General features: G+C 60.9%; 107 protein-coding genes (2 of these 107 cut by a window edge). 58 read left to right on the top strand and 49 right to left on the bottom strand.

Annotated features, from left to right (window positions below):
• Positions 1 to 330, top strand: the 3' portion of a protein-coding gene (locus tag C9422_RS06985) for a 2-hydroxychromene-2-carboxylate isomerase (RefSeq protein WP_007973404.1). 261 nt of this gene lie to the left of the window's left edge; the window shows 330 of its 591 coding nt (coding positions 262–591); its start codon lies beyond the left edge, outside the window; its stop codon occupies positions 328 to 330.
• Here the strand turns inward: C9422_RS06985 and C9422_RS06980 are convergent.
• Positions 327 to 1325: a zinc-dependent alcohol dehydrogenase family protein gene (locus tag C9422_RS06980; protein ID WP_116580122.1), complete on the bottom strand. Its 999-nt coding sequence runs from the start codon at positions 1323 to 1325 to the stop codon at positions 327 to 329. The genes C9422_RS06985 and C9422_RS06980 overlap by 4 nt on opposite strands.
• 104 nt (positions 1326 to 1429) lie before the next feature.
• Here C9422_RS06980 and C9422_RS06975 point away from each other — a divergent pair, with 104 nt between their 5' ends.
• On the top strand, positions 1430 to 2350 hold the full coding sequence (locus tag C9422_RS06975) for a LysR family transcriptional regulator (RefSeq protein ID WP_178082414.1): 921 nt from the start codon (positions 1430 to 1432) through the stop codon (positions 2348 to 2350).
• Here C9422_RS06975 and C9422_RS06970 read toward each other — a convergent pair.
• From C9422_RS06970 to C9422_RS06955, 4 genes are all read right to left on the bottom strand, one after another.
• Entirely contained in the window at positions 2343 to 4151 is a 1809-nt protein-coding gene (locus C9422_RS06970) for an aminopeptidase P family protein (protein ID WP_116580120.1), read from the bottom strand. The two genes, C9422_RS06975 and C9422_RS06970, sit on opposite strands and share 8 nt — an antisense overlap.
• A gap of 65 nt (positions 4152 to 4216) precedes the next feature.
• Positions 4217 to 5374 carry a cysteine desulfurase family protein gene (locus tag C9422_RS06965; protein WP_116580119.1) on the bottom strand — a complete coding sequence of 386 codons (1158 nt, stop codon included), beginning with the start codon at positions 5372 to 5374 and terminating at the stop codon, positions 4217 to 4219.
• A 206-nt stretch (positions 5375 to 5580) separates the two neighbouring features.
• Complete coding sequence (locus C9422_RS06960) at positions 5581 to 6195, bottom strand: LysE family translocator (RefSeq protein ID WP_116580118.1); 615 nt, start codon at positions 6193 to 6195, stop codon at positions 5581 to 5583.
• 101 nt (positions 6196 to 6296) lie between these two features.
• Positions 6297 to 6566: a hypothetical protein gene (locus C9422_RS06955; RefSeq protein ID WP_007973410.1), complete on the bottom strand. Its 270-nt coding sequence runs from the start codon at positions 6564 to 6566 to the stop codon at positions 6297 to 6299.
• A gap of 296 nt (positions 6567 to 6862) precedes the next feature.
• On the opposite strand from C9422_RS06955, the gene C9422_RS06950 reads away from it, so the two are divergent.
• The 9 genes from C9422_RS06950 to C9422_RS06910 all read left to right on the top strand — a co-directional run bounded on the left by C9422_RS06950 (position 6863) and on the right by C9422_RS06910 (position 13924).
• Complete coding sequence (locus tag C9422_RS06950; RefSeq protein ID WP_007973412.1) at positions 6863 to 7321, top strand: VOC family protein; 459 nt, start codon at positions 6863 to 6865, stop codon at positions 7319 to 7321.
• Positions 7322 to 7672: 351 nt separating this feature from the next.
• Positions 7673 to 8875 (top strand): PepSY domain-containing protein, encoded by a 1203-nt coding sequence (locus C9422_RS06945; protein WP_116580117.1) that lies wholly within the window; start codon positions 7673 to 7675, stop codon positions 8873 to 8875.
• Complete coding sequence (locus C9422_RS06940; protein ID WP_116580116.1) at positions 8872 to 9414, top strand: thiamine pyrophosphate-binding protein; 543 nt, start codon at positions 8872 to 8874, stop codon at positions 9412 to 9414. Before C9422_RS06945 ends, C9422_RS06940 begins: the two co-directional genes overlap by 4 nt.
• Positions 9411 to 9740, top strand: a complete 330-nt coding sequence (locus C9422_RS06935) for a hypothetical protein (protein ID WP_095968110.1) — start codon at positions 9411 to 9413, stop codon at positions 9738 to 9740. The genes C9422_RS06940 and C9422_RS06935 overlap by 4 nt, the downstream gene beginning before the upstream one ends.
• Positions 9737 to 10309: a DUF6162 family protein gene (locus tag C9422_RS06930; RefSeq protein WP_116580115.1), complete on the top strand. Its 573-nt coding sequence runs from the start codon at positions 9737 to 9739 to the stop codon at positions 10307 to 10309. The genes C9422_RS06935 and C9422_RS06930 overlap by 4 nt, the downstream gene beginning before the upstream one ends.
• 35 nt (positions 10310 to 10344) lie before the next feature.
• A complete protein-coding gene (locus C9422_RS06925; RefSeq protein ID WP_116580114.1) occupies positions 10345 to 11271 on the top strand; it encodes a metal ABC transporter substrate-binding protein in 927 nt (308 codons plus the stop codon).
• Positions 11268 to 12113 carry a metal ABC transporter ATP-binding protein gene (locus C9422_RS06920; RefSeq protein ID WP_116580113.1) on the top strand — a complete coding sequence of 282 codons (846 nt, stop codon included), beginning with the start codon at positions 11268 to 11270 and terminating at the stop codon, positions 12111 to 12113. Before C9422_RS06925 ends, C9422_RS06920 begins: the two co-directional genes overlap by 4 nt.
• Positions 12113 to 13012 (top strand): metal ABC transporter permease, encoded by a 900-nt coding sequence (locus C9422_RS06915; RefSeq protein WP_095968106.1) that lies wholly within the window; start codon positions 12113 to 12115, stop codon positions 13010 to 13012. The genes C9422_RS06920 and C9422_RS06915 overlap by 1 nt, the downstream gene beginning before the upstream one ends.
• Positions 13013 to 13924, top strand: coding sequence for a metal ABC transporter solute-binding protein, Zn/Mn family (locus C9422_RS06910; protein WP_116580112.1), 912 nt, complete (start codon positions 13013 to 13015; stop codon positions 13922 to 13924). It abuts the gene before it with no gap.
• Positions 13925 to 14020: 96 nt separating this feature from the next.
• On the opposite strand, the gene C9422_RS32835 is transcribed toward C9422_RS06910, so the two are convergent.
• The 5 genes from C9422_RS32835 to C9422_RS06880 all read right to left on the bottom strand — a co-directional run bounded on the left by C9422_RS32835 (position 14021) and on the right by C9422_RS06880 (position 18235).
• Positions 14021 to 14188 carry a hypothetical protein gene (locus C9422_RS32835; protein WP_218279140.1) on the bottom strand — a complete coding sequence of 56 codons (168 nt, stop codon included), beginning with the start codon at positions 14186 to 14188 and terminating at the stop codon, positions 14021 to 14023.
• A 112-nt stretch (positions 14189 to 14300) separates the two neighbouring features.
• Complete coding sequence (locus C9422_RS06895; protein ID WP_116580111.1) at positions 14301 to 14531, bottom strand: MbtH family protein; 231 nt, start codon at positions 14529 to 14531, stop codon at positions 14301 to 14303.
• 81 nt (positions 14532 to 14612) lie between these two features.
• Positions 14613 to 16025, bottom strand: coding sequence for an aspartate aminotransferase family protein (locus C9422_RS06890; RefSeq protein WP_116580110.1), 1413 nt, complete (start codon positions 16023 to 16025; stop codon positions 14613 to 14615).
• Positions 16026 to 16232: 207 nt separating this feature from the next.
• On the bottom strand, positions 16233 to 17558 hold the full coding sequence (locus C9422_RS06885) for an ATP-binding protein (RefSeq protein ID WP_116580109.1): 1326 nt from the start codon (positions 17556 to 17558) through the stop codon (positions 16233 to 16235).
• Complete coding sequence (locus C9422_RS06880) at positions 17555 to 18235, bottom strand: response regulator (protein ID WP_116580108.1); 681 nt, start codon at positions 18233 to 18235, stop codon at positions 17555 to 17557. Before C9422_RS06880 ends, C9422_RS06885 begins: the two co-directional genes overlap by 4 nt.
• Before the next feature lie 154 nt (positions 18236 to 18389).
• On the opposite strand from C9422_RS06880, the gene dsbD reads away from it, so the two are divergent.
• The 3 genes from dsbD to dsbG are packed head-to-tail and all read left to right on the top strand — an operon-like array spanning position 18390 to position 21723.
• On the top strand, positions 18390 to 20126 hold the full coding sequence (gene dsbD / locus C9422_RS06875; protein WP_116580107.1) for a protein-disulfide reductase DsbD: 1737 nt from the start codon (positions 18390 to 18392) through the stop codon (positions 20124 to 20126).
• Positions 20126 to 20980, top strand: coding sequence for a TlpA disulfide reductase family protein (locus C9422_RS06870; protein WP_116580106.1), 855 nt, complete (start codon positions 20126 to 20128; stop codon positions 20978 to 20980). The genes dsbD and C9422_RS06870 overlap by 1 nt, the downstream gene beginning before the upstream one ends.
• Positions 20956 to 21723, top strand: coding sequence for a thiol:disulfide interchange protein DsbG (gene dsbG / locus C9422_RS06865; RefSeq protein WP_116580105.1), 768 nt, complete (start codon positions 20956 to 20958; stop codon positions 21721 to 21723). Before C9422_RS06870 ends, dsbG begins: the two co-directional genes overlap by 25 nt.
• A 63-nt stretch (positions 21724 to 21786) precedes the next feature.
• Here dsbG and C9422_RS06860 read toward each other — a convergent pair whose 3' ends face one another.
• Together C9422_RS06860 and C9422_RS06855 are read right to left on the bottom strand one after the other, a co-directional pair.
• Positions 21787 to 22605 (bottom strand): alpha/beta fold hydrolase, encoded by an 819-nt coding sequence (locus C9422_RS06860; protein WP_116580104.1) that lies wholly within the window; start codon positions 22603 to 22605, stop codon positions 21787 to 21789.
• A 198-nt stretch (positions 22606 to 22803) separates the two neighbouring features.
• The gene (locus tag C9422_RS06855) at positions 22804 to 35802 is read right to left on the bottom strand and encodes a non-ribosomal peptide synthetase (protein ID WP_116580103.1); all 12999 of its coding nucleotides are present in this window, start codon (positions 35800 to 35802) and stop codon (positions 22804 to 22806) included.
• A 384-nt stretch (positions 35803 to 36186) separates the two neighbouring features.
• Here C9422_RS06855 and C9422_RS06845 point away from each other — a divergent pair, with 384 nt between their 5' ends.
• Positions 36187 to 36735 carry an RNA polymerase factor sigma-70 gene (locus tag C9422_RS06845; protein WP_102700836.1) on the top strand — a complete coding sequence of 183 codons (549 nt, stop codon included), beginning with the start codon at positions 36187 to 36189 and terminating at the stop codon, positions 36733 to 36735.
• Between the two features lie 97 nt (positions 36736 to 36832).
• Here the strand turns inward: C9422_RS06845 and C9422_RS06840 are convergent, their stop codons facing one another.
• The 3 genes from C9422_RS06840 to C9422_RS06830 all read right to left on the bottom strand — a co-directional run bounded on the left by C9422_RS06840 (position 36833) and on the right by C9422_RS06830 (position 39460).
• Positions 36833 to 37846: a GNAT family N-acetyltransferase gene (locus C9422_RS06840; protein WP_116580102.1), complete on the bottom strand. Its 1014-nt coding sequence runs from the start codon at positions 37844 to 37846 to the stop codon at positions 36833 to 36835.
• Between the two features lie 75 nt (positions 37847 to 37921).
• The gene (locus C9422_RS06835; protein WP_116580101.1) at positions 37922 to 38680 is read right to left on the bottom strand and encodes an ABC transporter substrate-binding protein; all 759 of its coding nucleotides are present in this window, start codon (positions 38678 to 38680) and stop codon (positions 37922 to 37924) included.
• Positions 38681 to 38833: 153 nt separating this feature from the next.
• Positions 38834 to 39460 (bottom strand): TetR/AcrR family transcriptional regulator, encoded by a 627-nt coding sequence (locus C9422_RS06830; RefSeq protein WP_007973446.1) that lies wholly within the window; start codon positions 39458 to 39460, stop codon positions 38834 to 38836.
• A gap of 177 nt (positions 39461 to 39637) precedes the next feature.
• On the opposite strand from C9422_RS06830, the gene C9422_RS06825 reads away from it, so the two are divergent.
• The 8 genes from C9422_RS06825 (at position 39638) to C9422_RS06790 (ending at position 48959) form a co-directional block, all read left to right on the top strand.
• Positions 39638 to 41440, top strand: a complete 1803-nt coding sequence (locus C9422_RS06825) for an acyclic terpene utilization AtuA family protein (protein WP_116580100.1) — start codon at positions 39638 to 39640, stop codon at positions 41438 to 41440.
• Positions 41441 to 41452: 12 nt separating this feature from the next.
• Positions 41453 to 42322, top strand: a complete 870-nt coding sequence (locus tag C9422_RS06820; RefSeq protein ID WP_007973449.1) for an SDR family oxidoreductase — start codon at positions 41453 to 41455, stop codon at positions 42320 to 42322.
• 3 nt (positions 42323 to 42325) lie between these two features.
• Positions 42326 to 43942, top strand: a complete 1617-nt coding sequence (gene atuC, locus C9422_RS06815; RefSeq protein ID WP_116580099.1) for a geranyl-CoA carboxylase subunit beta — start codon at positions 42326 to 42328, stop codon at positions 43940 to 43942.
• Positions 43943 to 43966: 24 nt separating this feature from the next.
• The gene (gene atuD / locus C9422_RS06810; protein ID WP_007973453.1) at positions 43967 to 45124 is read left to right on the top strand and encodes a citronellyl-CoA dehydrogenase; all 1158 of its coding nucleotides are present in this window, start codon (positions 43967 to 43969) and stop codon (positions 45122 to 45124) included.
• Complete coding sequence (locus tag C9422_RS06805) at positions 45121 to 45918, top strand: enoyl-CoA hydratase/isomerase family protein (RefSeq protein WP_116580098.1); 798 nt, start codon at positions 45121 to 45123, stop codon at positions 45916 to 45918. The genes atuD and C9422_RS06805 overlap by 4 nt, the downstream gene beginning before the upstream one ends.
• Before the next feature lie 112 nt (positions 45919 to 46030).
• The gene (locus tag C9422_RS06800) at positions 46031 to 47992 is read left to right on the top strand and encodes an acetyl/propionyl/methylcrotonyl-CoA carboxylase subunit alpha (protein ID WP_116580097.1); all 1962 of its coding nucleotides are present in this window, start codon (positions 46031 to 46033) and stop codon (positions 47990 to 47992) included.
• A gap of 70 nt (positions 47993 to 48062) precedes the next feature.
• A complete protein-coding gene (locus tag C9422_RS06795; RefSeq protein WP_007973459.1) occupies positions 48063 to 48605 on the top strand; it encodes an exonuclease domain-containing protein in 543 nt (180 codons plus the stop codon).
• Positions 48606 to 48674: 69 nt separating this feature from the next.
• The gene (locus tag C9422_RS06790; RefSeq protein ID WP_007973461.1) at positions 48675 to 48959 is read left to right on the top strand and encodes a pyrimidine/purine nucleoside phosphorylase; all 285 of its coding nucleotides are present in this window, start codon (positions 48675 to 48677) and stop codon (positions 48957 to 48959) included.
• Positions 48960 to 49044: 85 nt separating this feature from the next.
• Here the strand turns inward: C9422_RS06790 and C9422_RS06785 are convergent, their stop codons facing one another.
• Both C9422_RS06785 and C9422_RS06775 read right to left on the bottom strand, forming a co-directional pair.
• The gene (locus tag C9422_RS06785; protein ID WP_116580096.1) at positions 49045 to 49851 is read right to left on the bottom strand and encodes an MOSC domain-containing protein; all 807 of its coding nucleotides are present in this window, start codon (positions 49849 to 49851) and stop codon (positions 49045 to 49047) included.
• A gap of 188 nt (positions 49852 to 50039) precedes the next feature.
• Positions 50040 to 50975 carry a chemotaxis protein CheV gene (locus C9422_RS06775; protein WP_007973464.1) on the bottom strand — a complete coding sequence of 312 codons (936 nt, stop codon included), beginning with the start codon at positions 50973 to 50975 and terminating at the stop codon, positions 50040 to 50042.
• Between the two features lie 460 nt (positions 50976 to 51435).
• On the opposite strand from C9422_RS06775, the gene C9422_RS06770 reads away from it, so the two are divergent.
• The 3 genes from C9422_RS06770 to C9422_RS06760 all read left to right on the top strand — a co-directional run bounded on the left by C9422_RS06770 (position 51436) and on the right by C9422_RS06760 (position 53904).
• Entirely contained in the window at positions 51436 to 51906 is a 471-nt protein-coding gene (locus tag C9422_RS06770; RefSeq protein ID WP_116580094.1) for a hypothetical protein, read from the top strand.
• A gap of 448 nt (positions 51907 to 52354) precedes the next feature.
• Entirely contained in the window at positions 52355 to 53248 is an 894-nt protein-coding gene (locus tag C9422_RS06765) for a sensor histidine kinase (RefSeq protein WP_116580093.1), read from the top strand.
• Positions 53245 to 53904 carry a response regulator transcription factor gene (locus C9422_RS06760; RefSeq protein ID WP_116580092.1) on the top strand — a complete coding sequence of 220 codons (660 nt, stop codon included), beginning with the start codon at positions 53245 to 53247 and terminating at the stop codon, positions 53902 to 53904. The genes C9422_RS06765 and C9422_RS06760 overlap by 4 nt, the downstream gene beginning before the upstream one ends.
• On the opposite strand, the gene yegS is transcribed toward C9422_RS06760, so the two are convergent.
• Positions 53888 to 54805: a lipid kinase YegS gene (gene yegS / locus C9422_RS06755; RefSeq protein WP_116580091.1), complete on the bottom strand. Its 918-nt coding sequence runs from the start codon at positions 54803 to 54805 to the stop codon at positions 53888 to 53890. The two genes, C9422_RS06760 and yegS, sit on opposite strands and share 17 nt — an antisense overlap.
• 208 nt (positions 54806 to 55013) lie before the next feature.
• Here yegS and C9422_RS06750 point away from each other — a divergent pair, with 208 nt between their 5' ends.
• Positions 55014 to 55268, top strand: coding sequence for a hypothetical protein (locus C9422_RS06750; protein ID WP_371924687.1), 255 nt, complete (start codon positions 55014 to 55016; stop codon positions 55266 to 55268).
• A gap of 66 nt (positions 55269 to 55334) precedes the next feature.
• Here C9422_RS06750 and glp read toward each other — a convergent pair whose 3' ends face one another.
• Together glp and moaB are read right to left on the bottom strand one after the other, a co-directional pair.
• On the bottom strand, positions 55335 to 56522 hold the full coding sequence (glp, locus tag C9422_RS06745; protein WP_165824757.1) for a gephyrin-like molybdotransferase Glp: 1188 nt from the start codon (positions 56520 to 56522) through the stop codon (positions 55335 to 55337).
• Positions 56523 to 56544: 22 nt separating this feature from the next.
• Positions 56545 to 57084 carry a molybdenum cofactor biosynthesis protein B gene (moaB, locus tag C9422_RS06740; protein WP_007973474.1) on the bottom strand — a complete coding sequence of 180 codons (540 nt, stop codon included), beginning with the start codon at positions 57082 to 57084 and terminating at the stop codon, positions 56545 to 56547.
• Between the two features lie 81 nt (positions 57085 to 57165).
• Here moaB and mobA point away from each other — a divergent pair, with 81 nt between their 5' ends.
• Both mobA and C9422_RS06730 read left to right on the top strand, forming a co-directional pair.
• On the top strand, positions 57166 to 57780 hold the full coding sequence (gene mobA / locus C9422_RS06735; RefSeq protein ID WP_007973477.1) for a molybdenum cofactor guanylyltransferase MobA: 615 nt from the start codon (positions 57166 to 57168) through the stop codon (positions 57778 to 57780).
• A gap of 76 nt (positions 57781 to 57856) precedes the next feature.
• The gene (locus C9422_RS06730; protein ID WP_007973479.1) at positions 57857 to 58078 is read left to right on the top strand and encodes a YgdI/YgdR family lipoprotein; all 222 of its coding nucleotides are present in this window, start codon (positions 57857 to 57859) and stop codon (positions 58076 to 58078) included.
• 85 nt (positions 58079 to 58163) lie between these two features.
• Here the strand turns inward: C9422_RS06730 and C9422_RS06725 are convergent, their stop codons facing one another.
• The 4 genes from C9422_RS06725 to C9422_RS06710 form a co-directional block, all read right to left on the bottom strand.
• Entirely contained in the window at positions 58164 to 59054 is an 891-nt protein-coding gene (locus C9422_RS06725) for a pseudouridine synthase (RefSeq protein WP_116580088.1), read from the bottom strand.
• A gap of 121 nt (positions 59055 to 59175) precedes the next feature.
• Entirely contained in the window at positions 59176 to 59493 is a 318-nt protein-coding gene (locus C9422_RS06720) for a transcriptional regulator (RefSeq protein WP_116580087.1), read from the bottom strand.
• Between the two features lie 172 nt (positions 59494 to 59665).
• Entirely contained in the window at positions 59666 to 59902 is a 237-nt protein-coding gene (locus tag C9422_RS06715) for a glutaredoxin family protein (protein ID WP_007973483.1), read from the bottom strand.
• A 104-nt stretch (positions 59903 to 60006) separates the two neighbouring features.
• On the bottom strand, positions 60007 to 61215 hold the full coding sequence (locus tag C9422_RS06710) for an ammonium transporter (RefSeq protein WP_116580086.1): 1209 nt from the start codon (positions 61213 to 61215) through the stop codon (positions 60007 to 60009).
• Positions 61216 to 61543: 328 nt separating this feature from the next.
• Here C9422_RS06710 and C9422_RS06705 point away from each other — a divergent pair, with 328 nt between their 5' ends.
• The 8 genes from C9422_RS06705 (at position 61544) to C9422_RS06670 (ending at position 72223) form a co-directional block, all read left to right on the top strand.
• A complete protein-coding gene (locus C9422_RS06705) occupies positions 61544 to 61858 on the top strand; it encodes a YqjD family protein (RefSeq protein ID WP_007973485.1) in 315 nt (104 codons plus the stop codon).
• Between the two features lies 1 nt (position 61859).
• Complete coding sequence (locus C9422_RS06700) at positions 61860 to 62249, top strand: phage holin family protein (protein WP_007973486.1); 390 nt, start codon at positions 61860 to 61862, stop codon at positions 62247 to 62249.
• Positions 62246 to 62590, top strand: coding sequence for a hypothetical protein (locus C9422_RS06695; protein WP_116580085.1), 345 nt, complete (start codon positions 62246 to 62248; stop codon positions 62588 to 62590). The genes C9422_RS06700 and C9422_RS06695 overlap by 4 nt, the downstream gene beginning before the upstream one ends.
• Positions 62591 to 62806: 216 nt before the next feature.
• Complete coding sequence (locus C9422_RS06690; RefSeq protein ID WP_116580084.1) at positions 62807 to 64135, top strand: deoxyguanosinetriphosphate triphosphohydrolase; 1329 nt, start codon at positions 62807 to 62809, stop codon at positions 64133 to 64135.
• A gap of 176 nt (positions 64136 to 64311) precedes the next feature.
• Positions 64312 to 64704, top strand: coding sequence for a response regulator (locus tag C9422_RS06685; RefSeq protein WP_116580083.1), 393 nt, complete (start codon positions 64312 to 64314; stop codon positions 64702 to 64704).
• 247 nt (positions 64705 to 64951) lie between these two features.
• Positions 64952 to 65578 carry a response regulator transcription factor gene (locus C9422_RS06680; RefSeq protein ID WP_007973494.1) on the top strand — a complete coding sequence of 209 codons (627 nt, stop codon included), beginning with the start codon at positions 64952 to 64954 and terminating at the stop codon, positions 65576 to 65578.
• Positions 65579 to 65586: 8 nt separating this feature from the next.
• Positions 65587 to 69228 (top strand): transporter substrate-binding domain-containing protein, encoded by a 3642-nt coding sequence (locus C9422_RS06675; RefSeq protein WP_116580082.1) that lies wholly within the window; start codon positions 65587 to 65589, stop codon positions 69226 to 69228.
• A 49-nt stretch (positions 69229 to 69277) separates the two neighbouring features.
• Complete coding sequence (locus C9422_RS06670; protein ID WP_116580081.1) at positions 69278 to 72223, top strand: HD domain-containing phosphohydrolase; 2946 nt, start codon at positions 69278 to 69280, stop codon at positions 72221 to 72223.
• Here C9422_RS06670 and C9422_RS06665 read toward each other — a convergent pair whose 3' ends face one another.
• Together C9422_RS06665 and C9422_RS06660 are read right to left on the bottom strand one after the other, a co-directional pair.
• Positions 72224 to 72706, bottom strand: coding sequence for a GAF domain-containing protein (locus tag C9422_RS06665; RefSeq protein WP_095966417.1), 483 nt, complete (start codon positions 72704 to 72706; stop codon positions 72224 to 72226).
• Complete coding sequence (locus C9422_RS06660; RefSeq protein WP_116580080.1) at positions 72703 to 73593, bottom strand: ATP-binding protein; 891 nt, start codon at positions 73591 to 73593, stop codon at positions 72703 to 72705. The genes C9422_RS06665 and C9422_RS06660 overlap by 4 nt, the downstream gene beginning before the upstream one ends.
• A 123-nt stretch (positions 73594 to 73716) precedes the next feature.
• Between C9422_RS06660 and C9422_RS06655 the strand changes: the two genes are divergently transcribed.
• Positions 73717 to 76080 (top strand): response regulator, encoded by a 2364-nt coding sequence (locus tag C9422_RS06655; RefSeq protein WP_116580079.1) that lies wholly within the window; start codon positions 73717 to 73719, stop codon positions 76078 to 76080.
• Here the strand turns inward: C9422_RS06655 and C9422_RS06650 are convergent.
• The 3 genes from C9422_RS06650 to msrB all read right to left on the bottom strand — a co-directional run bounded on the left by C9422_RS06650 (position 76064) and on the right by msrB (position 77626).
• Entirely contained in the window at positions 76064 to 76525 is a 462-nt protein-coding gene (locus C9422_RS06650) for a MarR family winged helix-turn-helix transcriptional regulator (protein ID WP_116580078.1), read from the bottom strand. The two genes, C9422_RS06655 and C9422_RS06650, sit on opposite strands and share 17 nt — an antisense overlap.
• Positions 76522 to 77007, bottom strand: a complete 486-nt coding sequence (locus C9422_RS06645) for a glutathione peroxidase (RefSeq protein ID WP_008002671.1) — start codon at positions 77005 to 77007, stop codon at positions 76522 to 76524. The genes C9422_RS06650 and C9422_RS06645 overlap by 4 nt, the downstream gene beginning before the upstream one ends.
• Positions 77008 to 77230: 223 nt before the next feature.
• Positions 77231 to 77626, bottom strand: coding sequence for a peptide-methionine (R)-S-oxide reductase MsrB (msrB, locus tag C9422_RS06640; protein WP_007973511.1), 396 nt, complete (start codon positions 77624 to 77626; stop codon positions 77231 to 77233).
• A gap of 226 nt (positions 77627 to 77852) precedes the next feature.
• Between msrB and C9422_RS06635 the strand changes: the two genes are divergently transcribed.
• Positions 77853 to 79064: a pyridoxal phosphate-dependent aminotransferase gene (locus C9422_RS06635; protein WP_007973513.1), complete on the top strand. Its 1212-nt coding sequence runs from the start codon at positions 77853 to 77855 to the stop codon at positions 79062 to 79064.
• Positions 79065 to 79382: 318 nt separating this feature from the next.
• A complete protein-coding gene (htpX, locus tag C9422_RS06630; protein ID WP_007973520.1) occupies positions 79383 to 80273 on the top strand; it encodes a protease HtpX in 891 nt (296 codons plus the stop codon).
• Between the two features lie 177 nt (positions 80274 to 80450).
• Here the strand turns inward: htpX and C9422_RS06625 are convergent, their stop codons facing one another.
• The gene (locus C9422_RS06625; RefSeq protein WP_116580077.1) at positions 80451 to 81107 is read right to left on the bottom strand and encodes a thiopurine S-methyltransferase; all 657 of its coding nucleotides are present in this window, start codon (positions 81105 to 81107) and stop codon (positions 80451 to 80453) included.
• 102 nt (positions 81108 to 81209) lie between these two features.
• On the opposite strand from C9422_RS06625, the gene C9422_RS06620 reads away from it, so the two are divergent.
• Positions 81210 to 81977: a class III extradiol ring-cleavage dioxygenase gene (locus tag C9422_RS06620; protein WP_116580076.1), complete on the top strand. Its 768-nt coding sequence runs from the start codon at positions 81210 to 81212 to the stop codon at positions 81975 to 81977.
• Positions 81978 to 82131: 154 nt separating this feature from the next.
• Here C9422_RS06620 and C9422_RS06615 read toward each other — a convergent pair whose 3' ends face one another.
• Positions 82132 to 83805, bottom strand: a complete 1674-nt coding sequence (locus tag C9422_RS06615; RefSeq protein WP_007973525.1) for a DEAD/DEAH box helicase — start codon at positions 83803 to 83805, stop codon at positions 82132 to 82134.
• Positions 83806 to 84228: 423 nt separating this feature from the next.
• Between C9422_RS06615 and C9422_RS06605 the strand changes: the two genes are divergently transcribed.
• Positions 84229 to 85020: a crotonase/enoyl-CoA hydratase family protein gene (locus tag C9422_RS06605; RefSeq protein WP_116580075.1), complete on the top strand. Its 792-nt coding sequence runs from the start codon at positions 84229 to 84231 to the stop codon at positions 85018 to 85020.
• 124 nt (positions 85021 to 85144) lie between these two features.
• Here C9422_RS06605 and C9422_RS06600 read toward each other — a convergent pair whose 3' ends face one another.
• Positions 85145 to 85900 (bottom strand): spermidine synthase, encoded by a 756-nt coding sequence (locus tag C9422_RS06600; protein WP_116580074.1) that lies wholly within the window; start codon positions 85898 to 85900, stop codon positions 85145 to 85147.
• Between the two features lie 150 nt (positions 85901 to 86050).
• Between C9422_RS06600 and C9422_RS06595 the strand changes: the two genes are divergently transcribed.
• Entirely contained in the window at positions 86051 to 87397 is a 1347-nt protein-coding gene (locus C9422_RS06595; RefSeq protein WP_116580073.1) for a class II 3-deoxy-7-phosphoheptulonate synthase, read from the top strand.
• A gap of 93 nt (positions 87398 to 87490) precedes the next feature.
• Here the strand turns inward: C9422_RS06595 and C9422_RS06590 are convergent, their stop codons facing one another.
• Together C9422_RS06590 and C9422_RS06585 are read right to left on the bottom strand one after the other, a co-directional pair.
• Positions 87491 to 88720 carry a winged helix-turn-helix domain-containing protein gene (locus C9422_RS06590; RefSeq protein WP_116580072.1) on the bottom strand — a complete coding sequence of 410 codons (1230 nt, stop codon included), beginning with the start codon at positions 88718 to 88720 and terminating at the stop codon, positions 87491 to 87493.
• An 80-nt stretch (positions 88721 to 88800) separates the two neighbouring features.
• A complete protein-coding gene (locus tag C9422_RS06585; RefSeq protein WP_007973532.1) occupies positions 88801 to 89016 on the bottom strand; it encodes a DUF1127 domain-containing protein in 216 nt (71 codons plus the stop codon).
• A 95-nt stretch (positions 89017 to 89111) separates the two neighbouring features.
• Here C9422_RS06585 and C9422_RS06580 point away from each other — a divergent pair, with 95 nt between their 5' ends.
• The gene (locus tag C9422_RS06580) at positions 89112 to 89966 is read left to right on the top strand and encodes a LysR substrate-binding domain-containing protein (protein ID WP_116580071.1); all 855 of its coding nucleotides are present in this window, start codon (positions 89112 to 89114) and stop codon (positions 89964 to 89966) included.
• On the opposite strand, the gene C9422_RS06575 is transcribed toward C9422_RS06580, so the two are convergent.
• Positions 89956 to 90690, bottom strand: a complete 735-nt coding sequence (locus C9422_RS06575; RefSeq protein WP_116580134.1) for a sulfite exporter TauE/SafE family protein — start codon at positions 90688 to 90690, stop codon at positions 89956 to 89958. The genes C9422_RS06580 and C9422_RS06575 overlap by 11 nt on opposite strands.
• Positions 90691 to 90814: 124 nt before the next feature.
• Here C9422_RS06575 and C9422_RS06570 point away from each other — a divergent pair, with 124 nt between their 5' ends.
• The 4 genes from C9422_RS06570 to C9422_RS06555 all read left to right on the top strand — a co-directional run bounded on the left by C9422_RS06570 (position 90815) and on the right by C9422_RS06555 (position 94117).
• Positions 90815 to 91771, top strand: a complete 957-nt coding sequence (locus C9422_RS06570) for a LysR family transcriptional regulator (RefSeq protein ID WP_104448920.1) — start codon at positions 90815 to 90817, stop codon at positions 91769 to 91771.
• 67 nt (positions 91772 to 91838) lie between these two features.
• The gene (locus C9422_RS06565; protein WP_007973537.1) at positions 91839 to 92300 is read left to right on the top strand and encodes a MarR family winged helix-turn-helix transcriptional regulator; all 462 of its coding nucleotides are present in this window, start codon (positions 91839 to 91841) and stop codon (positions 92298 to 92300) included.
• Between the two features lie 349 nt (positions 92301 to 92649).
• The gene (locus C9422_RS06560; protein WP_007973539.1) at positions 92650 to 93069 is read left to right on the top strand and encodes an organic hydroperoxide resistance protein; all 420 of its coding nucleotides are present in this window, start codon (positions 92650 to 92652) and stop codon (positions 93067 to 93069) included.
• A gap of 34 nt (positions 93070 to 93103) precedes the next feature.
• Positions 93104 to 94117, top strand: coding sequence for an alpha/beta hydrolase (locus C9422_RS06555; protein ID WP_116580070.1), 1014 nt, complete (start codon positions 93104 to 93106; stop codon positions 94115 to 94117).
• A 152-nt stretch (positions 94118 to 94269) separates the two neighbouring features.
• On the opposite strand, the gene C9422_RS06550 is transcribed toward C9422_RS06555, so the two are convergent.
• A complete protein-coding gene (locus C9422_RS06550; protein ID WP_007955690.1) occupies positions 94270 to 94839 on the bottom strand; it encodes an elongation factor P in 570 nt (189 codons plus the stop codon).
• A gap of 48 nt (positions 94840 to 94887) precedes the next feature.
• Positions 94888 to 96030: an elongation factor P maturation arginine rhamnosyltransferase EarP gene (earP, locus tag C9422_RS06545; RefSeq protein WP_116580069.1), complete on the bottom strand. Its 1143-nt coding sequence runs from the start codon at positions 96028 to 96030 to the stop codon at positions 94888 to 94890.
• Between the two features lie 124 nt (positions 96031 to 96154).
• Here earP and C9422_RS06540 point away from each other — a divergent pair, with 124 nt between their 5' ends.
• Together C9422_RS06540 and C9422_RS06535 are read left to right on the top strand one after the other, a co-directional pair.
• Positions 96155 to 96565 carry a hypothetical protein gene (locus C9422_RS06540; protein ID WP_116580068.1) on the top strand — a complete coding sequence of 137 codons (411 nt, stop codon included), beginning with the start codon at positions 96155 to 96157 and terminating at the stop codon, positions 96563 to 96565.
• 2 nt (positions 96566 to 96567) lie between these two features.
• Positions 96568 to 97050 (top strand): GreA/GreB family elongation factor, encoded by a 483-nt coding sequence (locus C9422_RS06535; RefSeq protein WP_116580067.1) that lies wholly within the window; start codon positions 96568 to 96570, stop codon positions 97048 to 97050.
• Positions 97051 to 97056: 6 nt separating this feature from the next.
• Here the strand turns inward: C9422_RS06535 and cysB are convergent, their stop codons facing one another.
• The 5 genes from cysB to C9422_RS06510 form a co-directional block, all read right to left on the bottom strand.
• Entirely contained in the window at positions 97057 to 98031 is a 975-nt protein-coding gene (gene cysB / locus C9422_RS06530; protein WP_015094029.1) for an HTH-type transcriptional regulator CysB, read from the bottom strand.
• Positions 98032 to 98144: 113 nt separating this feature from the next.
• The gene (locus C9422_RS06525; protein ID WP_116580066.1) at positions 98145 to 98648 is read right to left on the bottom strand and encodes a universal stress protein; all 504 of its coding nucleotides are present in this window, start codon (positions 98646 to 98648) and stop codon (positions 98145 to 98147) included.
• Between the two features lie 95 nt (positions 98649 to 98743).
• Entirely contained in the window at positions 98744 to 99649 is a 906-nt protein-coding gene (locus tag C9422_RS06520; protein ID WP_007973554.1) for a 5'-nucleotidase, read from the bottom strand.
• 25 nt (positions 99650 to 99674) lie between these two features.
• Positions 99675 to 100628, bottom strand: a complete 954-nt coding sequence (locus C9422_RS06515) for a putative 2-dehydropantoate 2-reductase (protein WP_116580065.1) — start codon at positions 100626 to 100628, stop codon at positions 99675 to 99677.
• Positions 100625 to 101011 (bottom strand): co-chaperone YbbN, encoded by a 387-nt coding sequence (locus tag C9422_RS06510; protein ID WP_116580064.1) that lies wholly within the window; start codon positions 101009 to 101011, stop codon positions 100625 to 100627. The genes C9422_RS06515 and C9422_RS06510 overlap by 4 nt, the downstream gene beginning before the upstream one ends.
• Here C9422_RS06510 and C9422_RS06505 point away from each other — a divergent pair.
• Positions 101010 to 101453: a PilZ domain-containing protein gene (locus C9422_RS06505; RefSeq protein ID WP_007973560.1), complete on the top strand. Its 444-nt coding sequence runs from the start codon at positions 101010 to 101012 to the stop codon at positions 101451 to 101453. The two genes, C9422_RS06510 and C9422_RS06505, sit on opposite strands and share 2 nt — an antisense overlap.
• Before the next feature lie 187 nt (positions 101454 to 101640).
• Complete coding sequence (locus C9422_RS06500; protein WP_007973561.1) at positions 101641 to 102717, top strand: 3-deoxy-7-phosphoheptulonate synthase; 1077 nt, start codon at positions 101641 to 101643, stop codon at positions 102715 to 102717.
• Between the two features lie 85 nt (positions 102718 to 102802).
• Here C9422_RS06500 and C9422_RS06495 read toward each other — a convergent pair whose 3' ends face one another.
• On the bottom strand, positions 102803 to 103090 hold the full coding sequence (locus C9422_RS06495) for a GNAT family N-acetyltransferase (protein ID WP_007973562.1): 288 nt from the start codon (positions 103088 to 103090) through the stop codon (positions 102803 to 102805).
• Between the two features lie 641 nt (positions 103091 to 103731).
• Here C9422_RS06495 and oprI point away from each other — a divergent pair.
• Positions 103732 to 103983, top strand: coding sequence for an outer membrane lipoprotei OprI (oprI, locus tag C9422_RS06490; RefSeq protein WP_003199355.1), 252 nt, complete (start codon positions 103732 to 103734; stop codon positions 103981 to 103983).
• Positions 103984 to 104106: 123 nt separating this feature from the next.
• Here oprI and C9422_RS06485 read toward each other — a convergent pair whose 3' ends face one another.
• From C9422_RS06485 to C9422_RS06475, 3 genes are all read right to left on the bottom strand, one after another.
• Positions 104107 to 105081: a L,D-transpeptidase family protein gene (locus tag C9422_RS06485; RefSeq protein ID WP_007973563.1), complete on the bottom strand. Its 975-nt coding sequence runs from the start codon at positions 105079 to 105081 to the stop codon at positions 104107 to 104109.
• Between the two features lie 361 nt (positions 105082 to 105442).
• Complete coding sequence (locus C9422_RS06480) at positions 105443 to 105736, bottom strand: hypothetical protein (protein WP_003226812.1); 294 nt, start codon at positions 105734 to 105736, stop codon at positions 105443 to 105445.
• A 56-nt stretch (positions 105737 to 105792) separates the two neighbouring features.
• On the bottom strand, positions 105793 to 106398 hold the full coding sequence (locus C9422_RS06475) for an arylesterase (RefSeq protein ID WP_007973565.1): 606 nt from the start codon (positions 106396 to 106398) through the stop codon (positions 105793 to 105795).
• 10 nt (positions 106399 to 106408) lie between these two features.
• On the opposite strand from C9422_RS06475, the gene C9422_RS06470 reads away from it, so the two are divergent.
• Genes C9422_RS06470 through greB form a run of 3 tightly spaced genes read left to right on the top strand, consistent with a single transcriptional unit; the run spans position 106409 to position 110128 of the window.
• Positions 106409 to 107092: an ABC transporter ATP-binding protein gene (locus C9422_RS06470; RefSeq protein ID WP_116580063.1), complete on the top strand. Its 684-nt coding sequence runs from the start codon at positions 106409 to 106411 to the stop codon at positions 107090 to 107092.
• Positions 107092 to 109596, top strand: coding sequence for an ABC transporter permease (locus C9422_RS06465; protein ID WP_116580062.1), 2505 nt, complete (start codon positions 107092 to 107094; stop codon positions 109594 to 109596). The genes C9422_RS06470 and C9422_RS06465 overlap by 1 nt, the downstream gene beginning before the upstream one ends.
• 34 nt (positions 109597 to 109630) lie before the next feature.
• Entirely contained in the window at positions 109631 to 110128 is a 498-nt protein-coding gene (gene greB, locus C9422_RS06460) for a transcription elongation factor GreB (protein ID WP_007973570.1), read from the top strand.
• Positions 110129 to 110131: 3 nt separating this feature from the next.
• On the opposite strand, the gene C9422_RS06455 is transcribed toward greB, so the two are convergent.
• The 3 genes from C9422_RS06455 to C9422_RS06445 all read right to left on the bottom strand — a co-directional run bounded on the left by C9422_RS06455 (position 110132) and on the right by C9422_RS06445 (position 112648).
• Positions 110132 to 110440: a hypothetical protein gene (locus C9422_RS06455; protein WP_007973571.1), complete on the bottom strand. Its 309-nt coding sequence runs from the start codon at positions 110438 to 110440 to the stop codon at positions 110132 to 110134.
• A gap of 248 nt (positions 110441 to 110688) precedes the next feature.
• Entirely contained in the window at positions 110689 to 111123 is a 435-nt protein-coding gene (locus tag C9422_RS06450; protein ID WP_116580061.1) for a DoxX family protein, read from the bottom strand.
• Between the two features lie 103 nt (positions 111124 to 111226).
• Entirely contained in the window at positions 111227 to 112648 is a 1422-nt protein-coding gene (locus C9422_RS06445) for a transglycosylase SLT domain-containing protein (protein WP_116580060.1), read from the bottom strand.
• Positions 112649 to 112872: 224 nt separating this feature from the next.
• Here C9422_RS06445 and C9422_RS06440 point away from each other — a divergent pair, with 224 nt between their 5' ends.
• Together C9422_RS06440 and C9422_RS06435 are read left to right on the top strand one after the other, a co-directional pair.
• Positions 112873 to 113688 (top strand): TatD family hydrolase, encoded by an 816-nt coding sequence (locus tag C9422_RS06440; protein ID WP_116580059.1) that lies wholly within the window; start codon positions 112873 to 112875, stop codon positions 113686 to 113688.
• Positions 113689 to 113878: 190 nt separating this feature from the next.
• Positions 113879 to 114430, top strand: the 5' portion of a protein-coding gene (locus C9422_RS06435; protein ID WP_116580058.1) for a methyl-accepting chemotaxis protein. The gene runs 930 nt beyond the window's last position; 552 of the gene's 1482 nt are visible here — the first part of the coding sequence; it begins with the start codon at positions 113879 to 113881; its stop codon lies off the right edge, out of view.

Genomic DNA, 114430 nt, shown 5'->3' with positions numbered 1-114430 from the left:
ACCTTGATGCTCATGCGCGCCGTAACGGGCATGCAATTGCGCCACCCGGAACGCTTTGCCGCCTTCCTCGACTGCCTGTTCAAGGCCATCTGGGTAGAGGGTCGCAGCCTGGACGAACCGGCAACCGTCGCCGCAGTGCTCAGCGAAAACGGCTTCAACCCACAGGAAGTGCTGGCCCTGACCGCCGATGAAGAAATCAAGACGGCGCTCAAGGACAACACCGAAAAAGCCGTACAGCGAGGCGTATTCGGAGCTCCGAGCATGTTTGTCGACAACCAGCTGTACTTCGGCCAGGATCGACTGGACTTCGTGCTCGAAGCCCTGAGTTAGACCTCGATGACCAACCGCCCCTTTGCCGCTCCCGACAAGAGCAGTGTATGGGCGGCTTCTGCCGACTCCAGTGTGAACGAGTGCGGGTCAAGCAACGGCACGAGCTTACCCGCCTCGATCAACCGCGCCGCCTCGCGCAGAATCTCGCCGTGATGCTCGCGTCCCTGGCCCGTCAACAGTGGCAGCAGGGTGAAGACACCGGAATAAGTCGCCCCGCGAAAGGACAACGGCGCCAGGCTGTGCTGGCCCCACCCCAGGCAGCTGAGTACATGACCGTGATACACCCGGGCAGCCTTGAATGACGCATCCAGCGTTTCGCCCCCCACTGTGTCGTAGACAATGTCGAAACCCTCACCGGCCGTGTGCTCGGCCACATAGTCTTCGACCGAAGACTTGCGGTAATCGATAAACGTCGCGCCGAACCCTTCGATGATCGATTGCTGCCCGGCCGAGCCCGTGGCAAAAACCTCAGCACCAAAAGCGCGGGCGATTTGTACCGCTACATGTCCGACGCCCCCGGCACCGCCATGAATCAATACCTTCTGCCCGGGTCGAACACGAGCCCGGTCCACCAAGCCTTCCCAAGCGGTGATCAGCACCAGTGGCAATCCGGCCGCTTCGCGCATGCTCAGGTTGTGCGGTTTGCGAGCCAACAGGCGGGCATCGACCGCCGCGTATTCGGCCAATGAACCTTGAACACCACCAATACCGGTGGCCATGGCGTATACCTCATCCCCCGGCAGCCAGCCACTGACGCCCTCGCCCAGCGCCTCTACGGTCCCGGCCAGATCCATTCCCACGATCGCCGGCAGTGGTTGCCCCGCATGAGTCGCCTGCCCGGAGCGGATTTTTCCATCCAGTGGATTCACACCGCTGGCCTTGATCCTGACCAATACCTGCCCGGCCTGTGGCACGGGCCGCGCGATGGAAACCAGGCGTAACGGCGCATTGGCCGAGTCGATCATCAGAGCGCGCATGTTCAGTGAGTCAGTCATTTCGCCATCTCCCATCAGAAGTGAATACAGGGTGAATCTTGCCTCGCCCTATACATGCCGATAAGACGCTATATCTCTATAGTGATCATGCCGATACAGCATCAATGAGAAATACCGTGGACACACTCAATGCAATGGCGATTTTCGTACGGGTGGTTGAGCGTGGCAGCTTTTCCGCCGTTGCCCGGGAGTTGCAGACCAGTCAGCCAACCATTAGCAAGGTGCTGCAAGCGCTGGAAACCCGATTGGGCGGAAAGCTGATTGCCCGCAGTACCCGCAAGCTATCGCTGACGGACGAAGGTCAGCGCTACTACAACGAATGCCGGATCATCCTCGCTGCCGTGGATGCGGCGGAACACAGCTTCCAGTCCGGCCGAGAGCGGGTTGCAGGGCCTCTGAAAATCGGTTCGTCGGTCAGTTTCGGCCGCTTGCAGATCGCCCCCCGATTGCCGGACTTTCTCAGGCACTACCCTGACGTACAGATAGACCTGCAACTGAGCGATCAGAACCAGGATCTGGTCAGCGAAGGGCTGGACGTCACCTTCCGGATCGGTGCCCTGAACGACAGTGGCCTGATCGCTCGCCTGGTGGGTACGACCCATCGGGTGACCGTCGCATCACCTGACTACCTCAGGCAATACGGCCAACCGCAAACACCGCAGGAGCTGGGCAGGCACAACTGCCTGATGTTCAACCTGCTGAGCAGTCAAAACCTGTGGGTTTACACAAAAGATGCGCAGCGTCATGAGGTGCGGATCAAGGGCAATGCGCAGAGCAACAGTTCCGAGGCGATCCGCGAACTGGTGCTGGAGGGATTGGGGATTGCGCTGTCGCCGGTGTGGTTGTTCAGCGAGGATCTGAAAGCCGGGAGAGTGACGGCGATTCTTCCGGACTACACGGCGCAGTCGCTACCGATTCATGCCGTGTCCCCGGCGAATCGTCGCCAATCCGCCAGGGTCAAAGCCTTTGTTGACTACATGAGCCGGGCGCTGGAGACAGCGCCCGAACTGAAAGCAATCAAATAGCCGCGGTACGGGTGTTCAGCCACTCGAGGGCTGCACCCTCGACCAATGGGCTCAGGCGTTCGCGCACTTCGGCATGGTAGGTGTTGAACCACTGCTTTTCGTCTTCGCTCAGCAGCGAGGTTTCCAGGCAACGGGTGTCGATCGGGCACAGAGTCAGCGTTTCGAACTTCAGGAACTCACCGAACTCGCTTTTGCCTGCCTCACGGTTCATCGCCAGGTTTTCGATCCGCACGCCCCAACGGCCCGGACGATAGGTGCCCGGTTCAATGGACGTGATCATGCCCGGCTGCATCGCCGTCTGTGGCGCAGGCGCAGCCTGATAGGCGATGACTTGCGGACCTTCATGAACGTTGAGGAAGTAACCGACGCCATGACCGGTGCCGTGACCGTAGTCGACACTTTCCGCCCAGATGGGCGCACGGGCGATGGCATCGAGCAGCGGCGACAGAATGCCTTTCGGGAACTGCGCGCGGGACAAGGCAATCACGCCCTTGAGCACGCGGGTGCAATCGCGTTTTTGCTCATCGGTCGGGGTGCCCACCGCAACCATCCGCGTGATGTCGGTGGTGCCGCCCAGGTACTGGCCGCCGGAGTCGATCAACAGCAGACCGTCCCCTTCGATGACCGCGTGTTCCTCTTCGGTGGCGTGGTAGTGCGGCATCGCGCCATTGGCATTGTAGGCGGCAATGGTATTGAAGCTCAGCGACACATAATCCGGACGGCGCTCACGGGCGGCGGTGAGTTTTTCGTCGATGGTCAGTTCGGTGATGCGCTCACGGCCCAGCGCCGAGTCCAGCCAGGCGAAGAATTCGCACAGTGCTGCGCCGTCCTGCTCCATGGCCTGACGGATGTGTTCGGCATCGGCCAGGCTTTTTTGCGACTTGGCCAGGGTGGTCGGGTTCAGGCCCTCGATCAGTTTCACCCCGCTGTCGAGGTTGTCCAGCAACCCCGCCGTGACCCGCGCCGGGTCGACTTGCAGGCTCGCGCCGCTCGGCACGGCGCGCAGTGCGGCGGCGACTTCGCTGTAATCGCGCAAGGTCACGCCGTCCTGTTCAAGGATGGCGCGCAGTTCGGCATTGACTTTGCTCAGGGCGACAAACAGCGTGGCCTGTTGCTGATTGATCAAGGCGAAGGAAACGAATACCGGGTTGAACGACACATCGCCGCCACGCAGGTTGAACAGCCAGGCGATGTCATCGAGGGTGGCGATGAAATGCCAGTCGGCACCGCGGGCCTGAAGGGTTTCACGCAGTTTGGCGAGTTTTTCGCCACGGCTGACGGTCGCCTGTGGAGGCAAGTGCTGATAGATCGGTTCGTTCGGCAGGCTTGGGCGGTCGCTCCAGACGCCGCCAAGCAGGTCGATGTCGGTGCGCAGACGGGCGCCACGCTCTTCGAGTTTAGCGCCCAGGGTCCGTGCCGACGCCACGGCCATGACCGCGCCATCGACCGCGACGACGCCACCCTCGGGGGTTTGCTCGGCCAGCCATTCCAGTGGCCCGGGTTGACCCGGTTGCAGCTTGACCAGGTCAATGCCGCTGCCCTTGAGCTCCTTGGTCGCCTGCTCCCAGTAACGGCTGTCGGCCCAGACGCCGGCAAAATCCGGGGTCACGATCAGGGTGCCGACCGAACCATGGAAACCCGACAACCACTGGCGCCCCTGCCAGTAACCCGGCAGGTATTCGGACAGGTGCGGGTCGGCCGACGGCACCAGCAAGGCGTGTATGCCCTCCCGGCTCATCAGTTCGCGGGTTTGCGCCAGGCGCTGGGGCACCGATCCATTGATCGAAAGCTGCGTATTCATCGTGTCTCCTGCTAACCACTTCATCATTATTGTTGAGTGCCGATCAACGTCGGCGCTTCGTCGCCCTATTGCCAGAATGCCGGAGCACTGGCGCAGGCTGCCTTGATCAGTTGAACCGCCTGATCGATGTCCTGCTCGGTGGTAAAACGCCCGAGGCTCAAGCGGATGGTGCGGCTGGCCGAGCGGGCATCATGCCCCAGGGCCAGCAGCACATGGGATGGGGTATTACTCGCGGAATTGCACGCCGAGGTCGCGGAAAACGCGATCGAGGACAGCAACGCCGCCGGGTTGAACTCGCCTTCTGCGAAGGTCAGGCTCAGGGTATGGGGAATGCGCCGGGTCGGGCTGCCGTTGAGACGCACGCCGGGAATGTCCTGCAATTGCTCGAGCAAGCGTTCACGCAATCGCACGATGGTGGCTTTCTCTTCATCGAACGCAGCCGCCGCCAGTGCAAAGGCCGAGCCCATGGCCACGATCTGATGGGTCGCCAGGGTGCCCGAACGCAATCCGCCCTCATGCCCGCCGCCATGGATCTGCGCCTGCAATCGTTGTTGGGCACGCGGACCGACATACAACGCACCGATGCCTTTGGGGCCGTACAGTTTATGCGCGGAAAACGACATCAGGTCCACTGGCCACTGCCCGAGGTCGATCGCCACTTTGCCCGCGCCCTGTGCGGCGTCGACATGGAACAGCGCCCCGCGTTCACGCACCACCTGACCGATGGCGGGAATATCGTTGAGCGTGCCCAGTTCGTTGTTGACCAGCATCAGCGACACCAGGAAAGTGTCCTCGCGCATGGCGTCGCTGACCGCTTGCGCGGTGATCAGCCCATCGGCATCCGGCACCAGGTACGTCACGGCGACACCGGCATCCTGCAATTGCCTGGCGGTATCGAGAATGGCCTTGTGTTCGATCTGGCTGGTGATGACATGGCCACCGCCAGTGCCACGGCCCTGGGCTACGCCCTTGAGCGCGAGGTTGTTGGATTCGGTGGCGCCTGAGGTCCAGACGATCTGTTCAGGTGTCGCGCCGACCAGTTCGGCGACCTGGCGTCGCGCCTGCTCCACCGATTGCCGGGCCTGCTGGCCGAAGACATGAGAGCTTGAGGCCGGGTTGCCGAAATTGCCGGTAAAACCCAGACACTCGACCATCACCTTGATGACCCGCTCATCCACCGGCGTGGTGGCGGCGTAATCGAAATACAACGGACGTTTGTTCATAAAGGACTCACAGAGCGTGTTCCGGGATCAGGAAGCTCATGACTGTAAACGGCAAAGCGCAGCCTTGTGAGCTGCGCGCTGTTTTCAGAACGTTACCAATACCTGATCGGATGCCGTTAAAGAAGGACTACTTCATTTAATAGTGCGTAGGAACGCTCCTGAAAAGTCAGCTTAACAGGCATCGGGCAACCGGTTGAAGCAATGCGTCAGCTAAAGCCTTCGAGCAGCAGCGGATACAGCGATCCCACGAGCAGCGCGGCCATGCCCCAATTGAACAGGCGCAGCCAGCGGCGATCCTTCAGAACGTTGCGCAACAGCGTGCCGCAAGCGGCCCAGACGCCGACGCTCGGCAGGTTGATGATGGCAAAGACGGCCGCAATCACGATCACATTGGTGAAGTAACCCTGCATCGGCGTGTAGGTGCTGATGGCGCCAATGGCCATGATCCAGGCCTTGGGGTTGACCCACTGGAACGCGGCGGCGCCCAGATAGCTGATCGGTTTCGCCTCGCTCTGCTGACTCTCCGACATGGGCCCGGAATGAGCGATTTTCCACGCCAGGTACAGCAAATACGCTGCACCCACGTAACGCAGCACGGTGTAGAGCAATGGGTAAGCCTGGAACACCGCGCCAAGGCCGAAACCGACCGCCACCACCAGTACAAAGAAGCCACAAGTGATGCCGAGCATGTGCGGAATCGTGCGGTTGAAGCCGAAGTTCACCCCGGATGCCAGCAACATGGTGTTGTTCGGACCGGGTGTGATCGAGGTGACGAGGGCGAACAGGGCAAAGCCCAGCAGCAGGTCGAGTGAGAGCGTCATGGGTGGCAGTCCGTCAGGGTCGGTCAGGTGTTGACCCTATCGCACACCTTGGGCGAAACCCATGGACAGTTACGCGAAACTTGGAGCAGTACAGTTTTGCCTCAGCTTGGACGACCGTGAAGCTGTACAGATCGCCCGGCGTTCATTTCCCCCTGGTTGTCGTAGCTGAACGACTTTTGCGGCTGGCCGAGCAATTCGGCTTTCTTCGCGTGGTATTCGTCGAAGGACAATCCCCGGCGGTTCAGCGCCTCCAGCGCCAGCTCCTTGCTTTCTTCAGCCGTGTAAGGGCGAAGCTCCGGGGAAACATGGCTGGCACATCCGGCGAGCACGGAGACGGCGAGCATCAGCAAAGTGGCGATCATCGGTTTCATTTCTGGCGTCCTGGCGACTGGGTTCGAGGCAATGAACACAGGCTACCCGCGCGTTCCGGGTAGCAGAAATCAACGCTTTCAATAGTGGCTATCAGGAAATGACGATCATTGTCCTTATCAACACTTGTCCAGAGCACAGGCCCGGAGCGCATTGGCTGGAGCCGACCTGATGGCATCTGTGTGGCGTTGCTGCTCGTCGGGCGCTCGGTGAGGCGAAAGCGGCTGGCCTATATTTATCCGGCTGTACAACGAAGCAGGTACTTTCCATTCACAGAACAAGAACAGGGAGATCCATCATGAGTGTCAAACCCATTCCGGAGGGGTATCACAGCATCACCCCCTATCTGGGCATCCAGAAAGCTGCCGAAGCCATCGATTTCTACAAGAAAGCCTTCGGCGCCATTGAGGTCATGCGCCTGGCCATGCCCGATGGTGGCATCGGTCACGCCGAACTGCGCATCGGCGATTGCCCGATCATGCTGGGCACGCCGTGCGATCAGGGACCGTTGAGCAATCCGGACAATTCGCCGTCCGTGGGTCTGCATTTGTATGTCACCGATGTCGACAAGTCCTACAAACAGGCCATCGATGCCGGTGCCACCGTTGTATCCGAGGTCAAGGATCAGTTTTACGGCGATCGCTCGGGGACCTTGAAGGATCCCTACGGGCACCTGTGGTTCCTGGCGACGCGCAAGGAAGACCTGACTCAGGAACAGATTGAACAACGGGCGAAGGAGATGTTTCAGCAGGGTTGAAATCTTCGCGAGCAGGCTCGCTCGGACTCTGTGGGAGCGGGCTTGCTCGCGAAGGCGGTGTGTCAGGCAACATTGACTTTGAATGTGCCGTCCCCTTCGCGAGCAAGCCTGCTCCCACCGTTTGATCTTCAGTGAATGTGAGTCCTGCGGCCGGCCGTGCGTGGATTGCTCTGCCTTTCTGCCTATCGAGAAACATTTTCTTTCACTTCCCCTTTCGGGATTTCCTTTGCTCATCCGTCTTACCTAGATGCAGTCCTGTCGCGTAGGCAAAAGCCACGACTGGACCTTCAGGGCGCTCATCCCTGCGAAGCCCGCAGCCGAGCTGCCTCTCATCCAGGCAAGACCTTCAATATGTCAAAGAAATCCCGTTCAAAAATCTGGTTCCTGGTCCATAGCTGGCTGGCGCTGCCGATCTGGTTTTTCGTGCTGATCGTCTGCGTGACCGGCACTCTGGCAGTGATCAGCCAGGAAATCGTCTGGCTGGCCAACCCGCCCATGCGCGCCAGCCAGCCCTCGGACGATGCACCACTGCTCAGCTATCAGCAGGTCATCGAGGCCATCAACAAGGCCGAACCGCAGACCGTGGTGCAGAGCATCAGTCGGCCCGACGAGTCACACTTCGCGCTGGATGTCGAAGTCAGCTATCCCGACGGACGCTCGGTGGTGATTTATGTCAATCCATACAGCGGCGTGATCCAGGGCGTCGCGCCGGAGTTCAACTTCCGCGCCTTCACCCGGGCGCTCCACGGTTGGTGGCTGGTGCCGTTCACCAACGGCTACAGCTGGGGCTGGTACCTGGTGTCGTTTCTCGGCTTGCCGCTGCTGGCTTCATTGGTCACCGGGCTGGTGGTCTACAAACGCTTCTGGAAAGGCTTTTTCCGCCCGACCCTGCGGATTCGCCACGGCGCGCGGATTTTCTGGGGCGACTTCCACCGCCTGAGCGGCATCTGGTCGCTCTGGTTCATCGCGGTGATTTCCATCACCGGCACCTGGTTCCTGATCCAGGCATTCCTGTTCGACAACCAGATTTCCATCTCCACAGAAAAGATCATTCCGGCGATGTCCCGCGAAGCGGTACCGCTGTCGCCCGATGGATCGCCCCCGCCGCGCATCGACCTTGATCGCGCGATTGAAATTGCCACGCAGAAAATCTCCGGGCTTGAAGCCAGCTTCGTCAGCCTGCCGGGCAATGCCTACAGCCATCTGGATGTCGGGGGACGCGGTTGGTATCCACTGATGTTCCAGACCGCGACCCTCAACCCGTACACCGGCGAAATCGCCGCCTCTCGCCTGATTTCGGACCGTTCGACCCTGGAGTTCGTCACCGAATCCATGCGCCCGCTGCACACCGGCGACTTCGGTGGCCTGTGGATCAAGCTGATCTGGGCGTTCTTCGGCCTGTTGCTGAGCATGATGGTGCTCAGCGGCTTGCTGATCTGGACCAAGCGCACGGCACTGGCGACGGTCAATGCCTTCAAGCGCAGCAACAGGAAACCGCGCGGCGCCACGGCGCAACCGGCCACCCGCAAGGAAACTTCGGAGGCCAACCTGTGAGCAAAGACATCGCGGTCTCACAACCCTCGCGCCTGAGCGTGCTCTGGCACAAATGGCGCTTTCACCTGAATGTCCTGTTGCTGCTGATTCCACTCGGTTTCATGCCCAAGTACTTCGCGGATGAAGCATTGATGCGTGGCGACAGTGGCCTGGGCGAACGCGAAGTCGGCGAAGTCCAGGTCGGCCCCTGGAGCCTGCGCCTGGCGGAGTTGCGCAACGCCGCCCCCACGCTCGATGGCCCGGCCGGCTACATGAAGGGTTTCAACGCGGCACTGTGCGAGGCCTGTATCGGACAGGTCAAGGCCACCTACCTGCGCATCGGCAAACCCCGCAGCCTGCGCGCCGCCGGCGTGATTTTCTTCGGCACGCCGTACCGGATGGGCGCTTCACTGCCCGTTCCGGAAAAGACCACGGCCGACGCCGAACTGTGGATCACCATGGAAGGCTGGGACGGCGCCATGCATCAGGCATCCATTCCTTTGAGCCAGGCCTCCCCCGCCACCATCGCCTGGCTAAACAAACAAGGAGGCAAACCATGATCAACCCGCTTCGTCCACTCAATACCCTGTTGCTGCTGCTCTGCGCCGGCTTCAGTGCCAGCGCCCTGGCCCATAACCCGATGTGCGAATGCAAGGCCATCGACGCCGAGCAGATCAAATGCACCGGTGGTTTTTCCGACGGCAGCGGCGCTCCCGGCGTGACCCTCGATGTGATCGGCTACGACGAAACCATTCTGGTGCCTGGCAAACTCGGAGCCGATTCGACCCTGACGTTCAAGAAACCCGGCGCCGAGTTCTATGTGCTGTTCGACGCGGGCCCCGGTCACGTAGTGGAAATCGACCAGGCGGACATCCAGGCGCCATGAATACTTCAACGACCCAAGTCGTGCGCCCGGCGGGTGCCGGCCACGAAACCCTCTACGTCCTGCTGCTGTGCCTGATGATCCTTGCGGTCGCCGGTTCGGTGGTGCTCTGGCGCGGGGAATCCCATGAGGTGGGCAGCGTCAACAGCCACCAACTGGATGCCCGCCGCGACCTCAGCGCTGCCGAGCAAGGCATCTACGCCGACTTGCGGGTGACCCTGGACGAGATTCATTTGCTGCGCCAGGAACAGCAAACCCTGCCGACGCCCGAGGCCCTCGCCGACGAGGGTTTTGCCCCGTTTGCCCGGGATGCCAGCTCCGTCAGCCGTGGCAGCCATGACTGGCAATTGCTCAACGCCAAGGCCTACTTCGGCCTGAGCCAGACGCCGACGGTAGCTGGTTCATTCCTGATGCGCCTGACCGCCACCGATGACGCTCCGGACATCTGGCTCAACCGCGCCGGCACGCTCACCGCTCCGGCCGACCTCAGCGACAGCGCGCTCGAAAGCGCCGGCTGGCAACAGATCGTCGCGCAATTCGATGCCGGCGTGACCCGCCAGCACCGGCATTGAACCCTCGCCCTCACCCGAGAGAAGACCGCTTTCCCATGCCCATTTCATCTCAACGTTCTATCTTGCGCGTGCTGCTGATCGGCCTGCTGGCCTGCCTGCTGCCATCTCTTGCCAGTGCCGAGGCAGCCAAGCGCCTGCGCATCGGCATCACCCTGCACCCGTATTACAGCTACGTGGCGAACATTGTCGGCGACAAGGCCGAAGTGGTGCCGCTGATTCCGGCCGGTTTCAACCCGCATGCCTACGAACCCCGCGCCGAAGACATCAAGCGCATCAGCGGGCTGGACGTGATCGTGCTCAACGGCGTAGGCCATGATGATTTCGCCGACCGCATGATCGCCGCCAGCGAAACCCCGAACGTGCCGGTGATCGAAGCCAATGAAAACGTGCCGCTGCTTGCCGCCACCGGTGTTGCCGCCCGCGGAGCCGGCAAGGTGGTGAACCCGCATACCTTTCTGTCGATCAGCGCCTCGATCGCCCAGGTCAACAACATCGCCCGGGAGCTGGGCAAGCTCGACCCGGCCAATGCCAAAACCTACACCGAGAACGCCCGCGCCTACGGCAAGCGCCTGCGCAAGATGCGCGCCGATGCCCTGGCCAAACTGACCCAGGCGCCGAACGCCGAGTTGCGCGTGGCCACGGTGCACGCTGCCTACGACTACCTGCTGCGCGAATTCGGTCTGGAAGTGACAGCCGTGGTCGAGCCGGCCCACGGCATCGAGCCGAGCCCGAGCCAGTTGAAAAAGACCATCGACCAGCTGCGTGAGCTGGACGTGAAGGTGATCTTCTCAGAGATGGATTTTCCCTCCACCTATGTCGACACCATCCAGCGCGAATCCGGCGTGAAGCTGTATCCGCTGTCGCATATTTCCTACGGCGAGTACACCGCCGACAAGTACGAAAAGGAAATGACCGGCAACCTCGACACCGTGGTGCGGGCGATTCAGGAGTCGGGGGCATGACATCGAAAGAAACCATCCTGGCCGATGCAGAGTCCCCTGTGGGAGCGAGCCTGCTCGCGAACGCGTCCGGTCAGTCAGCATCATCGTTGAAAGACACACCGCTATCGCGAGCAAGCTCGCTCCCACAGGTTTTGGGACCGACTCTGGATTTCGCCGACATCAGCCTGACGCTGGGCCGCACGACGATCCTCGACAAGGTGACCTTCCAGGTCCGTCCCGGCAGCGTGCATGCGCTGGTCGGCCCCAACGGCGGCGGCAAGAGTTCGCTGATCAAGACCCTGCTCGGGCAAATGCCGCATCAGGGCCGCTTGAGCCTGCAGTGGTCGGCCGAACCGGGGACCATTGGCTATGTGCCACAGGCGCTGGAGTTCGACCGGGGCTTGCCGATGACCGTCGATGATTTCATGGCTGCCATGTGCCAGCGTCGACCGGCCTTTCTCGGTTTGAGCAAACATTACGCGGCGGCGATTGGCGAGGCCCTCGAACGGGTCGGCATGCAGGACAAGCGCAAGCGTCGCATGGGCGCATTGTCCGGCGGCGAACGCCAGCGGGTATTGCTGGCCCAGGGGCTGATCCCGCCTCCGCAATTGCTGGTGCTCGACGAGCCGATGTCGGCCCTCGATGAGGCCGGGATCCGGGTGTTCGAACGCCTGCTCGGCGACTGGCGAGCGGCGGGCATCACCGTGCTGTGGATCGAACACGACCTGGAAGCGGTCGGGCGCCTGGCCGATCACGTCACCGGCCTCAATCGCCGCGTGCTGTTCGACGCCACGCCACAACAGGCACTGACGCCGGAGCGCCTACTGACGCTGTTCTCGACTCACCCACGGAGCCTTGCCTGATGAGTTACGAAGCTTTTCGCCTGATGGTCCAGGGTTGGGCATCGTCGGGTTATCTGCCCGAGGCGCTGGCCTATGGGTTTGTGGTCAATGCGCTGCTCGCCGGCTTGCTGATCGGCCCGGTGCTGGGCGGCCTGGGTACGCTGGTGGTGGTCAAGCGCTTCGCGTTTTTCTCCGAAGCCGTCGGCCATGCCGCGTTGACCGGCGTGGCCATCGGCATTTTGCTCGGCGAACCCTACACCGGTCCCTACGGCAGCCTGTTCGGCTACTGTCTGCTGTTCGGCATTCTGCTCAACTATCTGCGCAACCGCACCGGCCTGGCACCGGACACCTTGATCGGCGTGTTCCTCTCGGTGTCGCTCGCCCTGGGCGCCAGCCTGCTGTTGATTCTGGCGGGCAAGATCAACGTGCACATCCTGGAAAACGTGCTGTTCGGATCGGTGTTGACGGTCAACGGCAATGACCTGCTGGTGCTGGCCATCGTCGGTTCGCTGGTGATGGCCCTGGCTTTGCCTTTGTACAACCGCATCATGCTCGCCAGCTTCAATCCGCAACTGGCGGCGGTGCGCGGGGTAGCGGTAAAGGCCCTGGATTATCTGTTCGTGATTCTGGTGACGCTGATCACCGTCGCCGCGGTGAAGGTCATCGGTGCGATTCTGGTCGGCGCGCTGCTGGTGATTCCGGCAGCGGCGGCGCGTTTGCTCAGCCAATCGCTGAAGGGCTTTTTCTGGTGTTCGGTGCTGATCGCCACCGTCAGCACGCTGTGCGGGATTCTCGCGCCGATCGTCTTCGATCTGCCGATTCCGTCCGGTGCCGCGATCATCCTCGTGGCCGGTATCGCCTTCGCCCTGGCCGCCATTGCCCGCGGCATCGTCCCCAGCCTGAAAGGGAACCTTGGATAAATGATTTTTTCTCTGCGCCAACTGACCCTCGCAGTGGCCCTGTGCGGGCTGACCGCCACGACCTTCGCCGCAGATAGCGGCAAACCGCTGCGCGTGCTGGCCTCTTTGCCGATCACTTATGGTCTTGGTGAAGTGCTGCTCAAAGGCACCGATGTCAGCCTCGAACGCGCCGCGCCGGCCAATCTGCCCGGCAGCCGCCAGACTGCCTACTTCACCGGCCGAGGTGCCCCGGCGCTGGCCCAACTGGCGAAGGATGCCGATGCGGTGATCGGCCTGCGCTCACTCTGGCCGGATGACCCGCTGTACCCGATCTCCCGGCGCAGCAATATCCGTATCGTCGAAGTCGATGCCGCCCGCCCGGTGGACGGCGCCCTGCCGGGCATCGCCGTGCAGCCGGGCAACAGGGTCGACGGCCTCAACAGCCAGCCGTGGTTTTCCAGCAACAACATGGGTCGCATGGCCGACGTGATGGCGGCGGACCTGGTACGCCTGGCCCCCGAGGCCAAGCCGAAAATCGATGCCAACCTGGCAGCCCTCAAACAGCGCCTGCTCAAGCTCAATGCTGACAGCGAAGCGCGGCTGGCGACGGCCGAAAACCTCAGTGTGATGAGCCTCAGCGATCATTTCGGCTACCTGATCGGCGGGCTCAATCTGGAGCTGGTGGGGCTGGATGCGCGACCGGATGCGCAATGGACACCGGAAGCGCTCAAGGCGTTGAGCGCGATGCTCAAGGACAATGATGTGGCGGTGGTGTTGCATCACCGGCAGCCTTCGGAGACGGTGAAAGCCGCGATTGCTGAGGCCGGGAGTCGGTTGGTGGTATTGAGCACCGAAGCTGAAGACCCGGTGGGTGAACTGGAGGGGAATGTGGACAGGGTGATCGAGGGGTTGAGCATCGGGCCTTCGGCCTAAGATCAAAAGATCGCAGCCTTCGGCAGCTCCTACAGGTATTGCGCATCCTGTAGGAGCTGCCGAAGGCTGCGATCTTTTACCAGAAAGCCCGCTGATTCAAGCGGTCTTCTCAGCCGCCTGCTCATCCATCTTCTGGCGCAGGCTCAACGGACGCATGTCGGTCCAGGTCTCTTCGATATGGTTGGTGGTGTTGAGTACCGATGCTGAAGACCCGGTGGGTGAACTGGAAGGGAATGTGGACAGGGTGATCAAGGGGTTGAGCATCGGGCCTTCGGCCTAAGATCAAAAGATCGCAGCCTTCGGCAGCTCCTACAGGTATTGCGCATCCTGTAGGAGCTGCCGAAGGCTGCGATCTTTTACCAGGAAGCCCGCTGATTCAAGCGGTCTTCTCAGCCGCCTGCTCATCCATCTTCTGGCGCAGGCTCAACGGACGCATGTCGGTCCAGGTCTCTTCGATATAGGCCAGGCATTCCTTTTTCAGCCCGCTTTTGCCCACGGTGCGCCAGCCCTGCGGCACGGCTTTGTAATCGGGCCAGATCGAGTATTGCTCTTCATGGTTGACCACGACCTGAAAGAGGATGTCCTCGCGGTCGAATACTGAAGTCATGCTGTCTCTCCATCGATGTTGGGCGGGCTGCGCCGTGTGCGCAGCCGTTATGTAGAAGGAACGTTGCGCGGCTCGAAAAATTTACTGATCGCGGGTGGCGGCAGCCAGGGCCCGGCCGAAAATCCCGGCTACCTGATCGATTTCCGCAGCGCTGATCACCAGTGGTGGCAAGAAGCGCACCACCGCGCCATGGCGGCCGCCGAGCTCCAGGATCAAGCCACGCTTGAGGCATTCGCGCTGCACCAGGGGTGCCAGGCGGGCGAAGGCCGGCGGGTGGCCCTGGGCATCCGGTGCGCCCGTCGGATCGACCAGTTCGACACCGAGCATCAAGCCACGCCCACGAATATCACCCAGTTGCGGGAAGTCCCGTTGCAGAATGCGCAGGTGCTCGGCCAGGCGTTCGCCCATGGCGGCGGCATGCTCGCAGACCTTGTGTTCGATCAGATAACGCATCACTGCGGAACCGGCGGCCATGGCCATCTGGTTGCCACGGAAGGTCCCGGCGTGGGCACCCGGCAGCCAGGTGTCGAGCCATTCGCGGTAGACCACCACCGCCAGCGGCAGGCTGCCGCCGATGGCCTTGGACATCACCACGACATCGGGAATGATCCCGGCGTGTTCGAAGGCAAACATCTTGCCGGTACGGGCGAATCCGCTCTGGATTTCATCGACGATCAGGGCGACGCCCGCCTTTTCGGTGATCCGCCGCACACCGCGGAACCAGTCCAGGTCGGCCGGGATCACCCCACCCTCGCCCTGCACCACTTCCACGATCACCGCCGCCGGCAATTGCACCCCGGCCTCGGGATCGTTGAGCAGGTTTTCCAGATAACTCAGGTTGGCTTTCACCCCTTGCGCACCGCCCAGCCCGAACGGGCAGCGGTAATCGTAAGGGTACGGCATGAACTGCACGCCGCTGCCGAGCAAGGCGCCCAGCGGTTTTTTCGGCCCGAGGCTGCCCATCAGGCTCAACGCGCCCTGGCTCATGCCGTGATAGCCGCCCTGGAACGAGATCACGGTGCTGCGGCCCGTGGCGGTACGCACCAGTTTCAGAGCGGCTTCCACGGCGTCGGTGCCGGTGGGACCGCAGAACTGGATCTTCGCTTCAGCGGCCAGGACAGGCGGCAGCAGACCGAACAGGTCCTGGACGAACTGATCCTTGACCGGGGTGGTCAGGTCCAGGGTGTGCAGCGGCAGTTCATCGGTCAGCACTTGCTGGATGGCCTGGATCACCACCGGGTGGTTATGCCCCAGGGCCAGTGTCCCGGCACCGGCCAGGCAGTCGATGAACCTGCGGCCTTCGACGTCTTCGACATAAATACCCTTGGCGCGCTTGAGCGCCAGGGGAATGCGTCGCGGATAGCTGCGGGCGTTTGATTCCTGCTGGCTCTGGCGGGTCAGCAGCGGTGATTCGTTGAATTGATAAAGTGTCTCGGCAGACGTCGGAGCGACCCGGGCCGGCTGATCTTCGATAAGGCTGGTAGCGACTGACATCTCTCGACCCCTCAATACGGTTTTCCTGTTCTGGAAACGCATCAGCGGGGTGAGGATTTAGACTTTCGAACCGCTTTCTTGGCGGTCACCGCGATACCCCTGTGGGAGCGGGCTTGCTCGCGAATGCGGTGGGTCAGTCGACGTAGTTATCGTCTGACCCACCGCATTCGCGAGCAAGCCCGCTCCCACAGGGTTTTGTGGTGTTTTTCAGGCTGGTTGCAGCGGCATCGTCAGTTCGACCCGTAAACCGTCCGGTCGGCTATCGAATTGCAGCGTACAACCGCAACGCTGAACGATGGCCTGGACAATCGCCAGCCCCAGGCCACAACCCGTGCTCTGGCCGTTGCGCCAGAAGCGTTGGGTCAAGTGCTGCAAATCCTCTTCGGCAATCCCCGGCCCATGGTCGCGCACCACAAACTGCACACGATTGCCGGTGGTTTCCAGGCTCAACTCGACCGCTTTGTCGGCGGGAGTATGGCGCAGTGCGTTGTCGAGCAAATTGCGCAACGCGGCGATCGACAGCACGGCGGGCATTTGTAATGGCGCAGCGGAGACCTTGCCCGGTGCCTGAAACCTGATGCGCTGGCGATCGCCGCTCGCCGCATCCTGGATCGCCAGTTTTGCCACTTGCTCGGCGTTGCACTGCACACCGTCGTCAAACGACAGACTGCCCTCGACCCGCGCCAGCAACAGCAATTGCTCGAGGGTGCGGTGCATGCGATCTGCCCCTTCTTCGGCGCGCGCCAGGGATTGGTCCCGGGCGCTACCGTCGGTCATGCGTGCCACTTGCAGGTGGGTCTTGATGGCGGTCAGCGGGCTGCGCAACTCGTGGGCGGCGTCGCCGGTCAGGCGACGTTCGCGCTCGATGGTCTTGCCGATGCGCTGGAGCAACTGGTTCTGGGTTTCCAGCAAGGGTTGCAGCTCGCTGGGCAATGGCTGGATCTGCAAGGGTTCCAGGGAGTCGGCGCTGCGGCGCATCAAGGCGTCGCGCATGCGGTTGAGCGGTGCCAGCCCCTGGCCGATGCCCAGCCAGAGCAGGCACAGGCAACCGAGCAGCGCCACGCCCACCGGTACCGAAGCGGCCAGCAGGATCGACATGTTCAACGCCTCACGCTCGATCTGCCGGTCGGCGGTGGTGATGCGCAGATCACCCCGGGCCAGCGTGAAACTGCGCCACGGCGCCCCGTCGATCATCTGATCGTGAAAGCCCAGCTTCTCGGCCTCCAGCGTCTGCTGCGGATCGGTGTGACTGCGGGCCAGGATTTCACCGCGCAACGAACTGACCTGGCACGCCATGCCACCCGGTATGTTCAGTTGTTCGGCGCTGAAGTGGGTGCCCTCGCCCTTGCTCGGCACGGGCGGCAGTTGCTCCATGAGGCCGGCGACCATGCGTGCCGACGCCACCAGGCGCTGGTCGAGGGAAAACATCATTTGATTGCGCAAATCGCTGAGCATCCAGGCCGCGGCCAGGGCCCAGATCAGCGCAAACGCGGCGCCGAGCGTCAGGCTCAGGCGCAAACGCAGACTCATCACTTCGATTCTTCTCCGCCATCAGCCGGCCCCAGGCGATAACCCAGGCCGCGCACGGTCTCGACAATGCCATTGCCGAGCTTGCGCCGCAGGTGATGGATATGGACGTTGAGGGCGTTGCTTTCCAGCTCGTCGTTGAAACCATAGACGCTGTCCTTCAGTTGCTCGGTGGACAAGACCCGGCCACGGTTATGCAACAAGGCTTGCAGCAGCGACTGCTCGCGACGCGAGAGGTCCACCGGCTGGCCAGCGAGTGTGGCTTCGCGACTGCTCGGGTCGTAGGTCAGGGCGCCGTGCTCGATCAGGTTGACGCTGCGCCCCGCCACCCGTCGCAACAGCGTGTGCAGGCGCGCAGCGAGTTCGCGCAGGTCGAAGGGTTTGAGCAGGTAATCATCGGCACCGGCTTGCAGGCCATCGACGCGGTCGGTGACCGAATCCCGCGCGGTGAGGATCAAAACCGGCAACTCCAGGCCCTGATGGCGCAACTGCTGCAGCAGCTTGAGGCCGTCTTCGTCCGGCAGCCCGAGGTCGAGCACCATGACATCGAATTCCGCGACCCTGAGCATGGCCCGGGCAGCGGACGCCGTGGCCACGTGCTCCACGGTCAGGCCCTGAGCGGTCAGGCCGGCGACGATGCCACTGGCGATCAGTTCATCGTCTTCGCAAACCAGTACGTGCATGGGGAGCCTCGTAGAAATAAAGCTGATTAAGCCTTTGACCGATTAAGCCGACATTATGCCGCAGACGTCATCGCCACAAGGCCGGGACGGTTAATCATCGGTTAATCGCCACCCGCCACTGTGCACCTCACTCGTACCGGGAAAAGGCTTATCCATGCGTCGTCTGTTTTTACTGTTTACCCTTTTGATCACGGGCCTGGCCCAGGCGGCAATCAATCCGTTCGACACCAAACCTGAATTTCTCCCGGTTGATAAAGCCTTCACCTTTACCTCTGAACGCCTGGAATCCGGTGAAACCCAGCTCTATTGGCAGATCACCGACGGCTACTACCTGTACCAGAAACGCTTGAAGTTCGACGGATTGCCTGTCGGGCAGCACCCTGCGTTGCCGGAAGGTGAAGCCCACAGCGACGAGTTTTTCGGTGAACAGCAAGTCTACCGCCAGGGTCTGGAACTGAAGATACCGGCGGGTGCCAGCGGCCAGGTCAAGGTCAGCTACCAGGGTTGTGCCGATGCCGGTTTGTGTTATCCACCGCAAACCAGGATCGTGGACCTGGGCAATACCAATGTGCAGGGCGCGGCCAACGAAGCACCGGACCAGGCGCTGGCCAGCGGCCTGCAACAACGGGCGCTGGGCTGGAGCCTGCTGGTGTTCTTCGGTCTGGGCCTGTTGCTGGCCTTCACCCCTTGCTCACTACCGATGCTGCCGATTCTGGCCGGGCTGATCGTTGGCAGCGGCGCCTCGCCCAAGCGTGGTTTCGCCCTGGCCGGCAGTTACGTGGTCAGCATGGCGCTGGTGTATGCGGCGATGGGTGTCCTGGCCGCCTCCCTGGGGGCGAACCTGCAAGCCTGGTTGCAGAACCCCTGGCTACTGGGCAGTTTCGCGGCGATTTTCGTGTTGCTGGCGCTGCCGATGTTCGGCTACTTCGAGCTGCAACTGCCGGTGGCTGTGCGGGATCGACTGGAAAACGTTTCGCGTAATCAGCGCGGTGGAAGCCTGGTCGGCGCCGGTGTGCTGGGGGCGTTGTCGGGGTTGTTGGTCGGCCCGTGCATGACCGCCCCACTGGCCGGCGCGCTGCTGTACATCGCGCAAAGCGGTAACGCGTTGCATGGCGGATTGATTCTGTTCGCTCTGGGCATCGGCATCGGTGTGCCGCTACTGTTGCTGGTGACCGTTGGCAATCGCTTCATGCCCAAGCCGGGCGCGTGGATGAACCTGGTCAAAGGCATTTTCGGCTTCCTGTTCCTCGCCACGGCGTTGCTGATGTTGCGCCCGGTGCTGGATGAGTCGTTATGGGTCGGCCTGTGCGGGGCGTTGTTGTTGATTGCGGCGTACAGTGCCTGGAAACAGTCGGATGGCTTCGGTCGCATTGCTCAACTGTTCGGTGCCAGCTCGTTGCTGCTCGGCTTGTGGGGCAGTCTGTTGATGATCGGTGCGGCCGGCGGCAGTGATGATCTGCTCAAGCCGTTACAGGTCTTCCGCGCCTCCAATTCTGCCGTCGCTGCCATGCCCACCGGCCACGACGCCTTCACTACGATCAAGGACCCGGTTGCGCTGCAAAGGGAGCTCGATGTGGCGCAGGCTCAGGGCCAGTGGGTGCTGCTGGATTACTACGCCGACTGGTGCGTGTCGTGCAAAGTCATGGAGAAGCAGGTGTTTGGCAAACCCCAAGTGCTTGAAGCCTTGAGCGATGTACGCTTGCTCCGCCTGGACGTCACCGCCGACAATGCCGCCAGCCGCGAGTTGCTCGGCCGTTACAAAGTGCCCGGGCCACCGAGCCTGCTGTGGATTGGCGCTGACGGTGAAGAACGGCGCAGCCAGCGCATCACCGGTGAGGTCGATGCCGACACTTTCCTGCAACGCTGGATTACCACCCGAGACGCCCGTTAATGCTGACCTTCACCCTCGGCACCTTTGCCATCGCGCTCAATCACCTGCTGCTGATCAGTGCGCTGGCGCTGGCCACTTTTGTCGGCTGGCGGGTGGCCAAGCGTGGCGGAGATAACCCCGAGTCCGCGCTGTTCAGCCTGTTCCTGCTGGGCATGCTGGCGGCCCGGATCGGTTTCGTGGCGGTCTATTGGGCGCACTACCGCAATGATCCGTGGCAGATCATCGACCTGCGCGATGGCGGTTTTCTCGCCTGGCCGGGGGTGATTGTCGTGCTGCTCGCCACGCTGTATCGCGGCTGGCGTCGCCCGGGTCTGCGCCGCCCATTGGGCTTTGGCGCGGCCAGCGGCCTGGCGTTCTGGTTGTTGGCAACGTTCTCCCTGTCGATTTATGAACAAGGCACACGCCTGCCGGAAATCGCCCTGCGCAACGCCGCCGGCGAAACCGTGCAACTGGCCGACTACAAGGGCGGCCCGTTGGTCATCAATCTCTGGGCCACCTGGTGCCCGCCGTGCCGCCGGGAAATGCCGGTGCTGGAAAGCGCCCAGCAACAACGTCCGGACCTGACGTTCCTGTTCGTCAACCAGGCGGAAAGCATGCAAAGCGTCGCGACCTTTCTGGAAACCCAGGGCCTGAGCCTGTCCAACGTGCTGTTCGACGGCGGCGGGCGACTGAGCCAGGCCGTCGGTTCCATGGCATTGCCGACTACGCTGTTCTACAGCCCCGAAGGTCGCCTGCTGGGCAGCCATCTGGGTGAGCTGTCAAACGCCAGCCTGGCTCGCGCGCTGGAAAACTTCGACACCGTTCCCGTCACCTCTTCAAGGAAACTGCCATGCCCCGCCTCCGCCACCTGCTGACCCTGAGCCTCGGTGCTGCCCTGTTGCACCTGCCATCGGTGCAGGCCGAAGAGTTGCCCGATGCGATCAGGAAAATCGAGGCCAAGGGCGCGAAAATCGTCGGCCAGTTCGACGCCCCCGACGGCTTGCGCGGGTATGCCGCGCAATACCAGGGCCGCGGCATGGCGCTTTACCTGACCCCGGATGGCAAACACGTGTTGCTGGGCAACCTGTATGACGCCGAGGGTAATGACCTGAGCAGCGCGCCACTGCAGAAACTGGTGTACGCGCCGATGGCCAAGGAAGTCTGGGCCAAGTTCGAAACCAGTAACTGGATCGGTGACGGCAAGAAGGATGCGCCGCGCGTGGTGTACCTGTTCAGTGACCCGAACTGCCCGTACTGCAACATGTTCTGGGAACAGGCCCGGCCGTGGGTCAAGGCCGGCAAGGTGCAGTTGCGCCATATCATGGTGGGTATCATCCGCGAAGACAGCCCGGGGAAATCCGCCGCACTGCTCGCCGCCAAAGACCCGGAAAAAGCCCTGCAGGATCACGAAGCCGCCGGCAAGGGCAGCTCGCTCAAGGCCTTGAAGGAAGTGCCGCCAGCGATTCAGGCAAAGTTCGCGGCCAACATGCAATTGATGGAAGAGCTGGAGTTGCAGGCGACCCCGGCGATTTTCTACATGGACGACAAGGGTAATCTGCAACAACAGCAAGGCGCGCCGTCACCGGACAAACTGGAGAAGATTCTCGGGCCGAAGTAAGCAAGATCAAAAGATCGCAGCCTTCGGCAGCTCCTACAGGGCTGCGATCTTTTTTCGAAAAACCTACGCCGGATTGCGCTCAGCCAAGAACTCCAGCAGCGCCTGGCTGACAAACTGCGGATTCTCCAGACTGGAAATATGCCCCGCCTTCGGCACCAGCACCCACGGGCAGCCAATCAGCTCAGCCATTTCACGAGTTTCCTCCGGCGGACGCGGAATGTCCTGATCACCGCACATCACCAGTGTGCTGGCACCGTCCAACTCGCCCAGCCGGTTCATACAGTCATCACGGCCAAAGGTAATGCGCCCCATCGGCACGATGCTTTCACGCAGGCGATCGGCGGGCAAGGCAGCCAACGCAGCACGGAAGTTCCGATACAGCGCCGATTGCGGGTCGATACCAGGGCGAAAGAAGATCGGCACCACGATATCCAGCAGCGCAGGCGTGATGACACCCGCCTCTTCGATCTGCTTCAACAGTGAAAAGTAATACTGACGGGTCGGCTCAGGTTCAGCGCCGACGTAGGTGTCCATCAGCACCAGCCCGTTGATCCGGTGTGCAGCCGATAGGGCCAGGCGCGTTCCCCACATGCCACCGACCGACAAACCGACCAGCGTGACCCGCTCGATGTCCAGATGATCGAGCAAGACCAATGCCTGACGCGCCAGGTCATCCAGCGATACAGTGCCGACAGGCAACGGCCCGGATTGACCATGCCCCCACAGGTCCAGGGCTATCACACGATACTGTTGCGCCAGCGCGGCAATCTGCGGCGCCCACATGCCCTGATCCCACAGGTAACTACCGGCCAGCAGCACCGCCGGGCCGGTGCCTTGATCGATATAGTGAAGGGCTTGTCCGTCTATCGTTACGAAGGGCATCGACTGTCTCCGTGAGCAAAAAGGGAGCCCGAAGACTGAGCGGCTCACGGATCACAGTCAATCGCGAGAATGTATGCGTTTGTACCACCGCCTTCGCGGGCAAGCCCGCTCCCACAGGGTTTCAGGTGTTCATGAGTACACCACCAAACCTGTGGGAGCGGGCTTGCCCGCGATGAGGCCGGTACAGCCGCTGGAGATCTACAACCCCTCCAGCTCCGCCATCAGGTCATTCAGGCGATCTACCTTCTCCTCGGTGATCTCGCTGGCCGCCAATCCGTCGATGTACCCGGCCAACTCCTCCACCGTGCTGCACTCGAACATCGCCCGCAACGGCACGTCCCGTTGCAGGGTTTTCTGCACCCGTGAGGCGATCTGCGTGGCCAGCAGTGAATGCCCGCCCAGTTCGAAGAAGTTGTCGCGAACACCCACCTTCTCGACCTTCAGCACCTCAGCCCAAATGGCCGCCAGGGTCTGCTCCAGGTCATTGCGCGGCGCCTGGTAATCCTGGCTCTGCATCTGGCCGATCTCCAGCGCCGGCAGGGCCTTGCGGTCCAGCTTGCCGTTGGCGTTGAGCGGCATCCTGTCCAGCCACAACCAGTGCAGCGGCACCATGTATTCCGGCAATTCGGCGCGCAGGCGTTGCTTGATCCGCTCCAATCCCTCGGCCGGACTCAACGCCACATCCGCCGCGACCAGATAGCCCACCAGATGCTTGCCGTTCGCCCCTTCCTGCACACCCACCGCCGCATCGCGGACTTCCGGTTGTTCATGCAGGCGAGCCTCGATTTCACCCAGCTCGATGCGGTAGCCGCGAATCTTCACCTGATGGTCGATGCGCCCGACGTATTCCAGCACGCCGTCACTGCGACGGCGGGCCAGGTCGCCGGTGCGATACAGGCGTTCGCCCGGTGCGCCGAACGGATTCGGCACAAACACCGGAGCCGTGCGCAGCGGGTCGCTGACATAACCGCGCCCGACCCCGATGCCGGCGACACACAGCTCACCCACGGCACCCAGCGGCACCAGTTCCAGTGCGCCATCGAGCACATACAACAGGTTGTTGTCGGTCGGCGTGCCGATCGGCAAATAGCTGCCGCGGGTCGAGGCCAGGTCCACACGGAAGAACGCCACGTCGTCCGAGCACTCCGCCGGACCGTAGGCATTCACCAGGCCGATCTGCGGATAACGCAGCAACCATTGGTGCGCCAGTTCCGGCGGCATCGCCTCACCGGTTGGCAGCATCCAGCGCAGGCCGTCGAGGCTCATGCGCTCCTGGGCGAGCATGCCCTGGATCAGCGATGGCACGCTTTCCAGCACGGTGATGCCCTGGGCCGCAACATGCGCCAGCAAACCCTGCGGATCGTGGGCGATGGTATTCGGCACGATGTCCACCCGTGCGCCGAACAACGGCGCGGCGAGGAACTGCCACACGGAAATGTCGAAGCTTTGCGAGGCGGTCTGGGCGATCACGTCGGCATCGCTCAGGCTCAGGTACGGCACTTTGCTCAATTGGTTATTGAGCATGCCGCGCTGCTCGACCATCACGCCTTTGGGCAAACCGGTGGAACCGGAGGTGTAGATCACATAAGCCAGGTTGTCCGCACTGCTGTAGATACCGGGATTGTCCGCCGACAGCGCAAGGGCCTGCACCTCCTCCCAGACCAGCAGCCGTGGCCGGCTGGCGCAGCCGAACTCGTCGAGCAAGGCCTGCGCCTGTTCACGGCACGCTTGCGTGCACACCAGCAGTGGCGTGCGGCTCAGTTCGATGATCCGGCTCAGACGCTGGCTCGGCAGGCCCGGGTCCAGCGGCAGGTAACCCGCGCCGGCCTTGAAGCTGCCGATGATCATGCCGAGCAAATCGAGGCTGCGTTCGGCCAGCAATGCCACCGGTTGATCGCGTCCGACACCGGCGGCGATCAACGCATGACCGAGGCGGTTACTGCGCTGGTTCAGTTCCGAATAACTGTACTGACGGTCAAGACAACTGGCGGCAATGCGCTGCGGGTGTCGGGCGACCTGCGTCTCAAACAATGAAACGTAGCTCTGCTCCAGTGGATACTCGTGCTTGCGCTGGTTGCAGCCATGGAGGAGGAAGTCCTGCTCCTCGGCCCCCAGCAAAGGCAGGTCGGCCATGTCGCCGTGGAAACCTTCCACCAGTGCCAGCAGCAAACGCTTGAACTCGCCGAGCATGCGCTCGACCGTGGCTTCATCGAAGTAGCGCTGGTCGTAGGACAGGTGCAAGCCCAGGTCATCCCCCGGATAGCACACGGCCGTCAGCGGGAAGTTGGTGTGGGTCCGGCCCGAATCCGAGGTCGCGTCGAGGCTCTGCGCACGGTCCAGCACCGAGACTTCCACCGGGGCGTTTTCGAACACGAACAGGCTGTCGAACAGCGGCTGGCCCTTGGGCAGCTCGCTTTGCTCCTGGATGTTCACCAGCGGCAGGTATTCGTATTCGCGCAGTTGCATGTTGCTGTCGAGCAGACCGCTGAGCCACTGGCGCACGCAGCATCGCTGACCGTCCTCGGGCATCTTCACCCGCAGCGCTATGCTGTTGATGAACAGGCCGACGGTGCGCTGCATTTGCGGCATCTCCACCGGACGCCCGGCCACAGTGACGCCGAACAGCACGTCGCGATCACCGCTCAAGCGTCGCAGCACCAGCGCCCACGCCGCCTGGGCGAAGGTGTTGATGGTCAGCTGATGGGCCTGGGCCAGTTCGCGCAATTGCGCACCGTCGCAGGGATCGAGCCGGGTGTAGCGGTCGCCGACGATCATGCCGCCACTGTCGCCGGCATGTTCACGCAGGAACGGCCGGTCGCTCGGGATCGGCGTAGTCCGCTCAAACCCCTGCAGGTTGGTTTTCCACCACTGCCGCGCTTCGTCCAGGCTCTGGCGTTGCAGCCAGCCAATGTAGTCGCGATAACGCGACACAGGCCCGAGCTGCGCTTCCCGGCCTTCGCCGAGGGCGCTGTAGATCTCGAAGAAATCGTTCATCAGCAGCGAGCGGCACCAGGCATCGATGAGGATGTGGTGGTTGCTCATCATGAACCAGTAGCGCGCCGCACCGACCCGGATCAGGCGCAAGTGGAACGGCGCCTGGTTGAGCAGATCGAACCCGGCCTCGCGTTCGGTCTTGAGCAAGGTTTGCAGCTTCGGCTCTTGCTCGGCTTCGGCGATATCACGCCAGTCGAGGTACTCGATCGGTGTGCCGCCCGGTTTGTGGATCACCTGCAGCATGTCTGTGCCGACGTTCCAGCAGAACGACGCGCGCAACGCTTCGTGGCGGGCGACGACGGCTTGCCAGGCCTGGGCGAAACGCTGCGGATCCAGCTCGCTGTTGATGCGGTAGCGGTCCTGCATGTAGTACAGGCCGGTGCCCGGCTCCAGCAAGGTGTGCAACAGCATGCCTTCCTGCATAGGGGTCAACGGGTAGACGTCTTCGATAACAGCGGCCAGCACCGGCAGCGCATCCAGTTGCGTCTGATTGAGCTGCGCCAGCGGGAAGTCCGACGGCGTCAGGCCGCCGGCGTCGTCGCGCAGGCAATGCTCGATCAGACTGCTCAACTCACCGAGGTAGGCATCGGCCAACTCGCCGATGGTTGACGGATCGAAGCGTTCGGCGCTGAACGTCCAGCGCAATAGCAGTTCACCGCCATACACCTGACTGTCGACGCTCAGCTCGTTGGGCAACGGTGCATGGGCATCGTGGGCCGCGCCGACGGCTTCATCCAGCGGATGGAACAGCGCGTCCGCGCCGAAACTCTGGTCGAACTGGCCAAGGTAGTTGAAGGTAATCGGTGCCTGCGGTAACGCCGCCATGCTGTGGCGACTCGGCTCATCGGCGAGGTAACGCAGCACGCCATGACCCAGGCCCTTGTGCGGCACAGCACGCAGCTGTTCCTTGATCGCCTTGATCGAGGCCCCCTGCCCGGCGGCTTCTTCGATGTTCGACGGCGTCAGGCGCAACGGATAGGCACTGGTGAACCAGCCCACCGTGCGGGTCAGGTCGATGTCGTCGAACAGCGCTTCGCGGCCGTGACCTTCCAGCTGGATCAGCGCCGATGACTGACCGCTCCAGCGGCACAGCACGCGGGCCAAGGCGGTCAACAGCAAGTCGTTGACCTGGGTGCGATAGGCACTTGGCGCCTGTTGCAGCAACTGCCGCGTACGCTCGCTGTCGAGACGCACGCTGACGGTTTGCGCATGACGGTTTTGCCGCCCGCCTTCAGGGTGATCGCAGGGCAAATCGGCACTTGGCCCGGCCAGTTGCGTCTGCCACCAGCCCAGCTCTTCGCGCAGGGACTCGCTGCCGGCGTAGGCCTGCAAGCGTGCCGCCCAGTCTTTGAAGGCGCTGGTTTTCGCCGGCAGTTTTACCGACTGCCTTGCCTCCAGTTGGCGATACACGCTTTGCAGGTCATCCAGCAGTACCCGCCACGACACACCGTCCACCACCAAGTGGTGAATGGCGATAAACAAGCGTTGCTGGCCTTCAGGACCATCGACCAGCAACACGCGCAGCAAGGGCCCTTGTTCAAGGTCGAGACTGCGCTGGGCATCGGCGAACAAGGCCGCGCATTTATCCATGGACGAAACACGCACTTGCCACAACACCGGCGCATCGGAAACCGGCTGGTGCAAGGCCTGCCACTGGCCGGCAACCTGGTCAAAGCGCAGGCGCAAGGCGTCGTGCTGTTCGATCACCGCCAGCAACGCTTGCTCCAGGCGATGAGATTCCAGCACCACCGTCGGTTGCAACAACAACGCCTGGTTCCAGTGTTGGCGTTGCGCGATATCGGTGTCGAAGAACCAGTGCTGGATGGGTGTCAGGCGCGACTCGCCCATGATCAAGCCCTGCTCGGCGTTGACCTGCTCGCTGCGGGTGGCCACGGCGGCGAGGGTCTGCACGGTCTGGTGCTGGAACAGGTCGCGAGGGCTGAAGTGAATGCCCTGCTGCCGCGCCCGGCTGACCACCTGGATCGACAGGATCGAGTCGCCGCCCAGTTCGAAGAAGTTATCGTTGAGACCGACCTGCTCGACGTTCAGCACGTCGCACCAGATCTGCGCCAGCGTGACTTCGAGCTCGTTGGTCGGCGCCACGTAGTCTTGGCGATTCAGCTCCGGGTCCGGTGGCGGGAGCGCACGGCGGTCGAGTTTACCGTTGCCGGTCAATGGCATGCTCGCCAGCAGGATCAGGTGCGTGGGCACCATGTAGTCCGGCAGTTGCGATTTCAGATGCGCCTTGAGGGCTTCGCGCAATATCGATTGCTGCGCTTCGCCCTGTTCGGCGACATCCGTCACCAGATAGCCGACCAGTTGCTTGCCGCTCGGTGCGTCAAGCGCCAGCACGACCGCCTCACGGACTGAATCATGGTCCAGCAGGCGGGTTTCGATTTCACCGAGCTCGATGCGGAATCCGCGAATCTTCACTTGATGGTCGATGCGTCCAAGGTATTCCACCAGGCCATCGGCACACTGGCGCACCAGGTCACCGGTGCGATAGATACGCCCGCCATCGGCGGCAAACGGATCGGCCACAAAGCGCTCCGCTGTCATGCCCGAACGCTGGTGATAACCCTGGGCCAGGCCCGCGCCACCGACGTACAACTCGCCCGTCGCGCCTTGCGGTACCAACGCCAGGTCAGCGTCGAGAATGTAGGCCACGCGGTCGCCGATCACACTGCCGATCGGCACGCTGCCGGCACCCTCTTCCAGCACGTGCGGAGCAAGGCTGGCCAGCGGCATGACCACGGTCTCGGTCGGGCCGTAGGCGTTGAAGAACCGGCTCGGCTTGAACGCTGCACGAATACGCGCCAGGTGCTCACCGGTCAGCGCTTCGCCGCCGGTGATGATCATGCGCACCGGCAGGGTCTGGTCCTGGGTCGCCAGCCATTGCGCCAATTGGCTGCCGTAGCTCGGCGTGAATCCGAGTATGTTGATCTGATGACGACGGATCAGGCCGCAGATTTCTTCCGCGTCCCACTGCCCTTGCGCTCGCAACACCACGTGCGCGCCGCTGAGCAGCGGCACCAGCAACCGCTCGGTGGCGGCGTCGAAGTTGATCGAATAGAAGTGCAGTTCGCAGTCGTCGGGGCGCATGCCGAAACGCTCGATCACCGCGCGGCAATGCATGGTGATTTCACCGTGGGACACCACCACGCCTTTCGGTTTGCCGGTCGAGCCCGAGGTGTAGATCAGGTAGGCCTGATGCTGCGCCAGACTGATCGACGGCAACTCGGTGGCCGGGAAATTGGCCAGCGCAGCGGCGTCTTCTTCAAGACAGCAGCGGCCGACGGTCGCCGGCAACTCGCCCAGGGCCTTGAACATCGCCGCATCGCTGAGCAGCAAACCGATGCCGCTGTCTTCGATCATGTAGTGCAAGCGGTCCAGCGGGTATTCCGGATCCAGCGGCACATAGGCACCGCCCGCCTTGAGGATAGCCAACAGGCCGACCACCATTTCCAGCGAACGCTCGAGTGCCAGGCCCACGCGAACCTGTGGTCCGACACCACGCTCGCGTAGCATCCAGGCCAGGCGGTTGGCGCGGCTATCGAGTTCGGTGTAGCTCAGGGTCTGCCCGGCGAAGGTCAGGGCCGGTGCGTCCTGGCGCACCAGGGCCTGCTCGGCGAACAGGTGATGGATGCACTGATCCAGCCGATGTTCGCCCGCCTCGACGCCGAGGCTGTCGAGCAGAAGCTGTTGCTCGCCGGACGCCAGCAGCGGCAGTTCGCTCAAGCGTTGTTGCGGATCGGCAATCAGCGCCTCCAGCAGGTTGCGCCAATGCCCGGCCATGCGGGCGATGCGCGGTTCGTCGAACAGATCGGTACTGTAGGTCAGGCAGCAGCCCAGGCGATGGTCGAGGTCGGTGACTTCCAGGTTGAGGTCGAACTTGGTCGCGCGGGCATCGTTGGCCAGGTACTCGACCGTCATGCCGGCCAGGGTGCGACTTTGCTGGAATTCCCAGCGCTGCACGTTGCACATCACCTGGAACAACGGGTTGTAGGCCGCGCTGCGTGGCGGTTGCAGGGCTTCTACCAGATGATCGAACGGCAGGTCCTGATGGGACTGGCCTTCGATCACCGTGTGCCGCACCTGCTCGAACAGCTCGCCGACAGACATCTGGCCGTCGAGCTGGCAGCGCAACACCTGGGTGTTGAGGAATGCACCGATCAGCCCTTCGCTTTCCGGACGAATGCGGTTGGCCACAGGCGCGCCGATGCGCAGATCGGTCTGGCCGCTATAGCGGTACAGCAGGGTCGCCAGTGCGGCGGTCATGGTCATGAACAGGGTCAGGCCATGTTGTGCATTGAAGGCACGGACCCGTGCCGCGAGCTCGTCGCTCAGGTCAAAGCGATACAGCTCACCCTGATGGCTTTGTACCGGCGGACGCGGACGGTCAGCCGGCAACTCCAGCAGCGGATGCTCATGGCCCAGTTGCGTGGTCCAGTAATCGAGCTGACGCTGACGCTCGCCCGACTCCAGCCACTGCCGCTGCCACACGCTGTAATCCAGGTATTGCACCGGCAACGGCGCCAGCGGCGACTCACGGTCGTCGACAAAGGCTTCGTACAGCGCGCTGAGTTCCCGGGCAAAGATGTCCATTGCCCAGCCTTCGGTGACGATGTGGTGCAAGGTCAGAACGAAGTAGTGCTCCTGTTCGGCGGTCTTGACCAGGCACGCACGCAACAGCGGTCCGGTTTCCAGATCGAACGGCTGGTGCGCTTCGTCGTCGGCCAGTTGCTGGACCTGCCACTCGCGGCCTTCGGCATCCAGCGCGGTGAAATCCTTCCAGGCCATGCGCACGCCGGTCTCCATGTGCACCTGTTGGCGAGCGACGCCGCCAACGCTCGGGAACGTCGTGCGCAGGGTTTCATGGCGCATGATCAAGGCTTGCAGCGCCGCTTCGAAACGCGCGACATCCAGCACGCCGCGTAACCGCGCCATGCCGCCGACGTTGTAGGCCGGGCTGTCCGGCTCCATCTGCCAGAGGAACCACATGCGCTGCTGAGAATAGGACAGCAGCACCGCCTGGCGACGGTCGATTGTTTCAATCGGCGGCTGTTTGTTGGTGCTGCCGCTGGCCTGGATCAAGCGAACCTGTTCGGCAAATGCACCCAGTTCGCTGTGTTCGAACAGCGCCCGCAGCGGCAACTCGACGTCACAGGCCTGACGGGTGCGGGAGATGATTTGCGTGGCCAGCAGCGAGTGGCCGCCGAGGGCAAAGAAATCATCGCGCAGGCCGACTCGCGTCAGGCCCAGCACTTCGCGCCAGATGCCGGCGATCTGTTGCTCCAGTTCGGTCACGGGCTCAACGTGTTCGCGAACCTGCCACTGCGGTTCCGGCAAGGCGCGACGGTCGAGTTTGCCGCTCGGGCCGAGGGGCATTTGGTCCAGCCGCATCAGCTGGGCCGGGACCATGTATTCCGGTAGCTGCGCCGTCAGCGCCGCTTTCAGGCGAGTCGTTTGAGCATCGATGGATTCAGCAGTATCGGTGGTGGTGAAGTAACCGATCAGTTGTCCACCCGCCGCCGTTTCGCGCACCAGCACCACCGCTTGGGCGACACCCTCCTGCGCCAGCAGACGGGCTTCGATTTCTTGCGGCTCGACACGGAAGCCGCGCAGCTTGACCTGCTGATCGAGGCGACCGAGATACTCGATCACGCCATCGCCAGTCCAGCGTGCACGATCGCCGGTGCGGTACAGACGCACGCCGTGCTCGCCCAATGGATCGACGACAAAGCGTTCGGCCGTCAGGCCCGGACGGCCCAAGTAGCCACGCGCCAGACCGCTGCCACTGATGCACAACTCGCCCGGCACACCGGCCGGCACCGGATTGAGCTCGCTGTCGAGCACGCGGCAGATCACATTGCCCAGTGGCCGGCCAATCGGCGAGCGTTCGCCATCGGCGCTGGAGCACGGCCAATGGGTGACGTTGATCGCGGTTTCGGTCGGGCCGTAGCGGTTGTGCAACTGTACGACCGGCAGTTGCGCCAGCACGCGGTTGCGCAGCTCCGCAGGCAAGGCTTCGCCGCCGGAGAATACGCGGCGCAGGCTCGTGCATTGCGCGCTGAGCGGTTCGTCGATGAACAACGAAAGGAGCGGCGGCACGAAGTGCAGCGTGGTCACCCCGTACGCTTGCACAAGCTGCGCGATGCGATGGGGATCACGGTGTTCGCCGGGGCCGGCAATCAACAGGCGACTGCCGGTGATCAGCGGCCAGAAGCACTCCCACACCGACACGTCGAAACTGATCGGCGCCTTTTGCATCAGTACGTCGGCTTCGTTCAACTGATAGGTTTGCTGCATCCATTGCAGGCGCTCGGCCAGTGCCGCGTGGGTGTTGCCGACGCCCTTGGGTTGACCGGTGGATCCCGAGGTGTAGATCACATAGGCGAGGTTATCGCCCTGCAGATGCAGGCCCGGCGCCTGGCTTGGCCAGTTGTCCAGGTGCAGGGTGTCCATGGCGATCACACTGACGCCCTGGCTGGCCGGCAAGCGATCGAGCAACCCGGTTTGCGTCAGCAGCAATTCGACACCGCTGTCGCTGAGCATGTAGGACAGGCGCTCGGCCGGGTAGTCCGGATCCAGCGGTACATAGGCACCACCGGCCTTGATGATCGCCAGCAGGCCGATCAGCAGTTGCGGCGAACGCTCGCAGGCAATGGCCACGCACACGTCCGGGCCGACGCCCTTGTCGCGCAGGTAGTGGGCCAGACGGTTGGCCTGAGTATGAAGTCCGGCGAAGTCCAACTGACCGCCGTCCCACAGCAGCGCCGTGCGCTGCGGGGTCAGCCGGGCTTGTTGGTCAAGCCGTTCCGGCAGCCATTGACTGGCCGGTGTGCAGGGTGCAACGGACCAGTTCGCTTGCTGGTCGTGCTCAGGCTCAGTGAGCAGTTGCAGATCGCCGAGGGCCGTTTGCGGACGCTCGCAGACTTCACGCAACAAGTTGACGAAATGCCCGGACAGACGCTCGATGGTCGCCGCATCGAACAACTCGCTGGCGTAGTCGAAGGACAGGCTCAGGCGACCGTTGCGATCTTCTTCACTGTGCAATTGAAGATCGAACTTGGCTTCCCGGCTGTGCCACGGCAGCTCTTCGGCGAGTAACCCCGGCAGGCGTTTCAAGGCACTGAGGTCGCGCTGCTGGTGGTTGAACATGACCTGGAACAAACCCTGTTCACGGGCCTGCGGGAAGGCTTCAAGCAACTGCTCGAACGGCACGTCCTGATGCGCTTGCGCACCCAGCGCTGCCTGACGGGTTTGCCCCAGCAGTTCAGTGAATGGCAGCCGTGAATCCACCTCGGCGCGCAGCACCTGGGTGTTGATGAAAAAGCCGATCAGGCCTTGGGTTTCCAAGCGCGGACGGTTGGCGTTCGGTACACCGATGCGGATGTCACGCTGACCGCTGTAGCGATGCAGCAAGGCCTGGAACGCGGCGAGCAGCAGCATGAAGGAGGTCGATTCGTGGGCCTGGGCGGTCTGGCGAATCCCATCGCTGAGGGCTGCACCCAGACGCAGGGTATGGCGGGCGGCGCTGTGCAGTTGTTGTGCGCAGCGTGGATGATCGGTGGCCAGGCTCAGGGTCGGATGCTCATCGCCCAAACGGGCTTTCCAGTAGGCCAGTTGCCGCTCGCCCTCCCCTTGCGCCAGCCATTGGCGCTGCCAGCTGGCGTAATCGGCGTACTGCGTCGGCAATGGCGCCAGCAGCGCTTGCTGGCCCTGGGAGGCCGCCGCATACAGGCGCGAAAACTCGTCGATCAGCACATTCAGCGACCAGCCGTCCGCAATGATGTGGTGCATCGTCACCAACAACTGATGGTCTTCGTCGTCGAGGCGAACCAGCGTCACCCACAACAGCGGGCCTTTCTCCAGATCGAACTGGGTCCGCGCTTCATCCTCGCGGATTTGCAGTGCGCGGGCTTCACGCTCGGCAGCCGGCAGATCGCTGATGTCGATCGTTTGCAGGTTGAACTCAGCACCCGCAGTGACCTGCTGCAGGGCCACGCCATCACGCTCGAAGAAGCGTGTGCGCAGGGATTCGTGGCGCTCGATCAACTGCTGGAAACTGGTGCGCAATGCGTCCTCGTCCAGCTCGCCACGCAAGCGCAAGGCACCCGGAATGTTGTAGGCGCTGCTGTGGGGGTCGAGTTGCCAGGTGATCCACAAACGGTTTTGTGCCAGCGATTGCGGCATCGGTTGCTGGCGCGACAGCGCCGTGATCGCGCCCTGGGCCAGGCCACCGTCCTGTTGCCGGCGGGCCACGACATCGGCGAAGGCGCCGAGGGTCGGGGCTTCGAACAGCAGGCGCAGGTTCAACTCCAGCCCCAGCGCTTCACGCAGACGCGCCACCACTTGCGTCGCTGCAATGGAGTTGCCGCCGAGCAGGAAGAAATGATCGTCGGTGCCCACCTGCCCGACCTGCAATTGCTCGCACCAGATCCGGCCGATCAGGCTTTGCAGCTCAGAGCCCGACTCGACCTGGCTTGCACTTTCGGTGCAGGCCGACGGGAACAGCGCGTAGCTGTCGAGGCTGCCGTCCGCCAGTCGACTGCGGCACGCCGAGCGTTGCAATTTGCCGCTGGACGTCTTGGGCAGCGCACCCGGATTGAGCAGCGCCACCACGTTCGGTGCTTCCTGATACGCCTCGGCAACGGCCTGGCGAATGGCTTTGATCAGGGCCTCGGGCGGCAGGATTTTCTGCACGCTGCGGCTGATTTCGGCGGCGATGCCGATGCCCTCCTGACCACCGATCGTGACGGCAAAGGCGGCAACGCGGCCCTTGCGTACCACTTCCACTTCGCGCTCGACGGTCTGTTCGATGTCCTGCGGGTACAGGTTGTGCCCGCGCACGATCAGCATGTCCTTCAGACGGCCGGTGATGAACAGCTCGCCGTTGCGCATGAAACCCAGGTCACCGGTTCGCAGCCAGGTCTGGCCGGCGTGCCGCACGAACGTAGTGGCGGACGCCTCAGGGTTGCGCCAATAACCGAGGGCGATGCTCGGCCCGCTGGCCCAGACTTCGCCGACGGTGTTGTCGGCCTGTTCGCTGAGCGAGACCGGGTCGACGATCAGCACGGCGTGAGCCGGCTGGCTGGTGCCACAACTCATGATCGGGCTGCCCTCGCCCGCTTCCACCCGGTTCTGCGCCAGGGCCTGATCGTCCACCCGCAGATTGCCGATACCTTCGCCGCGCGCTGTGCCGGCCACGAACAAGGTGGCTTCGGCCAGACCGTAAGAGGCCATGAAGCTGTCCGCGGTGAAACCGCAGGTCGCGAACTTTTCGGCGAAGCGTTCCAGGGTGTCGAGGCGAATCGGTTCGGAACCGGAATACGCCACGCGCCAGCCACTCAGGTCCAGCCGTTGCAGGGCCGATTCGCTGACCCGCTCGCTGCACAGGCGATAAGCAAAATCCGGTCCGCCGCTGATGGTGCCGCCGTATTCGCTGATCGCTTCCAGCCAGCGCATCGGCCGGCCGAGGAAGTACGCCGGTGACATCAACACGCAAGGCACGCCGCTGAAAATCGGCTGCAGCAAGCCGCCGATCAGGCCCATGTCGTGGTAAAGCGGCAGCCAGCTGACGATCACGTCGTCGGGGTTGAGGTCGATGCCGAAGCCGTGACGAATCAGCAATTCGTTGGCCACCAGATTGCCGTGGCTGACTTGCACGCCCTTTGGCAGTGCGGTGGAGCCGGAGGTGTATTGCAGGAAGGCGATGTGATCGTCCTGCAAATCCGCCGCGACCCAGCGTTCGGCCAGTGCGCCGTCGAGGGTGTCGACACACAGCAACGGCGGCGCCCCTTCGATTTGCTGCAATGCATCGCGCAGCCCGGCGCTGGTCAGCAGCAGGCGCGGCTGGGCATCGCTGATGATCGACAGCAGGCGCTCCTGGTGATGACGGCGCGTCGACTCCGGCGGGTAGGCCGGTACCGCGATCACCCCGGCATACAGGCAACCGAAGAACGCCGCGACGTAATCCGGGCCGCTGGGGAACAACAGCACGGCGCGGTCGCCAACATCCGCTTGAGCCTGCAAGGCACCGGCAATCGTCCGCGCCCGCTGATCCAGTTCGCGATAATTGAGCACCACAGCCTGTTCCTGGGACTCGGCAAGAAAACGCAGCGCCACCCGATCCGGCGTCAGGGCCGCGCGGCGCTGAAGGGCTTGGACCATTGTGCTGGGGAGTTCGAATGCGTCGGTCATGAGGTTTCCTGCCTGAATTCGGCTTGGTAGGAGCGAGCCTGCTCGCGAAAATCCGGAGAACACCGCGGGGTGTCAGGCGCCCGTCGTCATCGTTGACGACCATCGCGAGCGATCTCGCTCCTACGGGGTGATGAGGGTTGCGCTGTGCAATTCACCAATGAGAACGGATGACGTCTTGAAATAATTAGTCGCCAGGTTGCAGCGCCAGGCGGGCTGAAGGGGGCGTCAATGTGTCGCAGTTCGCACTCTGCCCACTTGTCGCGCATCAATTCTTTTTCTCATTTGACAATCATTATCATTAAGCCTAATTTGTCGCTCGATTGTGCAGGACGGCCCCCCCGGTTTATCCCCGTCCCACTAACCTTTTGCAGCAAGGTGATTTCCATGATGGAACCAGTATCCACAAGCAGGTGCGATACACCGCTACTTCAGGCATTCGTCGATAATCGACTGATTCTGGTGAAGATCGCAGCCCGTATTACCGGTTGCCGCTCACGTGCCGAAGATGTTGTGCAGGACGCGTTCTTCCGGTTGCAATCGGCCCCGCCCATCACCAGTTCGATCAAGGCCCAGCTCAGCTACCTGTTCCAGATCGTGCGCAACCTGGCGATCGACCACTACCGCAAGCAGGCGCTGGAGCAGAAGTATTCCGGCCCTGAAGAGGAAGGGCTGAATGTGGTGATCCAGGGTGCGTCACCGGAAACCTCGCACATCAATTTCTCGACGCTGGAGCACATTGCCGATGCGTTGACCGAATTGCCGAGCCGCACCCGCTACGCCTTCGAGATGTATCGCCTGCACGGCGTACCGCAAAAAGACATCGCCAAGGAACTCGGCGTCTCGCCGACCCTGGTGAACTTCATGATTCGCGATGCGCTGGTGCACTGCCGCAAGGTGTCGGGGAATCGGGCGGACAGTTTTTCCCATCGTTGAATTTGTGTTGTCCGCTCTAAAAGATCGCAGCCTTCGGCAGCTCCTACATGGAATTACGTTCCCCCTGTAGGAGTTGCCGAAGGCTGCGATCTTTTTTTCAGGCCAGACTGCACCGATCGAAAAACCGCTCCCGCCCCAACACCATCAAGGCCGCGCGTTTGTGCGGGAAGTCGAACTCCTTCTCGCAGTGAAAGCACTGGTTGTGCATGTACCCGATCATCTTCGCGTTATCGGCACGCGGCTCCGCCACTACGCGCTGCGTGCGCGGATCATCGAGAAACAGGTAATGCACCAGCGCCGATAACCAGCTCGCCACCTTGTGCGGCCCGCGATGGCTTTCCTCACCCACCAGCATGTGAATGCCACGGTCGTAATCGCCGGCATCATAGAAGGGTGCGATGCGATCCTCCTTGGCCCAGTAGGCTTCGAAGTAGGCGAACGGCTGATCGTCGAAACACCCGATCAGCGTCAGGGTGTGCGGATCGGCCTCGAGTTTGCTCAGGTATTGGCGATGCTGTTCGAGGCTGCCCTGCTCCTGCCAGAAGCTGGCGACGCGCGGACTGTTCTGCCAACGATTGAAACGCGCCAGGTCTTGCTCGATTTCCAGGGTACGCAGGGAAACCCAGGCGCCCAGCCGCGCATCGAATCGTCGATACACCTCACCTCGGGGTTTCACCGCTCGCAGCGGATGACGCTTGCCACCGGTGATGACCATTTGCTGTGGGTAGCTGCCGGTCAGGGAATACCCCAGCCATGGCTGCGGCAACTGCCAGAACAAGGTGCGCTCGCAGCAATACTGGCCGTTGACGGAAGTCGGAATCAGCAAACCACTGAATACGGCTTCGTGCGGCACCTCTTGCAGTTGCCAGACCAGGCGCTGACAGTCGGGGTCGCGAGCGAACAGCCAGTAACAGGCCGCCCATATCGCGTGTCCTTCGGGGTGACTGAAGTGCTCCAGCAATTGCACGTGCAACTCGGGGCCAGGATTGAGCCGCAGGGTGAGCAAGGGCTGCCCTTCCAGGCTGAGGCTCAGGCGGCCTTGCGTTTCATCAGCGGCAAGACGACTGCCGGTCGGCAGGCACAGGGCAATCAGGTCATTCAGATTGGACATGGGGCGGGCTCACGATAATCGTCGACAGTTCAACGAGGTGACGTCAGCCACGGCGGGAAATTTAGGAAAAGAACGTCAATTGACGAGGTGAGGTAGCGGCTCGTTGTGCGGGACCGGCACCACCGCAATCTTGTACGGATCGAAAATCCTCAGCATCTGGCCACTGTCGCGCAAGCCCTGCAACAACTTGCCAAAGGTTTCGCCGCTGATGGGGGCCGCCGGGCGCAGGATGGCGTAATGGTGATAGACCTGATCGATGCGATCGGATGCCAACAACTCCTTGGCGACATTCGGATTGCGCAAAAAATAATCGTTCAGGTAAGAACGCGTGACCAGGGCGATGTCGGCGCGACCGCGTAACACCATCAGCAGATTGCTGTCATGGGAATAGGTCAGCGTGGCGTTGTAGTTTTTTTGCAGGTACTGGGGCTCGGCATTGAAGTTGGCGAACTCATAGTGATAACCGCTGAAGAGTGCCAGGCGCTTGCCGCTCAGGTCGGCGAAATAGCTTTGCTGCCGATCGGGCAGGCGTTGCGCGACAAAAATCTCGGCGTCTTCCAGCCCCATGTCGACGGCGGTATGGGGAATGTCTTCCCAACCCCAGGCCGGATTTTCGAAGATGGCCATGTCGACCCGGCCCTGCTTCAAGTCACCGAAACGCCGTGGAATGGACGTGGGCACCAGGACAAACTGATAGTCACTTTGCGCGGCGTTCAGGGCCTCGACCAGCTGCGGCAGCAACCCGGTATCGGCGCCGGATTCCGGGCGCACGGTGTAGGGCGGAAAATGCGCGGCACCAATGCGCACCAGTTGCGCAGCCTGGGATGGCAGCATCGTTAACACCGCAAGCGTCGCGAGCAAAAGCCGCGAAGCTGTCCGAATTGGCGACCCCCTCAAAACAAGCTCACTCCCCAATAAAACGGCATCGATGACTTCAAGCTAGGCGTTTTCGTCAAGTTAGCCAGTTTAATGCTGGCCAACACAAGTTTATTGCCGGTCTTCCAGCACCAGAATCAACGCTTCATCGGCCAACTGATCAAGGCTCATGCTACCGCCGGCGCGAAACCAGGTGGTGGTCCAGGACAATGCGCCGGTCAGGAAACGGCGGGTGATGAACACATCGCCGCGGATAAACCCGGCGCTCTTGGCTTCGCCCAGTACTTGCAACCAGATGTCTTCGTAGATTTCGCGCAGCGCCAGGACCTTGGCCTGGCCCTCTTCGGACAGCGAGCGCCATTCGTAGACCAGCACGGCCATGGCCTCGCCGCTGCCGCCCATGATCGACTGCAATTCACAGCGGATCAGCGCCAGCACCCGCTCGCGCACATTGCCGGCCTCGGCAATGGCCGCACGCATCAACGCGGTGTTGTAGCGGATGGTTTCCTCCATCACGGCGCGCAGGATTTCGTCCTTGCTTTTGAAGTGATGGAAAATACTCCCGGACTGAATGCCCACGGCACCCGCCAGATCACGCACGGTCGTGCGCTCATAACCTTTATTGCGGAACAGGTGGGCCGCCACTTGCAGCAGCTTGCCACGGGCGCTGTCCGGGTCGGTCAATTGGCCGTCGTCCACCAATTCACGCATGACCCTCAGGGCTTTTTGCTCGTCCACCCGTTCTCTCCTACAGTCGATCAATCAATAACGCCGATCACCCCGAAAACAACGGGGTTGCGCGGGCAATTTAAGCTCATGGATGCAACCAAGCAAGCGCTTGGCAGAAGATAACCCGGTCATTTACAAACCAAGCGCTTGCTTGGTAATGTCGACGCACTTGAGTTGGAGGTGGCTATGGAACGGACTGCGCCAAAATCAATTCGCATCGGTTGCGCCAGCGCCTTCTGGGGCGATACCTCGACCGCTGCCGCGCAACTCGTGGAGCACGGGCATCTGGACTATCTGGTCTTCGACTACCTGGCCGAGATCACCCTGTCGATCATGGCCGGCGCACGGATGAAAGATCCCCAGGCCGGGTATGCGGGCGACTTCATCGAAGTGCTCGCACCCTTGCTGCCGCAGCTCGCGCAGCACAACATCCGGGTCATCAGCAATGCCGGCGGGGTCAATCCCCAAGCCTGCGCCGCCGCCCTGCAAGCGGCCTGCGACAAGGCCGGGGTGGCGTTGAAGATCGCCGTGCTGCTGGGTGACGACCTGCAACCGCAACTCAAACAGCTGGGCAGCCAAGGCATTCATGAAATGTTCAGCGGTGCGCCCCTGCCATCGAGGTGCGTCTCGACCAATGCCTACCTCGGCGCACCCGGCATTGTCGAAGCCCTGCGTCTGGGCGCGGACATCGTGATCACCGGGCGGGTGGTCGACAGTGCGGTGGTCAGCGCCGCGCTGGTGCATGAGTTCGGCTGGTCGTGGCACGACTACGACAAACTCGCCCAGGCCGCATTGGCCGGGCATATCATCGAATGCGGCGCCCAGTGCACGGGCGGTAACTTCACCGATTGGCGCGATGTGCCCGACTACGAACACATCGGTTTTCCCATCGTTGAAGTCAGCGCCGACAGCCAGTTCATCGTCAGCAAACCGCAAGGTACCGGCGGGCTGGTCACGCCGCTGACGGTGGGTGAACAGATGCTGTATGAAATCGGTGATCCGCGCGCGTATCTGCTGCCCGACGTGGTGTGCGACTTCACTCAGGTCAAACTGCTGCAACAAGGCAAGAACGCGGTGCAGGTGCACGGCGCCAAAGGCCTGCCGCCGACGGCTCAATACAAGGTCAGCGCCACGTATCCCGATGGTTTTCGCTGTACCGCCAGTTGCCTGATTGCCGGCATCGATGCCGTCGACAAGGCGCGGCGAGTCAGCGCGGCGATCATCAACAAGACCTCGGAAATGTTCAGCCAGCGCGGCTGGGGGCCGTACAGCGAGGTGAATATCGAGTTGCTGGGCAGCGAGGCCACCTACGGCCCCCACGGCCAGCGGCAGGACAGCCGCGAAGTGGTGATCAAACTCGCCGTGCGCCATCCGGACAAGCAGGCCTTGATCGTGTTTTCCCGGGAGATTGCCCAGGCCGCCACCGGCATGGCGCCAGGGCTGACCGGCATTGTCGGTGGCCGGCCGACGGTGTATCCGCTGATCCGACTGTTCTCGTTCCTCATCGACAAAACCGCCTGCACGCTGGACATTGATTTCATGGGCCGGCGCCACCCGTGTGCCCTGCCCGCCCTCGATACGCTCGACCCGCTGGACCTGCCAGCCCCGCTCGCCGCGCCGAAACCGACTGGCCAGGCCGACGCCAGCGTGGCCCTGGTCAAGCTGGCGGTCGCCCGCTCTGGCGACAAGGGCAACCACAGCAACATCGGCGTCATGGCCCGCGATCCCGAATTCCTGCCATGGATCGCCGAAGCCCTGACCCCGGAAGTGATCGTCGACTGGATGGGCCACGTCCTCGATCCCATCCACGGGCGGGTCGAACGCTGGTACTTGCCCGCCAGCCACAGCCTGAATTTCCTGCTGGAAAACGCTCTCGGCGGCGGCGGTGTCGCCAGCCTGCGCATCGACCCGCAAGGCAAAGCCTTAGCCCAGCAACTGCTGGAAATCCAGATCCCGGTGCCGCAGCGCATCGCCGACCAGTTCAACTAGAGGATTGTCGCCATGGCCTACGATTCGATTTTCAAAGCCGATTTGTTTGCCGGCCAAAACATCATCGTCACCGGTGGCGGCAGCGGCATCGGCCGCTGCACCGCCCACGAACTGGCGGCCCTCGGCGCCCATGTGCTGCTGGTCGGGCGCAAGGCCGACAAGCTCAAAACCGTTGCAGCGGAAATCGCCGAAGACGGCGGCAAGGCCGATTGGGCCGTTTGTGATATCCGTGAGGAAGAAGCGGTGACGCATCTGGTCAGCGAACTGATTCGCAAGCACGGTCCGATCCATGGTCTGGTCAACAATGCCGGCGGGCAGTACCCGTCGCCCTTGGCCTCGATCAATCAGAAGGGTTTCGAAACCGTGATGCGCACCAATCTGGTGGGCGGTTTCCTGATGGCCCGGGAAGTGTTCAACCAGTCCATGAGCCAACACGGCGGCGCCATCGTCAACATGCTCGCCGACATGTGGGGCGGCATGCCCGGCATGGGCCACTCCGGCGCGGCACGTTCGGGCATGGACAACCTGACCAAGACCGCCGCGTACGAATGGGGTCATGCCGGCGTGCGGGTCAATGCCGTGGCGCCGGGCTGGGTTGCCTCCAGCGGCATGGACACCTACGAAGGCGCCTTCAAGGCCGTGATCCCGACGTTGCGCGAACACGTACCGCTCAAGCGCATCGGCACCGAATCGGAAGTCAGCGCGGCGATCGTTTTCCTGCTCAGCCCGGCAGCGGCGTTCGTCAGCGGCAGCACCCTGCGCATCGACGGCGCCGCCAGCCTCGGCGGGCGCGCCTGGCCGATCCACAAGGCGACCAACAGCGAGTCGTACAACGGTTTCCACCGCGCCTACATACCCGACGTGTTGAAGGACAAGGAATAACCCATGCCGGTGATTCAGTCGCAACTCGATCCCCACAGCGAACCGTTCGCCCAGAACCGTACGGCGATGCTGAGCGCCATCGAACAAGTCCGCGTGCTCGAACAGAACCTGCTGGACAAGGCCGCCGAAGCCAAACCCAGGTTTGAAAAACGCGGTCAGTTATTGCCCCGCGAGCGCCTCAATCTGCTGCTCGACCCCGGCGCGCCGTTTCTCGAACTGGCGAGCCTGGCCGGCTACAAGCTGCACGACGACAAGGACGGCAGCTCCGCCGGTGGCGGCCTGATTGCCGGCATCGGCTATGTGTCTGGCGTGCGCGTGCTGGTGGTGGCGAACAACAGCGCGATCAGGGGCGGGACCATCTCCCCCACCGGCTTGAAGAAATCCCTGCGCCTGCAACAGATCGCCATGGAAAACAAACTGCCGGTGATCACCCTCGCCGAAAGCGGCGGCGCCAATCTCAATTACGCGGCAGAAATTTTCGTCGAAGGCGCGCGCAGCTTTGCCAATCAGGCGCGGATGTCGGCCATGGGTTTGCCCCAGGTGACTGTGGTGCACGGCTCGGCCACGGCGGGCGGTGCCTATCAGCCGGGTTTGTCGGATTACGTGGTGGTGGTGCGCGGCAAGGCCAAGCTGTTTCTCGCCGGGCCGCCCCTGCTCAAGGCCGCCACCGGCGAAGTCGCGACCGATGAAGAACTGGGCGGCGCCGAGATGCACGCACAAATCGCCGGCACCGCCGAATACCTGGCTGAAAACGACGCCGACGGTGTGCGCCAGGTACGCGAGATCATCAGCCTGCTGCCGTGGAACGAGCAGTTGCCCCCACTCCCCGATCGACGCTGGGAGGAGCCGCTGTACCCCATCGACGAACTGCTCGGTCTGATCCCGGATGACCCGAAAAAACCCTACGACGTGCGCGAAATCATCGCCAGGCTTGCCGACGCCTCGAACTTTCTCGAGTTCAAGGGCGAGTTCGATCAGCAGACCGTCTGCGGACACCTGAAAGTTCAGGGACGCGCCTGTGGCTTCATCGGCAACAACGGCCCGATCACGCCCAAGGGTGCGAGCAAGGCCGCGCAGTTCATCCAGCTGTGCGACCAGAGCCAGACGCCGTTGCTGTTTTTCCACAACACCACCGGGTTCATGGTCGGCACCGAATCCGAACAGCAGGGCGTGATCAAACACGGCGCGAAGATGATTCAAGCGGTGGCCAACGCCCGGGTGCCGAAGCTGACCATAGTCGTCGGCGGCTCCTACGGTGCCGGCAACTATGCAATGTGCGGGCGCGGTCTCGACCCGCGCTTCATCTTCGCCTGGCCCAACAGCCGCACCGCCGTGATGGGCGGCGCACAAGCGGGCAAGGTGCTGCGCATCGTCACCGAGGCCAAACAGGCCAAGGACGGCCTGGTGCCCGATCCGAAAATGCTCGACATGCTCGAACAGGTCACCGCGCAGAAACTCGACAGCCAGTCCACGGCGCTCTACGGCAGCGCCAATCTGTGGGACGACGGTTTGATCGACCCGCGTGATACCCGGACCTTGCTCGGTTACTTGCTGGATATCTGTCACGAGGCCGAGGTGCGGCCATTGCAAGCCAACAGTTTTGGCGTAGCCCGGCTCTAGGCCGGCTCAAGGAGAACAATAAAAATGATCTTCACCCAGGAACACGAAGCACTGCGCCGCACCGTACGCCAATTCGTCGAGCACGAGATCAACCCGCACGTCGAGGAATGGGAAAAGGCCGGGCGCTTCCCCATCCACGACATCTTCCGCAAGGCCGGTGATCTCGGCTTGCTGGGCATCTCCAAACCGGAAAAATTCGGTGGCATGGGGCTCGACTACAGCTATTCGATCGTCGCCGCCGAAGAATTCGGCACCATTCATTGCGGCGGCATCCCGATGTCCATCGGCGTGCAGACCGACATGTGCACCCCGGCACTGGCCCGGTTCGGCTCCGATGAATTGCGCGAGGAATTCCTGCGCCCGGCCATCAGCGGCGAGCAGGTCGGCTGCATCGGTGTTTCCGAAGTCGGTGCCGGCTCCGACGTCGCCGGGCTGAAAACCACTGCGCGCAAGGACGGCGACGACTATGTGATCAACGGCAGCAAGATGTGGATCACCAACTCGCCGAGCGCCGACTTCATCTGCCTGCTGGCCAATACGTCGGACGACAAGCCGCACATCAACAAGTCGCTGATCATGGTGCCGATGAAGACGCCGGGCATCAGCTTGAGCTCGCACCTGGACAAGCTCGGCATGCGCAGTTCGGAAACCGCCCAGGTGTTTTTCGACAACGTGCGCGTGCCGCAACGCAACCGCATCGGCCATGAGGGCGCGGGGTTCATGATGCAGATGCTGCAGTTCCAGGAGGAGCGCCTGTTCGGCGCGGCCAACATGATCAAGGGCCTGGAGTACTGCGTCGACAGCACCATCGAATACTGCAAGGAGCGCAAAACCTTCGGTAATGCGCTGATCGACAATCAGGTCATCCACTTCCGTCTCGCTGAGTTGCAAACCGAAATCGAATGCCTGCGGGCACTGGTCTATCAGGCCACCGAGCAATACGTCAAAGGCCAGGACGTCACGCGCCTGGCCTCGATGGCCAAGCTCAAGGCCGGGCGGCTGGGCCGCGAAGTCAGCGACAGCTGCCTGCAATATTGGGGTGGCATGGGCTTCATGTGGGACAACCCGGTGGCCCGTGCTTACCGCGATGTGCGGCTGGTGTCGATTGGCGGCGGCGCCGACGAAATCATGTTGGGGATCATCTGCAAATTGATGGGCATCCTGCCGGGGAAAAAGAAATGAACAACCTGCCGGTTTGCCAGACCTTGCTGTTGGAACTGCACAACGGCGTGTTGCACGTCACCCTCAACCGCCCGGAATGCCGCAATGCCATGAGCTTGCAAATGGTCACCGAGTTGCGCGCGGTGCTGGCGGCGGTACGCGATAAACCAGGGGTTCGCGCACTGGTGATCGGTGGCGTCGGCGGGCACTTCTGTGCTGGCGGCGACATCAAGGACATGGCCAACGCCCGCGCTCAGGGCCCCACTGCGCACCGGGACCTGAACCGGGTGTTCGGCGCACTGCTGCAAGAGGTGCAACACGCACCGCAAGTGGTGATCACGGTGCTGCAAGGCGCGGTACTCGGCGGTGGTCTCGGCCTGGCCTGCGTCAGCGATATCGCCCTGGCTGATCACCAGGCGCAATTCGGCCTGCCGGAAACCAGCCTGGGTCTGCTGCCGGCGCAGATCGCGCCATTCGTGGTCCAGCGCATCGGCCTGACCGAGACCCGGCGACTGGCCCTGACTGCGGCCCGGTTTGATGGTCACCAGGCACGGCGCATGGGGTTGGTGCATTTTGTCGAGCATGATCCGCAGGCCCTGGCCGAGCGTCTCGATGAGGTGTTGGCCCATGTCTTGTGTTGTGCGCCGGGGGCGAATGCGGCGACCAAGAAACTCCTGCTGGCGAGTGCCGGACAACCGTCGGACGCCTTGCTCGATCAGGCTGCCGAATGGTTCAGCGAAGCGGTGACCGGGGCAGAAGGCGTCGAGGGAACGATGGCCTTCGTGCAAAAACGCAAACCGGGCTGGGCCTCCTGAAAAGCTTCGCTGGCAAGCCAGCTCCCACACTGGAATGCATTTCAAAATGTGGGAGCGGGCTTGCTCGCGAAGAGGCCCGAACAAACACCGCACAACCTGAGAGACACCTCCCATGCCCGGACTCAAGAAAATCCTCATCGCCAACCGCGGTGAAATCGCCTGCCGCATCCAGCGCACGGCCCAGGTGCTGGGCTATCGCACGGTCGCCGTGTTCAGCGATGCCGACGCCGATGCATTGCATGTGCAGATAGCCGACGAGGCGGTCAACATCGGTCCGGCCGCGGTGCAACAGTCTTATTTGAACATCCCGGCCATCCTCGACGCCGCCCGGCGCACGGGCGCGGATGCGGTCCATCCGGGCTACGGTTTCCTCTCGGAAAACGCCGGGTTTGCCCGCGCCTGCCAGGATGCCGGCATCACCTTCATCGGCCCCAGCCCCGAGGCCATCGAACTGATGGGCAGCAAGCGCCTGTCGAAGATCGCCATGATCGAAGCCGGTGTGCCCTGCATCGATGGTTATCAAGGTGCCGAACAGGACGACGTCACCCTGAGCCGCGAAGCCGCGCGCATTGGCTATCCGTTGATGATCAAGGCCAGCGCTGGCGGCGGTGGACGCGGCATGCGCCTGGTGCACGAAGCCGGCAATCTGCTGGAACAGATTCGCACGGCGCGCTCCGAGGCCTTGAACGGATTTGGCAGCGACGAACTGATTCTCGAACAGGCACTGATCGAACCCCGTCATGTCGAGGTTCAGCTGTTCGGTGACCGGCATGGCAACCTGATTTACCTCGGCGAGCGCGATTGTTCGGTGCAGCGCCGGCACCAGAAAGTCATCGAGGAAGCCCCCTGCCCGGTGATGACGACTGAACTGCGGCAGGCCATGGGCGAAGCAGCGCTCAAGGCCGGCCGGGCAGTACATTACGTCGGCGCGGGCACCGTGGAGTTTCTGCTGGATGCCCAGGGGCAGTTCTATTTCCTGGAGATGAACACCCGACTGCAAGTCGAGCACCCGGTGACCGAATTGATCACCGGGCTGGACCTGGTGGCCTGGCAACTGAACATCGCCGAAGGGCAACCACTGCCCTTGCGCCAGGAACAGGTGCAACTCACGGGCCACGCAATGGAAGTGCGCCTGTATGCCGAAGACCCGGCCCAGGGTTTCCTGCCGCAAACCGGTCGCGTCGTGGCCTGGGAACCGGGATTGCAGGAGGGCGTGCGGATCGACCATGGCCTGATCGAAGGTCAGCTCATCAGCCCCTTCTACGACCCGATGCTCGGCAAGCTCATCGCCCACGGCGCCACCCGCGAGGAGGCCCGGCGCAAATTGCTGCGGGCGGTACAGGACAGCGTGCTGCTGGGCGTGCAAAGCAATCAGCGTTTGCTCGAAAGCCTGCTGGAGCACCCGCAGTTCGCCAGCGGTGACTTCAGTACCGGGTTCATCGCGCAGCACTTTGCCGACCCTGCCTGTCTGCAGTCTCATGCCCCGGACGCGCAACACCTGGCCATCGCATCCGCCCTCTTCTACCAGGCTTCGGCACAGGCTCATCCCGCCCCGCTGGGCGGTTGGCGCAACAATGCCAGCGTGCCCCTGCACTATCGCATCGGCCTTGAGGATCAGGACTGGGTGGTGACGTTGCAGGCAAACCCGGGTGAACCATTGCGCATTCAGGTCGCCGAACGCTGCCTCGAGCTGAAGGTCCTCCACTGCGACGGACGCTGGGCCACCCTCGAAATCGATGGCATCCGCCAGCGCCACGCCTATCGCCTGGAGACAGGCCAACTCTGGCTGTTCAGCCGGCCGGGCAGCTTGCAGTTTGCCGATCGCACTCAGGCACAGGTTTCCAGCCGGGCCAGTGTCAGCTGCGGCACCCTCAAGGCCCCGATGGACGGTGCGATTGTCGACGTCCTGGTCAATGAAGGCAGCCCGGTCACCAAGGGCCAACTGCTGGTGGTACTGGAAGCGATGAAAATGGAGCACCCCTTGAAATCAGGCATCGACGGTGTCCTGAAACGCTTGCAGGTCAAAGTCGGGGATCAGGTGAAAAACCGGCAGATACTGTTGGAGGTCGAATAAGGCGCTAGGCGGAACCGCCGGGTTTGGCTACGCTCAAACCCTACAGGACGCGGATACCAGGAACCCTGCAATGCCTCATTGGCTGGTCATTGATCTGGAGGCCACCACCGATGAGGGTGGATGGCCCGTAACGGATATGGAAATCATTGAAATCGGCGCCACCCTGGTGGACCGCAAGGGACGCGAACTGGACCAGTTCCAGCGCTTCGTCCGCCCCTTGCGGCGGCCGTTGCTGACGCCGTTTTGCCGCGAGCTGACGCACATCACCCAAGCCAACATCGATGCGGCGCAACCGCTGGGCGAAGTCTGGCCGGCGTTTGAACGCTGGCTCGGCCATCACCACACGCGACTTGAAGGCTGGGTCAGCTGGGGCGACTACGATCGCAAACAGCTGCTTCAGGAATGGCAGCGGCTGGGGCTCGCCAGTGTGCTGGCCAACGTACCCCATATGAACCTCAAACAGCGCTTTGCCAAGGCCCGACGCCTGGAACGCCCGCTGGGGCTCAACGGCGCCCTGCAACTGGCCGGACTGCAGTTCACCGGCCAGCAACACCGGGCGCTGGAAGATGCGCGCAATACCGCACGCCTGCTGCCACTGGTTCTTCCGCTTTAGACAGGTGACGACACTCAGGGCCTTGTGCATACTGGCCGGCCCTTTTTAGCCCTTTTCGAGGAATCGCCCATGTTTAAAGTCAACGAGTACTTCGACGGCACCGTCAAGTCGATCGCCTTTGGCACCGCAGAAGGTCCAGCGACCATCGGCGTCATGGCTCCGGGCGAATACGAATTCGGCACCAGCCAGCGTGAAATCATGCACGTGGTCAGCGGCGCATTGACCGTCAAACTGCCAGACAGCAACGACTGGGAAACCTTCGCCGCCGGCAGCCAGTTCAACGTGCCGGCCAACAGCAAGTTTCAGTTGAAAGTGGCCGTCGACACCGCTTACCTGTGTGAATACCGCGGCTAAACCCGCAGGCTTTGCCGAAATAAAGGTCAGCACAATAAAAATGCCCGTGTTTTTCGACACGGGCATTTTTTTGCTCTGCGCAAAATTATTCGAGGATCTCCACCGGCATGCCGACCTCGAGTCGACCGTTGCCGTCGTTCACCAGGTTCTGGCCAAACATCGCGCCGTCCGCCTGCGAACGGTATTTCTGCAAGGTTGCCAGGGGTTCGCGGTCGTCGCTGCGCTCGCCGGTTTGCGGGTCGATGGTGGTCAGGATGCAACGTGAGCAGGACTTGACCACGCGGAACTCGACATCGCCGATGCGGATACGCTTCCAGCCGTCCTCGGCGAAGGCTTCACTGCCTTCGATCACCAGGTTGGGCCGGAAACGCAGCATCTCCAACGGACGCCCGACCCGTTTCGACAAGTCCTCGAGAGAGGCCTGGCCGATCAGCAACAGCGGATAGCCATCAGCGAACGCCACCTGGTCGTCATCCTTGCCGTAGCCCGCCTCCGTCATCCGCGCCCGATTCAGCGGCACTTGCACCAGGCGTGTCGGTTTACCAATAAATTCGCTGACCCAGGCTGCGGCTGCATCGCCTGCATCGGGGACCCGCAAGGTATCGCGCCAGATCGTCACGCCACGCAGTTCTGCATCGCTACCAGGCAAGGCAATGTCGATTGGCGAATGGCCCGGCGCACGGAGGGTCAAGCCGCCTTCGGCATTCCACAACGCCGACAACTGGCTCATCTGCGCCACCGCACGCTGGGTCAGGAAACGACCGCTGGCTTCATCCACCAGCATCCAGCGGCGATCGCCGTCCAGACCCAGTTTATCGAGACCGATCTGTTGCAGCGTCTCGCCCTTGGCGGACTTCAACGGATAACGATACAGCGCGCTCAGACGCAACATGGCCAGCTCCCTGTCAGGCAAAACGCCACCCTATACGAGCTTGATGATCGAATCAAAGACTGACAACCAAACACCACAATCCTTGTGGGAGCGGGCTTGCTCGCGAAAGCGGTGTGACAGTTGGCACAGTCATCGACTGACACTCCCACTTCGCGAGCAAGCCCGCTCCCACAGTTGTGCAGACCCGCTCAGGCCGGTACTTCGTCAAGCATCAGGCGCTGGCGTACCACGTCGACGAGTTTGTCCGGCTGGAATTTGGAAAGGAAATTGTCGCAGCCGACCTTTTTCACCATTGAATCGTTGAAGCTGCCGGACAAAGACGTGTGCAGCACCACGTACAAGCCACGCAGACGCGGATCGTTGCGAATTTCGGTGGTCAGGCGATAGCCATCCATTTCCGGCATTTCCGCATCGGTGAAGACCATCAGCAGTTTCTCGGTCATGTCCACGCCGGTGTCGGCCCAGGCCTTGAGCATGTTCAAGGCCTTCAATCCGTCGCTGGCGATGTGCATCTTCACGCCCAGCTGTCCCAGGGTATCGCGCAATTGCGCCAGGGCCACGTTGGAGTCATCCACCAGCAGCACCTCACGGCCACGGGCGCGTTCCAGCACCGGATCTTCGAGCTTGTCACGGGAGACCTTGGCGTTGTACGGGACGATTTCGGCCAGGACCTTTTCGACGTCAATGATTTCCACCAGTTGATCATCGACCTTGCTGATGGCGGTCAGGTAATGCTGGCGACCGGCACTGCTCGGTGGCGGCAGGATGGCTTCCCAGTTCATGTTGACGATCCGGTCCACGCCACCAACCAGGAAGGCCTGAACCGAACGGTTGTATTCGGTGACGATAATCGTGCTGCCAGGCCCCGGCACCAACGGACGCATGCCGATGGCCTGGGACAGGTCGATTACCGGCAGGGTCTGGCCGCGCAGATTGACCACGCCGCAGACAAAAGGATGGCGCTGTGGCATCAGCGTCAGCTTTGGCAACTGCAGGACTTCCTGCACTTTAAAGACGTTGATCGCGAACAATTGCCGTCCGGCGAGCCGGAACATGAGAATTTCCAGGCGATTCTCACCCACCAGTTGCGTGCGTTGGTCTACCGTGTCGAGAATGCCGGCCATCAATGACTCCTGGTCTTGTTCGGATGAATTCACTTAGAGAAGGTTATCGGCTGTTTTCGCCGAAGCTTGACCCTCTCTAAAATGCCACGCACAGGCATTGATGTCACATTAACATCATGCTTTACTGGCGGTGTGATTAGATCTGCTGCACTTCTGCGCCGCGACCCCGGTTCTTGCGAAAGGTTCCGCTGCGTAAGGGATTCCCCTATCAACAATCAGGTGCAACCTGATATTCGCAATATCCAATAGCCATTAATGTGACGCCATTCTCATTGCATGAACGGAGTCAGGCTTTTGTGTGCGATCGCAAGCCAGTGGCCAACCACCTTCTCGGTTTCCCAGCCTGTCTCCGGGCCAGCCGCCGTTCGTTCGCCCGACGACTCGGCAATGCCGGGGTTCCGAACGCCCTCGTCGACACACACGCTATCCCCTCATTTGACATGACGTTGTGGAGATAAGTATGCCGAACGACCGTAAAGAGTGGGCCCAGCGGCTCCCGGAGTTTCTCGTCGAGGCTGAAACACTCCTGGCCAAGACCGAGGAATGCCTGAGCCATCTGCAGTTGATCAGCAATGACAAGGACGCCATCGACTGCATGCTGAGCACGCTGCTCAAGCTGGCCAACAAGGCCGATGCCCTGGCGTTGGCGGCCGTGTCTGAGTTTTCGCTGCATATTCATGGGTTGCTGAACCACGCGCAGCACACCATGAGCCTGCACGACGAGGCGCTGAGCGCCCTGAAAGACTGTCTGACCCTGATCGCCTGGCAACTCGAACTCATCGACCAGACCACCGGGCAGCTCAGCCTAGACGACAGCGAGCAGGTCACCCTTATCGAAGCCTTTGCCTTCCAGGTCGGGCAAAGCCGGTTTCAGCCACCGGTCAATTCCAGGCCACTGACCCTCGTGCCCTATTCGGAACGACGGGCCTGAACTGATCCAACGATGCCGTATGGCGTGGTTTGGTTATCAGTACCGCACTGTTACTTGAGTGCGCATATGTCGCAAATGAATATTTCATAGCTATAAGCGACATTCTTAAAACAATCACTATTGTTCATCGACAATTGCGCACCCGCCTTGATCAGGTATTGCCTGGAATCAACAGCAACTCCCCTGGGCTATCGGCATTTTGCGATGGCAACAGCCAACGCCTTCCATTAGGGAAGCATTGTCTAAACGACTTGATTCCTGTCTTTTCGGACATCTATACGGACGCGACCAACGGTATCTTAAGTGCTACTATGCCGCCTGTTAGTTGACGCCAATTTATGGCTGTGTGATCGCAGTCGAACTCGTCGGCGCTCCACATAAAAAACAGGGGCCTGTCAGCCAGCATGACCGGTCAGCCCGCAGCGAACATCCATTGGCTCCATCCGCTATGTACGCCAGCCTCAAGTCAATCGCCAAGTGGCCACCCTCCCGGGAAAATGCCCGCAGATTCACGCTGTTGCTATGCGCCTGCTCGACCCTCGGCAGTTTGCTGGTCCATGGATTGTCCATTCCGCTGCCCCTGTCATTGCTGGTGCTCAACATTGCAGCGCTGACCAGTGTTGCCGTGCAGTACTGCCTCTCGCGCAAATCGATCAAATTCCAGCCTCAGGAGCTGGCCGACCGGCTGTTGCAGGTCCAGGAAAACGAGCGCCACCGACTGAGCCGCGAACTGCATGACGACATTGGTCAATTGCTGACCGCCGCAAAGTTGCAAAGTGACTGGCTCAAACGCCGGATGCCCGAAGAGCTCCGGGGACAATGCACGGTCCTGTGCGATACGCTGGAAGAAACCCTGGCCAAAGTTCGTGACGTATCCGCCATTCTCAATCCCCGGCAGTTGACCAGCCTCGGGCTGGAAGCCAGTCTGCGGGCACACCTGCTCAAGACCCTGGCCAACACCCCGGTGCACTGGAGCCTGGAATGCCAGCAACGCTTGACCGGCATACCGGAGGAAATGGCGGTGGCGGCTTTTCGCATTACCCAGGAAGCGGTCACCAACATCCTGCGACATGCCCAGGCCAAGAACCTGCTGATATGCCTGCAGCGCTTGCCCCAAGGCCTGAGGTTGCAGATCAGCGATGATGGTCAGGGCTTCGCCCCCGCAACGGACCCAGGTCGCGAGGGGCAACGGGGTATGGCCGGGATGTCGGAACGGATCGATCAACTGGGCGGCACGTTGACCGTTACCAGCGAACCGGGCAAAGGCACGCAAATCGAAGCTCTATTTCCCTGGGCGCCCCGTGCGCTCGAACGGGCCAGTTCGAATAAGGTTATGCATTGACTTGTAATTTACTACTGGTGGATGACCACTCGCTGATCAGGGCTGGCGTGCGCGCCCTGGTAATGGACCTGCCCGGCTACGCCGTCATCGGTGAGGCCAATGACGGCTCGCAGTTGCTCGAAATGGTCGGGCATCTGTCCCCGGATATTGTCCTGCTGGATATTTCGATGCGCCAGACCGGCGGCCTCGAAGCCTTGCAACAGCTCAAGCGGGTGCGCCCGCAGAGCAAGGTCCTGATCCTGTCGATGCACACCGACCCGGCCCTCATCATGCAGGCCCTGGAGTCCGGCGCCCACGGCTACCTGCTCAAGGACACCACGGCGACCGAACTCGAGCATGCGCTGGACGCCTTGCGCAACAACGAACGCTATCTGAGCCCGGCCATTGCCCACACGGTGATCACCCAGGCCCTGAGCCGAAATCAGAAGCACCAGGCCGAACCTGCCGACTCGCACAACCTGACGGCACGCCAGCTGGAAATCCTGCGGTTGATCGTTCGCGGCAAATCCACCCGAGAGATCGCCAACGGCCTGGGTTTGAGTGTCAAGACCGTCGAAACCCACCGCTCGCAGATCATGAAGCGTTTGCAGATCTACGATGTAGCCGGCCTGGTGCTGTTCGCCGTGCGTGAACACATCATCAGCCTTGATGACTAGACACTTCACTGGCCCGTAGCAGCGGCGAATCCTCAGGCAGATGCACGAGCAACGCCGCTGGACGCACCGAAAAACGCAGGTTGTCCCCTTCCAGCGGTTCACCATCCAGGTTGATGTACAACCCTTCCGACACCTTGATCTCGACCCAGGGCAGGCGCGCACGGACAAACATGCTGTCGATGCCAAAACCTTCGGTCAGCAGGTTTTTCAATGTACCGACCACCTCCTGCGGTGCCGGCAGGATACTGATGTCGAGCAAACCATCATCGACCAGGGCCTGTGGGCACAATTCCCGCCCGCCACCGGCCTGCCGGCCGTTGCCGATGCCCAGTGCCAGCAGGTCGCCGCTCCAGTGGAAATCCGGTCCCTGCAACTCACCGTAGGCGGTATGCAGCTCATTGAAGCGTGACAGGCCGGTGAACAGGTACGCCGCACCGCCGAGGATTTTCTTCAAGTCCTCCGGGGTGTTCGCCGTGACATGGCTGCCAAACCCACCGGTCGCCATGTTCAGGAATATCTGCCCGTCGACTTCCCCCAGATCAATGGCGGTCGGCGCGGTATCAAGTAAGGCCAGCGCCTGATCAGGCTGCAGGGGTACGCCCGCCGCACGCGCAAAATCGTTGGCGGTGCCCAGCGGCATCAGTACCAGGCTGGCTTTTTTCGAGTGCTCCGCCATGGCCTCGGCGATATCGCGCAAGGTGCCATCACCGCCACCGGCAATGATCTGTCGATAACCGGCCGCCAACGCTTCGCCCACCAGTCTCTGCGCATCGCCGGCTTCCCAGGTCAATCGAACAGCCAGCTCCCAGCCTTGCTCACGCCGGCTTTCGACGGCGGCGCGAACCGCCTCGTTGAGTGCCTGTTTGCCATGCAGAATCAACAGTGCCTTGCGATCGCTCATTACTTCACTCCCCGATTTGGATGGCATCTGGGAGATGTTGACCGCGCAGGCGCCGTTAAAGGTCGCCAGAAAACCAATTATTTCCAGTCAGGCAACTTGAACCCCCACTGCGGGATTTTTCTTACAAAACATGAGGAATCTGCTCAATTGACCGGAAATCCGAATGGGTAGACCTTGGGGCTTGCGCAGGACATCACAGGGACGTGCCATGCATGGCCAAAACCCTGGATCACCGGCCAGCACAAAAGCCACGGGAGAAAATGATATGGAACCTCGCGTCACCGAGCTGGAAACACACATCAAGCACATACGCAGGGACCTGGACGACATCCGCGGTGACGTCAAATCCATCAAGCACAGGCTCGCCTACTCCGCCTGCGGAACAGTCGTGATCCTCGGTCTCCTTGGCTGGATCGCCAATAGCCGTTTCGAACAGGTCATTTCATTGTTCCTGGCACATTGAATGTGCCATCAAGCAAAAACCCGGTTCAATCAACCGGGCTCTTGCTTGGCTAATCCGCCGAAGCGGTCAGCTCAGGAGTTCGCTCAACGGAATGAAGAAAACGCTATCGCCCTGAACCAGCGTGCGACCTTCCAGGACTTCTACCAGTCCATCAGCCCAGGCAGCGCTGCGCAGTACGCCGGAGCTCTGGTTTTTGTAGATCGTCGCCCTGCCGTTTTCCAGCCGTCCTCGCAAATACTCCCGCCGATTGCCAGGTTGGGGCCAGTCAAACCCTGCAGGCACCTGCACCTTCAACGGATCGACTTCCCTTACACCCTGACGACGCAGGAGATAGGGTCTGGTCAACAAGGCAAAGGTCACGAGGGTCGATGCCGGATTGCCCGGCAAGCCGATCACGGGTACACCGCGGAAATGCCCGAATGTCAGAGGTTTGCCGGGCTTGATGGCGAGTTTCCATAGCGTCAACTCGCCTTCTTCACGCAAGGCGATACCCAGAAAATCAGCTTCTCCCACCGACACGCCACCGGTCGAGAGGATCAGGTCGACATCTTTCAACTCACCCAATCGGGAGCGAGTAGTTTGCAGATCGTCCGGGAGAATGCCCGCGTCGACGACCTCACAGCCCAGACGCTGCAACCAGCTGCACAGTAACACCCGGTTGCTGTTGTAGATCTGTCCCGGACCCAGAGGCTGGCCCGGTTCAATCAATTCGTCGCCGGTCGACAGCACCGCCACACGGACCTTGCGAACGACCTCCAGCTCGGCGCAGCCCAATGAGGCAGCCAGTCCTTGCTCGATCGGCCCCAGGCGCGTGCCTGCCGGCAGAATCAACTCGCCGACGGTTGTTTCCTGGCCTTGCGGGCGGATGTTCTGGCCCTGGCTCAAGGCTTGCGTGAAACGCACTCGCTCATCCGCCTGGACCTCGGCGTTTTCCTGCATTTCGACGCAATCGGCACCAGCGGGTACAGGCGCGCCGGTAAAAATGCGTGCACAGGTCCCAGGTTGCAACGGATCGGGGGCCTGGCCGGCAAACACCTTCTGGCTGACCACCAACGGCTCTCCCGTCCAGTCAGCCAGGCGCAAGGCATACCCGTCCATGGCACTGTTGGGCCAGGGCGGCAGATCAAGGGTCGACAGCAGGTCTTCAGCCAGTACACGCCCCTGCACCTGCGCCAACGGCAAGCGTTCCCGCTCGACAATCCGCGTGGCCTCGGCCATTTCCAGCAAGCGTGCCAATGCCTCCTCGACGGGCATCAGGCTGCCGGTCTTGCCCGGCTTACCCACGGGATTCACAAGGCGCTGCCTGTTTCAGGTGAGGCACGAAATTGCACGGGCGATGCCGCGAATCCAGCTGTTCGGCCAGAATGCCGTCCCAACCGGTGCGCACGGCATTGGTCGAACCCGGCAAGCAGCAAACCAGCGTGCCATTGGCCAGACCGGCCAATGTCCGGGACTGAACGGTCGAGGTGCCGATATCGGCAACCGAGATCTGGCGGAACAGCTCACCGAATCCATCGACCTGCTTGTCCAGCAGGCAGCTGACAGCTTCCGGTGTGCTGTCACGCCCGGTAAAACCGGTTCCGCCGGTGATCAGCACCACCTGCACGACATCGTCGGCAATCCAGTTGGCGACTTGCGCACGAATTTTGTAGAGGTCATCTTTGAGCAACACCCGGGCGGCCAGGTAATGACCGGCAGCGGTCAAACGGTCGACAAAGAGCTGGCCCGAGGTGTCGGTGTCCAGCGTGCGGGTATCACTGACTGTCAGCACTGCAATGTTCAGCGGTGCGAAAGGTACATCAGCCTTGGCTTTCATAGGCTCGTCCAGTTGTAGGAGAAACAGCCCGGTGTTATATCACAGCGCTCCGTTTTTTCGCCGCTCCCATGGAGACCTGCCATGACCATGAATTCACAATTGCCACCCTGCTCCATTCTGCTCCTGGCGGGCGGTCGCGGCCAACGCATGGGGGGGCGGGACAAAGGGTTGCTGGACTGGCGCGGCGAACCGCTGATTGCTCACTTGCATCGCAAGACCCGCCCGCTGACCGATGACCTGATCATCTCCTGCAACCGCAACCTTGAGAAGTATGCGCCCTACGCCGACCAGTTGGTCCACGACGATGAAGGTGACTTCCCCGGCCCCCTGGCGGGAATTCGGGCGGGCCTGGAAGCCGCTCGCCATACTCATATGCTGGTCCTGCCCTGTGACGTTCCGGGCATCGATGCGGCGCTGATCGGCACCATGCGCGAGACCGCCAACCTGAATCCGGACAAGCCGCTGATGGTGCGGCACGATGACCACTGGGAGCCGTTGTTGTGTGTGATTCCGGTGCTGCACCGGGCAGCCTTTGAAAAGGCCTGGAACGAGGGTGAGCGCAGCCCTGGCCGGTTGATGCGCAAGCTCGGCGCGACCGCGCTGCAATGCCCCGACAAGGACCCTCGGCTGGCCAACCTCAATACGCCGGAACTATTAAGCGGTCATGTAAGCGGTCATGACACTGTGTCAGACTGACATTGATCAGGAACTTGCGCGGACGGTTCACGTCTCAAGTTCACTAACCAAAGAATTCTTATTCGGAGACACACTCATGATGCAACGGACCCTCGCCACTTTCATGCTCGCACTGGGCCTCGCCACCCTCGCCGGTTGCGCGTCGCCTACGGTGATCACCTTGAATGACGGTCGCGAAATCCAGGCCGTCGACACGCCAGAGTTCGACAAGGATTCCGGCTTCTACGAATTCGAACAGCTCGATGGCAAACAGACCCGCATCAACAAAGATCAGGTGCGTACCGTCAAGGAGCTGTAACCGGGTGCCGCCGGATACAGAAAAGCCCGCTTGATGCGGGCTTTTTCATGCCTGAAGAACAGCACTTCAGGGGCGCCGTTCAGGATCACCATTGCAGGGTGATTTCACTCTCGAACTCACGCGCCAGGCCCGTGACCGGGTCGATGAACCTCAACCCCTGAGCCAGCAGTTTCAAAGGATTGGCGTAGTCATCCTGCGCATCCTTGAGCACCTCGGGGTAAAACGGGTCGTTGCAGATAGCGGCGCCCAACGCCGCCATGTGTACCCGCAGCTGATGTTTCTTGCCCGTCACCGGGTAAAGAGCATACCGCCAGAGCTTCTCCTGCTTCTCCCTGACTTCGATCGCCGTCTCGGTGTTGCAGGCCCCAGGCCCTTCCTGCATGCGGAAGAACGGCTCGCCATCAACCAGCCGGCTTTTATGAACCCGCGGGAAAGCAAGTTCAGGCAATGCCGCTGCGATGGCCTCGTAGCGCTTTTCGATCTGCCGGGTTGGAAACAACGACTGATAAGCCGAACGACTCTGCGGATTGGCGGAAAACAGTACCAGCCCTGCGGTATGCCGGTCGATGCGATGCAATGGCACCAGATGCGGATTGTCCAGGCGACGGATCAAGCGCCTGAGCAGCGTCTGTTCGACGTATTCGCCAGCCGGCGTCACCGGCAGAAAGTGCGGTTTGTCGGCCACCACCAGATGCTCGTCCGCATACAGAATCGACTCGATCACCGGGATCGGCTTTTCATCCGGCACTTCGCGAAAATAATGAATCCGCAAACCTTCCCTGTAGGCCAGATCGAGGGCTATCGGCATGCCCTGCCCATCGAGGACCCGGCCACGGGCGATTCTGTCCAGCCATTGTTCACGAGCGATGGCGCTGAAATGCTCGCACAGGCAATCGACAACGGTCTGCCACGGACCAGGTGGCAAGTACAGCGTACTGGCCTGGCTGTGTGCCGCGGAAAAAGAAGAAGTGGACATACGAAAGCTCTAACCTCAGTGCAGGGCGGCATTATCCAACAGCACGGGGATTGAACCTAGGGGGCGCTCCCAATTAGTTTTCCCGGCGTGAAAACCAATTGAGAACGCCCCCTAAGATTCCTCAAGCCGGGATCTGCCTGCGCGCCGCCGCTTCGGTGTATTCCTTGAGCCAGCGCAATACATCGACCGCCTCCCAGCGAGCGGGGTCATAGAGGGCGTACAACAACCCCTGATAACCCACGACATCGAGTTGCCGGTGATACCCCGCGCGTTGAAACAAGGCTTCGATTTCTGCGAAACAGGTATTGAAATGCGTTTTGTTGAAGGGTGTCTTGCCCTCGGTCACCAGTCCATCCAGACGCAACTCAAGAACGGCTTCACTCACGACGTCTGCAGACATCCGGTTCACGCTGTTCTTCAACTGTTCGACATTGACCACGATTCATCCCTCTCACGCCCGGGCTTGTCTGCTCGCTGCCGAAAATCAGCAGCGGCAATGCAGGCACCACGAATAACTGTATGCGCATACAGTATCCGATCAGTACCGGATAAGCCAAGGGGATCAATCGCAAAGTTCGACAGGCGGGAAGTAACATCGGTGCAAAAGCCACTTAACGCAAGAACGCCACCACCTCATCGGCACTGAACGGCCAGCCCAGTTCAGCGCCGGTGTCGACCCGCCGCAACACCGGAATACGCAGGCTGTAGGCGGCGAACCAGGTTTCATCGTCGGCGATATCCACCAGCTCCACCAGCAGACCGCGCTCGACAAACTCCATCAACATGGCTTCGGCTACTTCACAGAGATGGCATCCAAGGGTGCCGAACAGCTGACATTCGGGAAGCATGAGCGCTCAACCAGAAAATGAAGTGACCATTCTAGGCCTGCTCCGAAAAACCGTCGAGCCATTGAGTCTCCTGCCTGATGCCACCGACGATGATGAGACCTGTGTCAGTCCTGGCTCACGGCGCCGATCTTGTGGATCGACAGGTCCGCGCCGTAATACTCCTGCTCCTGACTCAGGCGCAATCCATGCAGAGCCTTGATCACGCCATACACGGTGAACCCGCCGGCCAGTGCCACGGTGACGCCCAGTGCCGTGCCGATCAACTGGCTGATCAGGCTGACCCCACCCAGCCCGCCCAAAGCGCTCTGGCCGAAAATGCCGCAGGCAATACCGCCCCACACGCCGCACAAGCCGTGCAGCGGCCAGACACCCAGTACATCGTCGATACGCCATTTGACCTGAGCGGCAGTAAAGCACCAGACAAACAACGCCCCCGCGACGGCGCCGGTCACCAGCGCCCCCACCGGATGCATCAGGTCGGAACCGGCGCAGATCGCCACCAGTCCAGCCAACGGGCCGTTGTGCAGAAAGCCGGGGTCGTTGCGCCCGACGATCAGCGCGGCCACCGTACCGCCCACCATGGCCATCAATGAGTTCACCGCCACCAGTCCACTGACACCTTGCAGGGTTTGCGCGCTCATGACGTTGAAGCCGAACCAGCCAACAATCAGGATCCACGAGCCCAACGCCAGAAACGGGATGCTCGAAGGCGCGAACGCCACCAGCCGACCGTCGCGATAGCGGCCATTTCGCGGCCCGAGCAACAGCACCGCCGCCAGTGCCAGCCAACCGCCCATGGCATGCACCACCACCGAACCTGCGAAATCATGGAAACCGGCGCCAAAGCGCTCCAGCAGCCAGGCTTGCAAACCCAGGTTGCCATTCCAGACCATGCCTTCGAAGAACGGATAGATGAACGCGACAATCAACGCGGTTGCACACAGCTGCGGGACAAACCGGGCGCGCTCGGCGATTCCTCCGGAAATGATCGCGGGAATCGCCGCGGCAAAGGTCAGCAGGAAGAAAAACTTCACCAGTCCATAACCATGGTCGGCATTGAGCACGGCCGCCGGTTGCATGAACGTCACGCCATAAGAAATCCAATAGCCTATAAAGAAGTAGGCCAGTGTCGATACGGCGAAGTCGCTGAGGATTTTCGACAAGGCATTGACCTGGTTTTTCTGTCGCACGGTTCCGACTTCGAGAAAGGCAAAACCGGCGTGCATGGCCAGGACCATGACCGCACCGATCAGAATGAACAGCGTGTTGGAGCTATGGACCAGGGTGTCCACGGCGCTTTGCAGATTTTCCATGGGATGGGCAGACCTTATGGCAGAAAAAAGCACCAAAGCAGTTCGCGATGACTGCCCATGCACCAAGTTGCAGCTTCGAAGCATCAGAGGACTGATCTCGTTGAACCGCCTTGGTGCACGGACACCGTCCGGGAAAAACGTGACCCGGACGTTTGCGCGAGTTTTTGATTGTTGGTCCTACGGTTTTACTGAAATCATGCCCGGCTATAGCGCAATGGTGCGGACCGGCGCACCACGACACAGCAAAAGTTGTACCAGTCATTTGTACTGAACCTTCGCCGAAGGCTCATACTCGAACGCATCAGAAAGCCACTTATGGAGATCCACCATGGCCCGCATCCAGGCAAAGACTGCTCAAGAAATCCTGATGAACGACTTTCAGACACTGGTCAGTGACACCGAACGGTTGCTGGAGCACACCGCGACCCTGGCCGGCGACCAGGCCGACGAGTTGCGCGAGCAGATTCACGACAGTCTCTTGCGTGCCCGTGAAACCCTGAAGCTGACCGAAGACTCCCTGCGCGAACGCGGCAAAGCGGCTGTCACCGCCACCGAAGACTATGTCCAGGCCAACCCTTGGCAATCGGTCGGGATCGCGGCCGGCGTGGGTTTCCTGATCGGCCTGCTGGCCAGCCGGCGCTGATATGTCGATCGGTGAATCCGACCCGTCTGCGACGGGAACAAGCTCCTCATCGCGGCGCCTGGGTGCTGCCTTCCTGGGGTTGCTGCACAGCCATGTCGAACTGTTCGGCATCGAGTTGCAGGAACAGAAAGCCCGCACCGTCAGCCTGTTGCTGTTTGCCGGTCTGGCGCTGGTGTTTGCGTTGCTGCTGCTGGTAGGGCTGTCGACGCTGGTGCTGATCGTGTTCTGGGACACCTATCGCCTGACCGCCATCATCGGGCTCTGTGTGTTCTACACCCTCGCCGCCCTATTCTGCGCGATGCGTTTGAGGGCAGCGATTTTCGATGAGTCCTCGCCCTTCCACGGTACGCTGGAAGAGCTGGCCAACGATCGGGAGCGCCTGCTGCCATGAACCTGCCTGAATTGCCACACAACAGCTCACGCACGGAAATGCGCAAGGCGCTGATTCGCCTGCGCATGGAAATGCACCGCCAGGAAATCCGCCACGAATCCGCGCAACTGCTGCAACCGTTGAAACGCGTGCGCGGGATGACGCAGAACCTGCAGGACGGTTTCGGCATCAAACACGCGCCACTCTGGGGCGTGGCCGTCGTCACCTTGCTGGGTTTTCTGACCGGCAAGGGCGCCAAGAACGGTGGCGGCCTCAGCAGCCTGACCCGGCTGATCCGTCTCGGCACCACACTGGGGCCGCTGATCAAACTGATCATGCAGGGCTCTTCGCGCAAAGACTGATCAGTTTCCTTCTGGCTACGCTCTGCAGTGTCGACAGGATTGCCCCCTCTATCGAGGGGGCAATCCTGTGCGCCTATCCGGTCAATTGAGCCCCCCTGCGAAAAAAGTTCTTGCAAGGTGACCTCGATATCGACGCCGCCGGGTTGTAGTTCCGCTTGCAGGTCATGACGCGAAACGGGAAGCTAGGCCATCAGTCACCTGACGGAGAGTCCCGCCTTGGATTGGCACACCCTGCTTACCCGCGAACGCCTCGGAAAGCCTCTGCACAGCCCTGAAGAACTCGGCCGCAGCCCTTTTCACAAAGACCACGACCGCATCATTTTCTCGGGGGCTTTCCGCCGCCTCGGGCGCAAGACCCAGGTCCATCCGGTGTCCAGCAATGATCACATTCATACGCGCCTGACCCACTCGCTGGAAGTCAGTTGCGTGGGGCGCTCGCTGGGCATGCGGGTCGGCGAAACCATCCGCAACGCCCTGCCCGACTGGTGCGAACCCAGCGACCTGGGAATGGTGGTGCAATCGGCCTGCCTGGCACACGACATCGGCAACCCGCCTTTCGGACATTCCGGTGAAGATGCGATCCGGCACTGGTTCCAGCAAGCCGCCGGCCGTGGCTGGCTGGATGCGATGAATGAAGCCGAGCGCAATGACTTCCTGAATTTCGAAGGCAACGCCCAGGGCTTTCGGGTGCTCACGCAACTGGAGTATCACCAGTTCGACGGCGGCACCCGACTGACCTATGCAACCCTGGGCACCTACCTGAAGTATCCATGGACGGCCAGGCACGCCGATTCGCTGGGCTACAAGAAGCACAAGTTCGGCTGTTATCAGAGCGAGTTGCCGCTATTGGAGCAGATCGCCCATAAACTCGGCCTGCCGCAACTTGAAGAGCAACGCTGGGCGCGGCATCCGCTGGTGTACCTGATGGAGGCCGCCGACGACATCTGCTATGCGCTGATCGACCTGGAAGACGGCCTCGAAATGGAGTTGCTGGAATACGCCGAAGTCGAGTCCCTGCTGCTGGACCTGGTGGGCGACGACTTGCCGGAGACCTACCGCCAGCTCGGTCCCGGCGATTCGCGCCGACGCAAACTGGCGATCCTGCGCGGCAAGGCCATCGAACACTTGACCAATGCCGCGGCCCGCGCCTTCGTCGAGCAACAGGACGCGCTGCTGGCCGGCACATTGCCCGGTGACCTGGTGGAGCACATGCACGGGCCCGCCAAGCGTTGCGTGCTGAACGCCAAGGACATGGCCCGCAAGAAAATCTTCCAGGACAAGCGCAAGACCCTGCACGAGATTGGCGCCTACACCACGCTGGAAATCCTCCTCAACGCCTTTTGCGGTGCAGCACTGGAGCAACACAACGGTCGGACCCCGTCATTCAAAAGCCGCCGCATCCTTGATCTGCTGGGTAACAATGCACCCGATCCTCACGGCCCGCTGCACACGTCGTTTTTGCGCATGATTGATTTCATCGCCGGCATGACCGACAGCTATGCCAGTGACATGGCCCTGGAAATGACGGGCCGTGCCAGCCACTGAGGTGCTTCGTTTGATCAGCCATTACGGCGTTCGTTTTGGCTGATCCCCCTTCAACCTCCAACAGCACTCAAGTCTCGTCGAATCGCCCTACAACACATGGCGAGCGAACTGATCGCCTGTCCGACGCTCTCGCGAAACAATCGCCCTCCCTCTGTTCGACAGACGAAGTGTGCACCATGGCCGAAGACGATCTACGAATCCTCGTGGTGGAGGACCACCCCTTCCAACTGATAGCCACTCAATGCCTGCTGGAAAGTTATGGCTTCACCCGACTGACTGCCGCCGACAGCGCCAGAAGCGCCATGCAGCAGATGCTCGGGGTTAAACAGCCATTCGACATCCTTTTATGCGATCAATGCCTGCCCGATCTCACAGGACTCGATCTGGTCCGGTTCGCCAGTCAGCGAGGGCTGATCAGGCAGGCGATCATACTGAGCAGCCTGACGACGTCTGAACTGGATGAACTTGTAAAAACGGCCAACGAACACGGCCTGCCATTATTGGGTTACTTGATAAAACCATTGAAACATTCTGAATTTAGAGACCTGTTGAGCCTGGCACCAACATAAACAAAAAGCACATATAAAAACCGAAAAATGCACAGCGTAAAACCTACAAACAATTTCCTTGAAAAGTGCACAAAACCGCCGGACTTCCCCGGACTTCCTAACAAGAAACCTAGTTAATACGTAGTCCCATTCCTCTTAATTTGTAGGATTTCTCCTATATTGCTGCTACAGCCCGGTCCGTTCATGCGTCCCTTCAAGTAACTGAGCTAAGGTGCGCGCTTTATTTGAGCTCGCATGGGACTTGATTATGAACTCCGTTTTTATTGTCGACGATCACCCGGTTATCCGCCTTGCCGTTCGAATGTTGCTGGAACACGAAGGTTACAAAGTCGTCGGCGAAACTGACAATGGGGTCGACGCCATGCAAATGGTTCGCGAATGTATGCCGGACCTGGTCATTCTCGATATCAGCATTCCAAAACTGGATGGCCTGGAAGTGCTGTCCCGGTTCAACGCAATGAGTAATCCTCCTAAAACACTGGTACTGACCGCACAATGCCCGACACTCTTCGGTATTCGTTGCATGCAATCCGGAGCCTCGGGTTATGTCTGCAAACAAGAGGACATCAGTGAACTGGTGAGTTCCATAAAAGCGGTATTTTCAGGTTACAACTATTTCCCGAGTGAGGCCTTGAACCCCATCCACGGAGATGAAACACGTTGCATCGAATTGGAACTGTTCAAGTCCGTAAACGACCGGGAACTGATGGTCCTGCAACTTTTTGCCCAAGGTCGCACAAACAAGGAAATCGCCAAGGGCATGTTTCTGAGCAACAAGACCGTGAGCACCTACAAAAAGCGCCTCATGCAGAAACTCAAAGCCAAATCCCTGGTTGAACTGATCGAGATGGCAAAACGTAACGCACTCGTGTGAGAACCTGGATGCCCAGCCGTTTGAAGGTCTATCTGATTCAAGTGACCGCAGGTCTATGTGTGAGCACGTCGTTGTTCGGAGCACCGGGCAATGAACTCTACACGCTGCTCAGTCGCTCGAAGGTCGGCGCGCTGGAGATTCGACTGGATGAATCCCAGCAACAATGGATAAACAACAAAAATCAACTGACGCTCGGCACGTCGGCCCCGGACTACCCCCCTTTCGACCTGACCACCAGTGGTCAGGACTATGAAGGCTTTACCGCCGATTACGCTGGCCTTCTGGAAACAGCAACCGGATTGCCGGTCAAGGTTCAGCGTTTCGAATCCCGAGGGGCCGCGATCGCTGCGCTACAGAACGGCGATGTCGATCTGCTTGGCACTGCCAATGGATTCGAGGCTGGCATTGCCGGGATTGCACTGTCCATACCCTATGCCGTCGACCAACCCGTATTGGTGACCCGCGAAGGGGAAACCCGATCTCTCACCGATGGCCTGGCCGGATTGCGCCTGAGCATGGTGTATCACTATTTGCCGCTGGCGGAAGTCAAGGCGTTGTACCCAAAGGCGATCATCACGTCCTATCCGTCCTACCAGAATGCGATCAATGCCGTTGCCTTCGATCAGGCGGACGTGTTTCTCGGTGACACGATTTCAACTCACTACATGATCAACAAGGGGTACTTGAACAACATCCGGATGGCCAACTTCGGCAAACATGAAGCCCACGGTTTCAGCTTTGCCGTCAACAGGAACGCCCCCGAGCTGCTCAGCATCATCAACGCGATGATCAAGGCCATTCCCTCCAGTGAGCGAGAAAACATCGCCAAACGCTGGAGCGCCGGCAGCGACATTCTGCTGACCGATCAAAAGCTGCAACTCACTGACCGGGAAGAACGCTGGCTGGCCCAACACCCGATAGTGCGCGTCGTCGTCAACGAAGCCTTTGCGCCACTGACGTTTTTCGATAGCAATGGCAACTTTCGCGGGGTCAGCGCGGATTTGCTCGAGCTGATCAGGCTGCGCACCGGCTTGCGCTTTGACATCCAGCGCAGTCGAAACGATGACGAGATGATCAAACAGATCAAAAACAACCAGGCCGATGTGATCGCCGCGTTGCTCCCCAGCGCCAAACGTCAGTCCCAGCTGAACTTTACCCGCCCATTTCTGGAAAATTCCTACGTCCTGCTGACCCGTAAAGCCGCCGACAGCCCAACCAACCTCGAGCAGTTGCAGGACAAGCGCCTGGCCATTGCCCGCGGCAATCCACTCAGGGATTACCTGCGCAGAGAGTTTCCCCGGATCAAGCTGATCGAAACCCCGGACACTTTCAGCGCCGTAGAGATGCTTGCCGAAGGTCAGGCCGAAGGCGTGGTGAACTCACTGGTCATTGCCAACTACTTCATTTCGTCGCGGTTGTTCGAACACACTTTGCAAATCAGCACCACCATCGGTACCGAGCAGGCAGCGTTCTCCCTTGCCACTGCACGGGACGCCAAAGAGCTGAACGCCATTCTGAACAAGGCGCTGCTGAGCATCTCGCCGGAGGAACTGGGCATCATCAACAGTCGATGGCGCGGCTATTCGGCGTCCTCGCAAAGCACCTGGCGCAATTATCAAAGACTGTTCTACCAAATCGTCATCGGTGCCGGTGCGCTATTGCTGATTTCCATTGCGTGGAACGACTACATGCGACGCCAGATCAAGCAGCGCAAGGCCGCCGAGCGTGCATTGAACGATCAGTTCGAGTTCATGCGATCGCTGGTCAATGGCACGCCCCATCCGATCTACGTACGTGATCGCCAGGGGCTACTGCAAAGTTGCAACGACAGTTACCTGCAAGCGTTCTGCGCCAGGCGTGAAGATGTCATCGGCAAAAGCGTCATGCAGGGGTCGATGAGCAATGTGTTCGAAGCCCGGGAGTACCAGGCTGACTACCAGCGTGTGGTGACCGAGGGCAGACCGTTGATCGTCGATCGCGAACTGCACATTGGTGGCCGGCGGCTGACGATCTATCACTGGATTCTCCCCTACCGAGATTCCAGCGCGAAAGTGCAAGGCATTATCGGTGGCTGGATCGACATCAGCGAACGTCGGCAACTGCTCGATGATCTGCGCTGCGCGAAAGAACACGCCGATAACGCCAACCGCGCCAAAAGCACGTTTCTGGCCACGATGAGCCATGAGATCCGCACGCCGATGAATGCAATCATCGGCATGCTTGAACTGACACTCAAGCGTCTTGATCATCGGCACCCGGAGCGTCCGGCCATCGATGTCGCGTACAACTCGGCGAAAGGGTTGCTGGAACTGATTGGCGACATCCTCGACATTGCCAGAATCGAATCCGGGCGCTTGAGCCTTAGCCCGGAGCGCGTTAATCCGGGTGAACTGGTGGCCTCGGTCGTACGGATTTTCGATGGCCTTGCCCGACAGAAGGAACTCGAACTGAAGCTGGAGTTTTCTTCGGCCAACCCGACCTTCGATGTGTTGCTGGACCCTTTGCGCTTCAAGCAGGTGCTGTCCAACCTGATCAGCAATGCCATCAAGTTTACCGAGCAAGGCCAGGTCCGGGTCATTGTCGACCTGCAGCCAGCAATGCAGCCTGATCGTGTGCAAATGCGGGTGCAGGTTCACGACAGTGGTATCGGGATCAGCGAACAGGATCAATACCGGCTGTTCGAACCCTTCGCCCAGGCCGACAACGCCGTTCAATCGGCCAGGGGGGGCGCAGGGCTGGGGCTGGTCATCAGCCGCAATCTCTGCGAGATGATGGGCGGTAGTCTGCAATTGCGCAGCGAGCCGGGGGTCGGCACTCAAGTGGAGGTATTGCTGCACCTGGAAGCGTTGCCGATGCAACAACCTGCCCAGCTGGCCGAGACGCAAATTGTCGTCGACACAACCCCACTGAATGTTCTGGTCGTCGACGATCACTCGGCCAATCGTTTGCTCACCTGCCAGCAACTGGAGTTTCTAGGCCATCGATTTACTGTCGCGGCCGATGGCCAGGAGGGATTGAAGGCATGGAAAGACCAACCGTTTGATCTGGTGATCGCCGATTGCAACATGCCGGTCATGAACGGTTACGAGCTGGCCCGTGCCATTCGCCGGCATGAAAGTCAAAATCATCGCCCTCCCTGCACCGTACTCGGGTTCACCGCCAACGCCCAACCGGAAGAAATACAACGCTGTAAACAGGCCGGAATGGATGACTGTCTGTTCAAACCCCTTAGCCTCGGAGCCTTGAGTCAGTGGATGGAAAACATTGAGCCCACCCATGCAGCCCCGGCGTTCAGCCTGCACGGGCTGAAACTGCTGACCGGAGGCGACCCCATATTGAACCGCCGATTGCTCAACGAGTTGGTCAACAGCAACCGCCAGGATCTGCAAACGCTGCTGTCGCTATCCAGCTTCGGGGATACGCAGGCGCTGCAGGACATTGCCCACAAAATCAAAGGCGCAGCCCGAATAGTGCAAGCATCACCCCTGATCGACCGCTGCGAGGCGCTTGAAGCCGCCTGCCATGAGGATTTCGATCGCGAAAAAGTGGCCGGATGCTGCCAATCCATGGAGCGCACCATGCTTGAGCTGGAGGACGCGTTACTACGTCAGATCAAGCATTACGACGAAGGCAAAATGACAGAGCCTTAACTATGCTTGGACCCTCGGCAGGGTGTTGACCCTCATGGAGAAACCCGCAATGCCTGACCCACTGCGCACGGATCCACGCCGGTTTCCACTGCATGTCCATATCAGTGTGATGTTCACCTTTCTGTTGTTGCTGACCGGAGTGCTGCTGGGTCTTTTCAACTACCGGCAAACGACCCAGATCATACTGTCCAGCAGTGAAAAACTCTTCAACCGTATCGAGCAGGATGTCCGGCTGGACCTGCACGCCACCTATCAACCCATTCGCCACCTGTTGAGCCTGCTGGCACTCAATCCGGCGGGCCAGTCCGCTGATCTGGAACACCGCCTGGCACTGCTCGAACCGTTCAGCCAGTCACTCGAGGACAACCCCAATCTGGCGTCGCTGTACCTGGGCTACGACAACGGCGACTTTTTCATGGTTCGCCCGCTGCATACCCCAGAGGTCAAAGCCCTGGTCAAGGCTCCGGACATGGCGGCTTACCAGGTCTGGAGCATTGAGCACGACAGCAGCGGCCAGGCTCGTTCCCAGTCTTTGTTTTTCGACCGCAACCTGGCCCTCGTCAGTCGCCAGGACAACCTGAACGACACCTACGACCCTCGCAGCCGTGCCTGGTTTACCAGCGCCCGTAGCGACAATGAACAGATTACGACCGAACCCTATATCTTTTTTTCCACCCATGACATTGGCACGACGCTGGCACGACGCAGTGGCGACAAGGCAATCCTGGCCGCCGACCTGACCCTGGCCGAACTCAGCGCGACCCTGGCCAAGCACGTCGTGACCCCTCATACCGAAATCGTGCTGTTCGATGCCGAAGGCAATGCTATTGCCTACCCCGACAGCCGCAGGCTGATCATCGATGATCAGACGTCCCGCCTGATCAAGGCCGCGGACCTGAGCCCCAGCCTGGGTGCGTTGCTCAACAACTCCTCTGAAGGCAATCGCCTGGATGCCAACGGCCGGAAGTGGATCGTGGCCCGCAGCAGCATGCAGGAAGGCGGCCCCCAAGGCCTGCAACTGGCGCTGCTGGTTCCGGAAGACGAGTTGCTCGTCGATGCTTACCGGATGCGCTGGCAAGGTGCGCTCATTACCCTGGCAACGCTGCTGTTATGCGTGCCGCTGGGTTGGCTGACCTCCAGAGTCCTGGTCAAACCCTTGCGCGCCCTGGTGCAGGAGGCCGATGCGATTCGCAGTTTCGATTTCAATTTTCCGCTTTCCCGTCGCTCGCCGGTGCTCGAAGTCGACCAACTGAGCGTGTCGATGGCACGGATGAAAGACACGCTGGCGAGCTTCTTCCAGATCACTGACAGCCTCAGCGCCGAAACCCGTTTCGCCCCCCTGCTGGAACGCGTGTTGTTTGAAACCGTGAAAATCGGTCAGGCCCGGGCCGGCCTGATCTATCTGCGCGAAGGTGATGGCGGGCATATGGAACCCCACGGACTGGTCATCAATGACACCACCGAAAACCTGCAATCCTTCGACATCCGCGGACACTCACTGGAAAACCCGCAAAGCCCCCCATGGCTGCAGCAGCTGGCAAACGTCGACAACATCGTCAGTAACCTGGGGTTCGAGCAAGCGGGCGATCTGCAGAAAGTCTTGCTCGCGCTGGAAAGTCCCCGGGTCCATCTGATCGGAATCCGCCTGCATAATCGTCACAACGAAACCGTGGGCTTGCTGGTGTTGCTATTGGCCGACAGCGGCGAGCAAAGCGATCTGGAAAAACTGCGGCCGGACCGCATTGCGTTTCTCCAGGCGGTGTCCGGCGCGGCGGCCGTGTGCATCGAAAGCCAGCGTCTGCAAGCCCGACAAAAACAGTTGCTGGACGCCTTCATTCAACTGCTGGCCGGTGCCATCGACGCCAAAAGTCCCTATACCGGCGGCCATTGCCAGCGCGTGCCGGAACTGACCCTGATGCTTGCCCGGGCGGCGGCGGCCAGCCAGGACCCCGCCTTCAGCGCCTATCGGCCGACCGACGATGAATGGGAGGCACTGCACATCGCTGCCTGGCTGCACGATTGCGGCAAGATCACCACACCGGAATACGTCGTCGACAAAGCCACGAAGCTGGAAACCCTCACCGATCGCATCCACGAAATCCGCACCCGCTTCGAGGTACTCAAGCGCGATGCCTGGATCAGCTACTGGCAGGCCATTGCCCTGGGCGGTGACGAGCAAACGCTGGCAGACCTGCGTGATGCCAGCCTGGCCCGACTGGATGATGATTTCGCCTTCATTGCCCGTTGCAATCTGGGGGGCGAAGCCATGGCCGACGCTGATCTGCACCGGCTGCGCAGCGTGGCTGAACGCACCTGGACCCGGACCCTGGATGACCGGCTGGGCGTGTCCTGGGAAGAGAACCGGCGTCAGGCCCGAACACCCGCCCCCACCCTGCCCGTCAGCGAACCCTTACTGGCGGACAAACCCGAGCACCTGTTCGAACGCAGCGAAAACGAAGTGATACCGCAAGACAATCCCCTGGGTTTCAAACTCGACGTTCCGCCCCACAAATACAATCGGGGCGAGCTGTACAACCTGAGCATTGTCCGGGGCACCCTGACGAGCGAGGAGCGTTATGTCATCAATAACCACATCGTTCAGACGATCCTGATGCTCAACCATCTGCCATTCCCCGGGCACCTGCGCAGCGTCGCGGAAATAGCCGGCGGGCATCACGAAAAAATGGACGGCAGTGGTTATCCGAAACGCTTGAAGCGAGCAGACATGAGCCTGCCGGCGCGAATGATGGCGATTGCCGATATTTTCGAAGCGCTGACGGCCGCCGACCGCCCCTACAAAAAAGCCAAGACCTTGAGCGAGGCGCTGGGCATCATGGCGTTCATGTGCCGTGATGCCCACATCGACCCGGAACTGTTCGGGCTGTTCATCAGGGCACAGATCTATTTGCAGTACGCCAGGCGCTTCCTCGACCCTGCGCAGATCGATACGGTGGACGCACCGGGCCTGCTGGCCAAGGCGGGCCTGGCGTCTTGATCAGCAGTCGGTCAGGCGCAGGAAAATCGCCGCCAGTTGCTCGATACCGGCCTGGTCCTGCGGGGTGAACCGCGCCAGTTTCGGGCTGTCGAGATCGAGCACGCCGATCAATCGGCCGTCCTTGACCAGCGGCACTACCAGTTCGCTGTTCGAGGCGCTGTCACAGGCAATGTGACCTGGGAATGCGTGCACATCTTCGACCAACTGGGTCTGCAAGGTAGCGGCTGCCGTTCCGCAGACGCCACGTCCGAACGGAATCCGCACACAAGCGATCTGCCCCTGAAACGGGCCCAGCACCAACTCCTCATTGCGGTTGAGGTAGAAACCGGCCCAGTTCAGGTCATCGAGCTGATTGAACAGAAACGCCGAGAACTGCGCGGCATTGGCGATGAAGTCCCGCTCGTCCGCCAGCAAGGACTCCAGCTGCGCGTGCAGCATGCCGTAGCCTTCGAGGCCCTGGCCGCTCTTTTGTAAATCGATCATGCCTTGTGCTCCAACAGTTTCAGCCCGACCCAGTAACGGGCAAATTGATAAGCGCAACGTCCATTGCGATTGCCTCTGCCGGTGGCCCAGCGTACCGCCAGGATGTCCAGCTCTTCGCTGCGCTGCCATGTCAGTCCGGCCTTGCCGGCCAACTGGCCGATCCAGTGCTCGACGACGTCGAGGAAGTGTTCCTGGGTAAACGGATAGAACGAGAGCCACAGGCCGAAGCGGTCCGACAGCGCGATCTTGTCCTCCACCGCCTCGCTCGGATGCAGCTCGCCATCGACCCGCTTCCAGTTCTCGTTGTCACTTTCCTTTTCCGGCACCAGGTGGCGACGGTTCGACGTGGCGTACAGCAGGACGTTATCTGGCGCCTGTTCCAGCGAGCCATCGAGTACGCTTTTGAGCACTCGGTAATCGCCCTCGCCCGACTCGAACGAGAGGTCATCGCAAAACAGCACGAAACGCTGGGGCAGTTTGCCGATCTGTTCGACCACGCGCGGCAGGTCTGCCAGGTGATCGCGTTCAATCTCGATCAGACGCAAACCGGTTTGAGCGTGCTCGGCCAACAAGGCGCGCACCAGCGACGACTTGCCGGTGCCGCGCGAGCCCCACAGCAAGGCGTGGTTGGCGGGCATGCCATCGAGGAACTGTTGGGTGTTGCGCCCAAGCTGCTCAACTTGCCGGTCGACGCCGATCAGATCCGACAGGCGCATGTCGAGGCTGACCTGCAGCGGCATCAGATAACCGCCGCGAGACTCACGCTGCCAGCGCGCCGCCAGGCATTGCGTCCAGTCGATGGCTGGCCGGGGTGCCGGCAGCAACGGCTCGATACGGGCCAGAACGGCATCGGCGCGTTCAAGAAAAGCATTCAATCGGGAATCCACGACTTCTCCTCGGGCACGTTCACAGTAATGATGGTGATACAGCGACGAAACACAGCGTCACACAAGCGGCTGCCCCCGCGGTACAGGCCTCGCGAGAACATCAACAGGCAGGCATGATCGACTATGCTTGAGCAGCGAAAGGAAACGGAAGTGGTTCACCCTCCCATGGACATCAAATTCACCAACCGGCTGTCATTCAAGCAAGCCCGGCTGACCGTGCTGGTCGGTTTCATTCTGGGCACGCTGCTCAGCCTGCTGCAAATAGGCATCGATTATGCCAGTGAAGACGCCTCCATCAATCGTGAAATCCTTTCATTACTGGAAATCAGCCACAACCCGGCCTCGCGAATCGCCTACAACATCGACGCCGAACTCGCCAAGGAGCTGACCCAGGGCCTGCTGCGCTCACCGGCGATCATCGGCGCGAAACTGACCGACAACAACGGCACCGTGCTGGCCAACGCCAAGCGACCCGAGGTGCAAAACGGCTACCGGATGCTCAGTGACTTCCTGTTCGGTGCAAGCCGACAGTTCGAAGACCGGCTTTACCTGGATCATTTACCCAACGAATCTCTGGGTACGCTGCGGCTGAAGGTCGATACCTATGCCTTCGGCAATCGGTTCCTGCGCCGGGCCGAAGTGACCCTGATCAATGGCTTCGCCCGCAGCCTGCTGCTGTCCGGCATCCTGCTGGCGTTGTTCTATGTGATGCTGACCAAACCCCTGGTGCGGGTGATCCGAGAACTCAGCGGTCGCGACCCGGGCAACACCGAACCGACGTCGCTGGAGTGTCCCGCCGGGCACGCCAACGATGAGATCGGTGTACTGGTCAAGGTTGCCAACCAGCAATTCAAAAACATCGCCACCGAAATCCGGCAGCGGCGCAACGCGGAAAACCGCCTGACCGAATATCTTGGCCAGCTGGAAAACATCGTCTCGGCCCGCACCGCCGAACTCAAGGCGATCAACGCCCGGCTGAGCCAATCCAACGAGGAACTGGAAGCCGCGCGCAGCACCGCCCTCGACATGGCCGAAGCCCGCTCGGTGTTCCTGGCCAACATGAGCCATGAAATCCGCACGCCCCTCAATGGCTTGCTCGGGATGATCGCGCTGTCCCTCGACGGACCGCTGAATGCCGAACAACAGCAACAGCTGTCGATCGCCCACGACTCGGGCAAGGTACTGGTGGAACTGCTCAACGATATCCTCGATTTATCGAAATTCGATGCCGGTCAGCTCGAGCTCGAGCACATCCCCTTCGATCTCGGATCGCTGATCGAGGACACCGCCAACCTGCTGTCGCAGAACGCCGCCCCCAGCGTCGAACTGACCTGCCTGATCGATCCGCATTTCCCGGCACTGGTGCTCGGCGATCCGACCCGGGTACGGCAGATCGTCAGTAACCTGCTGTCCAATGCCCTCAAGTTCACCCGATTCGGGCGTGTCGACGTGCGCCTGTCAACGTTCGGGGACGGCGTCAGAATCGAAGTGTGCGACACCGGCATCGGCATCCCTCAGGAAGCCCAGGCCAGGATCTTCCAGCCTTTCACCCAGGCCGGTGCCGGTATTACCCGCCAATTTGGCGGCACCGGGCTGGGCCTGGCGCTGACCTGCAACCTTTGCGAAGCCATGCAGGGGCGCCTGACGATCAGCTCCGAAGCGGGTTTTGGCAGTCAGTTCTGCGCCGATCTGCCATTACCCAGCCATACCCGCGCAATGCCTGCTGTTGCGCTCAATGGCAAAGTCGTCGCCATCACGGCCGCCAGCAGCGGGCTGGGTGAACTGCTGAACAGCCTGTTGCCTGGCTGGGGGCTGGACTATGAACGGCGCTCCATGGATGACTCACTGCTGGGCCTGGCAGCCGACGTGCTCATCACCGACTGCCCCGAATGCCTGTTCAATTTGCGCCCCGCCCTCAGCGCGCCGATCCTGCTGATCACCGCGTATGGCAATTTCATGCCCAGCGAAGAGGTAAACGCCCTCGCCCCCCTGCAACAACAGGCACGCCCCCTGGCCCGCAATACGCTGTATCAGAGCTTGCGGCGGATCCTGCAACCACAGCCCCAGCCGATCAACGATGTCCGGCACGAAACGCAAAGCCCGCTACGCCGCGGGCGCGTGCTGCTGGTGGAAGATAACCCGGTGAACCAACTGGTGGCCAAGGGCATGCTCGGCAAACTCGGCTGCGAGGTGACCACCGCGGCCCATGGTGCCGAGGCCCTGGATCAACTCGAACAACGGGAGTTCGACCTGGTGCTGATGGACTGCAACATGCCGGTGATGGACGGCTATGAAGCCAGCCGGCAGATCCGCCGCAGCGGGCGCTGGCCCCAGCTGCCCATCGTCGCCCTGACGGCGAACGCCATGTCGGAGGAGCGCGAACGCTGTCGTGCCGCGGGCATGAGCGACTACCTGGCCAAACCCTTCCGGCGCGAAGAACTGGCCGCCCTGCTGGACTTGTGGATCCCCGCTACGACAGCGCCCTGATCTGTCCCAACAGGTGGTCGAGACCATCGCGCAAGTCGTTGAGACGATTCAGGCCGACCCCGCTGTCGCACAACAACCGCGCCTTGAGTGGCCCGACCTGATCGCGCAAGGCCGTTCCGGCGGGCGACAGGCTCAGGTGCACTTCACGCTCATCGCGCGCCGAACGCTGACGCTGCACCAGCTGCAGTTGTTCGAGGCGCTTGAGCAAGGGGGTCAGCGTGCCGGAATCCAGGGCCAGACGCTCACCCAATGCCTTCACGGTCGGTTGCTCGGGGGCCGCTTCCTGCCACTCCCACAGCACCAGCATCGCCAGGTACTGAGGGTACGTCAGGCCCAACTGATCGAGCATTGGCTTGTAGGCGCGAATGACCGCACGGGAAGCTGCGTAAAGCTTGAAACACAGCTGGCTGTCGAGCTTCAGGGAATCGACGGACAAGGTGTTCATTTGAGCAGGGCTTCGATCTCGCGGGTCAGGTCCTGCGGTTTGGTCGCCGGGGCGAAGCGCTTGACCAGTTGCCCGTCCTTGCCGATCAGGAACTTGGTGAAGTTCCATTTGATGCCCTGGGAACCCAGTACACCCGGAGCGCGCTTTTTCAACTGCACGAACAGGGGATGGGCCCCGGCGCCGTTGACTTCTATCTTTTTGAACAGCGGGAAGCTGACACCGAAGTTCAGCTCGCAGAATTCGGAGATCGCCCCTTCATTGCCCGGCTCTTGCTTGCCGAACTGATTGCAGGGAAAACCGAGCACCACCAGGCCCTGGTCCTTGTAGGTCTGCCACAACTCCTCCAGGCCTTTGTATTGCGGAGTGAAACCGCACTTGCTGGCCGTGTTGACCACCAGCACGGCCTTGCCGGCGAAATCCGCCAGGGTCTTTTGCTCTCCCTTGATCGTGGTGCAAGGGATGCTCAGCAGGTTGTCGCTCATGTTTGAGGTTCCGAGTGAATGCCAGAGCCAACAAAATAGCGAGCAATTGAATTGTGTGCAATCTATTAATCAGGTCAGATCAGCTGTCCGATACACAACCCTGTAGGAGCTGCCGCAGGCTGCGATCTTTTGATTTTTTTTCCGGATCGCAGAAGATCAAGATCAAAGGATCGCAGCCTGCGGCAGCTCCTACAGGTTCAGCGCATGGTCCGCTCGCTTCGGATCAGTCGCGGGGAACGAGGTCCAGGCACACCGAGTTGATGCAATAACGCAGGCCAGTCGGCGGCGGACCATCAGGAAAAACATGCCCCAGGTGCGCGTCGCATTTGGCGCAGACCACTTCGGTGCGGATCATGCCGTGGCTGACATCACGGATCTCGGTCATGGCACTGTCGCCGATCGGCGCGTAGAAACTCGGCCAGCCGCAGCCGGAATCGAATTTGGTCCTGGAATCGAACAGCGGTTCGCTACAGCAGATGCAGTGGTAGACACCGTCGGTTTTGGTGGCGTTGTATTTACCGGAAAACGGACGTTCGGTGCCTTTGAGGCGGCACACGTTGTACTGCTCTGGATCGAGCATCGCCTTCCATTCTTCCAGGGTTTTTTCCAACTTTTCCATCATCACACCTCAGCGGCTGAAAAAGCCCGATCTGTACCTTTTCCACGGATCGGGCGGCACGTATGATTGCGCCTCGTCAAACGCCAGTCTGGCAGCCAGACCACGCGCATTCAAACGGAAATATGGGTGCTGCATCTCAAGGCGCCGGGCCTGTGTGAATACGCAGGATTCCCAGCACGGCTGTCCAAACGCCGTCTGGATCGTTCATTTTCGGGAACACATCGCCATGCAGGTCAGCAAATCGAACAAGCTCGCCAACGTCTGCTACGACATTCGCGGCCCGGTGCTCAAGCACGCCAAGCGCCTGGAAGAGGAAGGCCATCGCATCCTCAAGCTGAACATCGGCAACCCGGCGCCTTTTGGTTTCGAAGCGCCGGATGAGATCCTCCAGGACGTGATCCGCAACCTGCCGACCGCCCAGGGTTATAGCGACTCCAAGGGCCTGTTCAGTGCGCGCAAGGCCGTGATGCAGTATTACCAGCAAAAGCAGGTAGAAGGCGTCGGCATTGAAGACATCTACCTGGGCAATGGTGTTTCCGAACTGATCGTGATGTCGATGCAGGCCCTGCTCAACAATGGCGACGAAGTGCTGGTGCCTGCGCCAGACTACCCGCTATGGACCGCCGCCGTGAGCCTGTCCGGCGGCAATCCGGTGCATTACCTGTGCGACGAACAAGCCAACTGGTGGCCGGACCTGGCCGACATCAAGGCCAAGATCACCCCGAACACCAAGGCCCTGGTGATCATCAACCCGAACAACCCGACTGGCGCCGTGTATTCGAAGGAAGTGCTGCTGGGCATGCTGGAACTGGCCCGCCAGCACAACCTGGTGGTGTTCTCCGACGAGATCTACGACAAGATCCTCTACGACGATGCCGTGCACATCTGCACCGCCTCCCTGGCGCCGGACCTGCTGTGCCTGACCTTCAACGGTCTGTCCAAGTCCTATCGCGTGGCCGGTTTCCGTTCCGGCTGGATCGCCATTTCCGGTCCGAAACACCACGCCCAGAGCTACATCGAAGGCATCGACATGCTGGCGAACATGCGCCTGTGCGCCAACGTGCCGAGCCAGCATGCGATCCAGACCGCCCTGGGTGGCTACCAGAGCATCAATGACCTGGTGCTGCCGCAAGGTCGCCTGCTCGAACAGCGCAACCGCACCTGGGAACTGCTCAACGACATTCCGGGCGTGAGCTGCGTCAAGCCGATGGGCGCGCTATACGCTTTCCCGCGCATCGACCCGAAAGTCTGCCCGATCCACAACGACGAGAAATTCGTCCTCGACCTGCTGCTCTCCGAAAAGCTGCTGGTGGTTCAAGGCACTGCATTCAACTGGCCATGGCCAGACCACTTCCGCGTCGTGACCCTGCCACGTGTCGATGACCTGGAGATGGCCATCGGACGCATCGGCGGCTTCCTCAAGTCCTACCGCCAGTAAGCGAGCCGTCACCGTGCGACACGCCTGACCGTCGCACGGTGATTTTCATCCGGCAACATTTGTTTGCATTGCGTCACACGCAGTCGTCTTGCCCGCTGCCGGACAACGCCGTGCCTGCTCGCGCCTAACAAAGGCGGGGCCTTCGACATGAATTGACTGACAAACACTTCCTGCACTCGCGTCGGAAACGCCCTGCAAGCAGCTAGACTATTGCCGTAGGACACAGTTTGAAATAGTCACCCGGTTGAATACCCCGGTGCAGCACCTTATATACCCCGCAGTACGCTACATCTTTAGCATGAGGAGATTTCTACAACCATGATGCGCATCCTGCTGTTCTTGGCCACTAACCTGGCGGTCGTGCTGATTGCCAGCATCACCCTGAGCCTTTTCGGCTTCAACGGGTTCATGGCGGCCAATGGGGTTGACCTCAACCTCAATCAGCTGCTGATTTTCTGTGCGGTCTTTGGTTTTGCCGGTTCACTGTTCTCGCTGTTCATCTCCAAGTGGATGGCGAAGATGAGCACCAGCACCCAGATCATCACCCAGCCACGCACCCGTCACGAGCAATGGCTGCTGCAAACCGTCGAGCAACTGTCCCGCGAAGCCGGGATCAAGATGCCCGAAGTCGGTATTTTCCCCGCCTACGAGGCGAACGCTTTCGCCACCGGCTGGAACAAGAACGACGCACTGGTCGCCGTAAGCCAGGGCTTGCTCGAGCGCTTTTCACCGGATGAAGTGAAAGCCGTCCTGGCCCACGAAATCGGCCACGTGGCCAATGGCGACATGGTTACCCTGGCGCTGATCCAGGGCGTGGTGAACACCTTCGTGATGTTCTTCGCCCGGATCATCGGCAATTTCGTCGACAAGGTGATCTTCAAGAACGAAGAAGGCCAGGGCATTGCCTACTACGTGGCGACCATCTTCGCCGAACTGGTTCTGGGCATCCTGGCCAGCGCCATCGTCATGTGGTTCTCGCGCAAGCGCGAATTCCGTGCCGACGAAGCCGGTGCAAACCTGGCCGGCACTGCCGCAATGATTGGCGCCCTGCAGCGCCTGCGTGCGGAACAAGGCCTGCCGGTGCACATGCCCGACACTCTGAACGCCTTCGGCATCAATGGTGGCATCAAGCAAGGGTTCGCCCGCATGTTCATGAGCCACCCGCCACTGGAAGAGCGTATCGACGCCCTGGCTCGTCGCCGCGGCTAATAGGTTCCACCGCAAATGAAAAGGCCCGCAGCGATGCGGGCCTTTTTTTGTCTGCTCAAAAGCTTCAGTGTTTTTCAGGGCCCTTTCGCGGGCAAGCCCGCTCCCACAGGATCTGTGAACGCCACAGATCATTGTGGGAGCGGGCTTGCCCGCGAAGAGGCCTGGACTAACAACTAATTACTGACTGGAAACCCGATACACCCGCTCCTCAAGTCGCGTCACACCCGCCTCCAGGAACTTCCCGCTCTCACTCAGTACGTCCTGATCCTCCAGCACCTTCAGCGACCATGACCCGCCCAACAATCGCTGCACCTCATCATCGAGCACGGCAAACGGCGGTCCGTCCATCTGTACCTGGTCATAGTCCAGCGTGATCAATAATCCGCGACACTCTTTCGGCAGAATCCGATTCAGGTGCGCGGCATATTGCTCACGCATCTTCGGCGGCAACGCAATCAACGCGGCGCGATCATAGAGCGCGGAGCAATCAGCCGTGTCACCGGCCGTCAGCTCAAAGAAATTGCCGCACCAAAGCTCAATGGAGCCTGCCCGATAGACCTTGAACGGCCCCTGCTCACTGACGGCCGGATCAAAGCCATGCTCACTGAAAAACTCCTCGATGGCTTTTTCCGACAGTTCGATTCCCAGGACCTCATGGCCTTGATGGGCGAGCCAAAGCAAATCCAGGCTTTTTCCACATAAGGGCACCAACACGCGCGCCCCCTCTTCAAGGCTTAACGCTGGCCAGAACCGCTTCAGATGAGGGTTCACCTGCGGCAGGTGAAAGCCGATCTGATTCGCCGCCCATTTCTTGTGCCAAAACTCCGGCTGCATAAATAACCCCGAAAATTCGATCAAAACACCCTAAAACTTATATTAGATTTAGATCAATGATCTGACTGAAGATGTTGCATCTTAACTCTCAGGAGCTCATTCATGTTCCCCAGCCTGTACATATCCCACGGCTCCCCCATGCTCGCCCTGGAACCCGGTGCCAGCGGACCGGCACTCGCCCGCCTGGCCGCCGAGATCCCCAGGCCCACAGCCGTCGTGATTGTGTCTGCACATTGGGAAAGCAATGAGCTGCTGGTCAGCGGCAATCCGCAGCCTGAAACCTGGCATGACTTCGGTGGATTCCCCAAAGCCCTGTTCGAGGTCCAGTACCCGGCACCCGGCGACCCTCGACTCGCCGCAGAGGTTACCGAGCTACTGAAAACCGCCGGTTTTCCTGCGCGCATCGACAGCAATCGGCCTTTCGACCATGGCGTCTGGGTGCCTTTATCGCTGATGTACCCGCAAGCCGACATCCCGATTGTCCAGGTTTCTCTGCCCACCCGGGCCGGCCCTGCTCTGCAGACCCGCGTTGGCCACGCGCTGGCCAGCCTGCGCGAGCACGGCGTCCTGCTGATCGGCTCCGGCAGCATCACTCACAACCTGCGGGAGCTGGACTGGCACGCCGGCCCCGAGAGCGTTGAGCCCTGGGCGCTGGCGTTTCGCGACTGGATGGTCGAGAAACTCGCAGCGAACGACGAAGCCGCACTGCATGACTATCGCGCTCAGGCACCGCATGCCGTACGCAACCACCCCAGCGACGAACACCTGTTGCCGCTGTACTTTGCCCGTGCCGCCGGTGGGCCGTTCAGCATTGCCCATCAGGGGTTTACCATGGGCGCACTAGGTATGGACATCTATCGTTTCGGCTGACCAATAAAGCAAAAGATCGCAGCCTTCGGCAGCTCCTACGGAGGAATGCGATCCCGTGTAGGAGCTGCCGAAGGCTGCGATCTTTCTTACAGGCAAAAAAATCCCCGAACCAGTCGGGGATTTTTCATGTTCGATCAATCAGCTCGAGAGCGGATCAATCTTCGCGGTAGCGACGCAGCTTCAACTGCTTGCCGGCAACGCGAGTGTCCTTCAGCTTGGTCAGCAACTTCTCCAGACCATCTTCCGGCAGCTCGACGAGGCTGAAGCTGTCACGCACCTGGATGCGACCGATCGCTTCACGCGCCAGACCACCTTCGTTGAGGATGGCGCCCAGCAGGTTCTTGGCAGCGATACCGTCACGCGCGCCCAGCGCGGTACGGCAACGTGCACGGCCTTCGCCCAGTGGCATCGGAGCACGACGCTCGCGGTCGCCACGCTCAGGACGATCACCGGAACGCTCTGGACGATCGCCACGAGGTGCATTGTTCGGCACCAGTGGACGCTCTTTCTCGATAGCGGCCAGGTTCAGCGCTTGACCGTTGGTTGCCTTGCGCAGCAGGGCTGCGGCCAGGGCACGCGGGCTGCAACCGATGTCGGCGGTCAGGCGATCGAGCAGATCGCCGTGGGTCGATTCGGCCTCGGCCACCAGCGGCGACAGGCTGTTGGTCAGTTTCTTGATGCGCGCATCCAGAACGGCTTGAGCGTCCGGCAGGCGAACTTCAGCAACCTTCTGACCGGTTACACGCTCGATCACTTGCAGCATGCGGCGCTCACGCGGAGTCACCAGCAGCAGTGCACGACCTTCGCGACCGGCACGGCCGGTACGGCCGATACGGTGAACGTAGGACTCAGGATCGTACGGCATGTCAACGTTGAACACGTGAGTGATGCGCGGAACGTCCAGGCCACGAGCGGCAACGTCGGTCGCCACAACGATGTCCAGGCGGCCATCCTTGAGGGAGTCGATCACGCGCTCGCGCTGGTTCTGGGCGATGTCACCGTTCAGCGCAGCGGCTTTGTAGCCTTTGGCTTCCAGGGCACTGGCCAGGTCCAGGGTCGCTTGCTTGGTGCGCACGAACATGATCAGGGCGTCGAAATCTTCCACTTCCAGCAAGCTGAGAACGGCCGAAGTCTTCTGGTCAGCGTGAACCAGCAGGTGAGCCTGCTCGATCGCGGTAACGGTCTGGGTCTTGCTCTGAATCTTGACGTGCTTCGGATCGCGCAGGTGGCGTTCGGCGATGGCACGGATCGACTGAGGCAGGGTTGCCGAGAACAGTACGGTCTGACGGGTTTCCGGCATGGCCTTGAAGATGACTTCCAGGTCGTCCATGAAGCCCAGCTTGAGCATTTCGTCGGCTTCGTCGAGAACCAGGTGGTTCACGGTCGCCAGTACTTTTTCGTCGCGACGCAGGTGGTCGCACAGACGGCCCGGAGTGGCGACAACGATTTGTGCGCCATTACGGATTGCTTTCAGTTGTGGGCCCATCGGCGCGCCGCCGTAGACAGCCACAACAGTCACGCCCGGCATTTGCTTGGCGTAGGTTTCGAAAGCGGTTGCAACTTGTAGCGCCAACTCACGAGTTGGGGCCAGGATCAGAGCTTGCGGCTCGCGCTTGGACGGATCAATGCGGTGCAGAATTGGCAGGGCAAAGGCAGCGGTTTTACCGGTACCGGTTTGCGCCTGACCAATCATATCGTGACCGGCGAGAATGATCGGGATCGACTGCTGCTGAATGGCCGAAGGCTCTTCATAGCCGGTAGCGACTACTGCAGCGACAATATTTGGATGAAGTTCAAGAGCGGCGAAGCCGCCGATTTCCTGGGTCATGGGTCTGCCTCTAAGTGCATCCGCAAAGACCCATGCTCCAAAGCTGCACATGCCGTGTTGAGACTCAAGAGTCGCCCTGGCAGCTTTGTCGGCGGGGATTTGCGAAAACGAATGAATGAAAAGAATCGTCAAGGAAGAGTCCGCTGGGCGGACGTGCAGCCGAAGCTGGCTTCGGGGAATTGCGCTACCTAAACGCGGCCCGGTTAAAGGCCGGCGCGCACTATACCGGAATTCGTCAAAAAAGGGAGCTTTTTTTATCGGAAATCCACCGGATACACCGTTGTGTCACAGGCTTTGCGAATAATCGGTCAGCCGTCTATTTTTCAAAGGCCCGGCCTTGCGGGTGATGGCGCTAAAACGGTTCACCCCTTACCGTGCAGACCGCAGGTCCCCGCACGCCTCTCCTACCCCGAGGACCGCTCCATGAATCAGCCCAGTTCCAGTCGAGTCAGCCGCGAACGGCGCGGCCATGTGTTCCTGATTGGTCTGGATCGGGTGGCCAAGCGCAACGCCTTCGATCTCGACCTGCTCAACGCGCTGAGCCTGGCCTATGGCGAGTTCGAGGCCGACAGCGAGGCGCGGGTGGCGGTGGTGTTCACTCATGGCGAGCACTTTACCGCCGGGCTCGATCTGGTCAATGCCAGCGTGGCACTGGCAGATGGCTGGCAGGTTCCGCCCGGCGGCTGTGATCCGTGGGCGGTGTTCGCCGGCCCCAGGGTCAGCAAACCGGTGATTGTCGCCGCCCAGGGTTATTGCCTGACCATCGGCATCGAGCTGATGCTGGCCGCCGACATCAACCTGTGCGCCAGCAACACCCGGTTCGCGCAGATGGAAGTGCAACGCGGGATCTTCCCGTTCGGCGGTGCCACCCTGCGCCTGCATCAAGTGGCCGGCTGGGGCAATGCCATGCGCTGGTTGTTGACCGGGGATGAATTCGACGCCCGCGACGCCTTGCACCTGGGTCTGGTGCAGGAGGTCATGGCCAGCGAGGACTTGCTGCCCCGGGCGATTGAACTGGCCGAGCGGATCGCCCGTCAGGCGCCGCTCGGCGTTCAAGCGACACTGATGTCTGCGCGACAGGCCCGCTATGAAGGGGAAACCGCAGCGGCACAGGCATTGCCGCTGCTGGTGAAGAAGTTGATGGCGAGCGAGGATGTCAAGGAAGGTGTGCGGTCGATGGTGGAGCGGCGGCCTGGGGTCTTCAAAGGGCTTTGATTTTTATATTGGCTTTGATGGCCCTTTCGCGGGCAAGCCCGCTCCCACAGAGTCCGGCGAGCTCCAAAGATCCACTGTGGGAGCGGGCTTGCCCGCGAAGGGGCCCGTCCAGACAATCAATTAATCAGGTCGCCGGGCGAATCGCCTTGATCAACGACTGCAACGAATACCCCAGCCGCGGCGCCAGCGCTTCGGCGCGGTTGATCAGGCCGTCCATGTCCAGCTCCTGATCCAGCTCCGAAGGCACGATCAGGATCACGTTGCCCTCCTTCACCGGCAGTTCCCAATAGTGGCGGTGATACAAACCGCGCAACAAGGCGGCGCCCAGGGGTTTGCCATCGTCGGTCGCCCACTGATTGATGACCAGCCAGCCACCCGGATTCAATCGCTTCTGGCAGTTTTCCAGAAAGCTCCAGGCCAGATGCCCGACACCGGGGCCGACATCGGTATAAAGGTCGACGAAAATCAGGTCCGCCGATTCTGCGCTATCCAGCAACTCCAGCGCATCGCCAACGCGGATGTACAGACGCGGATCGTCATCCAGCCCCAGATATTCAATGGCCAGGCGCGGCACATCCGGGCGCAGCTCGATGGCTTCGACATCTTCCAGCGGCAGGAACTTGAGGCAGGCCTGCGTCAGCGTACCGGCACCGAGACCGAGAAACAGCGCACTTTCCGGTTGCTCGTGGCACAGCGCGCCGATCAGCATCGCCCGGGTATAGTCGTACTCGAGCCAGCTCGGATCGGCGGTGAACACGCAGCTTTGCTCGATGGCATCACCGAACTCGAGAAAACGGTAATCGGCCACTTCCAGCACACGAATCACACCGAACTCGTCCTGTACCTCGGCGAGCAGATGCTCGACGCGTTCCTCAGTCATTTCATCTCCTGACCGTCGCCGGGGCCGGCAACGCAATAACACCGCGTGTAGAGAGCGGCAAAGGCGAGATTGTCAGCGATGCGACGGGAACAGGTCACGCACTAATTTGCTGATAACATGGGCGTCCGAGCGAAAACACTAGAGACCGTGATGAGCCAACCCTGGAGCCCTGACAGCTGGCGCGCCCTGCCGATCCAGCAACAACCCCGATACCCCGACGCCGCGCATTTGCAGCAGGTCGAGCAGACCCTGGCCAGCTATCCGCCGCTGGTGTTTGCCGGTGAAGCCCGTGAGTTGCGCCGTCAGTTTGCCGAGGTGACCCAGGGCCGCGCGTTTCTGCTGCAGGGTGGCGACTGCGCCGAAAGCTTCGCCGAGTTCTCCGCGGCGAAAATCCGCGACACCTTCAAGGTGTTGCTGCAGATGGCCATCGTGATGACTTTTGCCGCCGGTTGTCCGGTGGTCAAGGTCGGGCGCATGGCCGGGCAGTTCGCCAAGCCGCGTTCGGCCAACGACGAAACCATCGATGGCGTGACACTGCCCGCCTACCGTGGCGACATCGTCAACGGCATCGGTTTCGACGAAAAAAGCCGCGTGCCGGACCCCGAGCGCCTGTTGCAGTCGTATCACCAGTCCACCGCCACCCTGAACCTGCTGCGCGCGTTCGCCCAGGGCGGTTTTGCCGATCTGCATCAGGTGCACAAGTGGAACCTGGACTTCATCGCCAACTCGGCGCTGGCGGAAAAATACAGCCACCTGGCCGATCGCATCGATGAAACCCTGGCGTTCATGCGCGCCTGCGGCATGGACAGTTCGCCGCAGCTGCGCGAAACCAGTTTCTTCACCGCCCACGAAGCGCTGCTGCTGAACTACGAAGAAGCTTTCGTGCGTCGCGACAGCCTGACCAACGATTACTACGATTGCTCGGCGCACATGCTGTGGATCGGCGACCGCACCCGCCAGCTCGACGGCGCCCACGTCGAATTCCTGCGCGGGGTGAACAACCCGATCGGGGTCAAGGTCGGCCCGAGCATGAACCCCGACGACCTGATTCGCCTGATCGATGTGCTCAACCCGGACAACGATCCGGGCCGCCTGAACCTGATCGCACGGATGGGCGCGAACAAGGTCGGCGATCACTTGCCGCGACTGATCCGTGCCGTCCAGCGAGAAGGCAAGCAGGTGCTGTGGAGTTCCGACCCGATGCATGGCAACACCATCAAGGCCAGCAGCGGCTACAAGACCCGCGACTTCGCGCAGATCCTTGGCGAGGTGAAGCAGTTCTTCCAGGTGCACGAAGCCGAAGGCAGTTATGCCGGTGGTATCCATATCGAAATGACCGGGCAGAACGTTACCGAGTGCATCGGTGGTGCACGGCCGATTACCGAGGACGGTTTGTCGGATCGCTACCACACCCATTGCGACCCGCGGATGAATGCCGATCAGTCGCTGGAACTGGCGTTTTTGATTGCTGAAACCCTGAAGCAGGTCCGTCGATAAACGATAACCGTAGGAGCTGCCGCAGGCTGCGATCTTTTGATTTTTCAAGATCAAAAGATCGCAGCCTGCGGCAGCTCCTACAAAAGCGGGGCTTCAGTCACCTTCAAATTGTGTGAATGCCACCCGCAACCGTGCCGCACTCGCCCGCGGGCAGTTCAACTGAACCTGCGCCAGCCCCAGCCAACCCGCCATCTGCCGCAGATTGACCGCCAACGCCAGCATCCCCTCCTCATCCAGCCCCGTTTCCTCTTCATGCACCGCATGCACAGCCAAACGACCCGCCGCCCGCTCGGCACGCAGATCGACCCGTGCGGCAATCCGTTCGTTGTGCAGAAACGGCAGCACGTAATAGCCGTAAACGCGCTTGTCCTGCGGCGTGTAGATTTCCAGCCGATAACGGAAATCAAACAGCCGCTCCGTACGGCTGCGCTCCCAGATCAGCGAATCGAATGGCGAGAGCAAGGCACTGGCCGCGACCTTGCGCGGCACCTTCGGCTCGGGCAGACAATAGGCCGCTTGTCGCCAGCCCTGGACTTCGCAGGCCAGCAATTCACCGGCCTCGACCAACTCCGCCAAACGTGGACGACTGTCCGCAGGGTTCAGGCGGAAATAGTCACGCAAGTCCTTCTCCGTACCGACACCCAAGGCCGTTGCCGCATGCCGTAACAGGCCGCGCTGGGCGTCAGCTTCATCGAGGACGGGCTGCGCAAGAACCGCCGAGGGAATCACCCGCTCCGGCAAATCGTAGAGCCTTTCAAACCCGCGCCGTCCGGCGACGGTCACTTCACCGGCAGCGAACAACCATTCCAGCGCATGCTTTTCCGCACTCCAGTCCCACCAGGGCCCGGCACGCTCCTGACGGGTCGACAGACTCCCGGCACCCAGCGCGCCCTGCTGCTCGACCGACGCCAGCACGCGACGAATCGTGTCTTGCTGTTCTCGCCCAAAACGCGCCAGTTGCTGATAGATGTCTTCGCCACGGCTCGCCCGCTGCATGCGCCAACGCATCAGCGGGTACAGTGAAAGCGGTAACAACGAGGCTTCATGGCCCCAATACTCAAAGAGTGTCCGACGCCGGCCCTGGCTCCAGGCAGCCTGGTCGAGCAAGTCGGAGGAGTAATGGCCGAGGCGGGAAAACAGCGGAAGGTAGTGCGAACGCACCACTGCATTGACCGAATCGATCTGCAAAATGCCCAGCCGCTCGATCAGTCGGTTGAGCGCAACAGCCTTGATCGCCGCTGGCGACTGCCGCCCGTTGAACCCTTGGGCGGCCAGCGCCAGACGCCGAGCCTGTTTGAGGGTAAAGGACAATGTTGCGGGCATGGGCATCTCCTTGTCTGCTCGCAACCTACCTCACCGGTAAGGGGTTTGTGTAGCGTGGGATTCATCATTTATTGATCGGATCATTTATGCATCGGGTCGCTCCAGAACGGCTTGATCGACTCGTTCTCCACATCCGCACGACTCATGCCGATGTCCTTGAGCGCTTCGTCGCTCAAGCTCGCCAGCAGTTCGCGCTCGCGATGCAGTTCGTACCAGCGGCCGACCTTGTGCAGCAGATCGGATATCAGGTGAATGGAGTGTTTTTCCGCACCGTGGAACTCATGTTGACCTTTCATCTTGTTGCCCTCCGTTTGGATGGCTCCAGTCTCGCGCCGGGTCTAAGATCAATCCAACGAATGTTTCTGATGTCACATATCTCGGAGATTGATGAATGTCGGCCTACCCGAGTATCGATACCGAAGTGCTGCGCACCTTCGTCGCCATCGCCGACCAGGGCGGCTTTACCCGCGCCGGCGAAATGGTCAACCGCACCCAGTCAGCCGTCAGCATGCAGATGAAGCGACTGGAAGAGGATGTGCTGCAGCGCCAGCTGTTCCAGCGCGACGGACGGCAGGTGCGGCTGACGGCCGAAGGCCAGGTGCTGCTGGGCTATGCGCGGCGGATCCTCAAGCTGCACAGCGAGGTCTTCAATACCCTGCGTGAACCCGACATGGTCGGCATGGTGCGCATCGGTACGCCGGACGATTATGTGATGCGATTTCTCCCGGGGATTCTGCGCCGGTTTGCCCAGTCCTATCCGCTGATCCAGATCGAAGTGCACTGCGAATCATCGAAACAGCTGTTGATGCGCCAGGACCTGGACCTGTCCATCGTGACCCGCGAGCCGGGCAGCGAAATCGGCCAGTTGTTGCGCAAGGAACGTTTTGTCTGGGCCGAGGCGCAATGCTACAGCGCCCACGAACAGACGCCGCTGCCGCTGGCGATGTTCAACAGCGATTGCTTCTGCCGCCAGTGGGCCTGCAATGCCCTGGATGCCCGGGGGCGCGATTACCGGGTGGCGTACAACAGCGACAGCCTGTCAGCGATCATGGCCGTGGTCAGCGCCGGCCTGGCAGTGACCGCACAGCTTGAAAGCCTGATCACCGCGGACATGCGCATTCTGGGTGAAGCCGAGGATCTGCCGTTGCTGCCCGAGGCCAGCATCATGCTCGTGCGCAACCTGCATAACCCGTCACCGATCACCGAGTGCCTGGCCGAACACATCATTGATGGCTTCAAACTTTAAAGGCAAGCGTCACCGCACAGAACACCAGGAACCCGCAAAACAGCCCGCGCAGCAGCCGCTCCGGCAAAGCGTGGGCAACCTTCACGCCCCAACTGATGCTCATCAGCCCACCGACCGCCAAGGGTAAGCCGATCCCCCAGTTGACCTGATGGTGCACGGCATAAGTCACCAGCGTCCCCCCCGTGCTCGGCAGGGCCAGCGCCAACGACAACCCCTGCGCAACCACCTGACTGGTGCCGAACAGACTGGTCAGCACCGGTGTCGCCACCACTGCGCCTCCCACGCCGAACAATCCGCCCATCGTGCCGGATGCAGCGCCCAGCACGCCCAGCCAGGGCCATGAGTAGTTCATCCGTGACGCCGCCGAGGCGTTGGCGGCGAACATGCGTACGAGGTTGTACGCCGACAGTGCGATCAGAAACGCAACAAAACCTATGCGCATGGTTCGCGCATCGATGCCCACCGCCCAGATCGACCCGAGCCAGGCGAAGCAGAACCCCATGATGGCCAACGGTAGCGCGTGTTGCAGCTCGATCCGGTTGCGCTGATGGTAGCGCCACAGCGCCAGCATCACGTTCGGCACGACCATCACCAATGCCGTGCCTTGGGCAATCTGCTGGTCGAGCCCGAACAGCACGCCCAACAGCGGAATGGCAATCAGGCCACCGCCGATGCCGAACAAACCGCCAAGGGTGCCGAGGGCGGCACCGAACACCAGGTACATCAGAAACTCAATCACGGCCGATTTCTCCTCACATCACGCCAATGATCCTACGCAGTTGCTTATGGCACGGAAACGCACAGCGACGCACAATGGCTGTGCCAAATTCGCACAAGCGCAGATTGCCATGAACCCCAACCAACTGACCGACCAACTGGCTTTATTCCTCGACGTACTGGAAACCGGCAGTTTTTCCGCCGCCTCGCGCCGTCACCCGATGACCCCTTCGGCCGTGGCACGGCGGATCGACAGCCTGGAAAACGCGGTTGGCAGTCAGCTGTTCATCCGCAGCACGCATGCGGTGCGCGCTACCCCGGCAGGATTGGCCTTCGCCGAGCGAGCACGGCGGATCGTCGCCGAATTGCGTCTGGCCCGGGCCGAGGCCGTGTCCTTGAGCAGCGCGCCGGAAGGCCTCATTCGTATCGATGCGCCAGCAGCCTTTGGGCGCCGGCACCTGGCACCGGTGATTGCCGATTTCCTCATGCTCTATCCGGGACTCGATGTGCAACTGCACCTGATCGACAGTTTCGTCGACATGCAGGGCCAGAACCTCGGCAAGGTCGATCTGGTGCTGCGCGCCGGGCAATTGGCCGACACCCGGCTGGTGGCCACACCACTGGCGAGCATGGTGCGTATTGCCTGTGCCAGTCCTGACTATTTGCGCCGACGCGGCGTGCCGACCGATCCGTCGCAGCTGATTGAACACGACGGACTCGATTGGGATGGCCTGGCCCCGCCCTTCGCCTGGCGTTTCGAACGGGACGGGCAAATGCAGTTGCATCGGCCGGCGCGGGTGCGCATGAGCGCCAACAATGCCGAGGCGCTGGTATGCGGCGCATTGGCCGGATTGGGTATCGCGCACCTGCCGACCTGGCTGGCCAGCGAGTACCTGTTGCGGGGTGAGTTACTGCCGCTGTTCTGCGACAGCGACCTGCCAAAACCGGAAAACGCCGGCATCTATGCCTTGCGCCTGGAACAACAACCCAACTCCCGAAGCCGCTTGTTGCTGGAGTACCTGAAAACCCGCTTCAGCCCGGTGCCGCCCTGGGATCTGCTGTTGCAAACCCATTTGCAACGGCACTGATCAAAATTATCTGGCGCATTAAAGATTCGCCCGCTAGATTCCAAAGATCACAGATCAAGGCTTCGACATGAGCACCGAGCGCAACACCCCGGACAACTGCGACAACCTGCTGCTGGATAACCAGGCCTGCTTCGCCCTGCACTCCACTTCGCTGATGATGACCAAGGTCTACAAGCCCCTGCTGCAGGCGCTGGGCCTGACCTACCCGCAATACCTGGCGATGATGGTGCTGTGGGAAAAGGACGGTTTGACGGTAGGCGAAATCAGCACTCGATTGCTGACCGACCCTGGATCCTTGACGCCGCTGCTCAAGCGCCTGGAAGCCGAAGGCCTGCTCAGCCGAACCCGCAGCCGCGAAGATGAACGCGTGGTGATCGTCGAGCTCACCGAACAGGGCCGGGCGTTGCGCGACAAGGCGCGTGACATTCCCCAATGCATCCTCGGCGCCAGCGGGATGACACTGGAGCGCCTGCAAAACCTGCAAGCGGAGCTGCAAGCGCTGCGTCGTCACCTGCAAGACAGCCTGTAATTTCAAGACCACCACAAAACCAGTGTGGGAGCGGGCTTGCTCGCGAAAGCGGTGTGTCAGTCGACGTAAATTTCGAATGACACACCGCTTTCGCGAGCAAGCCCGCTCCCACAATTGCGTTGTGCGGCGCCATAGAATCCGATCCTCTCCCACAAAAAATCGCCCGCAAAACCTCCATCCGCTCTAACTCAATAATTTCAGCCAACATCGTTCAACCGCTCGTCGGCCCTGGCAAATTTATTTTGTTTTTATCTTGCGCACTAAACATTAGCGCGATACATTCATTTCGCACTTACTTAGCGCGCAAATATTTAGCGCAAACAAATCAAACCCCGAAGAGGCTTTCACCATGCAAACTCTCTACACCGCAATCGCAACTTCCACCGGTGGCCGTGACGGTCGTGCGGTTTCCAGCGACAACATCCTCGACGTCAAACTCGCCACGCCGAAAGAACTCGGCGGTGCCGGCGGCGCAGCCACCAACCCTGAGCAACTGTTCGCCGCCGGCTACTCCGCCTGCTTCATCGGCGCCCTGAAATTCGTCGCCAGCCAGACCAAGCGCAGCATCCCGAGCGACGCTTCGATCACCGCCCATGTCGGCATCGGCCAGATCCCTGGCGGTTTCGGCCTGGACATCGACCTGCACATCAGCCTGCCGGGTCTTGAACAAGCCGATGCCCAGGCACTGGTCGACGCTGCCCACCAGGTCTGCCCGTACTCCAATGCCACCCGTGGCAACGTCGATGTGCGCCTGCACGTAACCGTCTAAGCGCCGACTTCCCAGGCCCGAACAGGAAACGAACATGAACACTCTCAGCAAAGTCTTGACCGGTACCCTTCTCGCTCTGTCGATCAACAGTGCGTTCGCAAGTGACGGGGTTGAACACAACACCCAGGCGTTCCTCGATGTGCTGAATGCCGGTACCGGCAAGCCGCTTGAACAACTCAGCCCGAAAGACGCCCGCGCCGTGCTGACGGGCGCGCAGGCTGGGGTGAAACTGACACTGCCAAAAGCCGATGTCAGCCAGAAGACCATTCAAGTCGACGGCCAACCGCTGAACCTGACCATCGTCCGGCCGGCCGGGGTCAAGGGTGAGCTGCCCGTGTTCATGTTCTTCCACGGCGGCGGCTGGGTACTGGGGGACTTCCCGACCCACGAGCGGCTGGTGCGTGACCTGGTGACCGGTTCTGGGGCAGCGGCCGTGTTCGTGAACTACACGCCGTCGCCGGAAGCCCATTACCCGGTGGCGATCAACCAGGCTTACGCTGCGACAAAATGGGTGGCCGAGCACGGTAAAGAGATCAACGTCGATGGCAAGCGCCTGGCAGTAGCCGGCAACAGTGTCGGCGGCAACATGGCGGCCGTGGTTGCACTGATGGCCAAGGACAAGGGAACCCCGGCGATCAAGTTCCAGGTATTGCTGTGGCCGGTGACGGATGCCAACTTCGAAACCGCGTCCTACAACCAGTTTGCCGAAGGGTACTTCCTCAGCAAAAATGCGATGAAGTGGTTCTGGGACAACTACACCACCGACGCCAACCAGCGTAACGAGATCTATGCCTCACCGCTGCGCGCCACCACCGCCCAGCTGAAAGGGTTGCCGCCAGCGCTGGTGCAGACCGCCGGTGCCGACGTGTTGCGCGACGAAGGCGAAGCCTACGCCCGCAAACTCGATGAAGCCGGCGTGCCGGTGACCTCGGTGCGCTACAACGGCATGATCCACGACTACGGTTTGCTCAACGTGGTGAGCCAGGTGCCAGCGGTGCGTTCGGCGATGTTGCAGGCGTCTGAAGAGCTCAAGCAACACCTGAAATAGAAGCAAAAGATCGCAGCCTGCGGCAGCTCCTACCTTGAAGGTGTTCATGTACATCAAACCTGTAGGAGCTGCCGCAGGCTGCGATCCCTTGATCTTCCAGGCACAAAAAAGCCCGACTCAATGGTCGGGCTTTTTCATTCCTCAAGCAGTGCTTATTTGGCACGGCCTTTGTAGGAACCGCCTTCGCGGGTATCGATCTCGATCATGTCGCCGATTTCGATGAAGTCAGCAACCGACAGTTCGGTACCGTTCTTCAGTTTGGCAGGCTTCATGACCTTGCCGGAAGTGTCGCCGCGAGCGGAGCCTTCGGTGTAGTCAACCTGACGCACGATGGTGGTCGGCAGCTCTACGGAAACCAGACGGCCTTCGAAGAACACGGCTTCGCAAACGTCGGTCATGCCTTCTTCCACGAATGGCAGAACGCTTTCGATGTCTTCGGCGTTCAGCTCGTACATGGTGTAGTCGGTGGTGTCCATGAACGTGTAGGAGTCGCCGCTGATGAAGGACAGGGTCGCTTCCTTGCGGTCGAGGATCACGTCGTCCAGCTTGTCGTCCGCACCGTATACGGTTTCGGTCTTGTAGCCGGTCAGCAGGTTCTTCAGCTTGGTCTTCATGATCGCGCTGTTACGACCGGACTTGGTGAATTCAGCTTTCTGAACCAGCCAAGGATCGTTGTCGATACGGATCACGGTACCGGGTTTGAGTTCTTTACCAGTTTTCATTGCGAATATCCGAATTTGGATGGGATTTACAAAAATCTAGGCCGCGTATCATATCCAATTTCCATAAAACTGTACCAGCGCCGTGGCAAGATCGGCCTGCAAGGCCTGTTCCAGACACCACGCCTCGGCGTGTTTTTCCAGCTCTGGCCAGTGTTTACGGGTGGATTGCCAGTGGTCGGGCATTTTTTCACCGGCGTTCCAGGCCCGCCAGAGACCGCTGATCGCCTCCCGCGCAGGGTCCGATAGCCCCTTCACATAGAGTTCGAGGAAGGCTTCGAGCTTGTCCAGATGGATATCTTCTTCCTGCCGGTAGATGTGCCAGAGAAATGGCCGGCCCGCCCATTGAGCGCGCACAAAGGAATCTTCGCCACGCACGGCATTGAAATCGCAGCACCACAGCAACCCGTCGTATTGGTCCTGGCGGACGAATGGCAGCACTTGCACGGTCAAGGCGTCACGCACATGCACGGCACCGGCCGCCAAGCCCTGCACACCGAGCCAACACTCGACGTCGCCGAGAATCCGCCCTTCCGGGACCAGCAGATGAGTGGCCGTCGAATCGCCAGCCATCGCATCGAGCCAACTGGCCAGCCCGGTATTTTCGTAGGCAAACAATGAGATCAACTGTGCGCCGGGTGCAGGATCAATCCCTAAACCGTGCAGGAATTCTCTTTGAGCTTGCGGGTCCTGCTGAAATTGCCGACGACGCTCAAGCAACCCGCGCTCACGCAACAATCCGCCAGTGCCCTTCTGGAAACCCGGGAAGAAAAAGAACTTCTGTACGTTTTTGTACTTCACCGAGGGCAATCCGTGGCAGCCGATCACCCAGTCCTCGGCACTCAGGTAGTCGAGATTCATCCACAGCGGAATCTTTTCCCGCTCGACCATGGCGTCCATGTAGGCGCTCGGCAATTGGCAGGCAAATGCAGCAATCACCACATCGGCGGCTTCGGTCCGTTGCCACTCGGCTGGCCATTGGCGCACTTCGACGCCTTGCTGCCATTGCTGCGCAGCGTGGATGTCGATTGGCGGACACAGGCGCTCGAACGCTCGCAGATCATCGACCCATAGACGCACTGCCAGTCCATGTTCGGCCACCAGTTGCCGGGCCAGTCGCCAGGTCACGCCGATGTCGCCGAAATTGTCGACCACGGTGCAAAAAATATCCCAGCGGGTTTTCAGTTCAGGCATTGCAGGCTCCCGTTGGCAAAGGCGCCGATTGTCCGCATAAATTACCCCGTGCAGAAGAGCCGACGACGATTATTCTTCATGCGACAATCGCCACTCGCCAGTGACCTTTCGCCAGGAGGCAACCATGCCCCACCGCCCCGCTCCGCGCCGATCCTTCCCGATCAGCCTCAATGCCCTGCAACTGACCGGCAGCATCGCCCTCGGCATGTGGCTGGGATTCATTGCCATCGTGCTGACCTGCTGGCTCGCTTCACGCCTGCTTTTCAGCGAACAATTGGCACCCGTAGCAGTAGCTGTGGAGCAATTGGCCAAGCCACCGGTGGTGACTCAACCGGTGCCGGACATCCCGCCACAGAGCCCGCTGTTCGAGCAGTATGAAGAAAACCTGCGCAAGAACGAGCAGGCACAACGGCTCGATCAGGCACGCGGCAGCACTCGCAACCTGGCCAACCCGAACTGTCAGTTCTGGCTGCAACAGGACCGGACTGCACCCAGCGAAAAAAGTCGCGCCAACGTTCTGCAATTCTGCGATTGATCATGAATAAGCACACCGTCCACCAACTGATTCTCGACAAGCTGCAGATCGATCTCGACATCGCCGAACGGGCCGCGCAAACCGCCTACGAAACGGCGACCCACGAAGAAAACATCGCTGAGAACAAATACGACACCCTGGGGCTCGAGGCGTCCTATCTCGCGGCGGGGCAAGCCAGGAGGGTCGAGGAAATCCGCCAGTCACTGAGCCTCTGCCAGAACCTGGCCCTGCGCCCGTATGACGAAAAGCGGGGCATCGAAGTCGGCGCGCTGCTCGGGCTCGAAGATGAAAAGGGGCGCGAACAATGGCTGTTCCTCGCCCCTGATGCAGCCGGGTTGAAAGTCGACCTGGTGGGGCAACTGATCACCGTCATCACCCCGCGCTCACCGCTGGGCAAAAGCCTGTTGGGCAAGTTCGAGGGCGACGAGGTGGAAATCACGGTGGCGGGCGCTCGGCAACAGTTCGCTGTCACCGAGGTCGTTTAAACGGGCTTAATGGACTGGCAGTTCGACACCTTCGAACAGCTCTTCCAGTTCCTGCTTGTTGTGGCATTGAATGGCCTTGGCCATGACTTCGCGGGTCAGGTGCGGTGCGAACTTCTCGATGAAGTCGCACATGAAGCCGCGCAGGAAGGTGCCGCGTCGGAAGCCGATCTTGGTCACGCTGGACTCGAACAGTTCGCTGGCATCAAGTACGACCAGGTCGCTGTCGAGTTTGGTGTCGACGGCCATTTTCGCCACGATGCCCACGCCCAGCCCCAGGCGAACATAGGTCTTGATCACGTCGGCGTCGGCGGCGGTGAACACCACTTTCGGCGTCAGGCCTCGATGGCTGAACGCTTCGTCGAGTTTCGAACGGCCGGTAAAACCGAACACGTAAGTGACGATCGGGTATTCGGCCAGCGCTTCGAGGGTCAGTTTCGACAGTTTGGTCAGCGGGTGGCCCTGAGGCACGACCACGCAGCGGTTCCAGCGGTAGCACGGCATCATCACCAGATCACCGAACAGTTCGAGCGCTTCGGTGGCAATGGCGAAATCCACGGTGCCGTCAGCGGCCATTTCGGCGATTTGCATCGGCGATCCCTGGTGCATATGCAGGGCAACGTCCGGGTATTGCTTGATGAAATTGCTGATCACTGGTGGCAACGCATAACGCGCCTGGGTGTGAGTGGTGGCAATCGACAGGGTGCCTTTCTTCTCGTTGGAGAATTCCTGGGCGATCTGCTTGATGCTTTCAACCTTGCGCAGGATCTCGCCGGCGGTGGTGATGATGCGCTCACCGGCCGGGGTGACCCGGGTCAAGTGCTTGCCGCTGCGGGCAAAGACTTCGACGCCCAGTTCATCTTCCAGCAGGCGGATCTGTTTGCTGATGCCCGGTTGAGAGGTGTAGAGGCTTTGGGCTGTAGCGGAAACGTTGAGGTCGTGGTGCGCCACTTCCCAGATGTAGCGCAATTGTTGAAGCTTCATATGAATCCCTCAAAGCAGGTAGACGCCACGGGCATCAGCGACGATATATAACTATATTAATGGTTCGAAGAATAAATCTAGAACTTTTTTATCAGATTGCCATTATTCGTGTCCTAGCGGTCCCCTTGACGACGACGTTGCACCAGCGGCACCAGATAGACCGGCACCTTGGACAGTTGCAACACACGGGCGGCGGTCCGGCCCAAAGGCGTTTCCGCACCCGCACCGTGGCTGTGACTTCCTACGATCAACAAATCCACGGAGAGTTTCTGCGCCTGGTCCAGAATCACCTGCGAGGGGTCGCCCTGCAGCACCCTGACTGCCTGAATCCGTTCCAGGTCGTGTTCCCCTTCCTCCCCCAGCTCCTCACGAAAACTGTCGAGCACCCGCTGCTCGATACTGGCAATCACTGTGTTCAGGCCCTGGCTGTGAAACTCGTTCAGCGCCTGTTCATCGAGATAACTTTGCAGCACCGATTCGGCAAACAACCCCATGGGCTCAACCGCATGCACAACGTACAAATTGGCATTGAAGGTGCGGGCCAGCTCCAGGGCATGCTGCATCACCACGGGCGCGTACAGGCCAAGGTCAGTGGCGTACAGCATCGAACGAATCATATGACCTCCTCGACTGCCAACATGGCGGACATTTGATTCAGCTTAGCAGTGCCTTGGCGACTACGACGTCCGGCGCAACACATTGAACGGCGGGCTTAAACCTTTTGCTCGTTGCTTATGCCGTGGGGCACATGACCGGTGGCGACGACTTCACGGGCCAATTCGCAGTGGCCGGCCTGATCATCGAAAAACACATCGGCCGCAAAGGCTTCGAGAAAGGCGGACTTGGTCAGGCCGCCGAGGAACAGCGATTCGTCGAGACGAATATCCCACTCGCGCAACGTGCGAATCACCCGCTCATGGGCGGGCGCCGATCGCGCCGTGACTAGCGCGGTACGAATCGGACAGGCGTCCTCCGGGAACTCACGCTGCAACAGGTTCAGGGCCGCGAGAAAGCCCTTGAACGGCCCGCCGCGCAACGGCTCGCGAGCGGCCTCACGCTCGCTGGCCTGGAACGCCTCCAGACCACCGGCCTGATAAATGCGCTCCGACTCATCGGAAAACAGCACCGCGTCTCCGTCGAAAGCAATGCGCAGCTCGTCGCTGGCCGCACGACTGGCACCGCCAGACAGGATGGTCGCCGCCGCGAATCCGGCGTCCAGGGCATTGCGTACGTCTTCGGCGTGGGTCGAGAGAAACAGATCGCAGCCAAAGGCCTTGAGGTAGGGATACGGACTACGCCCGCCGACGAATGCCGCACGGGAAATCGCCAGTCCGTAGTGGTCGATAGAATTGAATACCCGCAGCCCGGTGTCGGCGCTGTTGCGCGACACCAGAATCACCTCGACCCGGGCGCGGCCCAGGCTATTGTTGAGGTTCAGGAGTTTCTGCACCAACGGAAAAGCATCGCCGGGCTGAAGGATTTCGTCTTCGTGTTCGATCTGATACTGCCGGTAGGCTTCGACGCCGCTCGACAGATAGACCTTGTGGCTTTCGCTCAAATCAAACAGCGCCCGCGAAGAAATCGCCAGCACCAGCTTGTCGTCAATTGCCTTTGGCATGCCCTTCCCCCTCAGGTCGGTCGACTCAGGTGTTGCGTCGATCAATGAAACTCAAGCCGCGATACAAAGCCTCGATGCGTGGCATTTCACATCCCGCGGCCCTGGCGGCCGCCAGTGGTCGAGCGTAGATCGCGGCCAGCTCCAGCGGCCGCTTGTGCAGGAAGTCGTGGTACATGCTCGGCCAGTAGTCGGGCATTTTTTCGGTCACCATGAACAGGTGTTCGGCATACCCTGCCGGTACGTCGTGCCCGCAGGCAATTGCGCCTTGCACCACTTCAGCCATCAGCGCCTTGATCAGTTCGCGACTGTCGGTATCGGCCATCAACGGCGTGGTGCTCGCCCCGAGCAAAACCGAGAGACCGTTGTAAGGGATATTCCAGACCAGTTTTTGCCAGCGCGCCTGATGCAGATTCGCCATGGCCTGGGAATCGAGGCCCGCGCTGCGGAACAGGTCGACACCCTCCTCGACTATCGCAGTGCGTGTCGGCCCATCGGCGGGACCGCTGTGATAACCCACGTGCACCGCGCCCAGCGCCTGATGGGTGATGACGCCCGGCGCCTCGCGATGGACGCAGATGTAGCAGAGTCCTCCGAGCACGTGCAGCGAATCGGGGAGCAACTCGCGCAGGCTGTCTTCGACGTCCAGGCCATTTTGCAACAGCAGCACTTTGGCATCCGGTGCCGCCGCCTGCAGGATGGCCGGTGCCAGATCTGCGTTGCTGGTGGTTTTCGCGCCCACCAGCAGCCAGTCGCAGGGCGGCATGTCTTCAGCCTTTGAGTAAGCCTGTACCGGGTTCAGTTTCAGCGCACCGTGGGGCGCACTATCGACTTGCAACCCGTGCTCGACCACGGCGGAAAACTCGCTGCGCAGCAGAAAATGCACATCAAAACCGGCACGCGCCAGCATCACCCCGTAGAAACCGCCGATTGCGCCGGTCCCGATAATGCCGATTGTCGGCCTGGCAACTGTCCCCATCATGGCAACTCCTCTGCTGTTCGACTCAACGCCTGGCGCACGGCTCGATTGAGCTCTGTGTCGGTCAGGCGCGATTTCAGTGCTCCGAAAAACTCGCCGTCGCGAACGACAAACAGCGCCGGCAAATGAAAGACCTGATAACGCTCGACCAGCCCGCCGTTATTGCCGGCATCGATCCAGCACAGTCGATCGACGGCCAGATCGAGTGTCGGTAATTGCTCGCGGGCAAAACGGCAGCTGGCGCAGCCGACACTGGTGAAAATAACCAGCGAAACACCGCTCATCGCCAGTAGCCGTTGGTCGGCGTCAAAATCGGTCAGTTCCAATTCGACCACTATACTGGGGGAAACAATGTCAGATGGCCGACACATGGAGTCTGTGTTCATGGGACGATTCATTCCTCACCCTGACGATGTGCCTGTCGAATTAACCTTGCTCAAACCTGAGTGTATTTCGCGACGGCAGCTGCACACTATCAGCCTCGGGGGCATGGCTTGCAATTATCACCGCGCGTGGCGCTACGGCACGGCGCTGGAAGTACGCATGCCGACCGTGAACCCGGACATGCGCTACCTGGGCTATGTCGCCTGGTGCCTGCGGCGCAAACGCGGTTATCTGGTGGGCATCGCTTTCGTCGACGAACAAACGCTGTTCAGCGCCCGAATGGGTGAGCAGGTGTGCCAGATCGAACGCTACTGCCGCCTGCATGAGTCCCACGAAGACTTGCAGGATGTTCAGGCCCTGGCGCTCGAATGGGTCCAGGAGCATGCCGACGAGTTCTCCCACGAATCGGTGCGCAAGGCTTTTGCGCAGCCGGTGCCGGAATAGGGGCGTACTTGATCGGTTTGGCCCTCACGGCAGGGAAACTGACTGCGAAAGCCCACCAAACCGGCGTCTGCCCATTGTCGAGCCACGGTGTAACGCGCTAAGGTTCGGCTCCCCGACGCGCTTAATTTGCTGTGCTCCGCCGCGCGGGTTCGCTGGCGGCCGGCACCCGTGACCTGACGAGTAAACGATGGCTGATTTACCGATCAACGACCTAAACGTCGCCTCCAACGAGACGCTGATCACTCCTGACCAGCTCAAGCGCGATATTCCCCTGAGCGACGCCGCACTGCGCACCGTCACCAAGGGCCGCGAAGTCATTCGCAACATTCTGGATGGCACCGACCACCGCCTGTTCGTCGTCATCGGGCCTTGCTCGATCCACGACATCAAGGCCGCCCACGAATATGCCGAGCGCCTGAAGGTTCTCGCTGCCGAAGTGTCCGATACCCTGTATCTGGTCATGCGCGTGTATTTCGAGAAGCCGCGTACCACCGTCGGCTGGAAAGGCTTGATCAACGACCCTTACCTGGACGACTCGTTCAAGATCCAGGATGGCTTGCACATCGGTCGCCAGTTGCTGCTGGACCTGGCCGAAAAAGGCCTGCCGACCGCCACCGAAGCCCTCGACCCGATCTCCCCTCAGTACCTGCAGGACCTGATCAGCTGGTCGGCCATCGGCGCGCGCACCACCGAATCCCAGACTCACCGTGAAATGGCGTCCGGCCTGTCCTCGGCCGTCGGCTTCAAGAACGGTACCGACGGCGGCCTGACCGTGGCGATCAACGCCCTGCAGTCGGTTTCCAGCCCGCACCGCTTCCTGGGCATCAACCAGGAAGGTGGCGTCTCCATCGTGACGACCAAGGGCAATGCCTACGGTCACGTGGTGCTGCGCGGCGGCAACGGCAAGCCGAACTACGATTCGGTCAGCGTTGCGCTTTGCGAGCAGGCGCTGAACAAGGCGAAGATCAAGCCGAACATCATGGTCGATTGCAGCCACGCCAACTCCAACAAGGATCCGGCCCTGCAACCGCTGGTGATGGAAAACGTCGCCAACCAGATCCTCGAAGGCAACAAGTCGATCATCGGCCTGATGGTTGAAAGCCACCTGAACTGGGGCGCTCAGGCAATCCCGAAAGACCTCGCCGACCTGCAGTACGGCGTGTCGATCACTGACGCTTGCATCGACTGGACCGCGACCGAAAACACCTTGCGCAGCATGCATGCCAAGCTCAAGGATGTGCTGCCTAAACGCGATCGCAGCTGATCGCCTGACGGCCTGTTCAAAAAGCGCACACAAAAAAACGCCGGGTAGAACCCGGCGTTTTTTTATGCATTCGTTTGCCTGAAAGTCACTGACTCAGCTTGGCCGCATGCCGCTGGTGACGCTCCATGTAGCGCTCGACGTAGGAGCACGATGGAATGACGGTGTAGCCCATTTCGTCAGCGTACTCCAGCGCCTTCTCGGTCAAGGCTGCCGCAATACCGCGACCACGCAATGCGTTGGGCACGAAGGTGCGATAGATATCCAGGGTCTGTTTCCCCAGATCCATATAGGTCAGATAGGCACGATGACCGTCCACATTGGTCTCGAACTGATGACCAGCCTGGTCATGGTGGATGGACAACGCCTCGCTCATCACTACTCCTCGCGGGTCTGGAATTCCGACCCCTACCTTACCGATGTTTTTCCGGCGAAGGAACATCTACGCCACCCCGTGCCTGAATGGACACCGAGAAGAGCTGCACCGATCTCGCGCTACCGAGCACGTACAAATAGTAGGCACCATTGACAGAAATGCTCAAGGTACGCTCGTCATCATGCCCGTTGGCGGGTGCTGCTCCGTAATCACGCAGGAATGGCTCGACCGAAGGTCACTCCGGGTCGATAGCCTGAACATTGCCGGATGTTGAGACTTAAGACGAGCGCCCGTTGTTAAAGTCACCTGAACATCGAGAAAGATAGTGAGAGGCGCCACGCAAAAGCCGAACAAAAGTGTAGACGAATCCATATAGGCGGACTTTAGCCAGCCGGGGAAAAAGAGCGCTGTGCCGAAGGAACTTTTTCTCGGCAGTTCGCTCAGCCACGGGCCTTGCAGCTGGATATTTTTTAAACAATTCAGTTAAAAGTTGCTCGAAAAAGAATCAACGCCTACAATTTTTTTTGCTTCTTGCTTCACGTCAGTTTTACTTACTACAAGTAATGGGTAGTATGTACGCCGGCTATTTCCTCAATCGGAGGAGATAGCTACTTAATAGAAAGTCCTTGAAGGGGAACACGATGAACAACGTTCTGAAATTCTCTGCTCTGGCTCTGGCCGCAGTTCTGGCTACCGGTTGCAGCAGCGCATCGAAAGAAACCGAAGCACGTCTGACCGCTACTGAAGACGCAGCTGCTCGCTCCCAGGCTCGTGCAGACGAAGCTTACCGTAAAGCTGATGAAGCTCTGGCTGCTGCTCAAAAAGCACAACAGACTGCTGACGAAGCTAACGAGCGTGCTCTGCGCATGCTGGACAAAGCTAGCCGCAAGTAATAATCCCTCGGGATTGTTATCAAGCCGACCCATTTTTTGGGTCGGCTTTTTTATTGCCCGGCGTTTCTCCAGGCAATAAAAAACCCGTCGACGCGGTCTGCGTCGACGGGCTCTTTGCAAGCGTTACTGCAGCGGATCGATCGGCGTGCTCGACACCATCGGCGCGACGCCGTTGCCCGGCACTGCGATCTCTACCGGCAGACCGTCCTCAGCGGCCACCACGTCCCGCACCACATCCCAGTTCATGCGCAGGTTGTTGGTGATGTCTTCACGCTTGAGCATCGCATTGATGACCGCTGTGTGCTTGTCGACCACCGACGGGTTGCCCTTGTCGTCCAGCGGCGTGTGCGCCTCCAGATAGACCTTGCCGCCACTCATGCCGAACTTGTACGGGTCGTTGATGATCCGTACCGAGGTACCGACCGGCACCATGCCTGCCATTTCCAGCACGTTGTTGTTGAACATGCGGAAGCAACCGTGGCTGGTGCGCATGCCGATACCGAACTTCTTGTTCGAACCGTGGATCAGGTAGCCCGGAGTGCCCAGGGTGAACTTGAATGGGCCCAGCGGGTTGTCTGGGCCTGCCGGCACGACGTTGGGCAGCGGATCACCGTCTGCCGCGTGCTCGGCCTTGATCGACGCCGGAGGCGTCCAGGTCGGGTTAGGCGTCTTGGCGGTGATGCTGGTGTGGGCAATCGGCGAGCCCCAGCCTTCACGACCGATACCCAGCGGGAACGTGTACACCACGTTCTTGCCTTTCGGGTAGTAGTAGAGGCGATATTCAGCCAGGTTGATCACGATGCCTTCACGCGGGCCTGGTGGCAGGATGAAGCGGGTCGGCAGAATGATTTCCGTGCCGGCGCCCGGCAACCATGCATCGACACCCGGGTTGGCCGCGACCATTTCCGTGTAGCCCAGGTCATAGGCAGTACCAAGGTCGGCGAAGGTGTCTTCGTACTTGGCCTTGATCACCTGCACCTGCCCGATGATGTCCTCACCGGGCGGTGGCAGGGGAAACTCCAATGCTGCAACAGGACCGGCCACAAAAAGGGCGGCAAGGGTCAGGCAGCGGGTGACGGCAGGAAAGCGCGGCAACATCCGGAAAATCCTTCGCATGATCAACTGAGGGTATAAGGACGCGATTGTACACTGCCGCCCGTTATTTCGGGGAGATGGCCCGATTGCAGGCAGTGCAAGGCGGTAATGGCCGCTCGGAACGTGGTCCTGATGCGTGCGTGTTTCCCTGTAGGAGCTGCCGCAGGCTGCGATCTTTTGATTTTGATTTGTGACAATGTCGAAGGGGCGCAAGATCAAGATCAAAAGATCGCAGCCTGCGGCAGCTCCTACAGTGGGTCGGCGCTTGCCAAAAGTAACCCGCGGCAAGGGTGAAACCATAAGCCGCCGTTACCTCAACAACGGATATGTACACAAAACAACGGGGCTGGTGCGCGACGACAGACTAAAGCTCAAACCGCAATTCAGGCCAGATCGGCGACGTCCCCCGCTTCTGCGACTCAAGAATGGCCCTGCACAACGAACACAGCCGCTGATCCTGAAACACCCGGCGATCAACACTCGACCAGCGCGGTTGCGCCGGCAACAGGCTGCCGCAAAGGGTCCGGTCCGCCGAGCCGCCCAACTCCAGCTGACGGGTCACCAGATGCACCCGCACTTCCTGGCAGGCGAACAGATCCAGCTGTTCGTCAGGCTCGATCAGTTGATAGGCAAAGAGTGACCAGGCGGGACGCGGCATCGGGGGCTCCAAATCGGGGGCGCCACCTTAGCCGAAAGCCTGCGTCTAGAAAAGTGTCATAACAGCGGTTTTAGAGTAGGCCAGACATTTTCCAGCAACTTGTCCTGGGCCCCGGCGGCCGGGTGTATGCCGTCGGCCTGCATCAACTCCGGATGACCGCCCACGCCGTCGAGGAAAAACGGCACCAGCGGGATCTTTTTCTCATCGGCCAGGTTGCTGTAGACCTCGGCGAACGCCTTGGTGTATCGCGCACCGTAATTGGGTGGCAGTTGCATGCCGAGCAACAGCACCTTGGCACCGCTGGCCCGGGAGCTGTCGATCATCGAGGCAAGATTTTGTTGCAATTGAGTTGGCAGCAAGCCGCGCAGGCCGTCATTGCCCCCCAACTCGAGGATCACCAGTTCCGGTTTATGCTCTGCAAGCAGCGCGGGCAGGCGCGCCTGGCCTCCAGCACTGGTGTCGCCACTGATGGACGCATTGATCACTTTGTCGTCGAAACCTTCGCGCCTGAGCCGTTGTTCAAGCAGCGACACCCACCCCAGCCGGGTATCCAGTCCGAAACCGGCGCTGATACTATCGCCAACGATCAGGACTGTACCCGCCGCTGCGTTTTGGGCCATGCACATCAAGGCCAGGCCAGCACTCAAAAACCAGACACGCATCGGACTCTCCATGGGCGCAAGCATTCTCATCGCGAAGGACCTTAGCAAAGTGGTTCCCAGCGCGGAAGGTGAACTGACCATCCTGCACGAACTCAGCCTGGAACTGAACCAGGGCGACAGCCTGGCCATCGTCGGCGCTTCCGGTTCCGGCAAATCCACCCTGCTGGGCCTGCTCGCCGGTCTCGACCTGCCGAGCAGTGGCGAAGTCACCCTCGCCGGGCAGGGCCTGAGCAACCTCGATGAAGACCAGCGTGCGCGCATCCGCGCCGAGCACGTGGGTTTTGTCTTTCAATCGTTTCAGCTGCTCGATAGCCTCAATGCCCTGGAAAACGTCATGCTGCCGCTGGAGCTCGATGGCCGCAAAGACGCCCGCGAACGCGCCACCGAGTTACTCCAGCGTGTAGGACTCGGCCAGCGCCTGACGCATTCGCCGCGCCAGCTCTCCGGGGGCGAGCAACAACGCGTGGCGATTGCCCGCGCGTTTGCCGCCGAACCCGATGTGCTGTTCGCCGACGAACCGACCGGCAACCTCGACAGCCACACCGGTGAGCGCATCAGCGACCTGCTGTTCGAACTCAACAAGGAACGCGGCACGACCCTGGTGCTGGTGACCCACGATGAACGCCTGGCCCATCGGTGCCGGCGCCTGATCCGTCTTGAAGCCGGCCTGCTGGTCGCCCCTGTGGAGCCTTGATGGCACGCCTGCCGCTGTTGCGCCTGTTCAGTCTCGCCATCCGCCAATTGCTGCGCGACGCCCGCGCCGGTGAATTGCGCGTATTGTTTTTTGCCTTGCTGGTGGCCGTGGCCGCGAGCACTGCCATTGGCTATTTCGGCGCCCGCCTGAATGGCGCCATGATGCTGCGCGCCACTGAGTTTCTCGGTGCCGACCTGCTCCTCGAAGGCAGTTCGCCCGCGCGCCCCGAACAGATAAGAAGCGGCACAGACCTGGGACTGCAACATGCGCAGGTGGTGGAGTTTTCCAGCGTCATCGCCACAGACAACGGCATCCAGTTGTCCAGCATCAAGGCGGCCGATGACACCTACCCGCTACGCGGCGAACTGAAAAGCGCGCCCGCCCCGTTCGCCACGCAAAGCGCCGGTGGCGGACCGCAACCCGGTGAAGCCTGGGTCGAGGCCCGCCTGCTGACCGCCCTGGACCTGAAAATCGGGGACAGCATCGATGTCGGCATGAAAACCCTGAAACTGGCGCGAGTGCTGACGTACGAGCCCGACCGCGCCGGCAATTTCTACAGTCTGACGCCGCGAGTGCTGATCAATCTCGACGACCTTGCAGCAACCGGCGTGGTGCAACCCGGCAGCCGGGTCAGCTATCGCGAATTATGGCGAGGCAATGCCCAGGCACTCGAGTCGTACCGGCAACTGATCAAACCGGGGCTCGCCGCCAACCAACGCTTGCAGGACGCCCGGGATGGCAACCGGCAGATCGGCGGCGCCCTGGGCAAGGCCGAACGCTACCTGAACATGGCCAGTCTGGTGGCGGTGTTGCTGTCCGGCGTGGCGGTGGCGTTGTCGGCGACCCGCTTCGCCACCCGCCGCTTCGATGCCAGTGCCTTGCTGCGCTGCCTCGGCCTGTCACGCCGGGAAACCCTGGTGTTGTTCAGCCTGCAACTGACCGTGCTCGGGCTGCTGGCCAGCATCAGCGGTGCCCTCCTAGGCTGGCTCGCACAGCTGGGGTTGTTTGCCCTGCTGCACGACTTGCTGCCGACCGACGTACCTCCGGGCGGACTGTTTCCAGCCGTCGCCGGGATCGGCACCGGACTGGTGGCCCTGGCCGGTTTCGCCTTGCCGCCACTGGCGGCTCTGGGCCGGGTTCCGCCATTGCGCGTGCTGCGCCGGGACATGCTGCCGATCCCTTCCAGCACCTGGATGGTCTACGGTGCAGCGCTGGGCGCCCTCGCCCTGATCATGTGGCGCCTGAGCCTGGACCTGGTGCTGACCTTTGCCCTGCTCGGTGGCGGCGTGATTGCAGCGCTGGTGCTGGGCGGTTTGTTGCTGCTGCTGTTGAAGAGCCTGCGGCGCTTGCTCGCGCGTGCGTCCTTGCCCTGGCGCCTTGGACTCGGGCAATTGCTGCGTCATCCGCTCGCTGCCGCAGGACAGTCCCTGGCGTTCGGCCTGATCCTGCTGTCGATGGCGCTGATTGCGCTGCTGCGCGGTGAATTGCTGGATACCTGGCAGAACCAGCTGCCGAAAAACGCCCCCAATTACTTCGCCCTGAACATCCTGCCTGCGGATAAACAGGCCTTCACCGATCACCTGATCGCCGTGTCGGCAAAATCGGCACCCTTGTACCCGGTGGTGCCGGGGCGCTTGATCAGCATCAACGGCGAACCGGTGCAGCAGATCGTCACCAAGGAATCGGCCGGCGACCGGGCAATCCAGCGCGACCTGAGCCTGACCTGGGCGGCGGACCTGCCGGCGGGCAACAAGCTCACGGCGGGCAATTGGTGGAACGAACAAACGCCGGACGATGTTCCCGGCGTGTCGGTGGAAGGCAAGGTTGCTGAGAGCCTGAAACTCAAGCTCGGCGATCATCTGGTTTTCAGCGTGGGCGGGGTCAATCGCGAGGCGAAAGTCACCAGCCTGCGGGAGATCAACTGGGACAACTTCCAGCCGAACTTTTTCATGATCTTCCAGCCTGGCACCCTCAAGGATCTGCCGGCGACTTACCTGACCAGTTTCTATCTGGCATCAGGACATGACCAACAGATCGTCGACCTGTCCAGAGCCTTTCCGGCGGTGACGATCCTGCAGGTCGAAGCCTTGCTGGAACAATTGCGCAGCATCCTCGCCCAGGTCACCCTGGCGGTGGAGTACGTATTGCTGTTTGTGTTGGCGGCGGGGATGGCGGTGCTGTTTTCCGGCCTGCAGGCGACGCTGGACGAACGCATTCGCCAGGGCGCGCTGCTGCGGGCGCTGGGGGCCGAACGACAACTGCTGGTCAAGGCCCGACGCATCGAGTTCGGTTTGCTGGGGGCGGTCAGCGGTTTGCTGGCGGCATTGGGCTCGGAACTGGTGAGCCTGGTGCTCTACCGCTATGCCTTTGACCTGCCGTGGCATCCGCATCCATGGCTGTTGCTGCTGCCCCTGCTGGGCGCGGTGCTGATCGGCGGTGCCGGGGTGTTCGGCACTCGTCGGGCATTGAACGCCAGCCCGCTGACAGTCTTGCGCGAGGGTTGATAGACTCCAGCCGTCTCCACCACAAGAAGTTGCCATGAGCCGTTACCGCCCTCCCCGCACCGCCGGCACCGCGCTGATCACCCCCGAGGGTGAAGCGCGGATGCGCGCCGAATTCCATGAGCTGTGGCATGTGCGTCGCCCCCAGGTGACCCAGGCGGTCAGCGAAGCCGCGGCACAGGGTGACCGCTCGGAGAACGCCGAGTACACCTACGGCAAAAAGATGCTGCGAGAGATCGACAGCCGCGTGCGCTTTCTCACCAAACGCCTGGAAGCGCTCAAGGTTGTCAGCGAAAAACCCAGCGATCCGAACAAGGTGTATTTCGGCGCCTGGGTCACGATCGAGGACGAGGATGGCAAGGAGTCGCGCTACCGCATTGTCGGACCGGATGAACTGGACCTCAAACAAGGCCTGATCAGCATTGACTCGCCATTGGCCCGAGCCCTGATCGGCAAGGCACTGGACGCCGAAGTCCGGGTCCAGACACCGACCGGTGAGCAGTGTGTTTATATCGTGGCGATCGACTACCCGTAAAACTCAAGGGCGGGTGATCAGCCCTTGCCGGGCAACGCGGGTCAGTTGCCTGATTACCTCGGGAGCGTCTTCGAGGCTGGGAGATTGAATCACTGCCAGATCAAAACTGTCGTCGGCGAAACGCGCGAGCGACTCACCGTCTTCGACAAACTGGATCAGAAAGGCAGCGGGACCGCCGGTACGACGTGGCCAGCCATCGAGATAACGCAAGAGCGTCGGCTGATGTTTGCCGCCAAGCAGGATTTTTGGATTGCGCTGGGTGAGATGTGCCGTGATCGGCGCGGGACGTACAACCGGGTTTAGTGCATTCATTGTGTCGTGTCTCTGCCTCAAAAGTCTGCATGGCAGGTGAGAGGCAACACCGAACCAGCGCTTTAGCGGTATTTCGAAGCCTGTTTCGGCTTCTATCGGCAACTGGATGAGTCACCTGGCGCCCCGCAAGTAGCTGTTTAAATCGGCGCATGAGCAACATCCTAGAGAAGCTGACTGGACAGTGTCAAGAATGACGCTCAACAAAAAAGGCCCGCACGATGCGGGCCTTTTTTGTTGAGCCAGAGCGGTCAACCGGCGATGACACGGTCCGCCGAGAGTTTGCCCGCACCTTCGATCAATACCGCGATACTGCCACCGAGCAGGGCCAGGGCGAATTCATAACCATTGTTGGCCATGAACAGACCGTTGCTGATGTGCACCGAGAAAATCGCGACCAGCGACAGGAAGATCAAGCCCAATGCAGCCGGGCGAACCAGCAAGCCGATGATCAATGCCAGGCCGGCGAAGAATTCGGTGCCGCCCGCCAGTGCCGCCATCAGGTAACCCGGCGTCAGTCCGAGGCTTTCCATGTACTGTGCGGTTCCGGCCAGACCATGACCACCGAATGCCCCGAAGAGTTTTTGCGAGCCGTGAGCGGCGAAAATTATGCCGACCACGATGCGCAGAACGGTCAGGCCGTAACCGGCGCGGGTAAACAATACCTTGTTGATCATAGTGCTCATGCTGTTTCTATCCTTGTCAGTGTGTGGGGGTTGGGCGCCATATTAATCAATAAATCACATGTTAAAAGCGGAAAAAACCCACCATTAAAATCAAATTAGTTGATCATTTGCGAGAAACAACCTTTTGTCCCTGAGGCTCCAACGACTCCCGCTCCCGATCGAACGCCAGGTAATACTTGTTCACGCTATTAACATAGCTGACGGGCCCCATACCCACCTGCTCCATGGCCACGCGTTCGACCTGGAAGAACCACTGGTTGGGATTCAAGCCTCGCCGCCGGGCTTCGGTGCGCATGCCCTGAACCCGCTCCGGCCCGATGTTGTAGGCCGCCAGCACGAAGGCCATGCGTTCGCGTTCGTTGAGTTTCGGGCTGGCAAAGAACTTGCGCCGGATCATCGCCAGGTACTTGGCCCCGGCCTGCACATTGCCGTCTACGTCCTGAATATTGCTGACTCCCACCCGCTGCGCCGCAGAAGGGGTGATCTGCATCAGGCCGGTCGGGCTGCCGCCACTGCGGGCGGTGGGCTGCAACGCTGACTCCTTGAAGGCCAGTGCCGCCAGGTTCAGCCAGTCCATGCCCTGGGCATCGGCGTGTTTCTGCAGCACCGGGCGGAGTTTTTCCAGGCGCTGGCGGTCCGCCTTGGCCAGTGGATAGTGCACTTGATAGAGACGACGATAGATGCGCAGGAATGCAGCGTCCTGATCCGACGGTTTTTTGTAGACGGTGAGGAAGCGATCAATGCTGGCCCGCAGCATCGACGCATCGCGGCGCACGAACCAGAACTCTTCGCCCGGCTCACTGATGACAACCTGCTTGTCGAAACGCAGCTTGGGCAGGATCTTGCCCCAGCGTTCGGCAATCGGTTGCTCGACGATGGTCAGGTGAAAGATTCCGCCCTGGACCATCTCCAGTACGTCCTCGACGGCAAGGCTCGGATCGACCCACTCGATGTTGACCGGCGGCAGCTTGTGCAGGGCGAGCTTTTGATTGATCTGGCTGATGGCATCCCCGGCGGCGCTGCCGGCGGGTAGCGCCAGGGTCTTGCCGGAGAGCTGTTCAAGCCGGGTGTAGCGGCGTTCGCCCTTGATGCCCACCAGGACCAGCGGGATGTTGCTGGCAATCGGCTCACTGCTGCTGACGGCGAAGCCCGGTTGCAGGTCGAGCAACTCACCTGGCGCCACCAGATCGCCCTCCCCGCGCTGCAAGGCGCCAAGCAGTTGATCCTTGGCCTTGGGAATGATCTTGAGGGTGATTTCCTGACCGTCACGGGCGTGGCCGTTGAGGTATTGCTCGAATGCTCTCAGGCGATGGTATTCAACCCCGATCGCCTGCCCCTGGACTTCGCCGGAACTGTTGCGGCTCTGGTTGACCAGCACCCGCAGCACACGACTGCTGCGAATCTGCGCCAGGTCGCGCACCTCGCTGGCCGGTACGGCTTGCAGCGGCCCGGGCAGACGCGCGACCGCCGTCATCGGCAGTAGCAGCGAACAGCACAGCAGTAGCAAAACCGAGGGACGAATCATCCACTCTCCGGAAAGAATATGAGGCCGCTTCAATGACGCGCGGCGACAAAAACAGGGCGCCCAGGGCGCTGACAACGCACGAAAGACTGGCACAATGATGGCAAAACTACCAACCCAGCCAGGTCCGAGGCTCAAGAGACAGCGTTAACCTGTTGTAGTTCTTGGCTTTTCTTATAAATCCACGGCTCTGATATGCTTTCCGGCCTTTGAGCCGAGGTAGCACCATGCAACTCATCGATATCGGCGTCAACCTGACCAACGCCAGTTTTGCCGACAAACACCAGGCCGTTCTCGATCGCGCCTACGCGGCCGGCGTGTGCCAACTGGTGCTGACGGGCACCAGCGTCGAGGGCAGTGAACAGGCCCTTGAGTTGTGCCGGCAACTGGACGCAAGCAATCAGCGCCTGTTTGCCACCGCCGGTATTCACCCTCACTGCGCCAGCGACTGGAACGCCGACAGCGCCCGCCGTCTGCGCAGCTTGCTCAACGAGCCGAATGTGGTGGCCGTGGGTGAATGCGGGCTGGATTTCAACCGTGATTTCTCGCCGCGCCCGCAGCAGGAAAAGGTCCTCGAAGAACATCTGGCCTTGGCCGTCGAATTGCAGCTGCCGGTTTTTCTGCACGAGCGTGACGCCAGCCAGCGTTTGCTGGAGATCCTGCGCGACTTCCGCGACCAATTGCCGGCCGCGGTGGTGCACTGCTTCACCGGGGAGCAGAAGGCACTGTTCAGCTACCTCGATCTCGACCTGCACATTGGCATTACCGGCTGGATCTGCGACGAACGCCGGGGCACGCATTTGCATCCGCTGGTCAAGGAGATCAAGCGCGGACGCCTGATGCTCGAAAGCGATGCACCGTACCTGCTGCCGCGCAGCCTGCGCCCCAAGCCGAAAAACGGGCGAAACGAGCCGGCGTACCTGACCGAAGTATTGCGCGAAGTGGCACTGCATCGCGGGGAAAGCCAGGAGGAACTGGCGGCGCACACCACAGCCTGTGCACGCGCGTTTTATGGCCTGCCATTGATCTCCTGTTCACCATAAATCCCTGTGGGAGCGAGCTTGCTCGCGATGGCGGCAACACATTCGGTACGGATGTGACTGACAAACCGCAATCGCGAGCAAGCTCGCTCCCACAGGTTTGAAATTGATCTGCATCAAGAACCAGCCACCTGAGTAGCGGCACAATAATGGCACCTTGCCAAAACTGTTTCCGCTATCAGAGAAGACCTCCATGGGTGCCTGGATTAGCAATATCTCGCTGAAATACAAGTTCTGGGCGGTCAACGCCGTCGCGTTCGTCACCACCCTGTTGCTGGTGCTGTACGCGGTGCAGCTTGAACAGCAGGCTCGTAGTCACGCGGCCCAGGCTTCGGCCCAGGCCCAGGCGCGATTGCTCGAAGCCTGGCCCGTCGGGCAACCGCTGCCCCACGCCGACAACCTGCTGGTGTTCAGCCGCGGGCAAGCCCCCACGCTCAATGAGCGCCCCGTGCAAGAACTGGCCGACGCCAATGGCTGGGTCGAGATCAACCCGATGCCATTGTTCGGTGACAACCCGTTGATGGGTGCCGAAGTGTTCGCGCGCGCCGACGGGCAGCGGGTCGCCGTAATCGCCCAGGGTCCAAGCCTGAGCCAGGTGTTCAGCGAGCGCTTCGCCCACTACGCGGTGGCGGTGTTCATCCTGATGCTGGCCATGCTCGGCGCATCGCAGTTGTTGATCCGTTTCCTGCTCAGCCAGCTCAACACCTTGAAAGACGTCATGTTGCACGTGGAGAAAACCGGCGAC

It is taken from the genome of Pseudomonas sp. B1(2018) (assembly GCF_003097365.1).
GTDB classification, from domain to species: Bacteria; Pseudomonadota; Gammaproteobacteria; order Pseudomonadales; family Pseudomonadaceae; genus Aquipseudomonas; species Aquipseudomonas laurylsulfatiphila.
Note: the sequence above shows the minus strand (reverse complement) of the source record. Positions and strands in the feature narration are given on the sequence as shown.

Coding starts and splice junctions, on each gene's coding strand:
- C9422_RS06960 (WP_116580118.1), bottom strand. CDS start 6,195: ATGACGCTCTCACTCGACCTGCTGCTGGGCTTTGCCCTGTTCGCCCTC.
- C9422_RS06455 (WP_007973571.1), bottom strand. CDS start 110,440: ATGAATGCACTAAACCCGGTTGTACGTCCCGCGCCGATCACGGCACAT.
- C9422_RS06625 (WP_116580077.1), bottom strand. CDS start 81,107: ATGCAGCCGGAGTTTTGGCACAAGAAATGGGCGGCGAATCAGATCGGC.
- C9422_RS06980 (WP_116580122.1), bottom strand. CDS start 1,325: ATGACTGACTCACTGAACATGCGCGCTCTGATGATCGACTCGGCCAAT.
- C9422_RS06675 (WP_116580082.1), top strand. CDS start 65,587: ATGCCCAGCCGTTTGAAGGTCTATCTGATTCAAGTGACCGCAGGTCTA.
- C9422_RS06585 (WP_007973532.1), bottom strand. CDS start 89,016: ATGAAAGGTCAACATGAGTTCCACGGTGCGGAAAAACACTCCATTCAC.
- C9422_RS06795 (WP_007973459.1), top strand. CDS start 48,063: ATGCCTCATTGGCTGGTCATTGATCTGGAGGCCACCACCGATGAGGGT.
- C9422_RS06685 (WP_116580083.1), top strand. CDS start 64,312: ATGGCCGAAGACGATCTACGAATCCTCGTGGTGGAGGACCACCCCTTC.
- C9422_RS06770 (WP_116580094.1), top strand. CDS start 51,436: ATGCCGAACGACCGTAAAGAGTGGGCCCAGCGGCTCCCGGAGTTTCTC.
- C9422_RS06680 (WP_007973494.1), top strand. CDS start 64,952: ATGAACTCCGTTTTTATTGTCGACGATCACCCGGTTATCCGCCTTGCC.
- C9422_RS06975 (WP_178082414.1), top strand. CDS start 1,430: ATGAGAAATACCGTGGACACACTCAATGCAATGGCGATTTTCGTACGG.
- msrB (WP_007973511.1), bottom strand. CDS start 77,626: ATGGAAAAGTTGGAAAAAACCCTGGAAGAATGGAAGGCGATGCTCGAT.
- htpX (WP_007973520.1), top strand. CDS start 79,383: ATGATGCGCATCCTGCTGTTCTTGGCCACTAACCTGGCGGTCGTGCTG.
- C9422_RS06600 (WP_116580074.1), bottom strand. CDS start 85,900: ATGACTGAGGAACGCGTCGAGCATCTGCTCGCCGAGGTACAGGACGAG.
- C9422_RS06590 (WP_116580072.1), bottom strand. CDS start 88,720: ATGCCCGCAACATTGTCCTTTACCCTCAAACAGGCTCGGCGTCTGGCG.
- C9422_RS06785 (WP_116580096.1), bottom strand. CDS start 49,851: ATGTTGCGTCTGAGCGCGCTGTATCGTTATCCGTTGAAGTCCGCCAAG.
- C9422_RS06695 (WP_116580085.1), top strand. CDS start 62,246: ATGAACCTGCCTGAATTGCCACACAACAGCTCACGCACGGAAATGCGC.
- C9422_RS06645 (WP_008002671.1), bottom strand. CDS start 77,007: ATGAGCGACAACCTGCTGAGCATCCCTTGCACCACGATCAAGGGAGAG.
- C9422_RS06820 (WP_007973449.1), top strand. CDS start 41,453: ATGGCCTACGATTCGATTTTCAAAGCCGATTTGTTTGCCGGCCAAAAC.
- earP (WP_116580069.1), bottom strand. CDS start 96,030: ATGCCTGAACTGAAAACCCGCTGGGATATTTTTTGCACCGTGGTCGAC.
- C9422_RS06440 (WP_116580059.1), top strand. CDS start 112,873: ATGCAACTCATCGATATCGGCGTCAACCTGACCAACGCCAGTTTTGCC.
- dsbD (WP_116580107.1), top strand. CDS start 18,390: ATGCGTCGTCTGTTTTTACTGTTTACCCTTTTGATCACGGGCCTGGCC.
- C9422_RS06510 (WP_116580064.1), bottom strand. CDS start 101,011: ATGAACACAGACTCCATGTGTCGGCCATCTGACATTGTTTCCCCCAGT.
- C9422_RS06555 (WP_116580070.1), top strand. CDS start 93,104: ATGAACACTCTCAGCAAAGTCTTGACCGGTACCCTTCTCGCTCTGTCG.
- C9422_RS06855 (WP_116580103.1), bottom strand. CDS start 35,802: ATGACCGACGCATTCGAACTCCCCAGCACAATGGTCCAAGCCCTTCAG.
- C9422_RS06725 (WP_116580088.1), bottom strand. CDS start 59,054: ATGTCCACTTCTTCTTTTTCCGCGGCACACAGCCAGGCCAGTACGCTG.
- C9422_RS06935 (WP_095968110.1), top strand. CDS start 9,411: ATGATCAACCCGCTTCGTCCACTCAATACCCTGTTGCTGCTGCTCTGC.
- C9422_RS06475 (WP_007973565.1), bottom strand. CDS start 106,398: ATGCGTGTCTGGTTTTTGAGTGCTGGCCTGGCCTTGATGTGCATGGCC.
- greB (WP_007973570.1), top strand. CDS start 109,631: ATGAGCCGTTACCGCCCTCCCCGCACCGCCGGCACCGCGCTGATCACC.
- C9422_RS06825 (WP_116580100.1), top strand. CDS start 39,638: ATGGAACGGACTGCGCCAAAATCAATTCGCATCGGTTGCGCCAGCGCC.
- atuD (WP_007973453.1), top strand. CDS start 43,967: ATGATCTTCACCCAGGAACACGAAGCACTGCGCCGCACCGTACGCCAA.
- C9422_RS06840 (WP_116580102.1), bottom strand. CDS start 37,846: ATGTCCAATCTGAATGACCTGATTGCCCTGTGCCTGCCGACCGGCAGT.
- C9422_RS06560 (WP_007973539.1), top strand. CDS start 92,650: ATGCAAACTCTCTACACCGCAATCGCAACTTCCACCGGTGGCCGTGAC.
- C9422_RS06515 (WP_116580065.1), bottom strand. CDS start 100,628: ATGATGGGGACAGTTGCCAGGCCGACAATCGGCATTATCGGGACCGGC.
- C9422_RS06965 (WP_116580119.1), bottom strand. CDS start 5,374: ATGAACAAACGTCCGTTGTATTTCGATTACGCCGCCACCACGCCGGTG.
- C9422_RS06575 (WP_116580134.1), bottom strand. CDS start 90,690: ATGTACCTGGTGTTCGGTGCCGCCCTCGGCACCCTTGGCGGTTTGTTC.
- C9422_RS06595 (WP_116580073.1), top strand. CDS start 86,051: ATGAGCCAACCCTGGAGCCCTGACAGCTGGCGCGCCCTGCCGATCCAG.
- C9422_RS06520 (WP_007973554.1), bottom strand. CDS start 99,649: ATGCCAAAGGCAATTGACGACAAGCTGGTGCTGGCGATTTCTTCGCGG.
- C9422_RS06880 (WP_116580108.1), bottom strand. CDS start 18,235: ATGCACGTACTGGTTTGCGAAGACGATGAACTGATCGCCAGTGGCATC.
- C9422_RS06915 (WP_095968106.1), top strand. CDS start 12,113: ATGAGTTACGAAGCTTTTCGCCTGATGGTCCAGGGTTGGGCATCGTCG.
- C9422_RS06930 (WP_116580115.1), top strand. CDS start 9,737: ATGAATACTTCAACGACCCAAGTCGTGCGCCCGGCGGGTGCCGGCCAC.
- C9422_RS06790 (WP_007973461.1), top strand. CDS start 48,675: ATGTTTAAAGTCAACGAGTACTTCGACGGCACCGTCAAGTCGATCGCC.
- C9422_RS06700 (WP_007973486.1), top strand. CDS start 61,860: ATGTCGATCGGTGAATCCGACCCGTCTGCGACGGGAACAAGCTCCTCA.
- C9422_RS06550 (WP_007955690.1), bottom strand. CDS start 94,839: ATGAAAACTGGTAAAGAACTCAAACCCGGTACCGTGATCCGTATCGAC.
- moaB (WP_007973474.1), bottom strand. CDS start 57,084: ATGAAAGCCAAGGCTGATGTACCTTTCGCACCGCTGAACATTGCAGTG.
- C9422_RS06765 (WP_116580093.1), top strand. CDS start 52,355: ATGTACGCCAGCCTCAAGTCAATCGCCAAGTGGCCACCCTCCCGGGAA.
- C9422_RS06870 (WP_116580106.1), top strand. CDS start 20,126: ATGCTGACCTTCACCCTCGGCACCTTTGCCATCGCGCTCAATCACCTG.
- C9422_RS06580 (WP_116580071.1), top strand. CDS start 89,112: ATGTCGGCCTACCCGAGTATCGATACCGAAGTGCTGCGCACCTTCGTC.
- C9422_RS06480 (WP_003226812.1), bottom strand. CDS start 105,736: ATGCCGCGTCCCGCCTGGTCACTCTTTGCCTATCAACTGATCGAGCCT.
- C9422_RS06570 (WP_104448920.1), top strand. CDS start 90,815: ATGAACCCCAACCAACTGACCGACCAACTGGCTTTATTCCTCGACGTA.
- C9422_RS06665 (WP_095966417.1), bottom strand. CDS start 72,706: ATGATCGATTTACAAAAGAGCGGCCAGGGCCTCGAAGGCTACGGCATG.
- C9422_RS06955 (WP_007973410.1), bottom strand. CDS start 6,566: ATGAAACCGATGATCGCCACTTTGCTGATGCTCGCCGTCTCCGTGCTC.
- C9422_RS06845 (WP_102700836.1), top strand. CDS start 36,187: ATGATGGAACCAGTATCCACAAGCAGGTGCGATACACCGCTACTTCAG.
- C9422_RS06750 (WP_371924687.1), top strand. CDS start 55,014: ATGCATGGCCAAAACCCTGGATCACCGGCCAGCACAAAAGCCACGGGA.
- C9422_RS06605 (WP_116580075.1), top strand. CDS start 84,229: ATGAATCAGCCCAGTTCCAGTCGAGTCAGCCGCGAACGGCGCGGCCAT.
- C9422_RS06535 (WP_116580067.1), top strand. CDS start 96,568: ATGAATAAGCACACCGTCCACCAACTGATTCTCGACAAGCTGCAGATC.
- C9422_RS32835 (WP_218279140.1), bottom strand. CDS start 14,188: ATGCTCAACCCCTTGATCACCCTGTCCACATTCCCTTCCAGTTCACCC.
- C9422_RS06910 (WP_116580112.1), top strand. CDS start 13,013: ATGATTTTTTCTCTGCGCCAACTGACCCTCGCAGTGGCCCTGTGCGGG.
- C9422_RS06620 (WP_116580076.1), top strand. CDS start 81,210: ATGTTCCCCAGCCTGTACATATCCCACGGCTCCCCCATGCTCGCCCTG.
- C9422_RS06800 (WP_116580097.1), top strand. CDS start 46,031: ATGCCCGGACTCAAGAAAATCCTCATCGCCAACCGCGGTGAAATCGCC.
- C9422_RS06805 (WP_116580098.1), top strand. CDS start 45,121: ATGAACAACCTGCCGGTTTGCCAGACCTTGCTGTTGGAACTGCACAAC.
- dsbG (WP_116580105.1), top strand. CDS start 20,956: ATGCCCCGCCTCCGCCACCTGCTGACCCTGAGCCTCGGTGCTGCCCTG.
- C9422_RS06895 (WP_116580111.1), bottom strand. CDS start 14,531: ATGACTTCAGTATTCGACCGCGAGGACATCCTCTTTCAGGTCGTGGTC.
- C9422_RS06485 (WP_007973563.1), bottom strand. CDS start 105,081: ATGTTGCCGCGCTTTCCTGCCGTCACCCGCTGCCTGACCCTTGCCGCC.
- C9422_RS06710 (WP_116580086.1), bottom strand. CDS start 61,215: ATGGAAAATCTGCAAAGCGCCGTGGACACCCTGGTCCATAGCTCCAAC.
- C9422_RS06970 (WP_116580120.1), bottom strand. CDS start 4,151: ATGAATACGCAGCTTTCGATCAATGGATCGGTGCCCCAGCGCCTGGCG.
- mobA (WP_007973477.1), top strand. CDS start 57,166: ATGACCATGAATTCACAATTGCCACCCTGCTCCATTCTGCTCCTGGCG.
- C9422_RS06650 (WP_116580078.1), bottom strand. CDS start 76,525: ATGAACACCTTGTCCGTCGATTCCCTGAAGCTCGACAGCCAGCTGTGT.
- C9422_RS06705 (WP_007973485.1), top strand. CDS start 61,544: ATGGCCCGCATCCAGGCAAAGACTGCTCAAGAAATCCTGATGAACGAC.
- C9422_RS06920 (WP_116580113.1), top strand. CDS start 11,268: ATGACATCGAAAGAAACCATCCTGGCCGATGCAGAGTCCCCTGTGGGA.
- C9422_RS06775 (WP_007973464.1), bottom strand. CDS start 50,975: ATGGCCGGCATTCTCGACACGGTAGACCAACGCACGCAACTGGTGGGT.
- C9422_RS06635 (WP_007973513.1), top strand. CDS start 77,853: ATGCAGGTCAGCAAATCGAACAAGCTCGCCAACGTCTGCTACGACATT.
- C9422_RS06445 (WP_116580060.1), bottom strand. CDS start 112,648: ATGATTCGTCCCTCGGTTTTGCTACTGCTGTGCTGTTCGCTGCTACTG.
- C9422_RS06730 (WP_007973479.1), top strand. CDS start 57,857: ATGATGCAACGGACCCTCGCCACTTTCATGCTCGCACTGGGCCTCGCC.
- C9422_RS06450 (WP_116580061.1), bottom strand. CDS start 111,123: ATGAGCACTATGATCAACAAGGTATTGTTTACCCGCGCCGGTTACGGC.
- atuC (WP_116580099.1), top strand. CDS start 42,326: ATGCCGGTGATTCAGTCGCAACTCGATCCCCACAGCGAACCGTTCGCC.
- C9422_RS06950 (WP_007973412.1), top strand. CDS start 6,863: ATGAGTGTCAAACCCATTCCGGAGGGGTATCACAGCATCACCCCCTAT.
- C9422_RS06470 (WP_116580063.1), top strand. CDS start 106,409: ATGGGCGCAAGCATTCTCATCGCGAAGGACCTTAGCAAAGTGGTTCCC.
- C9422_RS06925 (WP_116580114.1), top strand. CDS start 10,345: ATGCCCATTTCATCTCAACGTTCTATCTTGCGCGTGCTGCTGATCGGC.
- oprI (WP_003199355.1), top strand. CDS start 103,732: ATGAACAACGTTCTGAAATTCTCTGCTCTGGCTCTGGCCGCAGTTCTG.
- yegS (WP_116580091.1), bottom strand. CDS start 54,805: ATGAGCGATCGCAAGGCACTGTTGATTCTGCATGGCAAACAGGCACTC.
- C9422_RS06945 (WP_116580117.1), top strand. CDS start 7,673: ATGTCAAAGAAATCCCGTTCAAAAATCTGGTTCCTGGTCCATAGCTGG.
- C9422_RS06495 (WP_007973562.1), bottom strand. CDS start 103,090: ATGAGCGAGGCGTTGTCCATCCACCATGACCAGGCTGGTCATCAGTTC.
- C9422_RS06465 (WP_116580062.1), top strand. CDS start 107,092: ATGGCACGCCTGCCGCTGTTGCGCCTGTTCAGTCTCGCCATCCGCCAA.
- C9422_RS06505 (WP_007973560.1), top strand. CDS start 101,010: ATGGGACGATTCATTCCTCACCCTGACGATGTGCCTGTCGAATTAACC.
- C9422_RS06655 (WP_116580079.1), top strand. CDS start 73,717: ATGCTTGAGCAGCGAAAGGAAACGGAAGTGGTTCACCCTCCCATGGAC.
- C9422_RS06715 (WP_007973483.1), bottom strand. CDS start 59,902: ATGCTTCCCGAATGTCAGCTGTTCGGCACCCTTGGATGCCATCTCTGT.
- C9422_RS06565 (WP_007973537.1), top strand. CDS start 91,839: ATGAGCACCGAGCGCAACACCCCGGACAACTGCGACAACCTGCTGCTG.
- C9422_RS06540 (WP_116580068.1), top strand. CDS start 96,155: ATGCCCCACCGCCCCGCTCCGCGCCGATCCTTCCCGATCAGCCTCAAT.
- C9422_RS06670 (WP_116580081.1), top strand. CDS start 69,278: ATGCCTGACCCACTGCGCACGGATCCACGCCGGTTTCCACTGCATGTC.
- C9422_RS06890 (WP_116580110.1), bottom strand. CDS start 16,025: ATGTCAGTCGCTACCAGCCTTATCGAAGATCAGCCGGCCCGGGTCGCT.
- C9422_RS06525 (WP_116580066.1), bottom strand. CDS start 98,648: ATGATTCGTTCGATGCTGTACGCCACTGACCTTGGCCTGTACGCGCCC.
- C9422_RS06500 (WP_007973561.1), top strand. CDS start 101,641: ATGGCTGATTTACCGATCAACGACCTAAACGTCGCCTCCAACGAGACG.
- C9422_RS06835 (WP_116580101.1), bottom strand. CDS start 38,680: ATGCTGCCATCCCAGGCTGCGCAACTGGTGCGCATTGGTGCCGCGCAT.
- cysB (WP_015094029.1), bottom strand. CDS start 98,031: ATGAAGCTTCAACAATTGCGCTACATCTGGGAAGTGGCGCACCACGAC.
- glp (WP_165824757.1), bottom strand. CDS start 56,522: ATGCCCGTCGAGGAGGCATTGGCACGCTTGCTGGAAATGGCCGAGGCC.
- C9422_RS06615 (WP_007973525.1), bottom strand. CDS start 83,805: ATGACCCAGGAAATCGGCGGCTTCGCCGCTCTTGAACTTCATCCAAAT.
- C9422_RS06860 (WP_116580104.1), bottom strand. CDS start 22,605: ATGCCCTTCGTAACGATAGACGGACAAGCCCTTCACTATATCGATCAA.